The organism is Microbacterium sp. LWH10-1.2 (genome assembly GCF_038397765.1).
GTDB lineage: Bacteria > Actinomycetota > Actinomycetes > Actinomycetales > Microbacteriaceae > Microbacterium > Microbacterium natoriense.
Map to the genome: position 1 here is coordinate 3,770,115 of NZ_CP151638.1, position 110,526 is coordinate 3,880,640.

The 110,526-nt window shown below is 68.9% G+C and carries 110 protein-coding genes and 1 tRNA gene (2 of these 111 running past the window's edge); 59 read left to right on the forward strand and 52 right to left on the reverse strand.

From position 1 onward, the window contains the following. Nucleotides 1-305: the 3' end of a dihydrolipoamide acetyltransferase family protein gene (locus MRBLWH10_RS17640; RefSeq protein WP_223585582.1), read on the forward strand. The gene continues 1,045 nt to the left of window position 1, outside the view; the window shows 305 of its 1,350 coding nt (coding positions 1,046-1,350); its start codon lies beyond the left edge, outside the window; the stop codon is at nucleotides 303-305. A 735-nt stretch (nucleotides 306-1,040) separates the two neighbouring features. Here the strand turns inward: MRBLWH10_RS17640 and MRBLWH10_RS17645 are convergent. Then, nucleotides 1,041-1,751 carry a DUF6338 family protein gene (locus tag MRBLWH10_RS17645; RefSeq protein ID WP_341940925.1) on the reverse strand — a complete coding sequence of 237 codons (711 nt, stop codon included), beginning with the start codon at nucleotides 1,749-1,751 and terminating at the stop codon, nucleotides 1,041-1,043. Between the two features lie 170 nt (nucleotides 1,752-1,921). Between MRBLWH10_RS17645 and MRBLWH10_RS17650 the strand changes: the two genes are divergently transcribed. Together MRBLWH10_RS17650 and MRBLWH10_RS17655 are read left to right on the forward strand one after the other, a co-directional pair. Next, a complete protein-coding gene (locus MRBLWH10_RS17650) occupies nucleotides 1,922-2,704 on the forward strand; it encodes a hypothetical protein (RefSeq protein WP_341940926.1) in 783 nt (260 codons plus the stop codon). Next, entirely contained in the window at nucleotides 2,701-3,831 is a 1,131-nt protein-coding gene (locus tag MRBLWH10_RS17655; RefSeq protein WP_341940927.1) for an XRE family transcriptional regulator, read from the forward strand. The genes MRBLWH10_RS17650 and MRBLWH10_RS17655 overlap by 4 nt, the downstream gene beginning before the upstream one ends. Before the next feature lie 68 nt (nucleotides 3,832-3,899). On the opposite strand, the gene MRBLWH10_RS17660 is transcribed toward MRBLWH10_RS17655, so the two are convergent. Both MRBLWH10_RS17660 and MRBLWH10_RS17665 read right to left on the reverse strand, forming a co-directional pair. Beyond that, complete coding sequence (locus tag MRBLWH10_RS17660) at nucleotides 3,900-4,199, reverse strand: hypothetical protein (protein WP_341940928.1); 300 nt, start codon at nucleotides 4,197-4,199, stop codon at nucleotides 3,900-3,902. 17 nt (nucleotides 4,200-4,216) lie between these two features. Continuing rightward, nucleotides 4,217-4,432, reverse strand: coding sequence for a hypothetical protein (locus MRBLWH10_RS17665; RefSeq protein ID WP_341940929.1), 216 nt, complete (start codon nucleotides 4,430-4,432; stop codon nucleotides 4,217-4,219). A gap of 514 nt (nucleotides 4,433-4,946) precedes the next feature. On the opposite strand from MRBLWH10_RS17665, the gene MRBLWH10_RS17670 reads away from it, so the two are divergent. Then, on the forward strand, nucleotides 4,947-5,789 hold the full coding sequence (locus MRBLWH10_RS17670; RefSeq protein WP_341940930.1) for a hypothetical protein: 843 nt from the start codon (nucleotides 4,947-4,949) through the stop codon (nucleotides 5,787-5,789). Nucleotides 5,790-5,816: 27 nt separating this feature from the next. Here MRBLWH10_RS17670 and MRBLWH10_RS17675 read toward each other — a convergent pair whose 3' ends face one another. The 3 genes from MRBLWH10_RS17675 to MRBLWH10_RS17685 form a co-directional block, all read right to left on the reverse strand. Continuing rightward, the gene (locus MRBLWH10_RS17675) at nucleotides 5,817-6,797 is read right to left on the reverse strand and encodes a DUF6602 domain-containing protein (protein WP_341940931.1); all 981 of its coding nucleotides are present in this window, start codon (nucleotides 6,795-6,797) and stop codon (nucleotides 5,817-5,819) included. Next, entirely contained in the window at nucleotides 6,790-7,515 is a 726-nt protein-coding gene (locus tag MRBLWH10_RS17680; RefSeq protein WP_341940932.1) for a hypothetical protein, read from the reverse strand. The genes MRBLWH10_RS17675 and MRBLWH10_RS17680 overlap by 8 nt, the downstream gene beginning before the upstream one ends. A gap of 702 nt (nucleotides 7,516-8,217) precedes the next feature. Then, complete coding sequence (locus tag MRBLWH10_RS17685) at nucleotides 8,218-9,435, reverse strand: ROK family protein (protein WP_341940933.1); 1,218 nt, start codon at nucleotides 9,433-9,435, stop codon at nucleotides 8,218-8,220. A 148-nt stretch (nucleotides 9,436-9,583) separates the two neighbouring features. Between MRBLWH10_RS17685 and MRBLWH10_RS17690 the strand changes: the two genes are divergently transcribed. The 4 genes from MRBLWH10_RS17690 to MRBLWH10_RS17705 all read left to right on the forward strand — a co-directional run bounded on the left by MRBLWH10_RS17690 (nucleotide 9,584) and on the right by MRBLWH10_RS17705 (nucleotide 14,463). Further along, the gene (locus tag MRBLWH10_RS17690; protein WP_341942608.1) at nucleotides 9,584-10,834 is read left to right on the forward strand and encodes an extracellular solute-binding protein; all 1,251 of its coding nucleotides are present in this window, start codon (nucleotides 9,584-9,586) and stop codon (nucleotides 10,832-10,834) included. Beyond that, entirely contained in the window at nucleotides 10,831-11,742 is a 912-nt protein-coding gene (locus MRBLWH10_RS17695) for a sugar ABC transporter permease (RefSeq protein ID WP_341940934.1), read from the forward strand. The genes MRBLWH10_RS17690 and MRBLWH10_RS17695 overlap by 4 nt, the downstream gene beginning before the upstream one ends. Continuing rightward, nucleotides 11,742-12,620 carry a carbohydrate ABC transporter permease gene (locus tag MRBLWH10_RS17700; RefSeq protein WP_341940935.1) on the forward strand — a complete coding sequence of 293 codons (879 nt, stop codon included), beginning with the start codon at nucleotides 11,742-11,744 and terminating at the stop codon, nucleotides 12,618-12,620. Before MRBLWH10_RS17695 ends, MRBLWH10_RS17700 begins: the two co-directional genes overlap by 1 nt. 163 nt (nucleotides 12,621-12,783) lie before the next feature. Then, complete coding sequence (locus tag MRBLWH10_RS17705) at nucleotides 12,784-14,463, forward strand: glycoside hydrolase family 13 protein (RefSeq protein WP_341940936.1); 1,680 nt, start codon at nucleotides 12,784-12,786, stop codon at nucleotides 14,461-14,463. A gap of 85 nt (nucleotides 14,464-14,548) precedes the next feature. On the opposite strand, the gene MRBLWH10_RS17710 is transcribed toward MRBLWH10_RS17705, so the two are convergent. Then, a complete protein-coding gene (locus tag MRBLWH10_RS17710; protein ID WP_341940937.1) occupies nucleotides 14,549-16,090 on the reverse strand; it encodes a serine hydrolase domain-containing protein in 1,542 nt (513 codons plus the stop codon). Between the two features lie 139 nt (nucleotides 16,091-16,229). Here MRBLWH10_RS17710 and MRBLWH10_RS17715 point away from each other — a divergent pair, with 139 nt between their 5' ends. From MRBLWH10_RS17715 to MRBLWH10_RS17725, 3 genes are read left to right on the forward strand one after another with little or no spacing between them, the layout of a single operon-like run. Continuing rightward, the gene (locus MRBLWH10_RS17715; RefSeq protein WP_341940938.1) at nucleotides 16,230-17,222 is read left to right on the forward strand and encodes a zinc ABC transporter substrate-binding protein; all 993 of its coding nucleotides are present in this window, start codon (nucleotides 16,230-16,232) and stop codon (nucleotides 17,220-17,222) included. Further along, on the forward strand, nucleotides 17,219-18,046 hold the full coding sequence (locus tag MRBLWH10_RS17720; protein ID WP_341940939.1) for a metal ABC transporter ATP-binding protein: 828 nt from the start codon (nucleotides 17,219-17,221) through the stop codon (nucleotides 18,044-18,046). Before MRBLWH10_RS17715 ends, MRBLWH10_RS17720 begins: the two co-directional genes overlap by 4 nt. After that, nucleotides 18,043-18,885 (forward strand): metal ABC transporter permease, encoded by an 843-nt coding sequence (locus tag MRBLWH10_RS17725; protein ID WP_105677282.1) that lies wholly within the window; start codon nucleotides 18,043-18,045, stop codon nucleotides 18,883-18,885. Before MRBLWH10_RS17720 ends, MRBLWH10_RS17725 begins: the two co-directional genes overlap by 4 nt. Before the next feature lie 121 nt (nucleotides 18,886-19,006). Here the strand turns inward: MRBLWH10_RS17725 and MRBLWH10_RS17730 are convergent, their stop codons facing one another. Then, nucleotides 19,007-20,293, reverse strand: a complete 1,287-nt coding sequence (locus MRBLWH10_RS17730; protein ID WP_341940940.1) for a bifunctional GNAT family N-acetyltransferase/ATP-binding protein — start codon at nucleotides 20,291-20,293, stop codon at nucleotides 19,007-19,009. Between the two features lie 272 nt (nucleotides 20,294-20,565). Here MRBLWH10_RS17730 and MRBLWH10_RS17735 point away from each other — a divergent pair, with 272 nt between their 5' ends. From MRBLWH10_RS17735 to MRBLWH10_RS17755, 5 genes are all read left to right on the forward strand, one after another. Continuing rightward, on the forward strand, nucleotides 20,566-20,994 hold the full coding sequence (locus MRBLWH10_RS17735) for a transcriptional repressor (protein ID WP_105677287.1): 429 nt from the start codon (nucleotides 20,566-20,568) through the stop codon (nucleotides 20,992-20,994). Further along, entirely contained in the window at nucleotides 20,991-22,031 is a 1,041-nt protein-coding gene (locus MRBLWH10_RS17740) for a permease (RefSeq protein WP_341940941.1), read from the forward strand. The genes MRBLWH10_RS17735 and MRBLWH10_RS17740 overlap by 4 nt, the downstream gene beginning before the upstream one ends. 73 nt (nucleotides 22,032-22,104) lie before the next feature. Then, nucleotides 22,105-22,788 (forward strand): TIGR03943 family protein, encoded by a 684-nt coding sequence (locus tag MRBLWH10_RS17745; RefSeq protein WP_341940942.1) that lies wholly within the window; start codon nucleotides 22,105-22,107, stop codon nucleotides 22,786-22,788. Beyond that, nucleotides 22,778-24,961, forward strand: coding sequence for a hypothetical protein (locus MRBLWH10_RS17750; RefSeq protein ID WP_341940943.1), 2,184 nt, complete (start codon nucleotides 22,778-22,780; stop codon nucleotides 24,959-24,961). The genes MRBLWH10_RS17745 and MRBLWH10_RS17750 overlap by 11 nt, the downstream gene beginning before the upstream one ends. After that, entirely contained in the window at nucleotides 24,961-25,683 is a 723-nt protein-coding gene (locus MRBLWH10_RS17755) for a DNA-3-methyladenine glycosylase (protein ID WP_341940944.1), read from the forward strand. The genes MRBLWH10_RS17750 and MRBLWH10_RS17755 overlap by 1 nt, the downstream gene beginning before the upstream one ends. Here MRBLWH10_RS17755 and MRBLWH10_RS17760 read toward each other — a convergent pair. Beyond that, entirely contained in the window at nucleotides 25,623-26,633 is a 1,011-nt protein-coding gene (locus MRBLWH10_RS17760) for a LacI family DNA-binding transcriptional regulator (protein WP_341940945.1), read from the reverse strand. The genes MRBLWH10_RS17755 and MRBLWH10_RS17760 overlap by 61 nt on opposite strands. A 140-nt stretch (nucleotides 26,634-26,773) precedes the next feature. On the opposite strand from MRBLWH10_RS17760, the gene MRBLWH10_RS17765 reads away from it, so the two are divergent. From MRBLWH10_RS17765 to MRBLWH10_RS17800, 8 genes are all read left to right on the forward strand, one after another. After that, entirely contained in the window at nucleotides 26,774-28,783 is a 2,010-nt protein-coding gene (locus MRBLWH10_RS17765; protein ID WP_341940946.1) for a beta-galactosidase, read from the forward strand. Then, nucleotides 28,780-29,694, forward strand: a complete 915-nt coding sequence (locus MRBLWH10_RS17770; protein ID WP_105677432.1) for a sugar ABC transporter permease — start codon at nucleotides 28,780-28,782, stop codon at nucleotides 29,692-29,694. Before MRBLWH10_RS17765 ends, MRBLWH10_RS17770 begins: the two co-directional genes overlap by 4 nt. After that, complete coding sequence (locus MRBLWH10_RS17775) at nucleotides 29,691-30,590, forward strand: carbohydrate ABC transporter permease (protein WP_341940947.1); 900 nt, start codon at nucleotides 29,691-29,693, stop codon at nucleotides 30,588-30,590. Before MRBLWH10_RS17770 ends, MRBLWH10_RS17775 begins: the two co-directional genes overlap by 4 nt. 68 nt (nucleotides 30,591-30,658) lie before the next feature. Further along, the gene (locus MRBLWH10_RS17780) at nucleotides 30,659-31,990 is read left to right on the forward strand and encodes an extracellular solute-binding protein (protein WP_341940948.1); all 1,332 of its coding nucleotides are present in this window, start codon (nucleotides 30,659-30,661) and stop codon (nucleotides 31,988-31,990) included. 386 nt (nucleotides 31,991-32,376) lie between these two features. Then, nucleotides 32,377-32,613: a 50S ribosomal protein L28 gene (rpmB, locus tag MRBLWH10_RS17785; protein WP_017203559.1), complete on the forward strand. Its 237-nt coding sequence runs from the start codon at nucleotides 32,377-32,379 to the stop codon at nucleotides 32,611-32,613. After that, nucleotides 32,613-32,783 carry a 50S ribosomal protein L33 gene (gene rpmG, locus MRBLWH10_RS17790; protein ID WP_017203558.1) on the forward strand — a complete coding sequence of 57 codons (171 nt, stop codon included), beginning with the start codon at nucleotides 32,613-32,615 and terminating at the stop codon, nucleotides 32,781-32,783. Before rpmB ends, rpmG begins: the two co-directional genes overlap by 1 nt. Before the next feature lie 3 nt (nucleotides 32,784-32,786). Continuing rightward, nucleotides 32,787-33,092, forward strand: a complete 306-nt coding sequence (gene rpsN, locus MRBLWH10_RS17795; protein ID WP_017829734.1) for a 30S ribosomal protein S14 — start codon at nucleotides 32,787-32,789, stop codon at nucleotides 33,090-33,092. A gap of 452 nt (nucleotides 33,093-33,544) precedes the next feature. Further along, nucleotides 33,545-34,369: a DUF559 domain-containing protein gene (locus MRBLWH10_RS17800; protein ID WP_341940949.1), complete on the forward strand. Its 825-nt coding sequence runs from the start codon at nucleotides 33,545-33,547 to the stop codon at nucleotides 34,367-34,369. 187 nt (nucleotides 34,370-34,556) lie between these two features. Here MRBLWH10_RS17800 and MRBLWH10_RS17805 read toward each other — a convergent pair whose 3' ends face one another. Further along, entirely contained in the window at nucleotides 34,557-35,372 is an 816-nt protein-coding gene (locus MRBLWH10_RS17805) for an alpha/beta hydrolase (protein ID WP_341940950.1), read from the reverse strand. A 135-nt stretch (nucleotides 35,373-35,507) separates the two neighbouring features. Here MRBLWH10_RS17805 and MRBLWH10_RS17810 point away from each other — a divergent pair, with 135 nt between their 5' ends. The 3 genes from MRBLWH10_RS17810 to MRBLWH10_RS17820 all read left to right on the forward strand — a co-directional run bounded on the left by MRBLWH10_RS17810 (nucleotide 35,508) and on the right by MRBLWH10_RS17820 (nucleotide 38,709). Next, complete coding sequence (locus MRBLWH10_RS17810; RefSeq protein ID WP_105677500.1) at nucleotides 35,508-36,089, forward strand: TetR/AcrR family transcriptional regulator; 582 nt, start codon at nucleotides 35,508-35,510, stop codon at nucleotides 36,087-36,089. 216 nt (nucleotides 36,090-36,305) lie between these two features. Further along, the gene (locus MRBLWH10_RS17815) at nucleotides 36,306-36,593 is read left to right on the forward strand and encodes an HU family DNA-binding protein (RefSeq protein ID WP_050724056.1); all 288 of its coding nucleotides are present in this window, start codon (nucleotides 36,306-36,308) and stop codon (nucleotides 36,591-36,593) included. Nucleotides 36,594-36,801: 208 nt separating this feature from the next. After that, nucleotides 36,802-38,709 carry a cytochrome c oxidase assembly protein gene (locus MRBLWH10_RS17820; RefSeq protein WP_105677505.1) on the forward strand — a complete coding sequence of 636 codons (1,908 nt, stop codon included), beginning with the start codon at nucleotides 36,802-36,804 and terminating at the stop codon, nucleotides 38,707-38,709. Nucleotides 38,710-38,927: 218 nt separating this feature from the next. Here the strand turns inward: MRBLWH10_RS17820 and MRBLWH10_RS17825 are convergent, their stop codons facing one another. Beyond that, the gene (locus tag MRBLWH10_RS17825) at nucleotides 38,928-40,001 is read right to left on the reverse strand and encodes a hypothetical protein (protein ID WP_341940951.1); all 1,074 of its coding nucleotides are present in this window, start codon (nucleotides 39,999-40,001) and stop codon (nucleotides 38,928-38,930) included. 112 nt (nucleotides 40,002-40,113) lie between these two features. Between MRBLWH10_RS17825 and MRBLWH10_RS17830 the strand changes: the two genes are divergently transcribed. Beyond that, nucleotides 40,114-41,508, forward strand: coding sequence for an AAA family ATPase (locus MRBLWH10_RS17830; RefSeq protein ID WP_105677497.1), 1,395 nt, complete (start codon nucleotides 40,114-40,116; stop codon nucleotides 41,506-41,508). Between the two features lie 220 nt (nucleotides 41,509-41,728). Here MRBLWH10_RS17830 and MRBLWH10_RS17835 read toward each other — a convergent pair whose 3' ends face one another. Both MRBLWH10_RS17835 and MRBLWH10_RS17840 read right to left on the reverse strand, forming a co-directional pair. Continuing rightward, the gene (locus MRBLWH10_RS17835) at nucleotides 41,729-42,376 is read right to left on the reverse strand and encodes a biliverdin-producing heme oxygenase (RefSeq protein WP_105677032.1); all 648 of its coding nucleotides are present in this window, start codon (nucleotides 42,374-42,376) and stop codon (nucleotides 41,729-41,731) included. Between the two features lie 55 nt (nucleotides 42,377-42,431). After that, complete coding sequence (locus tag MRBLWH10_RS17840; RefSeq protein WP_341940952.1) at nucleotides 42,432-42,746, reverse strand: DUF2470 domain-containing protein; 315 nt, start codon at nucleotides 42,744-42,746, stop codon at nucleotides 42,432-42,434. 87 nt (nucleotides 42,747-42,833) lie between these two features. On the opposite strand from MRBLWH10_RS17840, the gene MRBLWH10_RS17845 reads away from it, so the two are divergent. From MRBLWH10_RS17845 to MRBLWH10_RS17860, 4 genes are all read left to right on the forward strand, one after another. Beyond that, nucleotides 42,834-44,117 (forward strand): serine hydrolase domain-containing protein, encoded by a 1,284-nt coding sequence (locus MRBLWH10_RS17845; protein WP_341940953.1) that lies wholly within the window; start codon nucleotides 42,834-42,836, stop codon nucleotides 44,115-44,117. An 18-nt stretch (nucleotides 44,118-44,135) separates the two neighbouring features. Continuing rightward, nucleotides 44,136-45,152, forward strand: coding sequence for a magnesium/cobalt transporter CorA (gene corA, locus MRBLWH10_RS17850; RefSeq protein ID WP_341940955.1), 1,017 nt, complete (start codon nucleotides 44,136-44,138; stop codon nucleotides 45,150-45,152). Between the two features lie 174 nt (nucleotides 45,153-45,326). Beyond that, nucleotides 45,327-45,971, forward strand: coding sequence for an aquaporin (locus MRBLWH10_RS17855; RefSeq protein ID WP_105677039.1), 645 nt, complete (start codon nucleotides 45,327-45,329; stop codon nucleotides 45,969-45,971). A 290-nt stretch (nucleotides 45,972-46,261) separates the two neighbouring features. Continuing rightward, complete coding sequence (locus tag MRBLWH10_RS17860) at nucleotides 46,262-46,933, forward strand: GPP34 family phosphoprotein (RefSeq protein WP_341940957.1); 672 nt, start codon at nucleotides 46,262-46,264, stop codon at nucleotides 46,931-46,933. A gap of 8 nt (nucleotides 46,934-46,941) precedes the next feature. Here MRBLWH10_RS17860 and MRBLWH10_RS17865 read toward each other — a convergent pair whose 3' ends face one another. The 13 genes from MRBLWH10_RS17865 to MRBLWH10_RS17925 all read right to left on the reverse strand — a co-directional run bounded on the left by MRBLWH10_RS17865 (nucleotide 46,942) and on the right by MRBLWH10_RS17925 (nucleotide 57,046). After that, on the reverse strand, nucleotides 46,942-47,364 hold the full coding sequence (locus MRBLWH10_RS17865) for a hypothetical protein (RefSeq protein WP_341940958.1): 423 nt from the start codon (nucleotides 47,362-47,364) through the stop codon (nucleotides 46,942-46,944). A 73-nt stretch (nucleotides 47,365-47,437) separates the two neighbouring features. Then, nucleotides 47,438-48,067 carry a GTP cyclohydrolase I gene (locus MRBLWH10_RS17870; protein WP_341940959.1) on the reverse strand — a complete coding sequence of 210 codons (630 nt, stop codon included), beginning with the start codon at nucleotides 48,065-48,067 and terminating at the stop codon, nucleotides 47,438-47,440. After that, on the reverse strand, nucleotides 48,057-48,758 hold the full coding sequence (locus tag MRBLWH10_RS17875; RefSeq protein WP_341940960.1) for a 7-carboxy-7-deazaguanine synthase QueE: 702 nt from the start codon (nucleotides 48,756-48,758) through the stop codon (nucleotides 48,057-48,059). The genes MRBLWH10_RS17870 and MRBLWH10_RS17875 overlap by 11 nt, the downstream gene beginning before the upstream one ends. Then, nucleotides 48,755-49,132 carry a 6-carboxytetrahydropterin synthase gene (locus MRBLWH10_RS17880; RefSeq protein WP_341940961.1) on the reverse strand — a complete coding sequence of 126 codons (378 nt, stop codon included), beginning with the start codon at nucleotides 49,130-49,132 and terminating at the stop codon, nucleotides 48,755-48,757. The genes MRBLWH10_RS17875 and MRBLWH10_RS17880 overlap by 4 nt, the downstream gene beginning before the upstream one ends. Beyond that, entirely contained in the window at nucleotides 49,129-49,812 is a 684-nt protein-coding gene (queC, locus tag MRBLWH10_RS17885; RefSeq protein WP_341942609.1) for a 7-cyano-7-deazaguanine synthase QueC, read from the reverse strand. Before queC ends, MRBLWH10_RS17880 begins: the two co-directional genes overlap by 4 nt. Nucleotides 49,813-49,847: 35 nt before the next feature. After that, nucleotides 49,848-51,113, reverse strand: a complete 1,266-nt coding sequence (locus tag MRBLWH10_RS17890; RefSeq protein ID WP_341940962.1) for an MFS transporter — start codon at nucleotides 51,111-51,113, stop codon at nucleotides 49,848-49,850. A gap of 3 nt (nucleotides 51,114-51,116) precedes the next feature. After that, nucleotides 51,117-52,280, reverse strand: coding sequence for a pitrilysin family protein (locus MRBLWH10_RS17895; RefSeq protein ID WP_341940963.1), 1,164 nt, complete (start codon nucleotides 52,278-52,280; stop codon nucleotides 51,117-51,119). Between the two features lie 29 nt (nucleotides 52,281-52,309). Continuing rightward, nucleotides 52,310-52,909, reverse strand: coding sequence for a PIG-L deacetylase family protein (locus MRBLWH10_RS17900; protein WP_341940964.1), 600 nt, complete (start codon nucleotides 52,907-52,909; stop codon nucleotides 52,310-52,312). After that, nucleotides 52,906-53,730, reverse strand: coding sequence for a glycosyltransferase (locus MRBLWH10_RS17905; protein WP_341940965.1), 825 nt, complete (start codon nucleotides 53,728-53,730; stop codon nucleotides 52,906-52,908). The genes MRBLWH10_RS17900 and MRBLWH10_RS17905 overlap by 4 nt, the downstream gene beginning before the upstream one ends. After that, a complete protein-coding gene (locus tag MRBLWH10_RS17910; RefSeq protein WP_341940966.1) occupies nucleotides 53,723-54,787 on the reverse strand; it encodes an S-adenosylmethionine decarboxylase in 1,065 nt (354 codons plus the stop codon). Before MRBLWH10_RS17910 ends, MRBLWH10_RS17905 begins: the two co-directional genes overlap by 8 nt. A gap of 11 nt (nucleotides 54,788-54,798) precedes the next feature. After that, nucleotides 54,799-56,424 (reverse strand): carbamoyltransferase C-terminal domain-containing protein, encoded by a 1,626-nt coding sequence (locus MRBLWH10_RS17915; RefSeq protein WP_341940967.1) that lies wholly within the window; start codon nucleotides 56,422-56,424, stop codon nucleotides 54,799-54,801. 68 nt (nucleotides 56,425-56,492) lie between these two features. Further along, the gene (locus MRBLWH10_RS17920; protein WP_341940968.1) at nucleotides 56,493-56,618 is read right to left on the reverse strand and encodes a hypothetical protein; all 126 of its coding nucleotides are present in this window, start codon (nucleotides 56,616-56,618) and stop codon (nucleotides 56,493-56,495) included. 354 nt (nucleotides 56,619-56,972) lie between these two features. Continuing rightward, nucleotides 56,973-57,046 (reverse strand) — tRNA-Gly (locus MRBLWH10_RS17925). Nucleotides 57,047-57,375: 329 nt separating this feature from the next. Between MRBLWH10_RS17925 and dcd the strand changes: the two genes are divergently transcribed. Then, nucleotides 57,376-57,981 carry a dCTP deaminase gene (dcd, locus tag MRBLWH10_RS17930; protein ID WP_341940969.1) on the forward strand — a complete coding sequence of 202 codons (606 nt, stop codon included), beginning with the start codon at nucleotides 57,376-57,378 and terminating at the stop codon, nucleotides 57,979-57,981. Next, nucleotides 57,978-58,721 carry a hypothetical protein gene (locus MRBLWH10_RS17935; RefSeq protein ID WP_341940970.1) on the forward strand — a complete coding sequence of 248 codons (744 nt, stop codon included), beginning with the start codon at nucleotides 57,978-57,980 and terminating at the stop codon, nucleotides 58,719-58,721. Before dcd ends, MRBLWH10_RS17935 begins: the two co-directional genes overlap by 4 nt. Here the strand turns inward: MRBLWH10_RS17935 and MRBLWH10_RS17940 are convergent. Beyond that, nucleotides 58,700-59,587, reverse strand: a complete 888-nt coding sequence (locus tag MRBLWH10_RS17940; RefSeq protein ID WP_341940971.1) for an alpha/beta hydrolase — start codon at nucleotides 59,585-59,587, stop codon at nucleotides 58,700-58,702. The genes MRBLWH10_RS17935 and MRBLWH10_RS17940 overlap by 22 nt on opposite strands. Before the next feature lie 72 nt (nucleotides 59,588-59,659). On the opposite strand from MRBLWH10_RS17940, the gene MRBLWH10_RS17945 reads away from it, so the two are divergent. Then, a complete protein-coding gene (locus tag MRBLWH10_RS17945; RefSeq protein WP_341940972.1) occupies nucleotides 59,660-60,301 on the forward strand; it encodes a TetR/AcrR family transcriptional regulator in 642 nt (213 codons plus the stop codon). Nucleotides 60,302-60,503: 202 nt separating this feature from the next. Here the strand turns inward: MRBLWH10_RS17945 and MRBLWH10_RS17950 are convergent, their stop codons facing one another. Then, a complete protein-coding gene (locus MRBLWH10_RS17950; protein WP_341940973.1) occupies nucleotides 60,504-61,298 on the reverse strand; it encodes a hypothetical protein in 795 nt (264 codons plus the stop codon). Nucleotides 61,299-61,401: 103 nt separating this feature from the next. Between MRBLWH10_RS17950 and MRBLWH10_RS17955 the strand changes: the two genes are divergently transcribed. Then, nucleotides 61,402-61,959 carry a MarR family winged helix-turn-helix transcriptional regulator gene (locus MRBLWH10_RS17955; protein WP_341940974.1) on the forward strand — a complete coding sequence of 186 codons (558 nt, stop codon included), beginning with the start codon at nucleotides 61,402-61,404 and terminating at the stop codon, nucleotides 61,957-61,959. A 55-nt stretch (nucleotides 61,960-62,014) separates the two neighbouring features. On the opposite strand, the gene MRBLWH10_RS17960 is transcribed toward MRBLWH10_RS17955, so the two are convergent. Next, the gene (locus MRBLWH10_RS17960; RefSeq protein WP_341940975.1) at nucleotides 62,015-62,323 is read right to left on the reverse strand and encodes a hypothetical protein; all 309 of its coding nucleotides are present in this window, start codon (nucleotides 62,321-62,323) and stop codon (nucleotides 62,015-62,017) included. A gap of 9 nt (nucleotides 62,324-62,332) precedes the next feature. Further along, nucleotides 62,333-63,733, reverse strand: a complete 1,401-nt coding sequence (locus tag MRBLWH10_RS17965) for an MFS transporter (RefSeq protein WP_341940976.1) — start codon at nucleotides 63,731-63,733, stop codon at nucleotides 62,333-62,335. A 104-nt stretch (nucleotides 63,734-63,837) separates the two neighbouring features. Between MRBLWH10_RS17965 and MRBLWH10_RS17970 the strand changes: the two genes are divergently transcribed. Continuing rightward, the gene (locus tag MRBLWH10_RS17970) at nucleotides 63,838-64,413 is read left to right on the forward strand and encodes an ATP-dependent endonuclease (protein ID WP_341940977.1); all 576 of its coding nucleotides are present in this window, start codon (nucleotides 63,838-63,840) and stop codon (nucleotides 64,411-64,413) included. Here MRBLWH10_RS17970 and MRBLWH10_RS17975 read toward each other — a convergent pair. Beyond that, the gene (locus MRBLWH10_RS17975) at nucleotides 64,410-65,315 is read right to left on the reverse strand and encodes an Lrp/AsnC family transcriptional regulator (protein WP_105677054.1); all 906 of its coding nucleotides are present in this window, start codon (nucleotides 65,313-65,315) and stop codon (nucleotides 64,410-64,412) included. The genes MRBLWH10_RS17970 and MRBLWH10_RS17975 overlap by 4 nt on opposite strands. 220 nt (nucleotides 65,316-65,535) lie before the next feature. Here MRBLWH10_RS17975 and MRBLWH10_RS17980 point away from each other — a divergent pair, with 220 nt between their 5' ends. The 4 genes from MRBLWH10_RS17980 to speB are packed head-to-tail and all read left to right on the forward strand — an operon-like array spanning nucleotide 65,536 to nucleotide 71,115. Further along, the gene (locus tag MRBLWH10_RS17980) at nucleotides 65,536-66,858 is read left to right on the forward strand and encodes an MFS transporter (protein ID WP_105677056.1); all 1,323 of its coding nucleotides are present in this window, start codon (nucleotides 65,536-65,538) and stop codon (nucleotides 66,856-66,858) included. Continuing rightward, nucleotides 66,855-68,525: an amidohydrolase gene (locus MRBLWH10_RS17985; protein ID WP_341940978.1), complete on the forward strand. Its 1,671-nt coding sequence runs from the start codon at nucleotides 66,855-66,857 to the stop codon at nucleotides 68,523-68,525. Before MRBLWH10_RS17980 ends, MRBLWH10_RS17985 begins: the two co-directional genes overlap by 4 nt. A gap of 14 nt (nucleotides 68,526-68,539) precedes the next feature. Then, nucleotides 68,540-70,138, forward strand: coding sequence for a thiamine pyrophosphate-dependent enzyme (locus MRBLWH10_RS17990; RefSeq protein ID WP_341940979.1), 1,599 nt, complete (start codon nucleotides 68,540-68,542; stop codon nucleotides 70,136-70,138). Between the two features lie 26 nt (nucleotides 70,139-70,164). Next, a complete protein-coding gene (gene speB, locus MRBLWH10_RS17995; protein WP_341940980.1) occupies nucleotides 70,165-71,115 on the forward strand; it encodes an agmatinase in 951 nt (316 codons plus the stop codon). 24 nt (nucleotides 71,116-71,139) lie between these two features. On the opposite strand, the gene MRBLWH10_RS18000 is transcribed toward speB, so the two are convergent. Both MRBLWH10_RS18000 and MRBLWH10_RS18005 read right to left on the reverse strand, forming a co-directional pair. Next, on the reverse strand, nucleotides 71,140-71,985 hold the full coding sequence (locus MRBLWH10_RS18000) for an RIO1 family regulatory kinase/ATPase (protein ID WP_341940981.1): 846 nt from the start codon (nucleotides 71,983-71,985) through the stop codon (nucleotides 71,140-71,142). 167 nt (nucleotides 71,986-72,152) lie between these two features. Continuing rightward, nucleotides 72,153-73,193, reverse strand: a complete 1,041-nt coding sequence (locus tag MRBLWH10_RS18005; RefSeq protein ID WP_341940982.1) for a hypothetical protein — start codon at nucleotides 73,191-73,193, stop codon at nucleotides 72,153-72,155. A 129-nt stretch (nucleotides 73,194-73,322) separates the two neighbouring features. On the opposite strand from MRBLWH10_RS18005, the gene MRBLWH10_RS18010 reads away from it, so the two are divergent. Continuing rightward, nucleotides 73,323-74,531: an MFS transporter gene (locus tag MRBLWH10_RS18010; protein WP_341940983.1), complete on the forward strand. Its 1,209-nt coding sequence runs from the start codon at nucleotides 73,323-73,325 to the stop codon at nucleotides 74,529-74,531. A gap of 316 nt (nucleotides 74,532-74,847) precedes the next feature. Here MRBLWH10_RS18010 and MRBLWH10_RS18015 read toward each other — a convergent pair whose 3' ends face one another. After that, on the reverse strand, nucleotides 74,848-75,765 hold the full coding sequence (locus MRBLWH10_RS18015) for an AraC family transcriptional regulator (RefSeq protein WP_341940984.1): 918 nt from the start codon (nucleotides 75,763-75,765) through the stop codon (nucleotides 74,848-74,850). A 105-nt stretch (nucleotides 75,766-75,870) separates the two neighbouring features. Here MRBLWH10_RS18015 and MRBLWH10_RS18020 point away from each other — a divergent pair, with 105 nt between their 5' ends. Next, nucleotides 75,871-76,620: an alpha/beta hydrolase gene (locus MRBLWH10_RS18020; protein WP_341940985.1), complete on the forward strand. Its 750-nt coding sequence runs from the start codon at nucleotides 75,871-75,873 to the stop codon at nucleotides 76,618-76,620. 103 nt (nucleotides 76,621-76,723) lie between these two features. Then, nucleotides 76,724-77,185, forward strand: a complete 462-nt coding sequence (locus MRBLWH10_RS18025) for a DUF3817 domain-containing protein (protein ID WP_341940986.1) — start codon at nucleotides 76,724-76,726, stop codon at nucleotides 77,183-77,185. A 9-nt stretch (nucleotides 77,186-77,194) separates the two neighbouring features. Here MRBLWH10_RS18025 and MRBLWH10_RS18030 read toward each other — a convergent pair whose 3' ends face one another. The 14 genes from MRBLWH10_RS18030 to MRBLWH10_RS18095 all read right to left on the reverse strand — a co-directional run bounded on the left by MRBLWH10_RS18030 (nucleotide 77,195) and on the right by MRBLWH10_RS18095 (nucleotide 90,804). After that, nucleotides 77,195-77,857, reverse strand: coding sequence for a hypothetical protein (locus MRBLWH10_RS18030; protein ID WP_341940987.1), 663 nt, complete (start codon nucleotides 77,855-77,857; stop codon nucleotides 77,195-77,197). Between the two features lie 37 nt (nucleotides 77,858-77,894). Continuing rightward, entirely contained in the window at nucleotides 77,895-78,824 is a 930-nt protein-coding gene (locus MRBLWH10_RS18035; RefSeq protein WP_341940988.1) for an NAD(P)/FAD-dependent oxidoreductase, read from the reverse strand. Further along, on the reverse strand, nucleotides 78,817-79,146 hold the full coding sequence (gene fdxA / locus MRBLWH10_RS18040) for a ferredoxin (protein ID WP_105677072.1): 330 nt from the start codon (nucleotides 79,144-79,146) through the stop codon (nucleotides 78,817-78,819). The genes MRBLWH10_RS18035 and fdxA overlap by 8 nt, the downstream gene beginning before the upstream one ends. After that, nucleotides 79,143-80,567: an FAD-dependent oxidoreductase gene (locus MRBLWH10_RS18045; protein ID WP_341940989.1), complete on the reverse strand. Its 1,425-nt coding sequence runs from the start codon at nucleotides 80,565-80,567 to the stop codon at nucleotides 79,143-79,145. Before MRBLWH10_RS18045 ends, fdxA begins: the two co-directional genes overlap by 4 nt. Nucleotides 80,568-80,658: 91 nt before the next feature. After that, nucleotides 80,659-81,498, reverse strand: coding sequence for a uroporphyrinogen-III C-methyltransferase (cobA, locus tag MRBLWH10_RS18050; protein WP_341940990.1), 840 nt, complete (start codon nucleotides 81,496-81,498; stop codon nucleotides 80,659-80,661). Continuing rightward, nucleotides 81,495-82,415, reverse strand: coding sequence for an ABC transporter permease (locus MRBLWH10_RS18055; protein WP_341940991.1), 921 nt, complete (start codon nucleotides 82,413-82,415; stop codon nucleotides 81,495-81,497). Before MRBLWH10_RS18055 ends, cobA begins: the two co-directional genes overlap by 4 nt. Then, entirely contained in the window at nucleotides 82,405-83,259 is an 855-nt protein-coding gene (locus tag MRBLWH10_RS18060; RefSeq protein WP_341940992.1) for an ABC transporter ATP-binding protein, read from the reverse strand. Before MRBLWH10_RS18060 ends, MRBLWH10_RS18055 begins: the two co-directional genes overlap by 11 nt. Then, nucleotides 83,259-84,332: an ABC transporter substrate-binding protein gene (locus MRBLWH10_RS18065; protein WP_341940993.1), complete on the reverse strand. Its 1,074-nt coding sequence runs from the start codon at nucleotides 84,330-84,332 to the stop codon at nucleotides 83,259-83,261. Before MRBLWH10_RS18065 ends, MRBLWH10_RS18060 begins: the two co-directional genes overlap by 1 nt. Nucleotides 84,333-84,369: 37 nt before the next feature. Continuing rightward, nucleotides 84,370-85,662, reverse strand: coding sequence for a GTP-binding protein (locus tag MRBLWH10_RS18070; RefSeq protein ID WP_341940994.1), 1,293 nt, complete (start codon nucleotides 85,660-85,662; stop codon nucleotides 84,370-84,372). A gap of 119 nt (nucleotides 85,663-85,781) precedes the next feature. Next, nucleotides 85,782-86,792, reverse strand: coding sequence for a sulfate adenylyltransferase subunit CysD (gene cysD / locus MRBLWH10_RS18075; protein ID WP_341940995.1), 1,011 nt, complete (start codon nucleotides 86,790-86,792; stop codon nucleotides 85,782-85,784). Beyond that, entirely contained in the window at nucleotides 86,789-87,538 is a 750-nt protein-coding gene (locus tag MRBLWH10_RS18080) for a phosphoadenylyl-sulfate reductase (protein ID WP_223585638.1), read from the reverse strand. The genes cysD and MRBLWH10_RS18080 overlap by 4 nt, the downstream gene beginning before the upstream one ends. After that, nucleotides 87,535-89,253, reverse strand: coding sequence for a nitrite/sulfite reductase (locus tag MRBLWH10_RS18085; RefSeq protein ID WP_341940996.1), 1,719 nt, complete (start codon nucleotides 89,251-89,253; stop codon nucleotides 87,535-87,537). Before MRBLWH10_RS18085 ends, MRBLWH10_RS18080 begins: the two co-directional genes overlap by 4 nt. A 179-nt stretch (nucleotides 89,254-89,432) precedes the next feature. Then, nucleotides 89,433-90,116, reverse strand: a complete 684-nt coding sequence (locus MRBLWH10_RS18090) for a CbiX/SirB N-terminal domain-containing protein (RefSeq protein WP_341940997.1) — start codon at nucleotides 90,114-90,116, stop codon at nucleotides 89,433-89,435. Between the two features lie 85 nt (nucleotides 90,117-90,201). Further along, nucleotides 90,202-90,804, reverse strand: a complete 603-nt coding sequence (locus tag MRBLWH10_RS18095; RefSeq protein ID WP_341940998.1) for an HAD family phosphatase — start codon at nucleotides 90,802-90,804, stop codon at nucleotides 90,202-90,204. Between the two features lie 171 nt (nucleotides 90,805-90,975). On the opposite strand from MRBLWH10_RS18095, the gene dnaK reads away from it, so the two are divergent. The 5 genes from dnaK to MRBLWH10_RS18120 all read left to right on the forward strand — a co-directional run bounded on the left by dnaK (nucleotide 90,976) and on the right by MRBLWH10_RS18120 (nucleotide 96,494). Further along, nucleotides 90,976-92,835: a molecular chaperone DnaK gene (gene dnaK / locus MRBLWH10_RS18100; protein ID WP_341940999.1), complete on the forward strand. Its 1,860-nt coding sequence runs from the start codon at nucleotides 90,976-90,978 to the stop codon at nucleotides 92,833-92,835. 2 nt (nucleotides 92,836-92,837) lie between these two features. Continuing rightward, entirely contained in the window at nucleotides 92,838-93,455 is a 618-nt protein-coding gene (locus MRBLWH10_RS18105) for a nucleotide exchange factor GrpE (RefSeq protein ID WP_341941000.1), read from the forward strand. A gap of 11 nt (nucleotides 93,456-93,466) precedes the next feature. After that, nucleotides 93,467-94,447: a DnaJ C-terminal domain-containing protein gene (locus MRBLWH10_RS18110; RefSeq protein WP_105676402.1), complete on the forward strand. Its 981-nt coding sequence runs from the start codon at nucleotides 93,467-93,469 to the stop codon at nucleotides 94,445-94,447. A 144-nt stretch (nucleotides 94,448-94,591) separates the two neighbouring features. Further along, a complete protein-coding gene (locus MRBLWH10_RS18115; protein WP_341941001.1) occupies nucleotides 94,592-95,023 on the forward strand; it encodes a MerR family transcriptional regulator in 432 nt (143 codons plus the stop codon). Between the two features lie 109 nt (nucleotides 95,024-95,132). Continuing rightward, the gene (locus tag MRBLWH10_RS18120) at nucleotides 95,133-96,494 is read left to right on the forward strand and encodes an FAD-dependent oxidoreductase (RefSeq protein ID WP_341941002.1); all 1,362 of its coding nucleotides are present in this window, start codon (nucleotides 95,133-95,135) and stop codon (nucleotides 96,492-96,494) included. Nucleotides 96,495-96,501: 7 nt separating this feature from the next. Here MRBLWH10_RS18120 and MRBLWH10_RS18125 read toward each other — a convergent pair whose 3' ends face one another. Next, complete coding sequence (locus MRBLWH10_RS18125; RefSeq protein WP_341941003.1) at nucleotides 96,502-97,140, reverse strand: Pr6Pr family membrane protein; 639 nt, start codon at nucleotides 97,138-97,140, stop codon at nucleotides 96,502-96,504. A gap of 246 nt (nucleotides 97,141-97,386) precedes the next feature. On the opposite strand from MRBLWH10_RS18125, the gene MRBLWH10_RS18130 reads away from it, so the two are divergent. Next, nucleotides 97,387-97,806, forward strand: a complete 420-nt coding sequence (locus MRBLWH10_RS18130; RefSeq protein WP_341941004.1) for a hypothetical protein — start codon at nucleotides 97,387-97,389, stop codon at nucleotides 97,804-97,806. 223 nt (nucleotides 97,807-98,029) lie between these two features. On the opposite strand, the gene MRBLWH10_RS18135 is transcribed toward MRBLWH10_RS18130, so the two are convergent. Next, on the reverse strand, nucleotides 98,030-98,965 hold the full coding sequence (locus MRBLWH10_RS18135) for a hypothetical protein (RefSeq protein WP_341941005.1): 936 nt from the start codon (nucleotides 98,963-98,965) through the stop codon (nucleotides 98,030-98,032). A 73-nt stretch (nucleotides 98,966-99,038) separates the two neighbouring features. Here MRBLWH10_RS18135 and MRBLWH10_RS18140 point away from each other — a divergent pair, with 73 nt between their 5' ends. The 7 genes from MRBLWH10_RS18140 to MRBLWH10_RS18170 all read left to right on the forward strand — a co-directional run bounded on the left by MRBLWH10_RS18140 (nucleotide 99,039) and on the right by MRBLWH10_RS18170 (nucleotide 106,100). Continuing rightward, nucleotides 99,039-100,184, forward strand: a complete 1,146-nt coding sequence (locus tag MRBLWH10_RS18140; protein WP_341941006.1) for a DUF4185 domain-containing protein — start codon at nucleotides 99,039-99,041, stop codon at nucleotides 100,182-100,184. A gap of 152 nt (nucleotides 100,185-100,336) precedes the next feature. After that, nucleotides 100,337-101,701, forward strand: a complete 1,365-nt coding sequence (locus tag MRBLWH10_RS18145) for an extracellular solute-binding protein (RefSeq protein WP_341941007.1) — start codon at nucleotides 100,337-100,339, stop codon at nucleotides 101,699-101,701. Nucleotides 101,702-101,775: 74 nt separating this feature from the next. After that, complete coding sequence (locus MRBLWH10_RS18150; RefSeq protein ID WP_223585646.1) at nucleotides 101,776-102,702, forward strand: sugar ABC transporter permease; 927 nt, start codon at nucleotides 101,776-101,778, stop codon at nucleotides 102,700-102,702. Then, entirely contained in the window at nucleotides 102,702-103,595 is an 894-nt protein-coding gene (locus tag MRBLWH10_RS18155) for a carbohydrate ABC transporter permease (RefSeq protein ID WP_105676393.1), read from the forward strand. The genes MRBLWH10_RS18150 and MRBLWH10_RS18155 overlap by 1 nt, the downstream gene beginning before the upstream one ends. A 32-nt stretch (nucleotides 103,596-103,627) precedes the next feature. Further along, nucleotides 103,628-104,728 (forward strand): DUF4185 domain-containing protein, encoded by a 1,101-nt coding sequence (locus tag MRBLWH10_RS18160; RefSeq protein ID WP_105676391.1) that lies wholly within the window; start codon nucleotides 103,628-103,630, stop codon nucleotides 104,726-104,728. 45 nt (nucleotides 104,729-104,773) lie between these two features. Beyond that, a complete protein-coding gene (locus tag MRBLWH10_RS18165; RefSeq protein ID WP_341941008.1) occupies nucleotides 104,774-105,499 on the forward strand; it encodes a phosphotransferase in 726 nt (241 codons plus the stop codon). A 160-nt stretch (nucleotides 105,500-105,659) separates the two neighbouring features. Next, the gene (locus MRBLWH10_RS18170) at nucleotides 105,660-106,100 is read left to right on the forward strand and encodes a DoxX family protein (RefSeq protein WP_105676389.1); all 441 of its coding nucleotides are present in this window, start codon (nucleotides 105,660-105,662) and stop codon (nucleotides 106,098-106,100) included. A 172-nt stretch (nucleotides 106,101-106,272) separates the two neighbouring features. Here MRBLWH10_RS18170 and MRBLWH10_RS18175 read toward each other — a convergent pair whose 3' ends face one another. Further along, complete coding sequence (locus MRBLWH10_RS18175) at nucleotides 106,273-106,860, reverse strand: hypothetical protein (RefSeq protein WP_341941009.1); 588 nt, start codon at nucleotides 106,858-106,860, stop codon at nucleotides 106,273-106,275. A gap of 10 nt (nucleotides 106,861-106,870) precedes the next feature. Further along, nucleotides 106,871-108,004 carry a glycoside hydrolase family 172 protein gene (locus tag MRBLWH10_RS18180; protein ID WP_341941010.1) on the reverse strand — a complete coding sequence of 378 codons (1,134 nt, stop codon included), beginning with the start codon at nucleotides 108,002-108,004 and terminating at the stop codon, nucleotides 106,871-106,873. 105 nt (nucleotides 108,005-108,109) lie between these two features. Between MRBLWH10_RS18180 and MRBLWH10_RS18185 the strand changes: the two genes are divergently transcribed. Continuing rightward, nucleotides 108,110-109,096 carry a LacI family DNA-binding transcriptional regulator gene (locus MRBLWH10_RS18185; RefSeq protein WP_105676385.1) on the forward strand — a complete coding sequence of 329 codons (987 nt, stop codon included), beginning with the start codon at nucleotides 108,110-108,112 and terminating at the stop codon, nucleotides 109,094-109,096. Between the two features lie 74 nt (nucleotides 109,097-109,170). Beyond that, on the forward strand, nucleotides 109,171-110,526 hold the 5' portion of the coding sequence (locus tag MRBLWH10_RS18190) for an FGGY family carbohydrate kinase (RefSeq protein WP_341941011.1). It continues 183 nt past the right edge of the window; only the first 1,356 of its 1,539 coding nucleotides appear in the window; the start codon lies at nucleotides 109,171-109,173; its stop codon lies beyond the right edge, outside the window.

Sequence of the window (110,526 nt, forward strand, 5' to 3'; positions counted from 1 at the left end):
CCCTCACCGCGCGCGAGGGCAAGACGAGCCCCGCCGACCAGCAGGGCGGCACCATCACGATCACCAACATCGGCGTGTTCGGGATGGATGCCGGCACTCCGATCATCAACCCCGGCGAGGCCGGCATCGTCGCCATGGGCACGATCAGCCAGAAGCCGTGGGTTGTCGACGGCGAGGTGCGCCCCCGCTGGGTGACCACGGTCGCCGGCTCGTTCGACCACCGCGTGATCGACGGCGACGGCATGAGCCGCTTCATCGCCGACGTGGCGAGCGTGCTGGAGGAGCCCGCGCTGCTCGTCGACTGAGGTATGAGATGACCTTGAACCCGCGCCAATGGAGCCTCCAAGTTGCTCCTGAAAACCAGATCTGCTCCAGATCCGGTAGTTGCTCCATGGGATCCCTGGGATCACTGGGATCGCCACCAGCCGCCACAGGAGGGCGCTGATGACAGAACGAGTTCCTCGTAAGCCGCCCGCGGCTCTCGTGGATCAGTGGCCGGACACGCCGACCTCCGATCCAGCTGGTGAGGCAGTGCGACGCTTCGTAGTCAACCTTCGTGATGTACTCGGAGATCGAAGCGTACGAGCCGTGGCACGCGATGCGGCTTGGACGAGCGCACCATCCGGCACGTGATGGCCGGATCCGTCTGGCCCGACCTCCTGACGGTGTCGCGATTTGAACACGTTCTTGGCGTGAACCTGTATCCCGGGGCCAACTAGCTGCGCTTCGCCCCCGAGTCGCCTGCGGTTCCCCTTGGTCCTTGCGTTGGAGGCTTGGCGGACTGGTTCGGCTTCATCATGGTGGGCTTCGCGCCAAACTGACCGTCACTCTTCGGCGGTCGGCCCTGCTGAGGATCGTTAGCCATGGCTGTTACTTCTTGGAAGCGCCAGAGTCGCCGGCTCCACCGGAGGGCCCACTCGACGGAGGTTTGACTGCTTGGTTGGGGTTGCTGCCGTTCGTCGGCTTTGCGCCTTCACCTCCACGGCGGGGCGAGCTGCCTTTCGAGAACGGCTCTGACTGGCGACCTTTGTCGGGCATTGCTATCCCTCTTCCTTCTGTGGTGGAGCTGCAATCCACTCCACGTGGCAATCGTCGGTGATCGGAACCCATACGCCGAGTGAGTCGTGAATGGGTTCCAGGAACTGCCCCCGTTTGCCCATGCGCCATTGATGCGCGATGAAGATGTCTCTCTCATACGGATACGTGCTCACGTACCCTTCGACATCGAACCATCCACCTACATAGACGCCGGAGCTGGTCTTCACCCGGACAAATCGCGGTGTCTCGGCGCCGTACGCCGACAGGTCCCATGCCCTGGGCAGACTCTGGTTTCGATTCACGCGACGTCGCTTGCGGGTGACCTTGCCGTCGTCGTCCACTTTCGTGATGAGTCGGCTCCAGCTCATCAGTGCCGCTACGCCACCCGGGATCACGACGAGCAGCACGACGGTGACGAGCCCGATCCACCATGCGGGTGTATCTCGCCACCCATCGTTGACCCAGCGTTCGAACGATCCAAGCGTGACCATCCGGGTCCACTCGCTCGCGAGTCCGAATACAGCGAGTCCCAGTCCTACGTAGACGATGACGAAGATCGCGCTCACGTACAGCGCCTCGAGAATACGAGAACCAGCTCCATAGTCCGGGGTCCGCCACCCGACGTACCAGGTGCGGACACTCACGAAGCTGACCCCCGGCACCAGCATGGCGATGAAGATCAGCACCTGCGGCAACGACTCGGGCACGGTCACAGCGTCAGGGTACACGCGACCGACGACGTTTGGTCTCAAGGTCATAGGCGCCCCTGAGTTCACGCGCTGCGTCGAAACGCAGGGGCCTTCTCCAGCGGAGATCTCGCTGGTTGCACCTGAATGGTTGCCGATATAGACACAATTACTGGATATGGGTGTATTCTGACCCTGTGCTGAACCGAGACGACGTCCTAGAAGCCCTCCACGGCACCAACGCTGTCGCTGGCCTCTCCTGGGCCTTTGGTGTCGCATGCGAGCAGATCCTTGAAGACTTCACCCGAGGCTCCGGCTACGGGGCACTCACTGCTGGTGTCGGCCGTTACGAGGTGCTCGCCAACCGGCTCGACCGTGTCTTCTCTTGCGGTGACTACTCAGTCGACGCAGGCATGGAGTCCACCGGACTGGACTTCCTGTTCGAAGGGCTTTCTGAAAGGGCCCGCACGACGATGCCCCTCATCCCGGCAGGCGTCGTGGCTCGCTCCAACCTCAACGGGAGCAACGGTTGGAGTGTCGGAGGTTTTCGGTTCATCACCCACGCCTTCGAAGTCGGAGAGCGAGCCAAGCTCGACTGGACTCGTGCGACCCCCACCGTGAGAGCCGTGTCGCGCCAGATGCCCGGGGTGTTCGTCCCTTCCACGCTGCTCGACCAGATTCTGCCGGCCGATGAGCGAGAAGAACTCGCAGCGCAGGACGTGCTCCCCGTCATCGGGATGCCCACCTACGTCCTCGGCCATGCACTGAATCTCGCGACGTTCGAGCGGGAGCTCATCATCGGGCATTCCCGATACAACGACGATCTCGGTAACCCCTGGCACTGGGCAGAGCCGCTGAGCGGGGGCGTTGACGGAGACCCCATCGCCCGCCCGAAGCCCGGGTCAGTTCCGCCTCGTGTCGACGAGCCCGACGTCGCGGTTCGTCTGCGCCCGGCCGCCGCGTCGGAGAACACCAAGTGACGCTCTTCGCACCAGAACGACTCACCCTGGCGCGCCAGCTCGAAGGTCTCCGTAAGAGTGAGCTGGCGGCGCAGATCGGCAAGAGCTCGACGGCTCTTGCTGCCTGGGAATCGGGGGCGAAGCGTCCGACACCGGCCAACGTTGCTGAGCTCGCCATGAGCCTGGGCGTGACCCCGGACTTCTTCAGTCCTCGAGGCGCGTCCAAACAACATGAAACCGCCGTTCCGCACTTTCGGTCTCTGCGCTCCACGAGCCAGCGGGCCCGCGACCAGGCGTTCGCGTTCGGTCTTCTTGCCGTCGACATCGCCGAGGCGGTGGAGAAGCACGTCGAGTTCCCCGAAGTGAACGTGCCATCCTTCGAGGTGTCTTTCGATGATGAGGCCGATGCGCCAGAGGAAGCGGCTCGCCGTCTGCGTCGCGAGTGGGGTCTGGAAGCAGGCCCGCTGAAGCATCTGGTCCGCCTCCTCGAGTCCCACGGTGTTCTTGTCGTGTTCAGCCCGCCGCAGACCTCGGCTGTTGATGCGTACTCGTTCGAGTCCACCGAGCGGCCGGTGGTTGTCCTCAACCCGACAAAGCGTGACTACTACCGTCAGCGGTTCGATGTAGCTCATGAGCTCGGGCATCTCGTCATGCACCGGGATGCGGAACCGGGAGGTCGAGTCGTCGAAGACCAGGCCAACAGGTTCGCCGCTGAGTTGTTGATGCCGGAAGTTGAACTTCGGCCGCTACTTCCTACCGCGATGAACGCGCGCGCCTGGGACACACTCGGGGCGCTGAAGGAACAGTGGGGTGTCAGTATTCAGGCCCTGCTGTTCCGTGCTCGGCGACTTGGATCCATCAGCGATGTGACCTACCGGAACGCAGTCATCACGCTGACGCAGCGTGGTTGGCGGCGGCAAGAGCCTGGTCTCATCAGTGCGACGGAGCAGCCTTCGATGCTGCCTCGGTCGGTTGAGCTGCTGGATTCCGCTGGCATCGAACGTGAGTTACTCATCGACCAGGCTCGCGCCCCGCGGGACCTCTTCGAGGTTGTTGTCGCGCGAACGCCTTCGGCTGCGGGGGGTGCATCGTCGGAGGCTGTGCGACCGTCGAATGTGATCCCACTGCTCACCGGTTCACGGACGTAGACGGCGCGCGGGGCGCCGAGGGCTAGACCGCCCTTGCTCGCCCGGCTCGAGCGGACGTCTCGGCGACGCTAGCCGCCGTGCCGTCTCCATCGCAGATTGCGGTGGAGAAGTGCCCAAGAGACGAGCAGGAGTCCGGAGAACAGCACGAGTTGAATCCAGTGCAGCGCGATGGGCGTTTCTGAATCGGGATTGGTGTACGGGTCGACGATAGCGGCGGTGAGGGCGACCACACTCACTGCGAACACGAACCAGGAGATTGCGACGTCGCTGCGGGAGGGTTTACTCGACACGTTTACAACGGGCACGTCGATGAGCGGGGAAGAAACAGAGATCGTCGGAGGTCCGCTTGAGATGAAGTCGAGGCTCAACGTCGACCCGCTACGGATCAGCTGCGGGCCGATATCGAATTGCGCCCATTCACGCCCGTTGCCGTCACCCCCCCCGTGGTCATGATCCCTTTGTCGGCGACGTCCCCGACGACGACCGCGCTGCCGGGTTCCACCCGGATCGTCAGGCTTCGACCTGCATCGAAGGCTGCGCTCGGGATGTCCGCTCGGCTGTTCGATACGAGCTGGAACTCGACTAGATAGGGATCGCGCACCTCTATCCCGTTGGCCTTGACCTCGAGCGTCGCCTGCGGGGTGCTCTGAACGAGGCGTCTTTTGCGAACTCGGTATTCGAGCTGACGTTTGGGATGGTCACGGTAGTAGCCGACGACGGCGTAGACGACCCCGACCAGCGCGAGGACTCCGACGATTGCAGCAACAATCGTTCAGGCGAGCGACCAATCGAATTGGTTCAGCTCGGTAGCCGCTGCGGTCGTCCAGGTCATGACGCCCACTCTAACGATGAACTGCGATGTGCTATTTCGTGGTGTCAGAGGCTATTGCGGGTCGCCACCGTACGATCCCCGCGGCGTGGCCAGCCGTCGCCGCTTCCGTGAGGTCAGATCGGGTCTCGAAGCAGGTTGCCACCGGTTCGGCGTCGCTGCGACCCCTCGCTTGGAGTCGCCGAGCGGCTCGTCGACCGTGCTGGAGCCTCATCCGCGCTACACGGATGCGCCAGCCCTCGACGATGTGTCCTCCTCCGGTGTAGGTCCTGGCTAGGCTCAATGCATGACGGACGATGAGGCGTCGACTGCCGACGAGTTAGCGGCGAAAGAACGAGAAATCTACGAGCATCCCGGCAGCCGTGCTCACCGTCGCATCACCAATCTGGCGCGGGTGTTCGAGGTGTGGCGTGACTTCACGTTCTCTCTCGACAACGTCCTCCTTCAGTGCGAGTCGGACGAGAACGTGATCCATGCTCTGATGAGACAATCGGAACCGCGCGGGCGCGAAGTAGTCGAACGCGAGCTCGACAAGTCGCTGCTCGCATACGTGGCGGGACTCGTTGCCGTCGTCGATCAGTCACGTCCGGTCATGAAACTCCTGACAGCCGACCTGCAGAAAGAAGCAGTTGAGCGTCTGAATGCGTTGAAGGGGGGACAGCCGGGCGCGATATTTCTCGCGAAGCTTCGCAACTATGTCCTCCACTATCTGTCGGCACCATGGTCGTTCCATGCTGAGTTGATCCCGGAGCCGGCGCGCGGTAGCGTCGGTGTCTCCACCGCGCAGCTTCTGGAATGGCCGGACTGGCCGAAGGACGCGCAGGAGTTCCTCAGAGGTTCGGGCGACCTCCTGCTCGTGCGACCGCTTGTTCGCGGGCATTACGAAGCTCAGGCCGCGTACGTCGGATGGCTGCACGATGCTGCGCATGACTCCCAAGCAACGGTCCGTGACGAGGTGAACGCCCTCATCGCGGAGCGAAACCTCATCCTCACGGGCGGGGTGAGTGATGGGACCGACTGGAGCGAACGGACGCAACACCTGCAGGAGAACGTGCGTCGACGGAGCGCCGGCGAGCCACAGATTTCCTATGATGAATGGCGCCAGGGGAGACAGCGCGGACCTCAGTAATCCGGCGCCCCTACCGCGAAGCGCGCCCTAGTATGCCAAGCCCCACTCCGGCTCGCGGCCGTTGACGAGCCGGTGTGGCAGCACCTCCAGCGTGGTCTCGTTGTATACGTTCTCGGGAGCCCAGCGGCGCGAGAGCCCGCCGCCCGACGCCGAGACATTGCTTCCCAGGAGGCCGCGATAGAAGGGGGCTGCCTGGTCGTCCTCCTGAGACAGGAAGCCGTACAGCGTGCTGATAAACATGGAGAGTGGAGATCCGGACGTCTGGGACCACGCACCGTTAGGTCCTGGATACTTCTCTGACATCGAGGTTTCAACGTCGATGAGAGTCGTGTCTACACTGAAGCCTTCTGGGACGAGATTGCCCTTCGCCCGCTCCTCTTCGTTCCAGACGGGCGAGTAGGTGGACGTCACCTTCTCCCATACTCCAAGGTCCGCGACACATATCAGGTCCAAAGACTCACGCGGGTGAGTGGAGAGCTCCAGGTCACTTCGGAAGTAATGAGTGGCGACGTTCGTCCGGGGGTTCACGCCGAACTTATGGGCGTGACCAAGCACCCCGTAACGGAACGTCGGCGTAGCCTCTTGGCGCGCGGTTCCGAGGCGGGGCGCGACGTGACGCCTGATGAGCGCCGCCTCTTCCACGGCCTCCCGCAGACCAGCCGGGTCCAAGGTCAGTTTCACCGAGAATGCTGCGGCGACGCCAGCGGCGAGCACCTCCTCTTGCCGTCTCAGTGCCCTCGGGTAACCGGGGCGGAACACCACGATGTCGGTCTCCCTCGGTGTGTAGTCCTCCGCGTCGACCTCCGGCAGGATGTACCGGCGGTAGGCAACCTCGTAGTGCGGAGGGAGCCACTCTTCGAGCAACTTGCCCCAGGCATGTTCTGCGGCGTGGCCCGTTTGTTGGATGCGCTTCGAGTCCCGGGCCTTCGCGTGGTTCTCTGCATAGCTCGCGCGCATCTCAGCGTCCGCCTTGTCGAACCATTCTTGAAGGCGGTTGTCCTCACTCATTGGTGCCTCCACTTCGCTCGTCGGCTTGGAGCTCTCTCCCGAACAGCGCGAACCAGCTTGTCGAGTCACCCCAGATCGAGTCGTCGTTCAAGTGCGGTCGCATGGCGTTGATCCACTTCTCGTCAGGATTCCCAGCTAGCGCGTCTTGCGCGCAGGCTCGCCCGACGCCGGCGAATAGGTCGGCAACTTGAACTCGAGGCTCGAGCTTCGAATCGACAGTGTTGATGCCGACAAGAGAGACGGGCGGGACTCCGAGCTCGGCCGTGGCGGCCGCGCTCAACCCCAGCATCAATGCCGCCTTCAACTCGGGTGTGATGGCCGGTGCCTCGTCGTGAACGATCCGGATATCGGCGTTGGTGCGCTCATGCCACGTCCGTGCAGTCTGGCCAACGGCGGCAACGATGGGGTCGAGGTTCCGAAGTACCTCCTTGCTCGTATCGCTGGCTTCTCGCGCGAGGTCGAGCACGTGAGACTCGCCTGCGTGCGCTATCCGCAGGATGTGCGCGACACGTCCGGTCGCTCCCGAGCGAGCATCTTCTAGCGCCGCCAGGAATGCAGACGTCTCTGAGGCCTTGCTCCGTCCAGGCCGCCGCCAGGTCAGTTCGTTGAAGGCGTCGAGCAGCGCGGTCCAGGCCGGGCCGAGCGGGAGCGTCTTGATACAGAATCCATGCCCAGGCGCGCGCGCGTCGATCTCGATAGATGTCTTCGCCTCGCTCATGCATCACTTCTTCCACGATTAGGTCGACCAACTTGCTCGCCAGGAAGAACCGCTTCTCCGTCAGATGGACGCTGACGCGACCTTGCAGGTCGGGGTTCTCGAGCAACGCCAGGAGAACGTCCTCGTTCCCCGGTGTCAGGAGAGTACGCGACTTGATCTCGGGAGCCTGGCTGCGGGTATCGGTGCGAACCTGGTCCATGATGGCCGCCGCGGTGACCGCATCGAGATCCGTACTGGCATGTACAAAGACTGTGCTCCCGGAGGCGAACAGGTTCTCGCCTTCGTTCCCGGACTCATCGCAGGCGACTTCGACTTCGGTGGTCTTCATCTGGCGATGATCTCAGATTCAAGGCAGCGCGCACGTCGACGACGTCGTGTCGGATGCGGAGTTAGAGTGGCACTGAGGTCCGAGAGAACCGCGAGTTTCAAGGTCTCGGCGGATTCCTTCACACTGGAGCACCTTTCGTGACGCAGTGTGGTTCTCCGCGATGCCGCCGATCTCAGTGCTCCCATGGAGCAACTGGAGCGGGTTGAAAGTCACCTCATATGAGGTCGGCCGCTCAGGTCCGACGCCCGCGTCGCCCGGAAAACGGAGACCGACGCGCGGATCTCCGGCGTGTCCCGGCACGAAACGCCGGGGCGGATCGAGTTCGTCTCTGTTTTCCCACCGCGTCACCGCGCCCGGGATGCCGGATGCCGGGGCTATCCCCGCGCCAGCCGCCGCTCGGCCAGCAGCGGCACGGCGCGCTCCCTCGCCGCACGCCGCGCCGTCGCGACGGCGCCGAGCGAGACCACCTCGGCCCCGAGTGACGAGGCGAGCAGTTCGGGGGCGGGGAGGTGCAGCTGTGACGGCAGCACGGCGCGGGCGGCGGCCAGCACGGGCTCGATGCTCTCGGCGACGGCGCCGCAGATGATGACGCGGGCGGGGTCGTACATGCTGCCGAGAACGCCGACGATGCGGGCGACGGTCTCGCCCAGCTGGCCGGCGATGAGCAGGGCGTCGGCGTCGCCCGCGGCGGCGAGGTTCAGGACGAGGCGGGGGTCGATCCGCTCGGCGTCGGCGAGCCGGCCGATCGGGCTGCCGGCGTCGACCTCTCCGGTGTCCACGGCGGCGAGCAGCTGATGGTGCAGCGCCGGCCCGAGGCCGAACGCCGAGCCGACCCCGATGATGTGATCGAACACGACGCCCTCGCCGACGCCGCCGTGGGCGCCGTGCAGCAGGTGGCCGTCGACCACCACGCCGCCGCCGAAGCGCTCGCCGGCGAGCAGGGCGACGTAGTCCCGGCATCCGATCGCCGCGCCCTGCGCGCCCTCGGCGACGGCGGCGAGCAGGGCGTCGTTCTTGATCTCGACGACCGGCGCCCAGTCGCGCAGCGCTGCGGCGAGCCCCGGGTTCGTACGCTCCCAGAACCCCTCCGGATGCGGGGGTGAGATGCCGTCTCGGGTGACGGGGGCGGCGACGCCGACGCAGATCGCGAGGAGATCGTCGCGGGTGCGACCGGCTTCGGAGAGGGCGTCCTGGAGGCGTTCGAGGATGATCGCCAGACGCTCCTCCGGTGTCTCCTCCGGGTCGACATCGGTGCGGTGCTGCACGAGCGTCGTCTGCAGCGGGTCGGCGACGGTCACGGCGAGGTGCGTGTCTCCCGCATCGATGCCCACGACGACGCCCAGATCGGGCATCAGGGCGAAGCGCCGCGCCGGCCGCCCCGCGCGGTAGGCGCCGACCGCACGGGCGTTCGGGAGCTCGCGCAGGATCTGCCCGCTGACCAGGGTGTCCACGGCGTCGATCGCGGTGGATCGGGTGAGCGAGGTGGCCGCCATGACCTCGGTCGCGGTGAACTCGCCGGCGGTCCAGGCGAAGTCGAGGACGGCCCCGACGCTCGCGCGTCCGGTGCCCAGATCTGCAGAAACTTCTGTCACGGCTCTTGACCTGCCTCTTCTCCAATGAGAGAGTACCGTCCGACGAAGTAAATTCGCTCACTAGATTTAGTCTACGGATCTACCAATCGGAAGGACGACGGTGTCTGTGAAACCCCAACGACTCGCGGCCGGTGCGACGGCGCTGATCATGATCGGCGCCGCACTCACGGGCTGCGCCGCGGGAGACGGTCGCGAGACCATCCGCTTCACCTTCAGCAAACGCGAAGCGATCGAGTTCATGACGAACCTCGTGGCCGAGTACAACGCATCGCAGAGCGACGTGCGCGTCGAGATCGACACCTCGGGCGTCGACGTGGTCTCGGCCAGCTTCGTGCGCGGCAACCCGCCCGACATCATGCTCGCCAACTACAACTTCGAGATCGCCCGGTTCGTGCAGCGCTGCGCGCTCACCGATCTCGCCGGGACGGATGCCGCGGCATCCGTCCGCGACGACCTCCAGCCCCTCATGGACCAGTACGGCTCGTGCGCCGGACGCACCAGCGCCCTGCCGTACTCGGTGATGGCGGCATCCGTCATCTACAACAAGGAGATCTTCGCCGCCCAGGGCATCGAGGTCCCGCGCACCTGGGACGAGCTCATCGCGGCGTGCGACCAGCTCAAGGCCGCGGGAATCACCCCGTTCTACGCGACCTTCAAGGACGACTGGACCGTCGGGCAGGGCTGGTACGACTACTCCCTCGGCGGCTCGATCGACGTGATCGACTTCTTCGACGGTATGAACGCCGAGGGCGCCGACGTCGGACCCGACTCGACCGTGTCCTTCCAGAACGACTTCGCCGAGCCGATGGACAGGATGCTTCAGCTGACGAAGGACTACGTCAACGAGGACGCACCCAGCCGCGGCTACGGCGACGGCAACCTCGCCTTCTCCCAGGGCGAGGCCGCGATGTACCTGCAGGGTCCGTGGGCGTTCAGCGAGATCGCGAAGACGGCCCCCGACCTGCAGCTGGGCACGTTCCCGCTGCCGATGACCGACGACCCCGACGATCTCGCCGTGCGCGTCAACATGGACCTCGCCGCCATGATCCCCGAGGGGTCGCGGCACCAGGAGGCCGCACGCGACTTCCTGGAGTTCCTGTACGAGCCGCAGAACATCGAGGCCTACAACGAGTCCCAGCTCGGCTTCACACCGACGAAGGATGCTCCGGCCCCGAGCGATCCGCGCATCGCCGGGATGATCGACTACTACGACGACGGCCGGATCTACCAGGGTCCGTCGGTGCTCGTCCCGAAGACGATCCCCGTCTTCAACTACGCCCAGGCGATGGTGCTCGGCGCAGACCCGAACACGACACTCCGCACGATGGATGCCGACTGGGCGCGCGTCGCCTTCCGCGCACCGGTCGTGAAGACCGAGACAGAGGAGTCCGGCGAATGAGCACCACGACCACGATCGTCACCTCGGGCGACCGCACCGTACGGCGCAGCTCGCGCCGCGTCGAGCCGATCTACTACCTGTTCCTGCTGCCGACGCTGCTGCTGTTCACGCTCGCGATCACGCTGCCGGGGGTCATCGGCATCTTCTTCAGCTTCACCGACTCGATCGGCATCGGCGACTGGAGCTTCAACGGGCTCACGAACTACATCGCCGTCTTCAGCGACCCGGCGATCCTGCAGAGCTATCTGTTCACGTTCGGCTTCTCGATCGCGACGGTCATCGTCGTCAACATCGTGGCGTTCCTGCTCGCGGTGGGGCTGACATCCCGCATCCGCTTCAAGACGGGGCTGCGCACGGTGTTCGTGATCCCGATGGTGATCTCGGGCATCATCATCGCCTACGTCTTCAACTTCCTGTTCTCGAACTCGCTCCCTGCGGCCGGCGCGGCCACCGGCATCCCGTGGCTGGAGACGAGCCTGCTCGCCAACCCCGACCTCGCCTGGGTGGCCATCGTGATCGTGACCGCGTGGCAGGCGGTCCCCGGCACCCTGCTGATCTACATCGCCGGTCTCCTGTCAGTGCCGGGCGAGGTCTACGAGGCCGCGTCGATCGACGGCGCCACCAAGACCCAGCAGCTCACCCGCATCACCGTGCCGCTCGTCGCGGGGTACGTGGTGATCAACATCATCCTCGGATTCAAGGGCTTCCTGAACGCCTACGACATCATCGTCGGCCTCACCAACGGCGGCCCAGGAACCTCCACCCGCAGCGTCGCCATGACGATCATCGCGGGCTTCAACGGCGGCGACTACGCCTACCAGATGGCCAACGCGACCATCTTCTTCATCGTCGCCATCCTCATCTCCCTGCTCCAGCTCTCGATGACCCGCGGAAGGAACGCACTCTGATGTCGACGCAGACACTCACCACCGTCACCGCCTCCGGCCGCACGCCCCGCATCAGGATGGAGCGGGTCAACTGGTCGGGCACGATCATCCTGATCCTGTGCGCGGTCACCGTGCTCCTGCCGCTGTACGTGACCATCTCGATGGCGTTCAAGACCACTTCCCAGGCCGTCGACGGGAACGCCTTCTCCCTGCCGGCGCCCGTCAGCATCGAAGGGTTCGTCGCCGCCTGGAACCTCACGAAGTTCCCCGTCGGCGCCGGCATCTCCCTGCTCGTCACCGCAGGCACCGTCATCGCGACCATCCTCCTCGCCGCGCTCGCCTCCTACGCGATCGTGCGCAACTGGGATCGGAAGCTCTTCCGGTACTCGTTCTTCTACCTGCTCGCGGCGATGTTCATCCCGTTCCCCGTCGTGGCCCTCCCGCAGATCCAGCTCACCGGACGCGTAGGGCTCGACAACCCGTTCGGCGTGATCATCCTCGCCACGATGTTCCAGCTCAGCTTCAGCGTGCTGCTGTTCACGGCGTTCCTGCGGTCGATCCCCATGGAGCTCGAGGAGAGCGCCCGCATCGACGGCGCGACGACGTGGCAGACGTTCTGGAAGCTGATCTTCCCGCTGCTCGCGCCGATGAGCGCCACGGTCGGCATCTTCGCCTTCCTGTACGCGTGGAACGACTTCATTATGCCGTCGCTGATCATCTCCGATCCCGCACTGCAGACCCTTCCGGTGCGGCAGAACCTGTTCCAGACTCAGTTCAGCAACAACTACAACGTGTCCTTCGCCTCGTACCTGATGGCGATGGCCCCGGCGATCCTCGCCTACCTGTTCACGCAGCGCTTCGTCATGGAGGGCGTGACCCAGGGCGCCGTCAAGGGCTGAGGTCGCGAGGACAGCCGCAGACCTCACCGCGTTTCGTCTCGCTTCGCTCGCTCAACGACCGGGGCGGGGAAGCCACCGGTCGTTGAGCGAGGAGCGAAGCGACGAGACGAAACGCCCCACCGCCCGCAGAACCACCCACAAGAAAGAAGGAGCACGACCCCTCATGACCGACGCTCTCCTCGTCGAGACCCGCACCGCCGACACCGCCGCATGGTGGCGTCAGGCCGCCGTCTACCAGATCTACCCGCGGAGCTTCGCCGATGCGAACGGAGACGGCCTGGGCGACATCCCCGGCATCCTCTCCCGCGTCGACTACCTCGAGAAGCTCGGCATCGATGCCGTGTGGCTCAGCCCGTTCTACCCCTCGGCTCTCGCCGACGGCGGCTACGACGTGGCCGACTACCGCGACGTCGACCCCCGCCTCGGCACGCTCGAGGACTTCGACGCCATGGTGGCCGCCCTCCACGCCCGTGGCATCAGGGTCGTCGTCGACATCGTTCCCAACCACACGTCCGACCTGCACGAGTGGTTCCAGGAGGCGCTCGCCGCAGGGCGCGGCTCCGCCGCCCGTGAGCGCTTCATCTTCCGCGAGGGGAAGGGCGAGAACGGCGAGCTTCCTCCGACCGACTGGGTGTCGGTGTTCGGCGGCTCCGCCTGGGAGCGGGTCGAGGACGGGCAGTGGTACTTCCACAACTTCGCCGTCGAGCAGCCCGACCTCAACTGGGACAACCCCGAGGTGCGCGAGGACTTCCTGACGACGCTGCGCTTCTGGTCGGACCGCGGGGTCGACGGCTTCCGCATCGACGTCGCCCACATGCTCACGAAGGATCTCAGCGAGCCGCTGCCCAGCCGTGCAGAGCTCGACGCGATCCCGCAGGACGGCAACCACCCGCTGATCGACCGTGACGACGTGCACGAGATCTACGCCGAGTGGCGCCGCGTGTTCGACGAGTACGACCCGCCGCGCACGGCCGTCGCCGAGGCGTGGGTATCGACGCCGGAGCGCCGCGCGAAGTACGCCTCCGCCGAGGGACTGGGGCAGGCGTTCAACTTCGACCTGCTCGTCGCCGACTTCGACGCGGAAGAGTTCCGCACGATCATCGCCGACAACCTCGCGCAGTCGGACACGACGGGATCCTCGACGACCTGGGTGCTCTCCAACCACGACGTCACCCGTCACGCGACGCGCTACGGCCTGCCGGCGCTGAACGGACGACACGTCAAGCAGGGCACCGAATGGGTCGCCGCCGGGGGGCCGGACGAGGGCATCGACCGCGAGCAGGGCCTCCGTCGCGCGCACGCCGCGACCCTGCTGCTGTTGGGCCTGCCCGGCAGCACGTACCTGTACCAGGGCGAGGAGCTCGGCCTCCAGGAGGTCGCCGAGATCACACCGGAGGAGCGTCAGGACCCGACGTTCTTCCGCGGCGGCGAGTTCGACGGACTGGGCCGTGACGGTTGCCGCGTGCCGCTGCCGTGGACGGCATCCGGACCCTCCTTCGGATTCGGGGCCGTCGAGGCGCACCTGCCGCAGCCGGCGTGGTTCGCCGCGTTCGCCGCAGACGTCGAGGCCGCGGATCCCTCGTCGACGCTGTCGCTGTACCGCGAGGCGCTGCGCCTGCGTCGGGTGCTGCAGGCCGACGAGAGCCTGCAGTGGATCGAGACCGGCCGTGCCGACGTGCTGCGCTTCGCCCGCCCGAACGGCTGGCAGGTCGTGACGAACTTCGGCACGGAGCCGTTCGACCTCGGGAAGGATGCCGTCGACGTCGTGCTGGGCGCCGTCGACGGCGGTGCGGTGCCTGGCGAGTCCACGGTGTGGATCGCCCCGGCGGGCCTCATCGGCTGACCCCCGTCCGCTGCACGCGCTGCGGGCCCGCCGGTCGTCGAGATCGGCGGGCCCGCATTGCCCTGCGGGGCCAGGCGGCGCCGGTTCACACCACCGCGGTGTTCGGCAGCGAGCTCACGGTCGGCGTGACGTACGCGCGGCGTCGGGCGGAGATGTCGGTGGGGCGGGCGCTGCGCGGCACCGTGCGGTCGACGGCGATCACCTCGAACTCCTGGATCTGCGCGGGCTGCACGGGCGTGAGATGGATCATGCAGATCAGTTCGCCCCGGACGCCGGGGAGGGACCAGGTGACGTCGGCCGGCGTGGCGGAGGAGAGGATCTCGGGCGCATCGGACCCGTCGCGGAGTCCGCCGACCTGGGCGATGAGCTCGTCGATCGCCGCTCTGCGCTGGGCGAGTGGGCGGTCGAAGTCGATGTTGTCGGCGAAGATCTCGGCCGCGGCGCCGTCGTCCCACGAGCGGACCAGCCCGTCGGCCGCGGCCATCAGCCGACGCGTCTCCGGCCACAGCCGGACCACCCGCGCCGGGGTGGCGTTGACGGAGAGCGTGCGGAGCAGCGCATCCTCGGACAGCCCGACCGGGTTGCCGCGGTGGCTGTTGGTGAGCACGATCACCCCGGTGCCGGAGGAGGCGTGCCACACGATGTTCAGGATGAACCCCGGGAGCCCGCCGCTGTGCGACACGATCGACCCGCGGTGCAGGTCGTGGCGCACGAAGAGGCCGAGCGCGTAGCCTCCCGCCACGAACTTCCAGGTCCCCTCGGGCCGTGCCTGCAGCGACGGGATGTCGACCTGATGGATGCGCTGCAGCTCGCGCCGCGTCGCCCTGGCGACGATCGCGTCATCGCCGCCCGGACGGGTCGCCGCCGTGAGGAACGCCACCCAGATGCCGAGGTCGTTGATCGTGGAGTGCATGCCGCCGGCGGCGGCCATCGCATCGGAGACCTGGGGAGGGAAGGCCACCCAGTTCCCGTCGGCATCCAGCGAGTAGCCGACCGCGCGACGGAACCCGCCGTCAGGTGCGCGGTTGTCGAACCAGGTGCGGGTCATGCCGAGCGGGCGCAGGATCTCCTCCGTGACCCAGTCCTCCACGCGCATGCCGACGGCCTGGGCGACCGCGAGACCTGCCATCGTGAAGCCGATGTTCGAGTACTCGAAGACCGTTCCCGGGTGGTTGCTGTAGGCGAGACCCGGTCTGATCCGATCCACGAGCTCGGCCTCGCTCAGGCCGAGGAACGGATCGACCCAGGAGTTGTCCTCGGTGAGACCGCCGCTCATGCTGAGCAACTGTCGCAGGGTCGGCGCGGCGGCGGGCTCGTCGCCGACGGTGCCGTGCCACTCGGGGAAGAAGTCCGTGATCGGCGCCTCGATGTCGAGAAGACCGCGGTCCCTGGCCAGCAGCGCCCCCAGCGCGACGAAGCTCTTCGTGATGGACGCGATCGGGAACACGGTGTCGGCATCCGGCGCCCTGTGGTCGGCGTCGACGGCGCCGAATCCCCGGCTGTGCTCGAGTCCGTCCGGGCCGACGAGCCCGTACACGAGCCCCCGGGCCTGACCCGCTGCGGTGTACTGCCCGAAGAAGGCGTCGAGCTGATCGACGAGGGGGACGGCCAAGGTTTCACTGGACATGGGGCTCCTTCGGTCTGTTCGTCCAGGCTCCCGTGCCGCGGCGCGCGACACAATGTCCCGGACGACCGAGAATCGATGTCGGCGTGTGCACCACGACGAAGATTTGATAATGGTTCTCATTAGCGTTTAGAGTGGGAGCATGCACAAGCCCCTCACCGCTCTCGCCCTCGTCTCCGTCGCCGCTCTCGCGCTTTCGGGCTGCGCAGGGTCGACCTCGGGGGCTTCGCCCACGGGGGGAGCGGATGCCGACGGCATCCGCGTCGTCGCATCGACCAACGTGTACGGATCCATCGCCGCGGAGATCGGCGGCGACCGGGTCGACGTCACCTCGATCATCGACAACGCCGCGCAGGACCCGCACTCCTACGAGGCCACGGCCCGTGACCGCCTCGCCGTGCAGAAGGCCGACCTCGTGATCGAGAACGGCGGAGGCTACGACGCGTTCGTCGACACGCTGCTCGAGGACGCCAAGGATCCGGCCGTCGTCACCGCGGTGGAGTACTCGCACGACTACCCCGGCAACGAGGGACACGACGCGGATGCCGAGGACCATGCCCACGACCACGGCGATGAGGCCGACGGCCACGCAGGGCACGACCACATCGAGGGCTTCAACGAGCACGTCTGGTTCGACCCGCACACCATGACCCACGTCGTGGAGGCCATCGCCGAGGAGCTCACCGAGCTCGACCCCGATGGCAAGAGCGACTTCGAGGCCAACGCCGCGAAGATCACCGCCGAGCTGGAGGGCTTCGAGGGCGACCTGGAGACGCTGAAGACCGAGGCCGCAGGAGCAGAGGTCTTCATGACCGAGCCGCTGCCCGGCTACCTCGTCGAGGCCGCAGGACTCACCGACGCGACCCCCGACGGGTTCGCCGAGTCGGTCGAGGAGGGCACGGACGTCGCACCGGCCACCCTGCTCAAGGCGCTCGACGTGATCAAGGGCGGCTCGGTGCGCGCCCTGCTCGTGAACGCGCAGACCGGAGGCTCCGAGACGCAGCGCGTCGAAGACGCGGCGAAGGAGGCGGGCGTGCCCGTCGTGTCCTTCTCGGAGCTGCTGCAGGACGGATCGTCGTACGCTGAGTGGATGCGTGACGCGATCAAGAACCTCGCCGCCGCCGTCACCCCGTGAGCGCCGCCGGGGAGGGCGTCGCCGCGCCCGTGCTGGAGATCAGCGGCGCCGCTCTCCACCGCGGAGACCGAGAGCTGTGGTCGGGGCTCGACCTCACGGTGAACCCCGGCGAGTTCATCGCGGTGCTCGGGCCCTCCGGCTCGGGCAAGACCACGCTGCTGCGCAGCATCCTCGGTCTGCAGCCGCTGTCGGCAGGGGCGATCACCGTGGCAGGAGAGCCCGTTCGCCGAGGGAACCCGCGCATCGGGTACATCCCGCAGCAGCGGTCCATCCCCGCGGACACCAGCATGCGGGCCCGCGACCTCGTCGCCCTCGGCGTGCAGGGCAGCCGCTTCGGGCTGCCGCTGCCGCACCGCGGCGACCGGGCGAAGGTCGACCGGCTCCTGGAGGCGGTCGGCGCGGCGCACTACGCCGAGCGCCGGGTCGGACTCCTGTCGGGGGGAGAGCAGCAGCGGCTCCGCGTCGGTCAGGCGCTGGCCGACGAGCCCTCGCTGCTGCTGTGCGACGAGCCGCTCTCCGCCCTCGACCTCGCGAACCAGGTCGCGGTGACCGACATCATCGACCGCCAGCGACGCGACCGCGAGGCCGCTGTCCTGTTCGTCACGCACGACATCAACCCGATCCTCGGCAGGGTCGACCGCATCCTCTACATCGCCGGTGGACGCTTCGTGCTCGGCACCCCCGACGAGGTGCTGCAGACGAGGGTCCTCACCGATCTCTACGGCACCCCGGTGTTCGTGCTCAGGGCCGGCGACCGGCTGGTGGTCGTCGGGGTCCCTGACGTCGAGCCTCACCACGCGCACGACGAGGAGGGCGCCGCATGAACTGGGGTGACGTCTTCTCCTTCCAGGACTACGGCGAGCTCGTCGCCCTCCTCGCGAACTCGATCATCGCCGGCGCCGTTCTCGGCATCGTCGGCGGCCTGATCGGCGTGTTCGTGATGCAGCGCGACCTCGCCTTCGCCGTCCACGGAGTGAGCGAGCTCTCGTTCGCCGGCGCCGCCGCGGCCCTGCTGTTCGGCGGGAGCGTGGTGGCCGGATCCCTCGGCGGGGCGCTCGTGGCCGCGATCCTCATCGGGCTGCTCGGCGCCAAGGCGCGGGACCGCAACTCGGTCGTCGGCGTGCTCATGCCGTTCGGGCTCGGACTCGGCATCCTCTTCCTGTCGCTCTACGACGGGCGCAGCGCCAACCGGTTCAGCCTGCTCACCGGGCAGATCGTGTCGGTGTCGAGCCCCGACCTCGGCTGGCTGATCGGCATCAGCCTCGTCGTCCTCCTCGGCCTGCTGCTCATGTGGAACCCGCTGCGGTTCGACTCGCTCGACCCCGAGTCGGCGGCCGCGCGCGGCGTGCCCACGCGCGCGGTGAGCCTGATCTTCATGGTGCTGCTCGGCCTGATCGTGGCCGTGAGCGTGCACATCATCGGCGCCCTGCTCGTCATGGCGCTGCTGGTGACCCCCGCCGCCGCCGCCATGCGCGTCACCGCCGGGCCGCTGGCCGTGCCGCTGCTCGCGGCGCTGTTCGGCTTCACGGCGGCGGTCGGCGGCATCCTGCTCGCGCTCGCCGGAACCCTCCCGGTGAGCCCCTACATCACCACGCTGTCGTTCCTGATCTACGTCGTGTGCTGGCTCGTGCAGCGCGTGCGCGGGCGGGTGCGCCGGGCCTGACGTCCACAACTCCTCAAGGAAGGCGCGCGGCGGTGCGATCGCCAGCGGGAATCCGCTGCCGCTGAGTCGTGACCTCGCGTTTCTTGAGGAGTTGTGAACCGTGCAGCCCGCGACCAGGGAGTCACACCCGGGCGAGCGCCTCGATGTCTTCCAGGAACTCGGCCGCGGTCTCGGGGGAGACGGTGGTGCGGGTGCCGGCGATCGCCTCGAGGTAGTCCTGCGTGCTCGGTCCGTCGGGGGCGGATGCCGTGGCGCCCGACGCGATGGCCACCTCGAATGCGCGCTGCGAGGCGCTCCGCGCCGCGAACTCGATGTCGGCGGGGGAGAAGCCCTCCGTGCGGTCGACGAGGATGTCGATGTCGACGGCATCCGACACCTGTGCGGGGATGTAGCGGAGCCAGATCGCCGCCCGCGCCGCCCGGTCGGGCAGGCCGATGGGGATGACGTAGTCGAAGCGTCCGTGGCGGAGGAACGCGCTGTCAAGCGCGCGGATGAAGTTCGTGGCGCACACCAGGAGACGGCCCGGCTGCTCTCGGAAGGTCGGGATGATCTTCAGCAGCTCGTTCGTGACGCCCTGCAGCGGGGACGGCGGCTCGCCGGACCGCTGGGCGGCGATCTCCTCGACCTCGTCGATGAAGACCACGGCGTGCTCGAGCTCGGAGATCTTGGTGAAGGTCTCCCGCAGCGCGCCGGCGAGGCCCTTCGGATCGGCGGCCAGCCGCGAGGGGAACACCTCGACGAACGACCACTCCAGACGTGAGGCGATGGCCTTCGCGAAGGTCGTCTTGCCGGTGCCGGGAGGGCCGAACAGCACCACGGCACGCGGTGGCACGACGCCGAAGCTCTCCGCGAGGTCGGGTTCGGCGAGGGGCAGCACGAGCCGCTGCTCCAGGATCTCCTTCTCGCGCCGCATGCCCGACACCGACTCCCACAGGTCGCGCGGCATGAGGCGGCCGCCGAGCTCGGCGAGGGAGGTGAGCTCCTGCCGCTGCACCGGGATGCGCCGCTCGAAGTACTTCAGGTGGTGCTTCGACTCGAACCCCCGCGCCGCGAAGGCGGCGAGTCGCGTCTCGACCTCAGGCATCAGCGCCGAGAGCTTCGTCAGCCCGTGCGGCGCCATGCTCTTCTCCAGTGCGCCGAGGAGCGCCGAGCCGATGCCGCGGTCGCGCCAGGCCTCGTCGATCGCGAAGAACACGACCCAGCCCTGGTCGTGAGCCGCGCGTCCGACGACGGCGGCGATCACATCGTCTCCGTGCACCGCGACGATCGCGTGGTCCTTCTGGCAGGAGGCGACGACTTCGCTGAGGTCGTACACCGGCTCGATGCCGGCGCGCTTGAGCTCCTCCCACAGGTGCAGGATGCCGCCCAGATCGTCGTTGTGGAACTCGCGCAGTCGCCAGCCGGTCATCTGGACTCCCTCGTCTCGGATGCCGCAACGATACCGAGTCGCATGCACCCCGGCCGAACCCGCCCGTAACACTCCCCGCTCCCGCGTCTCTCGCCCCCACCGTCCCGGCATCCTCTCGCCTGCCGTCGAGTGCACGGGTTCTCGCCGAGTGCACGGTCTATCGATGTCAAGATCCGGTGCACTCGTCGACTTCACGGGAAGTCGACGGGGGCGACGGGAGGGCGGGTGACGGTTCCCAGGCCGGGGAGAACACCGGCGATTAGACTCTCCTTATGGCTCAGCGGAACACCTGGCAGCGCGAACGCGTGCGCGAAGCGCTCGCCGACGCCCGCGGATTCGTGAGCGCGCAGAGCCTGCACGCGAGCCTCCGCGACGACAACACCGGCATCGGCCTCGCGACGGTGTACCGCGCGCTCGCCGGACTCGCGGCATCCGGCGACGCCGACTCGCTGCAGAGCCCCGAAGGGGAGGCGCTGTACCGCGCCTGCACCACCCAGGGGCACCACCATCACCTGATCTGCCGATCCTGCGGTCTGACCGTGGAGATCGAGGCCAAAGACGTCGAGCAGTGGGCCCATCGCACCGCCGCCCTGCACGGATTCACGGATGCCGCGCACGTCGTCGACATCTTCGGACTCTGCACCCCGTGCTCGAAGAAGGCCGCCGCGGCTCGAACCGACCTCGAGGAAGCGAGCGCGTGAGCAGCTCCGCCACCGCGGCGCCGCCCGCTCCGCACGCGCACCGCTCGGCACGCCCGCCGCGCTCTCCGTGGATCGGCGTGGGCCTGGGCGCCGCGATCGTCGCCGCGCTGTTCCTGGTCGACCGCTTCCTGCCGACGCTGTACACGGCATCCCTGCCGCATCGCGCGCAGGACGGCCTGACCCTCGCGATGAGCGTCCTCATCGAGGCGCTGCCGTTCGTGGTGCTCGGCGTGCTGCTGTCGATCGTCGTGCAGGTGTGGCTGCCCGCCGACGTCATCCACCGCTGGCTGCCGAAGAGGGCGTGGGCTCGACGGGCCGTGCTGTCGCTGCTGGGGATGCTGATCCCGGTGTGCGAGTGCGGCAACGTGCCCTTCGCCCGCGGTCTCATGATGCGCGGTCTCGCCCCCGCCGAGGCGCTCACCTTCCTGATCGCGGCGCCGATCGTGAACCCGATCGTGATCCTCACGACGCACGCGGCCTTCGGCTTCGACGACGGCATCCTCGTCGCCCGCCTCGTCGGCGGCTACCTCATCGCGAACCTGATCGGCTGGATCTACAGCCGGCATCCCTCTCCCGACGCCCTGCTCACCCAGCGCTTCGTCGACACGTGCGAGCGGGTGTCGCACGAGCCCGGCACGCCCGTGCGCCGCAGTCTCACGCAGTTCCTCGTCGAGCTGCGCGCCGTGATGCCGGCGCTCGTGATCGGATCCGCGCTCGCCGGGGCCGTGCAGGTGCTGGTGCCGCGCGACGTGCTGCTCGCGATCGGCGCGAATCCGGTGCTGTCGATCGTGGCGATGATGGCCCTGGCCATGACGGTCGCGATCTGCTCCAACGTCGACGCCTTCTTCGCGCTGTCGTTCGCCTCGACGTTCTCGGCCGGCGCCCTCGTGGCGTTCCTGCTGGTCGGTCCTCTGGTCGACGTGAAGATGCTCGCGCTCATGCGCACCACGTTCACCACCCGCACCCTGGCCGGCATCGTCGGCGTCGTGGTGCTCGCCGCCTTCGCGATCGGGATCGGGGTGAACGTCTTTGTCTGAGTCCGCGCACACTCACGCACCGTCCCGGGCCCGTTCGCTGGGTTCCCGGTGGCTGGGCATCGGCCTCGCGACCGTGCTCGCCGTCGTGACCCTCGGGCTCGGCGTCACCGGTCGACTCACGCTCTACATCAGCCCGGAGTCGGTGTGGTTCGCATGTGCCGCCGCCGTCGTGACCCTGATCGGCGCGATCTGGTCGTGCACCCTGCCGCTCGGTGAGGAGGAGGGGCACGATCACGGCCACGAGCATGCGAGCCCCGGCGCTCTGGCGGCCACAGCCACGGTGACGGGAGGCGTGATCGCCTCCGGCGTCGTCGTCGCGGCGCTCGTGCTGCCCCCCGCCTCGCTCTCGGTCGAGCTCGCCATGTCGCGCGCGGGCGAGTCCTCCGCGCTGTTCGCCGGGGCCGACGACGTCACGCTCGGCGTCGCCGACACCACGAAGTTCGGGGTCGGCGACTGGGCCAGCGTCTTCGCGACCTCCACCAACACCTCCGCCTTCGACGGCACGACCGTGACCCTCACCGGCTTCATCACCCCGCAGGGCAGCAAGGGCGTGAACCTCACCCGGCTCGTGATCACGCACTGCGTGATCGACGCGCAGCCCGCGAACGTCCCGGTCACGATCACCGCCGGCGAGTTCAAGACCGGTCAGTGGGTCAAGGTCACCGGAGCCGTCAAGGCGGATGCCGACGGCGCACTGCACGTCGAGCCCACCTCGGTCGAGGCGATCGACGAGCCGGGGGATCCGTATGAGTACTGACGACGAGCGGCCGGACACCCCTGCGGTGCCGCGCACGCGCGCCGAGATGCGTGCGGCGCGAGAGGCGGAGGCGGCCGCTGCCGCTGCCGCTGATGCGTCGGGCGCGGATGCCGTCGACCCGAACCCCACCGCAGGCTCGTCATCCGTTGATGCGCCGTCGGTCGCGCCTTCCGCGGTGCCGTCCGCTGAGGCGGAGGCCCGTGGTGCCGGTGAGGCGCCGACCGCGCGCGCGTCTGCAGCGGCTCCCTCGGAGCCCAGTGCCCTCGCAGGCGGTGCTGCGGATGCCGATGAGCCCGCCTCCGAGAAGCCCGCCCCCGCTGCGTCGACCCGTGAGTCCACCCCGGATGCTCCGGCATCCCGCTCGCGCTTCGAGCCGGCAGACGAGCGCGAGGCGGCGATGCGGGCGGCGATGGTCGAGGCAGCCGCCGCAGCGGCCGCAGCGACCGAGGCCGCGAATCGACCTGCAGACGTGTCGTCTCGCTCCGCTCGCTCGACGACCGGTTCTTCCGCGATCGACCCGTTCGCCCGGTCCTCGACCGAGTTCGCCTCACGGTCGGCGACCGACTCTGCCACCCGGTCGACCGACACCGACTCCGCCACCCGGTCGTTGAGCGAGGAGCGCAGCGACGAGACGACACGCCCGTCTCCGGCATCGACGTCGGATGACGCCCCGGCCGAGGCCGCGCGCACGAGTGCGGGCGTTTCGTCTCGCTCCGCTCGCTCGACGACCGAGGAGTCCTCGTCAGCGACCGGCGCCTCCGCTCGCACAACGACCGGAGAGTCCGCCCCGACGTCCGAGAAGTCCGGTGCCTCGCGGCGCTTCGCCCTGGCACTGGCATCCGTGCTCGGCATCCTCGTGCTGGTCGGAGCCGGGCTCGGCGCCGTGAGCCTGACGCAGGGGCCGCGCATCACCGCGACGCAGGTCGACCCGATGCACGCGATCGAGTCGAGCGGCAGCCGCGTGATCCTCACGGCGAACCAGTCCCTCGCTCCGATCGACGACTCTCAGGTCACCGTGAAGCCGGCCGTGCCGTTCACGGTCGATGCCTCCGGCCGCGGCATCGGCGTCCGCTTCACGGTTCCGCTCGACGACTCCACGAAGTACACGATCACGGTCGCCGGGGTCACCGGCGCCGGCGGCGGGCCGACGACCACGCTCACGAAGAGCTTCACGACGCCGTCATCCTCGATCTTCCTGCTCAAGCGCGACGCGAAGAAGAAAGACACGATCTTCCGCACGGATCTCACCGGGGAGAAGGCCGTTCCGGTGTTCTCTGACGACAAGATCAACGACTTCCGCGCCACCTCGAACCTCCTCGTCGTCTCCGTCGAGGAGGACGAGGTCTCGAAGCTGTACGTGATGAACCGCGACGGCTCGAACAAGCGCGAGCTGAAGCTCCCCGGCGTCGGGTACATCGGCTCCATCCAGGTGTCCGACCGCGGCGGGCTCGTCGGCTACACCTATTCCGACCAGGAGCTCAGCGACACCGAGGGGCGCGCGAGCGTCCTGGTCACGCAGCCCCTCTCCGGCGGGGATCCGACGATCGTCAAGGTCGGCGACAAGGAGGCGAACATCCTCGTCTGGCAGTTCGTGCCCGACTCCGCCGCGATGCTGTTCATCGACTTCGACGGTGCGCTCTCGCTCATCGACCACTCCGCGGATTCGGGGGTGCAGTCCCTGGGTCTCGCGACCGACATCCAGGGCGTCTCCCGGGGCACGTACACGGCCGTCATCGAGCGCCTCGACGGCTCGGTCGTGGATCTGAATCTCGCCGACGGAACGGAGCAGCCGCTCGCGGCATCCGACCCCGACTACGGCACGGCGAGCACGATCACGCCGTTCCCCGGCGGCACGCTGCGCCACGTGGCATCCCTCGACGAGACGGGGATGCCGAACGGGCAGGCGATCGTCAGGGTCGGCGACGACGGCAAGGCCGTGAAGATCGCCGAGGTCGGGCCGAGCGATTCGATCCTGCAGGCGTGCGCCTCGCCGAGCGGCCAGTACGCCGCCGTCGCGATCGCCCCGAACCTCGCGGACACCCCCTACGATCAGATGCTGCTGCCGCTTCCGCAGACGGTCCAGACGCACCTGTTCGACCTCCGCACGGGCAAGGAGCTGGTCGCTCTGACCGGCTTCGACGCCTCGTGGTGCGCGACCGCCCCGCACTACTGATGCGCCGCGCGACCCGGGACGATCTGAGCGGTCTGCCGCTCGAGGTCGCCCCGCGTCTGCTCGGCGCCGAGCTGCGCACGGTCGTCGGCGAGGAGGAGGTGCGCCTGCGTCTCACCGAGGTCGAGGCGTACCACGGGCACGGCACGGGCGAGATCCCCGACCCCGGCTCGCACGCCCGCATGGGCCGCACAGCCCGCAACGCGACGATGTGGGGAGAGCCGGGTCATCTGTACGTGTACCTGAGCCACGGCATCCACTCCTGCGTGAACGTGGTCGCAGGGCCGGAGGGGCAGGCGGGCGGGATCCTGCTGCGCGCCGGCGAGGTCACGGGAGGCGCGGATGCCGCGGCCCTCCGTCGCGGTGCGAACCTTCCGCTGACGCCGCTCGCACTGCGGGATCTGGCGAAGGGGCCTGGGCGGTTCGGGCAGGCGTCGGGTCTGCGGCATCCGCTGCACGACGGCATCGATGCGGTCTCCGGCGATGGATGGCACGGGGCGAGGGCGCAGCTGTGGTTTGCAGAGACGCCGGTGGCCGACGTCGCGTCGGGGCCGCGGGTCGGCGTCGCCGGAGCGGCGGGAACGGATGCCTTCCCCTGGCGGTTCTGGATCGCCGGCGACCCGACGGTCTCGGCGTTCCGGTGGGGGAGAGGCGCGAGGGACGCTCAGGCGGAGGTGCGCCAGACCACGGGCGCGTCGAGCAGGATGCCCTCCCGCGGACGCTGATCGTCTCCCAGCTGGGAGAGGACGGATGCCGCGGCTGCCGCCCCCAGCCCCTCGGCCGGCTGGTCCACCGTCGACAGCGGCGGCGTCGTGCGGGTCGCCCACGTGCTGTTGTCGAAGCCGACGACCCCGACGTCCTCCGGCACGCGTCGCCCCGCTTCGCGGAGGGCCCACATGGCGCCGGCGGCCACCGCGTCTGAGGCCGCGAACACCCCGTCGACGTCGGGAGCGCGCTCGAGCAGGCGCGTCATGGCGGATGCCCCGTCGGCGTAGGAGTACAGCGGCACCTCTTCGACGAGGTTCTGGTCGAAGGCGTCGCCGAGCGCATCGGTGAAGCCGGCGAGGCGGTCGGTGCCCGAGTCCCTGTCGAGAGCGGCGGCGATCATGCCGACGCGCTTCCTGCCGGTCGCCACGAGCCGGGAGGTGATCGTGCGTGCGGCTCCGCGGTTGTCGATGCCGACCCAGGCGGCGTCGACGTCGGGCGGATGGCCGACGTAGGCCACGGGCAGATCGAGGCGCATCACGGCCTTCGTGATCGGGTCCTGCGTGCGCGCCGAGACGATGACGGCGCCGTCGACGAAGCCGCCGTTGAGGTAGCGCGCGACGCGTTCGGTGTCGCGCACGGAGTCGACCACGAGGCACACCATCTGGTAGTCGGCCTCGGAGAGCGTCTCGTTCGCCCCGAGCATGATCGCCCCGATGTTCGGGTCCTCGAGGAAGAGCGCGTGGGGCTCGTGCACGATGAACGCGACGGCCTGCGTGCGCTGCCGCACGAGGTTGCGCGCGGCGGTGTTCGGCACGTACCCGACCTCGCTGATCGCGTCTTCGATGGCGCTGCGCGCGGCGTCGGACACGTAGCCGCCGTTGAGCACGCGACTGACCGTTCCGCGCGAGACGCCGGCGACGCGCGCCACGTCGTGCACGGTGCTGCGACGGCGTCCGGACGAGGTCATGTGCACAGCCTATCGATCAGGACTTGACGTGATCCGCCGACACCTGCGACTATGTGTGCACGTTCACAGAAATCTGATCCTCTTTCTCGTCGGTTGAATCTGTGCACGTGCACACATCTCTCGCAAAGGAGCGTCACCGAATGGCCGCCGCCGTGTCCACCCGCATCTCCTCGCTCACCGAGGGGCGCGGACTCGTCTTCGGGTGCGACTACAACCCGGAGCAGTGGGACCGCAGCGTGTGGCCCGAGGACGTGCGTCTGATGCAGGAGGCGGGGATCGGCCTCGTCGCGATCAACATCTTCGGCTGGTCGTCGATCAACCCCGCGAAGGGGGTGTGGGACTTCGCCGCGCTCGATGAGATCATCGGACTCCTGCACGAGGGCGGCATCCGCATCAACCTCGGCACCGGCACGGCATCCCCGGCACCCTGGCTCACCGCCCGGCATCCCGAGATCCTGCCGGTCGGCGAGGACGGCACCGTCTTCCACCCCGGCGGACGTCAGGCGTACTGCCCCAGCTCCCCGGTGTTCCGCGCGTACGCCGCCGAACTCGTGACCCGCGTCGCGGATCGCTACGGAGATCACCCCGCCGTCGCGCTCTGGCACGTCTCGAACGAGCTCGGATGCCACAACGCCCTCTGCTACTGCGATGCCAGCGCCGAGGCGTTCCGCGGGTGGCTCCGTGCACGCTACGCCGACATCGACGCGCTCAACCGGGCATGGGGCACGACGTTCTGGAGCCAGCGCTACGGCGCCTTCGACGAGGTGCGGCCTCCCGCACAGGCGCTGTCGCTGCGCAACCCCGGCCAGGTCCTCGACTTCCAGCGGTTCAGCTCCGACGAGCAGCTCGCGCTCTACCGCGCCGAAGCCGAGATCCTGCGTGCGCGGAGCGACCGGCCGGTCACGACGAACTTCATGGTCACCGCCCACATCCGCAACCTCGACTACTGGACGTGGGCGTCCGACATGGACCTGATCGCCAACGACCACTACCTCGACCGTCGTCTCGACGACGCCCGCGGCGAGCTCTCCTTCGCCGCCGATCTCACACGCGGACTCGCGGGCGGTGCGCCCTGGCTCCTCATGGAGACCTCGACCGGCGCCGTGAACTGGCAGCCCTACAACCTCGCGAAGGCCCCGGGAGAGCTGCGACGCAACGTCGTCGCCCACATCGCCCGAGGAGCCGACGGCATCTGCTTCTTCCAGTGGCGGGCGTCGACGCAGGGCGCCGAGAAGTACCACTCGGCGCTCCTCCCGCACGCGGGTGAAGACTCCGCGCAGTGGCGGGAGTCCGTCGAGCTCGGCGGCATCCTCGACCGGCTCGGGGAACTCGCCGGCACCGAGGTCGTCGCTGACGCCGCCCTGCTGTTCTCCTGGGAGAGCTGGTGGGCGGCGGAGGGCGAGGGGCGCCCCAGCGAGGGGCTCGAGTATCTGCAGCAGGTGCACGCCGCGCACGCCGCGCTGGCCGATGCGGGGATCACCGCAGACGTCGTGCGCCCCGGCGGCGCTCTCGACCGCTACCGCCTCCTCGTCGTCCCGGCGCTGCACCTGATCAGCGATGCGGATGCCGCGGCCATCGCCCGCGCCGTCGAGAACGGCGCCACGGCCGTGATCACGTTCTTCAGCGGCATCGTCGATGAGGAGGACAGGGTGCGCACGGGCGGTTACCCCGGGGCCTTCCGCGACCTCCTCGGCATCCGCTCCGAGGAGTTCGCGCCGCTGCTCCCCGGACAGATCGTCGCCCTCAGCGACGGCACGACGGCATCGACGTGGAGCGAGCGCCTCACGACGACGGATGCCGAGATCGTCGCGTCCTACGTCGACGGTCCGGCTGCCGGCGGTCCCGCGATCACGCGCCGTCGGCACGGCGGCGGTGAGGCGTGGTACCTCGCGAGCCAGCCGAGCCGCGACGACTATCGACGACTGATCGCCGACATCGCGACATCGGCCGACGTCGCGCCGCAGCCTGGAGCCGGCCGCGACGTCGAGATCGTCCGCCGCGCGGGGGAGTCCGGCAGCTACCTGTTCATCATCAACCACGGCGTCAGCGACATCGAGATCACGGCCACCGGCCGCGACCTCGTCACCGGCGCTCCCACCACCGGAACCGTCCCCGCCGGGGCGGTCCGCATCATCAAGGAGGACGCATGACGACGACGCTCGCGTCACCGGTCGGCGCGCAGATGCGCCGACGCCGGATACCGCACAAGCGCGCGATCGCGATGCTGCTGGTGCCCTTCGGCATCCTGTTCACGCTGTTCTACATCGTGCCGATCGTGTACGCGTTCTGGCAGTCGCTGCTGGTCGTGAAGCGCGACGGCACCTTCGGCAAGGCCGAGCAGGTGTTCGGCGGTCTCGCCCAGTACGCGCTGGTCTTCCAGGATGAGGCGTTCTGGGCGTCCATGGGGCGCATGCTGATGTTCGGCGTCGTGCAGGTGCCGGTCATGCTGGGCCTGGCGCTGCTCTTCGCGCTCCTGCTCGACTCCCCGCTGGTCAAGGGGCGGCGGTTCTTCCGCCTCGCCTTCTTCGTGCCGTACGCGGTCCCCGGCGTGATCGCCGCGATCGTGTGGGGGTCGCTGTTCTCACCGAACCTCTCGCCCTTCACGGCACTGACGAAGAACATCGACTTCCTCGGCGCCGACCTCGTGCTGTGGTCGATCGCCAACATCGTCACCTGGGTGTTCGTCGGCTACAACATGCTGATCATCTACTCGGCGCTGCTCGCGATCCCGCAGGAGCTGTACGAAGCGGCCAGGCTCGACGGCGCCGGCCAGTGGCGCGTCGCCTGGTCGATCAAGATCCCGCTCGTGCGGCCGGCGATCGTGATGACCGCGATCTTCTCGATCATCGGCACGCTGCAGCTGCTCGCCGAGCCCCAGGTGTTCCGCTCGTTCAGCTCGGCGGTGACCAGCACGTTCACCCCGAACATGACCGTGTACGCCACGGCATCCATCCCGAACACCAACCTCGCCGCGGCCTTCTCGGTCGTGCTCGCGGTGACGACCTTCGTGCTCTCCTTCGGGTTCATGAAGTACATGCAGCGCAAGGAGGACAACGCATGAGCACCGCATCGATCGTCGCTCCGGGCGGAGTGAAGGCCTCATCCGGGAAGTCGCCGATCAGGGAGTCGGGGATCTCGCGCGCCGGGGCCATGCTGATCATGGTCGTCTTCACGCTCTACTTCCTGATGCCGCTGTGGTGGCTGCTGGTCGCGTCGAGCAAGGACACCGGCGACATCCTCACCACGGCGCCGCTGTGGTTCGCGGACTTCCGGCTGTTCGACAACATCGGGGCCGTGTTCGCGTACAACGACGGCATCTACCTGAGGTGGCTGTGGAACTCGATCCTGTACGCGGCTCTGGGTGGCGCCATCGCGACGCTGCTCGCCGCCATGGCGGGGTACGCGCTCGCCAAGTACCGGTTCCTCGGCCGTGACACGCTGTTCAACATCGTGCTCGGCGGAGTGCTCGTGCCCGCCACCGCGCTCGCGCTGCCGCTGTTCCTGCTGTTCAGCCAGGTGCAGCTGACGAACACGTTCTGGGCGGTCTTCCTGCCCTCGATCGTGAGCCCGTTCGGGGTGTACCTCGCCAGGATCTTCGCGGCGCAGTCGGTGCCGGACGAGCTGCTCGAGGCCAGCCGGCTGGACGGCGCGGGCGAGATCCGCACGTTCTTCACCGTCAGCATCCGCCTGATGACCCCCGCGCTGGTGACGATGTTCCTGTTCCAGTTCGTCGGCATCTGGAACAACTTCTTCCTGCCGATGATCATGCTGCGCAGTGAAGAGCTCTTCCCCGTCACCTACGGCCTCTACAACTGGAACACCCAGCTGAGCCAGATCCCCGAGCTGCGCAGCCTCGTGCTCGTCGGAGCGCTGCTCTCGGTCATCCCGCTCATCGTCGCATTCCTCCTGCTCCAGCGCTTCTGGCGCAACGGCCTCGGGGCCGGCGCGCTCAAGTGAGCAGGATGCCGGGCGGACCCGCCGCCCGGCATCGCACCACCACCCTCGCATTCACGAAAGGACAAGAAATGCAGCATTCGAAGAAGAAGGCGGCCGCCGTCGTCACGATCGCGGCGTTCGCGCTCACCGGCTGCTCCGCAGGCGGCGGAGACGGAACCTCGAGCGGCGACGGCGCCGCGTCGTGCACGCCCGCAGGCGGAGACGTGACCCTGGAGTTCACGACCTGGGTCCCCGGGATGGAAGACGTCGTCGCCATCTGGAACAAGGAGAACCCTGACATTCAGGTGAAGGTGCAGACCGGCCCCAACGGCAACGGCGGCACGTACCAGAACTTCTTCAACCAGATCAAGGCGGGAGACGCACCAGACCTCGGCCAGATCGAGTACGACGCCCTGCCGAACTTCCTGGTGCAGGACGGCGTCGAGGACCTCAGCGCGTGCAAGGACGTCGTGGCGGCGGAGGGCGACTTCGTCGACTGGGCGTGGGGACAGGTGACGCTCGGCACCGACGGCATCTACGGCGTGCCGCAGGACACCGGACCTATGGCGCTGTTCTACCGCGCCGACCTGTTCGAGCAGAACGGCATCGCGATCCCGACCACCTGGGACGAGTACCGCACCGCCGCCGAGAAGATCCGCGCGCTGGGCGGGTACATCACCAACTTCTCGCAGTCCGACATCAACCAGTTCGCGGGCTTCGCCTGGCAGGCGGGCGCCCAGTGGTTCTCGAGCGACGACGCGGGCTGGGACGTCACGCTGACCGATGACGCCACCACCACGGTCGCCGACTTCTGGCAGGGCATGATCGACGACGACCTGGTCGCCACCGTTCCGGCCTGGACCGACGAGTGGAACAACGCGTACAACTCGGGTCAGGTGTGGACGTGGAACTCCGCCGTGTGGGGCGCCAACTCCATCTCCAGCGGAGCCCCCGACACCGCGGGCGACTGGGCCGTCGCCCCGCTCCCGCAGTGGAAGGCCGGCGACAGCGCCGCCGGCAACTGGGGCGGATCGTCCACCGCCGTCCTCAAGGGCAGCGACCACCTCTACGAGGCGACGAAGTTCGCACTGTGGCTGAACACCTCGGACGAGGCGATCACCGCGCTCGCAGAGGCGGCCAACCTGTATCCCGCCACCACGGCGGGCCTGAAGCTGCCCGTGTACGCCGACGGCGTGGACTTCTACGGCGGTCAGAAGATCTACGACGTCTTCGCGGATGCCGCCGTGCAGGTCTCGCCCGACTTCGCGTGGGGCCCGACCATGACGCAGACCTACGCCGACGTCTCCGACGGGTTCAAGGCCGCCGTGTCCGGTGACGGCACGCTGGGCGATGCGCTGAAGAAGGGGCAGGAGAAGACCATCGACGCCCTGAAGGCGGCGTCGATCCCCGTCACGGAGTAGCACTGTCCTGAGGCCCGCCCGCTCGCGGGCGGGCCTCTCGCGTGTCCGTCGCGTGAACTCTCGCGTGCCTCCCGCGTGAGGGGTCGCAGAGTGCGGGGTCGAGCCATCGGCATCCGGCAGTTGCTGGCCTCTCGCGTGGAGCGTGGGGCGTGGGGCGTGGGGCGTGGGGCGTGGGGCGTGGGGCGTGGGGCGTGGGGCGTGGGGCGTGGGGCGTGGGGCGTGGGGCGTGGGGCGTGCTAAACTGTCTCCTTGTCTGCGCACACTCCTGTGCGCAGTTCGTGTGCTTCCCCCTTCTGCGGCCGAGGAATCGGCGGGTGGAGGGTTGCGCGCAGACAAGGGATCTTGGGTGAGGCCGTCCGGTCTCACGGTATAGAAGGAGTCACATCATGGCAGCAGTGTGCCAGGTGACTGGAGCTGTTCCCGGCTTCGGTCACAACGTCTCGCACTCGCACCGCCGGACGAAGCGCCGCTTCGACCCGAACGTGCAGAAGAAGACCTATTTCGTTCCGTCGCTCGGTCGTAAGATCACGCTCAACGTGTCCGCCAAGGGCATCAAGGTGATCGACGTCCGCGGCATCGAGAACGTGGTCAAGGACCTCCAGGCGAAGGGTGTGAAGCTCTAATGGCCAAGAAGGCTCAGGACGTCCGTCCGATCATCAAGCTGCGTTCGACCGCTGGCACGGGTTACACCTATGTCACCAAGAAGAACCGCCGCAACACCCCCGACCGCCTCGTGCTCAAGAAGTACGACCCGGTCATCCGTCAGCACGTCGAATTCCGAGAGGAGCGTTGATCAATGGCTAAGAAGAGCAAGATCGCTCGCAACGAGCAGCGCAAGGTCATCGTCGAGCGTTACGCAGAGCGTCGCGCAGAGCTGAAGAAGACCCTGGTCGACCCGAACGCCACCGACGAGGCCCGCGAGGCCGCACGCGTCGGCCTGCAGAAGCTGCCGCGCAACGCGTCGCCGGCTCGCGTGCGTTCGCGCGACGTCATCGACGGCCGCCCCCGCGGTGTCCTCACGAAGTTCGGCATCTCGCGTGTCCGCTTCCGTGACATGGCACACCGTGGCGAGCTGCCCGGCGTGACCAAGTCCAGCTGGTAAGTCTCAGCAGACCGTCGAAAGGGGCGGGGATCTTCGGATCCCCGCCCCTTTCGCGTACCCCCGGCGCCTGCGCCTGCATCTTGCATCCAGCCCCCGCGCCGAGCATCCCTGCTCCTGCCTCCTTGCCCCCGCGCCCCGCGCCCCGCGCCCCGCGTCCCGCGCCCCGCGCCCCGCGTCCCGCGCCCCGCGTCCCGCGCCCCGCGTCCCGCGCCCCGCGCCCCGCGTCCCGCGCCCCGCGTCCCTCCCCGGCCGACCCCTCGCGTGCTGGGGAGGAGTTCTCACGCTCGGGCTGAGGAATCCGGCAGAATCCTCAGCCCGAACGTGAGATCTCCTCCCGTCGTGCGAATCGCAGTCTTCCTCCACAGAGCCGGAAGTCCGGCATCTGTCCCCAGATCGTGGGTTCGGCGCCCAGCGAGGCCAGCACGGATGCCGCAGATGGGCATGATCGACGAATGGATCCGGTCGCCGCACTCATGAAACGCGACGGCGTCGCGCGTGTCGAGACTCTCCGCCGCGACGGCGTCGCGGTGTATGCCCTGCGTCGCGCTCGTGAGCGCGGCGAGATCGTCTCGGTGCGACGCGGCTGGGTGGCCATGACGGATGCCGATCCGCTGCTCGTCGCGGCAGCCCGTCGTGGCGTGGTGCTCAGCTGTGTGACGCTCGCCGCGCGCAAGGGGCTGTGGGTCCTCGACTCCTCCGAGCCGCACGTGGCGGCGCCGCCCACTGCGGGCCACGTGAAGACGATGCGTGGGGTGATCCACTGGAGTGTTCCGCTCGTTCCCCGCGACGTCGAGACCTGCGAGGACTCGATGGAGAACGCGCTGGTCCTCATCTCCCGCTGTCAGCCCTACGAGAGCGCCCTCGCCACGTGGGAGTCGGCTCTACGCGCGCGGGTGGTCGATCCCGGCATCCTGGAGCGCTCACCGCTCCCGCCGTCAGCGAGGCGTCTGCTCGCCGACGCCCGGCCGTTCGCGGATGCCGGCACCGAGACGATCTTCCGCACGCGACTGCGGTGGCTGGACATCCCGATCACACCGCAGGTGTGGATACTCGGGCATCGAGTCGACTTCCTCCTCGGCGACCGACTCGTCATCCAGATCGACGGAGGTCATCACGTCGGAGCGCAACGCGCAAGCGACATCGCCCACGACGCCCTGCTGAAGCTCCACGGGTACCACGTCATCCGCATCGGATACGACCAGCTCCTGAACCGCTGGGCCGAGGTGCAGCGGATGATTCTCGCCGCGATCGGTCAGCGCCTGCACCTCGCAGCCTGAGCGGGCCCCCTCCGGCGATGCCCCGCGGCGCTCCTTCGCATGCTGAACGCACTCACGGGAGGAGTTCTCACGCTCGGGCTGAGGAATCCGGCAGAATCCTCAGCCCGAGCGTGAGATCTCCTCCCGTCGTGCGATCCACGCAGCGCCCCGGAAACCTGCCCTGACCTGCCCTGCCCTGCCCTGCCCGTCACGCGGCGTGCGACACGGCCCAGTCGAGGGCGTCGTCGGCGATCTCCTCCCAGCCGTCCTGGCTGACGAGTCGGTGCGTGCGTCCCGCGTACTCCCGGTACTCGACGACGGCGGGGCTGCCCGACGAGTGGTACTTCTTGACGAGAGCGCGCCCGATGGCCGGCGGCACGACGTGGTCGATCTCGCCGGTGATGACGAGCAGCGGGGCGCGGTCGGCGCGGGCGTAGTCGACGTGGGTGACGCCGCCCTTCTCGTTGAAGACCGAGCCGACTCCCTCGAAGAACACGCGGTTGTACGAGTTCACGGCGTACTCCTCCCACAGGGCGTCGGATGCCGTCCGCGAGAGGTCGTTGCCGAAGGTGAAGTGGAAGTGCCGCTTCGACAGCGGCTTGGCGCCGTTGATGCCGAAGGGGTTGGAGAGGATCGGGGTTCCCGTCCACAGCGTGGAGAGGGGGAGCGCGACGACGCCTGCCGTCTGTCCGGGGGCGACGCCGACGTAGGCGGCCCCGACGCCACGGTCGGCGAGCATCTGGGTGATGACCCCGCCGAAGGAGTGACCCATGATGATCGGCTTCACTGAGAGCGCGCGGATGATGCCCTCGTAGTGGTCGACGATCTTCTTCAGTCCGATGCCCTTCAGCGCGGAGGGGTCGCGCCGGATGTCTGCGACCGTGCGATCGTCGATGCCGGGCCACCCGGGGACGATCACCTCGTGTCCCCGTGCGCGGAACCGCTCCGCCCAGGTGTCCCAGCTCTTCGGCGTCATCCACAGGCCGTGGATCAGGACGATCGGCGTCTTCTCGGTGGTGCTCATGTCTTCTTCTCCTGGCTCGGGTCCCTCGCCTGCTGCGGGGGCTATGCTGATAGTAGACCGAACGTTCTATCTACTGCAATCTATTCCCGATGTCGAGAAGTCGCCCGACGGATGCGACGATGAGGGAGGACCATCATGAACACCACTCCGAAGCGCCCGAGCCCCGCCCGCACCCGACTCATCGATGCGGCGACCCATCTCTTCTACGAGGAGGGCATCCATGCGGTCGGCGTCGACCGGATCATCGACGAGGCCCAGGTCACCAGAGCAACGCTCTACAAGCAGTTCGGCGGCAAGGAGAATCTCGTGCTCGCCTACCTGCGCAATGAGGACGAGCTGCTCAGGGGGATGTTCGCCGACGCGGGCGCCGCGGTGTCCGACCCCGACGAGCTGCTCGAGGCGGTGATCGCCGGCATCGCCGCCGACATCCGAGACCGCCACACCCGCGGGTGCCCGTTCATCAACGCGGCCGCCGAGTACCCGGATGCCGACGGCGCGGTGCGCGCGCTCATCGCCGAGCATCGGGAGTGGTTCCGCTCGACGCTGCAGAGCGTGGCGGAGGGGGCGGCGCTGGAGCGCCCGGCGGATGCCGCGGCATCCCTCGTCCTGCTGCGCGATGCGGCCCTGGTCGGAGGCTACCTCGATGGCGATGAACGCGTGAATCCGGCGTTCGAGCGCACGGCGCGGTCGGTCATCGCGGCTCACCGAGCCCGCTGAGCGTCGTGGCCGTCACTGTTCGGGGTGCGGTTCCGCCCCTCGAATCTGTGACTGAAGTGACAAATGTGACGCGACACGCCCTGAAAATGACCAAAACCCGCGAAATGACGCGGAAATGTCGGCTGTCGTTGATACATTCAAGGCGGTCACTCGACCAGGAGCATCCGCTCCGACTCACACAACGATGCGACGGGATCCTCGTCGCTGGAGGATGACATGGCTGACAAGTCCATCACCAAGACCGAGCTCGTCGCGAGCATCGCTTCCGCCACCGGCCAGAGCCAGGCCACCGTCTCGGGTGTCCTCGACGCGCTGTTCTCCTCGGTCTCCGACGCTGTTGCCAAGGGCAGCAAGGTCTCGATCCCGGGCTGGATCTCGTTCGAGCAGGTCGCGACCGCCGCTCGTACGGGCCGCAACCCGCAGACCGGCGCCGAGATCAAGATCCCGGCCGGCAAGCGCGTCAAGGTGACCGCTGGTTCCAAGCTCAAGGCAGCCGTCAAGTAAGACCGCTTCCTCACCGAAGGCCGCCGCCCCGCTCGGGGTGGCGGCCTTCGTGCGTCGGAGCCCCGCGCCGGTCGGGATGCCGCGCCGCGCGGCTTAGGCTGGAGGGGTGACTTCCCGCGCCGTGCAGCCCCCGACACTGTCGGCGTACCGTCTCGGCGGGGTCGGGCTGCTCCTCGCCGCGGGCGTCATCGCGGTGACCATCGCCCTCATGTACGGCGGGGGCGCTGAGCCTCTGCTCATCCGTGACCCGGGTCCGTTCGTGCGGTGGGCGCTCCCGCTGGTCAAGCTCGTCATGAACGTCGCGGCGGCGGCGATGCTCGGCTCCCTCGTCCTCGCGCTCTTCGCGCTGCGCAGCGGTGAGAAGTCCTTCGATACGGCGCTGAACATCTCCTCGATCGGCGCAGCCGTCTTCACGGTCACGGCGGGTATCACCGGCTTCCTCTCATTCATGAACGCCTTCGCGCCGAAGCTCAGCGCCGATGCGCAGTTCGGGGCGCAGCTCGGGAAGTTCCTCCTCGAGACCTCCCTCGGACAGTCCTGGCTGATCACGACCATCGTCGGTTCCGTCATCACGGTGCTCGCCTTCGCGTGGCGATCGTGGACGGCCACTCTGATCACGGCGCTACTGGCTGCGGCATCCTTCCTCCCGCTCGCGACCCAGGGGCACTCGGGCGATCTCGCCGGCCACAACATGGCGGTGAACTCGATCCTGCTGCACACCGTCGGCGCGGCGGTGTGGCTGGGCGGTCTGCTGCTGGTCATCCTGCTCCGCGGCCGGGGCGATGTTCCCGTCGCCGATCTGGTGCGGCGCTACTCGACCCTCGCGATCGCGGCGTTCGCGGTCGTCGCCGTCTCGGGCGTCACCCGGTCGATCGTCGCGCTCGGCGACTGGAGCGCGCTGTGGACGCCGTACGGCGGCATCCTGCTCGCCAAGGTCGTGCTGCTGTGCGCCATGGGCCTGCTCGGCGCCTGGTACCGGGTGCGGCTGATCCCCAAGCTCGAGGGTCCGCGTGCCGCCGGCTGGTTCTGGATGCTCGTGATGTGCGAGATCGCGCTGATGGGGCTCGCCTCAGGAGCGGCGGCCGCACTGGCGCGCACGCCTCCGCCGGTGGGAGACGAGGCGCCCTTCGTGCGCACGCCCGCGCAGAACCTTACCGGCTCCGAGCTTCCGCCCGAGTTCACCATCGACCGCTGGTTCACGCAGTGGGACATCGACATCCTGTGGCTGGTGGCCGCCGGGTTCGGGCTCTTCTTCTACCTCGCGGGCGTGCGTCGTCTGCGCCTGCGCGGCGACCGCTGGCCGATCCACCGGACGGTGTTCTGGGTGCTGGGTCTGCTGATGCTGGTCTGGGTCACCGGCGGTCCGATCAACGCGTATCAGGAGTACCTGTTCAGCGTGCACATGCTCGGACACATGATGCTGTCCATGGCGATCCCCCTGCTGCTCGTCGCCGGTGCTCCGGTCACGCTGGCGCTGCGCGCGATCCACAAGCGCGACGACGGCACCCGCGGCGGTCGCGAGTGGATCATGTGGGCCGTGCACTCGCCGTTCGCCCGCGTCGTGACCCACCCGTTCGTCGCGGCGGCGATCTTCATCCTGTCGCTGTGGGCGTTCTACTTCACCGATCTGGTGCGCTGGTCGATGTACGAACACCTGGGCCACGAGTGGATGACGATCCACTTCCTGATCTCGGGCTACCTCTTCGTGATGAGCCTGATCGGCGCCGATCCGGTGCCGTACCGCCTGCCGTACCCCGGACGCCTGATCACCCTGATCGCCGTCATGGCCATGCACGCGTTCTTCGGCATCGCCATGATGATGCAGGAGGGCCTGATCGTCGCCGACTGGTTCGGTTCGATGGGCCGCGCCTGGGGCCCAGACCCGATGCAGGATCAGTACATCGGCGGCGGCATCGCCTGGTCGATCGGCGAGATCCCCACGCTGATCCTCGCGATCACGGTCGCGATCCAGTGGAGCCGCAGCGACACCAAGCTGCAGAAGCGGCGCGATCGGCACGCGGACCGCACGGGGGATGCCGAACTCGAGGAGTACAACGCCAAGCTCGCCGCTCTCGCCGACCGCGACCGGCGTCAGGCCGAGCGCGAGGCCCGCTAGACCCTGAGCTTTCCGGCTCCTCGGCGTGCCGGCATCGCCTGTTCGGGAGGAGAACTCGCGTTCGGGAGGAGGTTCGGGCTGAGATCCTCAGCCCGAACGGGATATCTCCTCCCGAACGGCGGGGCCGAACTCAGGCACCGAGCACGAGAACCCGAACGCGAATCGCGGGAGTGCGGAGCGGATGCGCGGACTCGGAGGTCGCTCCTCCGAGGGCGGGATCACTCCTGCGGAACCTCGCCGGGGGAGCCGACGCGGATCGACGCCGACCCGTCGGGGAGGATCGTGATGGTCCCGTTGACCTGGAACGGGACGTCTTCGGAGACCTCCTCCACGCTCCCGTCGAACAGCGACTTGATGCCGACGTCGACGTGGGCGACGGCATCCGTCGGCGGGATCTGCCACTGACCTCCGTCGGGCACGACGGTGATCTTCGGCTGCGTCGCGATCGACCACACCGGCAGGGAGGAGAGGCGGTTGCGCACCTCGAGCCCGAACGGGCATGCGGTCGGCTGCAGCACCTGCTGGGTGGTGCACTCGGTGAGGAACTCCTCGACGCGCTGCTGCACGACGCCGATGAACTCGTCGGTCGGCGTCGTCTGCACGGAGACGGGGGTCGTGGCCAGCGGGGAGTCGGCGAGCACGCCCACGCCCTTCGAGGTGGAGATGGCCGTGTCGACCGTGATCGAGTAGAGCCCCGGAGTGAAGACGAGCATCGGCAGCGGATCCAGGGGTCGGGCTTCCGCCCCCGCGGCGGAGATCTGCCGACGGTCGACCTCGAACCCGTTGACCGCGTACTGGTCGGCGCCGCTCAGCGTGAGGTCGACGACGGCCAGGGGACTCGTCGCGAACCGCCAGTTCGGGGTGACTCCGGCCCACCCGTCCTGTGTCACCAGGAAGGTCGTCTTGCCCTCGTGCCCACCAGCCCGGTACGACACCGTGACGGCGGTGCCGTCGTCATCTGCCGGCTTCTCCGACACGACCTCGACATTCGTGAGGGCGGCGAGGGCGGTGGGCCGGAGCATCGCCTCCGAGGGCGTGCCGGTGATGCCGGCCTTCTCCAGCGTCGCGCGATCGAGGGCGACCCCGGGGACGTGCAGAGCATCGGCCGCCCGACCGCTGGAGAGGAGATCGAGATAGCGCACGACGAAAGCGGACGGACCGTAGTACGACGTGTAGAGCACGGATGCTCCCGCCCCGATGGCGGCGAGCAGCATCGCGCCGACCAGGGCCAGCAGCGCCAGGTCGACGCCGAGACGGGATCGCCGAGGCGTCGTCGTCTCCACCTGATCCATGCCGTCAGTCTAGAAGCGCGTCCTGAGACGACGCCGAGCGTGACGCCGTGAGGCGCGCGCGGGCACGTAGCATGGTGAGCGCCAGCATCCGTTCTTCTGCCGTGAGTGAGCCGTGTCCCTACCCGCCCTGTCCGAGGAGCAGCAAGAGCTGTTCCAGCTCATCGAGGACACCGGCGAGCACGTGTTCATCACCGGTCGCGCCGGCACCGGAAAGTCCACGCTGCTGCAGTACTTCGCGTGGAACACGAAGAAGCAGATCGCGATCTGCGCGCCCACCGGAGTCGCGGCGCTCAACGTCGAGGGGCAGACGATCCACTCGCTGTTCCGGCTGCCGATCGGTCTGATCGGCGACTCCGACATCGACCAGAACGACAACACGCGCCGCATCCTCAATGCCATCGAGACGCTCGTGATCGACGAGATCTCGATGGTCAACGCCGACCTGATGGATGCCATCGACCGGTCACTGCGTCAGGCGCGCGGACGCCGAGGCGAGCCGTTCGGCGGCGTGCAGGTCGTCATGTTCGGCGACCCGTACCAGCTCGCCCCCGTGCCCCCGCGCGGCGACGAGGCCCGCTACGTGCAGGATCACTACCGCTCGTTCTGGTTCTTCGACGCCAAGGTCTGGGCCGGCGGATCCGGCGGCATCGGGTCGTCCGACCAGCAGGGGCTCTTCGAGGTCGACACCCGCGCCGAACTGCACGTGCGAGAACTGGTGCAGATCCACCGCCAGTCCGACGACGGCTTCAAGGCGATGCTGAACGCCGTGCGCTACGGACGGGTGACCGCCGAGATCGCGGGAGTGCTCAACGCCCAGGGCGCACGCACACCCCCCGACCCCGAGCCGGGGGAGGTGCCGATGATCACCCTCGCCACGCGCAACGACATCGTGAACAGCATCAACAGCCGGCACCTCGCCGCGCTGCCCGGCAAGGAGCAGACGGCCCGCGCCGAGGTCAGCGGAGACTTCGGACGCGGCGAGGCGGCGCTCCCCGCGGAGTCGGAGCTGAAGCTCAAGGTCGGCGCTCAGGTCATGTTCCTGCGCAACGACACCGCGATGTCGGGAGAGCCGCCGCGGTGGGTGAACGGCACGATCGGCACCGTCATCCGCATCCTCGGTGAGAAGGTGCGCGTCGAGATCGACGGCGAGGAGGTCGACGTCGAACCCGCCGTCTGGGAACGGTTCCGGTACTCGTACGAGCCGACGACGAAGAAGCTCACGCGCGACGTCGTGGCCGAGTTCACGCAGTTCCCGCTCCGGCTCGCGTGGGCGGTGACGATCCACAAGTCGCAGGGCAAGACCTACGACCGGGCGATCATCGACCTCGGCTCCGGGGCGTTCGCGCCGGGGCAGACCTACGTCGCGCTGAGCCGGCTCACGTCCCTCGAGGGGCTGTATCTGTCGCGGGACCTGCGTCCGCGTGACATCAGGGTCGATGAGGACGTGCGACGCTTCATGCGCGAGGCGTGGGAGGCGCGGTCGACGCCGGAGCTGCCGAGAGCCTGAGCGCACCGCCCCGGTCGTTGAGCGACGCTTCGACTCGCTTCGCTCGCTCAGCGCGAGTCTCCGCGAGACGAAACGCCCCATCGGACGCGTGGCGGCAGTCGTGCGTTCCTCGCCGCGTTTCGTCTCGGTCGCTGCGCTCCCTCGCTCAACGGCCGGGTGGGTCGTCGAGCGAGCGTGCCTTTCCGGTCGTTGAGCGAGCGGAGCGAGACGAAACGAGCCGTCAGGCGGCGGCGCGCGCCCTGTCGAGGTCTTCGAAGAGCTCGGTGTTGAAGCGGTAGGCGAGCAGCACCTCGTCGATCACGCGCTCGCGCTCGGCCTCGTCCCACGGGGCGGAGTCGAGCTGCTCGCGGTAGACGTCCTTGAACGCCGACGGGTCTGCGATGTCGTCGAACAGGTAGAAGCCGATGCCGTTGGTCTCGAACCCGAAACGGCGGGCCATCACGCGGCCGATGAAGATGCCGCCCGACAGGTCGCCGAGGTAGCGCGTGTAGTGGTGGGCGACGAAGCCGCCGGCCCACGTCGCACCGACCTGGCGGATGCGGTCGACGTAGCGCTGCGTGGTCGGCAGCGCCGTGATCCGCTCGCGCCAGTCGGCGCCGATCAGGAACTCCAGGTCGGCCTCGAGGGCGGGCAGGCGCGTGAGCTTGTCGCTGAGGAAGACGGAGGCGATGGGGTCCTGGCGCATCCGCTCACCCGCGCTCTCCAGAGCCTCGTAGATGAAGTAGTGCTGCGCGACGAGGGAGATGTAGTCCTCGCGCGACCCTTCGCCCTTCAGCAGGTCGGACATGAAGCCCGCGCCCTCGCTCTGGGAGTGCGATCCGGACGAGCGCTCGCGGAGGGCGGCGGAGAAGGAGAGGATCTCGGACATGCGTCCAGTGTAAGGGTTGCCTTACCCGTCCGCCATGTCCAAGGCGAACGCCGCCTCAGGCGTGCGGGCGGGGCTCGACGCCGAGCCGCTCGCAGGCGAGGTCGTAGAGCGCCACGACCTCGCGGCGGACCGCTGGTCGCTCGGTGATCGGTCGACCAGGCCAGGGGACGCGGAGCTCGGATGCCTCACCGTCGCGCGTGATCGACCACAGGCCGCCGTCCCCGTCGAACCCGGTCATGACGGCATCCGTGATCTCGCCCCGGCCTTCGGGTGCGAAGGCTCGGGCGATGAGCAGGTTGTCGTCCACGTGGTCGCCGTTCATGTGGCGGAGAACGGCGGAGACGATGTCGGCGTCGAAGGCGAAGGTCACGAATCCACCCTAAGCGCCCGTACAGTGCGGGTTCTCAGCATCCGCGTTCTAGACTCGGGGAACACGTCTTCCGGGGGTCTTTTCCACATGCAGCTTCTCTCGTCGCGCCGGGTGCGCGCAGCCGTCGCGAGCGTCGTGGTGCTCGGGCTCTTCCTGACCGGGTGCACTGCAGACAAGACGTTCACGTACACGCCCCCTGAGCAGGTCGACGGCAGCCTTCCCGACGACACGGTCGCGGCGATGCAGGATGCCGTGTCGAACGCGCTCACGGCCTCCGGCGCCTCCGGGGCCGTCGTGGGCGTCTGGGTGCCCTGGAGCGGCACCTGGGTGACCGGCCTCGGAACGCAGGAACCCGGAGCGGGCGCGGAGATCAGCACCGACATGTCCTTCCGCATCGGAGACGTGACGCGACTCATGACGTGCGACGTGCTGTACGCGCTCGCCGACGACGACGTGCTCAAGCTCGATGCGCCGGTGACGGACTACGTCTCCGGTGTCGCGGGCCTCCAGGACATCACCCTCCTCGATCTCTGCAACGGCACGAGCGGACTCGGCTCCTCCGAGCCGACGGTGAAGTCCGCCTGGCTCAACACCCCGGGCCGCGAGTGGGCTCCGCTCGAGCTCGCCTCGTACGGGCTCGGCCAGGCGCGTACCCCCGCGCACACCGCATACCGCGACTCGGATGCCGGCTATCTTCTTCTCGGCCTCGCGCTCGAGCGCGCATCGAGCCTCAGCGCGTCGGAGCTGATCGCCAAGTACGTCACCACCCCGCTCGGCCTGAGCGGCACGTCCCTTCCCGCCGCGCCCGCGGCCGCACCGTCGACGGGGCCGGTCATGAACGGCCACTACCTGTCTGCGGTCGAAGGCGGCTACAACTGCGCGGCTCCCGTCGACATCACGAAGCTGTCGTCCAGCGCCGGGTTCACCGACTCGGGCGTCGTGTCGACCATCGAGGACCTCGGGCGCTATGTGCAGGCCGAGGCGGCGCAGAAGCTGCGGACCAAGAAGAAGCCCGAGCGCTTCAGCGCGCCGCTGCCCGCCTACGACGGTGCTCCCTCGTGGCTGCAGGCGACGGGCGGCGGCAACCTCGTGGGCTCCATGATCGGCCAGCAGGGATGGACTCCCGGCTATGCCACCGCCGCGTACTCCGACCCGGCGACCGGCTTCACCGTCGCGGTCGTGCTGAACGACTCGACGGGTAGCGGAATCTTCGCCTCGTACCTGGCGTGGGAGCTCGCGGCGATCGCCTCCAAGGCTCCTGCGGCGTCGGGCCAGACGGCCCCCGAGTTCGGTCTGCCGTTCACGGCTGAGCAGTACCACCAGGCGATCACGGATGCCGCGCTCGTCTGCGTCGAGCAGCCGGCCGCCTAGCACCGGAGCGGGGCCGCGATGACGATCATCGACAACGCGATCTACGTCGACGGGGTGCGCTCCGAGAACCCGAAGAGCCTCAGCGAGACGTTCGAGCGGATGCGGGAACGCGGCGGCATGGGCTGGATCGGCCTGTATCGGCCCAGCGAGGAGGAGATCCGCGCCGTCGCCGACGAGTTCGGCATCCACGCCCTGGTGGTCGAGGACGCCCTCGCCGGACATCAGCGCTCGAAGCTGGAGCGGTACGGCGACATCCTCTTCATGGTGCTGCGCCCCGCGCGCTACCTCGACGACGTCGAGGAGGTCGAGTTCGGCGAGGTGCACATCATCCTCGGTCCCGATTTCGTCGTCACGATCCGGCACGCCGAGTCGCCGGACCTCGGGCGGGTGCGCCGCCGGCTCGAAGGCGACCCCGCTCTGCTGAAGCACGGACCCGAGGCGGTGCTCTATGCGATCCTCGACGAGGTGGTCGACGAGTACGCCCCCGTGCTCGCCGGACTCGAGAACGACATCGACGAGATCGAGAGCCAGCTGTTCGTCGAGGACTCCGACGCGACCCAGCGCATCTACGAGCTGAGCCGAGAGGTCATCGACTTCCAGCGCGCGACGCAGCCGCTGGCGGGGATGCTGGAGGGGCTGCTGCGCGGCTCGGAGAAGTACGCGGTCGACGAGGAGCTGCAGACCTATCTGCGCGACGTGCTCGACCATGCTCTGCGGATCGCCGACAGGGCCACCACCTTCCGCACGCTGCTCGACAACGCGCTCACCGTGGAGTCGACGATCGTGGCCCGTCGTCAGAACGCGGAGATGCAGCGGATGACGGAGCTGAGCATCCGCCAGAACGACGAGGTCAAGAAGATCTCGGGCTGGGCGGCGATCCTGTTCGCGCCCACGCTCGTCGCCGGGGTCTACGGCATGAACTTCCACAACATGCCGGAGCTGAGCTGGGTGTTCGGCTACCCGATGGCGATCGGGTTGATGATCGCGATGGGCTACGGACTGTACTTCGTGTTCAAGAAGAAGGGGTGGCTGTAGGCCCTCCGACGCACGCTCGGCGTGTTCAGCCTATTCACAGGATCGCCGCGCGGCATCCTCTCCCTTCGGTGGACGACCCGATATTCTCGGTGACGCTATGGAGGGTGCGTCGGCCGGAGTGCGCGGGCGGTCGAAGTGCTCACCGCATTCCAATCTCAAGAAAAGAGCACTCTCATGACCGGGACAGCACGCAAGGCGCTCGCTGAAGCGATCGCCACATTCCTCTTCGTCCTCAGCATCATCGGCGCGGTGAACAGCGGCAGCCCGCTGACGCCGCTCGCGATCGGCCTCGCCCTCGCGGTCCTCGTCTTCTCGACGGGCCACATCTCGGGCGCGCACCTGAACCCGGCCGTGTCGGTCGGCGTCTTCCTGCGCGGTGGACTCAGCGCCGGCGACCTCGTCGCGTACATCGTGGCGCAGTTCGTCGGTGGCGCTGCCGCCGCCCTCGTCAGCTTCGCCGTGTGGCCGGCCGCCGAGAAGGCCGTCGAGATCGAGGTCGGCCCCGCTTTCCTCGTCGAGGCGCTCTTCACCCTCGCCCTCGTCTGGGTCGTCCTGAACGTCGCGACGTCGAAGGACACCGACGGAAACTCCTTCTACGGTCTCGCGATCGGTGGCACCGTCTTCGTCGGCGCCGTCGCGGTCGGCGGCATCTCGGGCGGCGGCTTCAATCCCGCCGTCGCGCTCGGCCTGTCGATCAGCGGCCAGTTCGCATGGAGCAACCTGTGGCTCTACATCGTGGCCCCGATCGTCGGCGCCGCGATCGCCGCGGTCCTGTTCCGCGTGCTCAACAGCGACGACGCCAAGAAGATCGGCGCCTGACCTCAGCTGCACCCGAATGCCGCGCCCTCCCCGAGGGCGCGGCATTCCTGCGTTCGGGGTGCGTGTGGGGCGGGTGCGTGGCGCTGGGCATCCGTTCGGGACGAGTTCGCGCGTTCGGGAGGAGTTCGCGCGTTCGGGAGGAGCTTTCCGCGGCATCCGTCCTCCCGAACGTGAGATCTCCTCCCGAACGTGAGTTCTCCTCCCGGGCATGAGCGGGGTGCCCGAGGCGTGTCGCGGAGTCCTCCTCGAGGGGGATGCCGGAGGCGGCGGGTGGGCTCTAGCCTGAGGCCATGCTGATCGTCGAGGAGCTCCACCTGCTGCTGCTGCGCCCGGACGGGCGGGTCGAGAGTGCGGTGAGCGTGCACCGCCTGTACGGGGAGATCGCCGCCGTCATCGTGGATCTCGCGCTGCACGGACGCGTCAGGATCGCCGAAGGCAAGAACCCGGTGCTGGAGATCGTGTCCGCCGAGCCCACGGGCAACCCGGTGCTGGACGTCGCTCTCGCGAAGCTCGTTCCGCTGCACGGCAAGAAGGTGCAGTCGCTCGTGATGCGCTCCGGCCTCGATCCGCTCGAGTCCGTCGTCGAGTCGCTGGTCGTGCAGGGCGTGCTCGTGCGCGGTGAGCGCGGCTTCTTCGGCTGGGGCTCGGAGCGCACGCCCGAGTCCGATCCGGGGCCGGAGCGACTGCTCCGCTCGCGCTTGGCCGCGGTCCTGGCGGGTCACGTCCCGCCGACCGCCGCCGACCAGGCCCTGCTCTCCATCCTGCAGGGGCTGGGGGCGGCCCATGCTCTCCTGCGCGAGGAGTCCGCCGGAATGTCGGCCGGTGAGCTGAAGAAGAGGATCGGGGCGCTCGCGGAGGATTCGGCCGCCGGAGACGCCGTCGCGAAAGCGGTGAGCACCGCGGTGAGCGCCGCGCTCATGGCGGCGATGACGCCGGTCATCGTGGCGGCGACCATCACCTGAGGTTCGGTTCAGCCGCCCTGGCGCGTGTACGTCCCGCGCATGAGCGGGGCGGGCTCGGCATCCGGTGGCGCAGCCGTGTCGAGCTCGATCGCAAGACGTTCGCCGTCTCGGCGCAGCCGCATGATCGTGCGCCCGCGCGCGGAGCGTCGGTCGAGCACGAGCTCGTCGCCCTCCCACGCGGCCGTGCCCGGGGTCTCCGGCACGAAACCGTAGGAGTCGAACCACCAGAAGCCGGCGGAGGAGATCACGGCGTGGGCGATGAGGTGACCGGCATCCTGGATCTCCACGTAGTCGAGGAGGATGCCGTCGGGTCCCGGCTCGACCGTGAGTGCTCCTCGCGCCGAACCGGCTGCGGTCCATGCGGTGGCGAAGAGCTCTTCGTCGCCCGACCAATCGCCGAGCAGGGACGTGTATCGCTGGTCAGGGGCCATGTGAAGAGCGTACTGACCTGACGTGTGGAAGATGCGAGGTGCCTCAGGGGGTCGTCGGACGTCGTGGACCGGCTCACAGATGTCTGCGGTGCTCCTCCATGATCTGAAGGACGTCTGGATGCCCGCTGCTCCAGTCACCGCTCAGCGCGAGAGTCGTGGTGACGGAGTTCGGCTCGTCGATCCCCCGCAGAGTCATGCAGCCGTGGCTCGCTGTCAGGGCGACAGCGGCGCCGACGGGTCGCAGCTCTCGGTCTATGGTCGCTGCGGTGTCCCGGCCGAGCGACTCTTGGACCTGCAAGCGCGCGGCATAGATACGTAGCAGTCGGACGAGCTTCGAAAGGCCTACGACTTCGCCACGCTCAGCATCCGGTCGATACGCGACAGTGGCGACGCCTTCGATTGGCAGAAGATGATGCGCGCACGTCGAGGAGAACCGAACGCCGGAGACGACCACCAGCCCCGGGTCTCCTTCTACCGGGAAGCGGGTTTCAAGCACGCGGGCGGGTTCTTCTCCGTACCCCGCTGTGCGGCGGACCCAGGCGCGGACGACCCGTTCCGGAGTATCAGCGGTGTGGGCTCCCTCGTCGAGGTTCATCGCGGACATGAACGACCTGATGGCCTCCGTCGCAGCGGTCAGGTCGATCCCTCTCGTGTTCATATCCGCGGCCGTACCCCTCGCTTCGATCATCGGTTCAATGGCCACGTTCTTCTCCCCAAGCCAATACATGCAGCCGGTGCGTCACGTTGACGCCCGCCTCAATCGCCCACGCGCAGACATCCGGCCAGCGGCGGTCGAGCGTCGCAGTGTCGACTCCTTCGGGCATCACCCAAATTCGTTGCCGGTTCCACCCTGACGAGGCGGCTATCGCGGACGCCTCGATCACATCGTCCCGGGTCTCTACGACGATCTTCAGGTGTGCGTTCGATCTCGATGCCACATCGCTCCAGCCGTTCGCTAGGGCCGGAGTCATCCGGCCCTTCTGCGCGTGGGCGTGCGCGAGCTTCGGCGACACGACGAATAGATCAACGAGGCCTTCGACTTCAGGGGTCGGTACTATCGTGCCGTTGGTCTCGATGTGCACCTGCGTTCCGCGGTCTCGGATCATGCGCAGCAGCGCCGGGAACGCAGCCCGTTCCTGATACAGCAGCGGTTCACCGCCGGTGACGACGCAGATGGGCGCGCTAGGCAGACGATCCATGATCGTAGGCACCTCCATTCCGGTGATCTGTTCCCGGAGGTCGAATCGAGAGCCGTCCCACGTATATGCGGAGTCGCACCAGGTGCAGGCGAGGTTGCACCCGCCCAGCCGAACGAAGGAACTTAGTTGCCCGGAAGCGGGCCCTTCCCCCTGGATGGTTGGCCCGAAGACTTCGACGATGGGCAGTTCGTTCACGCCAGCACCACCGTGGCCCAGGTCTTCGGCGTCTCAGAAACCGAGACGCTCACCTCCTCGATGTTTTCGCGTCCAGGGACGAGGATCATCTCGCCGGCACGTCTGGCGATGAACATCGCCAGACGTTCGGCGGTGGGGTTGGTGTCGATGACCGCGTTGAGATCTCGGTGGTCGAGTGTCGTATCGATCCAGGTCTTCACCGGGGCGAGGTCGCCGTAGTCGATCACGAACCCGGGCTCCACGACGGTGCCACGGACCGTGATGCGCACAACATAGTTGTGCCCATGCAGGCGAGCGCACTGGTGCTCTTCAGGCAGGCCGCTCAGGCGGTGGGATGCGGAGAACTCGAAGTCCTTGCTGATGGACGCCTTCATGATTGCTCCGCCGTTTCATAGACGGTCGGGTCTTCCACGCCCGCGAGGATGAACGATGCGCGTCGCTCCGCGCAGGTTCCGCATTCACCGCAATGCTCGTCGCCGCCTTCGTAGCAGGACCACGTCAGCTCGAATGGGGCGCCAAGAGACGAGCCCATACTCACGATGTCCGCCTTGCTCATGCTGACGAACGGAGCGCGAATCGTCACCGCTCCGTCGGTGCCCAAGTGCGCTGTCTGGGAAGCTGAGACGATGAACTCCGGACGGCAGTCCGCGTAGAGCGCATGATCGCCAGAATGTACTGCGGTCCACACCTCCGCGACGTCGTTCGCTTGTGCGATGCCGACCGCTGCCATCAGGAATGTGGCGTTTCTGTTGGGGACGACGGTGACCGCCATGTTCTCGGCGTCGTAGTCTCCATGCGGAACGGCGATGCTCTCATCGGTGAGCGCCGAGCCCCGTAACGAGCGTCCCCAGGATCGCAAATCGATGACGACGTGCGGAACGCCGTATCGCTCGGACACTGCGCGTGCCGCCGCCAGCTCTCGGACGTGCCTCTGACCGTAGTCGACCGAGATAGTGAGAGCCGGTTCGTGCTCACGAGCGGCCACCGCCAGTGCGGTCGTCGAATCGAGTCCTCCTGACAGGAGTATGGCGACGCGAGTCATTTTCATCCTCATTTCCGTGTTCGTGGACAACAGGTTCAGGTGGCGGCTCAGGGCGCCTCGCCGGCATCCTCCGGCACCGGTCGGTCCTCTTCGTGATCTTCTTCGCCGGGGCCCGGCAGGAAGCGGTTCGCGACGGGGATCCAGGTGAGCATCATGACCAGCAACACCGCGCCGATAGCGATGACTGTCAGGGCGGGGCTCGCGTCTGCTCCCCAGCCGATCAGCGGGTTGACGACGATTCCGACAATGCTCCCGACCGAACTCGCGACGTTGAGAACGGTGGCTCGCCGCGCGCGAGGGATCACGCGGTTGGCAACCGCCATCGTGATGGGACCCCGAGCATTCATACCCAGGACCACGAGCACGAATCCGAAGACGACGGCCACCGGGTGCGGTGTGGCCATCAGAAAGAAACCTCCTGCCCCGTAGCCCATTGCGAAGAGCAGCGCATACTTGCGGCCGATCCGCTTCTCGATCGAGCCGGCGAAGTGGTTGTAGCCGGCCGCGCACAGCTGGGCGAGGGCGCCGATCACTCCCCAGAGTGCGACGGGTATCTGAGTTCCCTCGAAGAGCGGCTGGTTGAGGGTGAAGGCAGAGTTGAACAGCACGAACGAGGCACTGGACGCTACCGCGACGTAGAGCAGAATCGGGGAGGTGAACAGCAGACGGATGCCGATGCCGAGGGCGGCGAACGCGGTCTCGGCATCGGCATCCGCGTCCTGCACTGGCCTCTGCGAAGGGATGAAGAATGCGACAACAGCCGCGGCGGCGGCGGTGATGGCGGCGGCGAGCGCTGGCCAGGAGATATCGATCGACGCGAGGTAGCCTCCGATGATCGCGCCGATGACTCCGGAGATCAGTTGAAGCGCACTGAGATGGCCCCACACTCCCACTGACTGAGAGTCCGCGTCCTCGCCCATCGAATCGTAGATGTACGCGTCCTGCGCGCCGGTGAGCATTGCGATACCGAAGCCGCTGACCATGAAGGACATCGCGAACATGAAGAACGTCGTCCCCCCGGCGAAGAGGATCTCCGCGATCGCGTGCAGGACGAAGCCGCTCATGATGACCCAGCGGCGATCGATGCGGTCGGAGATCAACCCCGCAGGCACCTCTGCGACGAGGATGCTGGCGACGAGGATGCTCTCAAGAAGAAAGATGTCCCCGAGCGACAGACCTCGCCCCTGAAGGAAGAGGGCGCTCACTGGGACGTAGAAGCCCAGACCCGCGATCATAGTGGCGAGCGCGATCGGCGCAAGCGCACGGTTTCTCCACACGAGCGCAGCGGGCGGGGTACTCGGCGTTGTCATCATGGTTCAACTCGCATCCAGGACGGTGACGTGGCGGTCAGCGAATCGCGAGCGCAGCAGACCGAGGTCGGCCGGATCGATGCGTCGGCGTTCGACTCGGGGGGTCAGAGACGTCGAAGCGCCGTCGAGCAGGCGGCGGCCGAGCCAGTTCGCACGCATCCGTGTCGACTCGAAGCCGATCGCGAGCGAGCCTTCGAGTGAGAGCGTGGCCTTCTCCACCGCGGTCGAATCGTTTAGGTCCTCATCCCAGGCCTTCTCCAGTGACGACTCGATCCTCCGTATCGTGTTCTCCACCGACGCCGGTGCGCACGATGCGTAGGCGGACCAGACGGCACAATCCGAGAAGACGGAACGGTAGGTGTGGCATGAATAGGCTCCCTCGGAACCTTCGAATGCTCGCTGAAGCACTCCATTGACGCTCCCACCGACGAGGCGATTCATCACCGCGAGCGGCAGATCGTCCGCGGGTGTCCTATCGGGAAGCAACCACGTCACGAGCACGTGGCTTCGGGGCGATCTGGAGCGGTGGTGCGCTGAGGTGGCTTGAGCGCGGGGAGGGATGAGACCGATGGCGGGATGATCCGGCACCTGTTCCGGCATGTCCAGACTGCCGAGCGCATCACGCGCCTCAGCGGGATCGACACCGCCGGATACGACGAAAAAGCTCTTGCTGCGTGACTGGCGCCGGTGTTCACGTGCGGCGTCTTCGACAGAAAGGTCTCGGATATCCTGCGTTCTTCCCCGGGCAGGATAAGCCAACGGGTGATCACCGAGGAGGCTGGACAGCGCCAGATCGTGGATGTGGGTGGCCGGGTCGCCGTGAGCCTGTTCGATCTCGTCTACGATCCTCGTCTTCTGGAGCTCGACGGCTTCGGATGTGAAGTCAGGAACGGCGAACCCCTGCTGGAGGAGACCGAGCACGTGCTTCCAGCGCCTGGCAGGAACGGTGGCCGCGTACAGCGTGTACTCCGGGGTGGTCACGGCCTCGGCGCGACCACCCTGCGTATCCGCCTCCATGAGCAGGCTGGAGCCTTCGCGGGTCCGGGTACTGGATACGAGATGCTCGACGAGATGTGCGCTTCCTCTCGCCTGTGGCGCTTCATTCCTGCTACCCGATGCCACCCAGAGCGATACCGTGACGGACTCCAGGTGCGGAAGAGGGTCCACCATCACAGTGCCTGCGGGAAACGTTGCGCTCGTCATAGGGGCACCGCGCAGAACGCCTCGACGTATGTTCCTCGGCCCGAGGTCGAGCCCCGGTATCTGTTCAGCCCAGTTGCCCCATCTGCATAGTCGCGTCTCGCCGTCTGCGACGCGAAGTACTCGATCGCTGCGCGCTTGGTCTCGATCTCCGTCGAGATGTCTTCGAACAACAGCGGTCGTTGCATCGGCGTCCACACCTCGTAGCCGAGAACGGTGCAGGTCGACCCTGTGGAGAGCTTTGCGCTGCCCACGATCTGCGCGACCGTGGCGTGGTCGGGATCCTGTTCCTCTGGGTGCGGGATGAAGACGATCTCGGGACGCATCGTGGTGAGCCACTCTCCCACGATGTCGACGACTGCCGCATCGCGGATGAGTGGATGAGCTCGTAGAGAGGCCCAACCTGCCTCACGTGCGCCCAGAAGCCCCCACGCTCCGCGGGCTTCCTCGCGCCGCAGTTGATGCGCCTCGTCATCTGGGTCCCGCGTGAGCACGCCGACGAAGACATCAGCGCCCTGGCGCGCATACTTCGCGATCATCCCGCCGCATCCGATGGTCTCGTCGTCGGCGTGCGCAGCGATCACCAGGCGGGACTTCACTCGCGTGCCTCCTTCTGCGACTGAGGGTGATGCTCTTCCACACCCGCGGTCGCGCGGGCGTAACCGGCGGCGAACGAGATGTTGGAGACGAGTCCGTACAGGGCGTCTCTGAATCCGTATCGCTTCGCGGTCGGCATCAATCCGCGCAGCGCGCCTAACCGAGACACGGGACGGTATCCCTCGAGGTGGAGCGACACGCCTTGGCGGTGACCCTGTCCGTAGCGGAATGACGACACGAGGTCGCGCCTGATGCTCAGCGCATCGTGGAGCACGACGGCGTCGCGCAGACGCCTCACGCCGAGCCCTGCCTTCTTGGCCCGCACCGTGAGGTCGAAGTCTTCCGTCCAAGCGAGGCGGTCGTCGAAGACGTAGCCGCCGATCCGGTCGCGGATTCTGCGGTCGATGAGCAGAGGAACCTTGAACACCATGTGCGGCGAGTTGGTGTGGCGCGCGCGCACCTTCGACACCAACCGCTCAGACGAGGTGTGGTGGCGGAAGAGAGTGACCCCGCGCACGAGGTCAGCGGATCCAGCCGCTCCCTTGAACGCAGCCAATGTTCCGGGGAGAAAGACGCAGTCGCTGTCCATCATCAAGACGTGATGGGTGCCGGCGGCTTCGATTCCGCGTTCGCATGCTGCAGGCCCGCCAGCATCGGGAAGATCGAGCGTGTCTACGCCCGCTTGTGCCACGGCACGTCTCACCGGCTCCGTGGCGTCGTTGAGAACGACAAGCGGCCGCGCGCCGTCGCAGTCGAACGAGCGGAGGCATCGCGTGATACGGAGGTCGTCGCGCACCGGCACCACGACAGTGATGTCAGCCATCTGCGCCGCCCGCCGCCGCGTCGACGGCCTTCAGCAGGGACTTCACGCGTCTCTCCAGCTCGCCCAGGGAATCAGGCGCGAACAGCGGAGCGTCGATGTCTCTATCGTGAGCGGCCGCTAGGGTCGCCTCGCGGTATGTAGCGGCCGAGGGTGCCTGGAATCCTGGCTTCTTGAGCTCCCGGGCCACGCGGCTCACCGTCTCCCAGTATCCGCCGCCGACCGGGTGCCCGAGCAACACTACTGCCGAGTAGTCGTCGGAGTGCGCGCGGAGGTACGCCTCGATGCGCTCACCAGTCACGGTGCGGAACTCCTCGGTCATCGCCCGACGCTGTTCGTCAGACTGATCCTGGGCCAGGTCGACGTAGTCGTAGCTGCAGAAGAACTCGTTCAGTTGATATTCGAAAGGAACGACTCCGACGTTGGAGATGATTGCGCGATGGATACGCGGGAACTGGTCGGTGATGCCTCGCAGCTGAGAGATGAAGTGCGAGAAGTCGTAGGGTTTCGCCCAGGAGCAGGGGTGGAGTAGGAGTATGTCTTTCCCGGGTGGGGGCGCGTAGGAATCGGATGCGAAAAAGCTCTGCCAACTGATCGCTTCCGGCTCGAGGATGTAGGCCCTGCCCACCCCGCGGCGGTACTCGGCAGGAGCGAATGTCCCGAGCGGCGTCCTTGCAAGCACGTACTCGGGGAAGTGCGGGTACGGCGACACCGCCTCGGGCGTGAACTCGCGTGCGTTGCTGCGGACTTCGGTTCTGACGGCCCCCAACGACGATGCGGCGGAGGAGAGGATGCCTGTCACGTCGGCTCCCCCAGATGTGAAGATCTCGAAGACGGCTCGGCTCTCGTCAGGCCAGATGTGGAGTGAGCAGTGGGAATCGTCGAGGATTGCGACGAGTGAGCGGCCGTGACGACCGAAGTCATACTCGGTCATGAGGCGTGCGGGCGCTCCCAGTGCCTCGCAGGCGCTGCCGATGATCGACCTTGCGCCGCTGCGCGATGAGAGCGCGTGAGGATCACACCTCTCAAAGACTGAGTGGACCGTCTTGGCTGCGATCATCTTCCCAACGCTCACGATCGGTCCGATCCGGAACCCGACCGCAGTTCTGCGACCCAGCCCTCTCCGGCGATCGCGTCCAGGCCCATCATGCGGGCGCTGCGGATCGCGTCCGCCGGCGAATAGACCATGGGTTCTCCTGCTGCGTTGAACGAGGTGCATGTCACGGCTTCCGGTCCGCTCGTGGCCTTCGCAAGCCGGCGGATCACGTCTCCATAGGCGTGCTGGTCGGGACGGGCGACGTGGGGACGGGCGGTCCCGTCCACGTGAGTGACCCCGGCGAGCCCCGTGGCTTCGGGGGAAACAGTGGCCGCCATGAGCATGTACGCATTGGGTACACCAACGAACGAGCGCGTATGCTCGACGTCGGTCACGGAAGGAGCGAGAGGGCGCCACGTCTCTCTGCCTTTCAGCAGATTCACCCTGTCTCTCGTACGCGTCGATGAGGGGCGTGCGAGGATCGCTCTCGCCCCGAGGGCACGGGGGCCGATCTCGGCCCGACCGTTTACCCATCCGATGATCTGTCCTTCCGCGAGACGGAGCGCGAGGTCGTCTGCGTCAGCGTCCTTGAGGGACAGCTCTGTCCCGGCCGTGCGCGCGAAGTCGCCGGCGGAGAATGCTCGTCCCTGCAGAGCGGAAGTCGTCGATCGAATCGCTCCGTGTCTGGACGCGGCAGAGGCTGCGGCGCCGATGGCGATTCCCGTATCGCTGGCGCAGGGGGGCACGATGAGGAGCTGACCTCGTTCGGCGAGCGACGTCGCCAGCCGACCGTTGTTGGTGCAGTTCAAGGCTGTCCCCCCGGCAAGGACCACGGTTGGTGCGTCGCAGTCGCGAACGAGGTCATGGATTCTCATCTCAAGGGCGCGCTGCGCCAGGGCAGCGAGTCGAGCCCGCTCGATGAAAGTTCGAGGGTGGTCGCGCCCGTCCAGGAGGTGGGAGTGCCAGCCTCGGATCACTTCCATGAAGTCGCGTGTGAGCTCGGGTAGTTCGTCTGCAGCATCCTCTGCGGCGAGAAGGGACGCCAGACGCGCGGCGGTCTCGACGGGTACGGCTTCCGGGTCGGCATAAGAGGCGAGTCCCATGAGCTTTCCCTCTTCGCCCCAGCTGAATCCCGCGAGGGTCGTGGCCGCTTCGTAGAAGAAACCGATGGATGACTCGAATGTGAAAGAAGTCTTATATTCAAGAGTGTCGTGCTTGAATATGAATCGTCCGCCTGACGTGCTTTCCCCTGAGCCGTCGACGACCACGACATCGCACTGTACTCGACGCTCCTCGGGAGTGAAGACGATACCTGACCACGCATGCGCCTCATGATGTGCAATGAATTCGACATGGACATTGTTCCGGACTTTCAGACCACATGACCTCAGATGCGCAATTATCCGGCGCTTCTGCTCGGCGGGGTCGAGTCGGAAGGGGGAGGGGCGCCATGGGTACGCGATCACGTCGATGTCATCGGCGGCATGGCCGCCGATGTCGAGTACTTCTTTCACGGAGAGTTCAGGCTTGGCGTGGATCGCACGTTTCGACCTGGTCAGTCGTTCCTCTTCGACCGCTGCGATGAGCTCTCCGTCTCGGAGGAGAGCACTTCCGGCGTCGTGGTCAGCGCCGAAGTAGCCGTTCACGCCGAGAACGAGCATGAGTCAACGCCTTTCTTCGAGCGGGGATGAACGGCCGGTGGCCGTTCATCCCCGCGGTTGTGCTTCGATCACAGCTTCGCGAAGGAGATTCCACCGAAGAACGTCGACTCCGTGTCGTCGACGACTCGAGTGTCCTCCCACGTGAAGTCAGATTCGAACGTTGCGAGATCCTGCGCATTTTCCTGCTTTGCCATGTCACACCTCCTTACGAATTTTCGTTTATGCAACGTAACAGACAGCAGTGAGCGGATTTGTCCCCCATTTGGGGGACAAATCCGCAATGAATATTGGTACTACAGCATTCAGCGACTCCCGTTTGGGCGTTTTGTGCCGAATGGTAGGCGGTTCAGGCGGAGGGCGACAGAAGTCGCGAAACTCGTGACCGCGAGTGTGGAGCCGGGAGGGCGAGGATGCGCAACCGAGAGTCGTGTCTCCGCTCGCGCATGCGGGGAGGGAATTCTTTTCGGTGCGACGCCGCGGGCCGGGTGCACAGGGAACGAGACGACGGAGAAACCGCATCATCGCCGAATCTCACGTGAGCACTGAGGTGGAGGGGCTGACGGGAATCGAACCCGCGCTGTCTGCTTGGGAAGCAGAAGTTCTGCCATTGAACTACAGCCCCGGATCGCTCGCCGCGAAGTCGCGGGAACGGGGTACGGCCAGACTACCCGGCGCCCCGTGATTGGCAAAACGGCGCGGATGCCGTCGCCAACTGCGAGCCGTGGAGCCGCGTGGCGTGGTGGGGCTGTGAGCCGAGGGGGCGTCACGTCGACGGGGTGCGTCATGTCGACGGAGGCGCCAGAACTCCGGAGATTCGCGACCGACGGCGGGCTTTGGAGGCTGGAGAGGGCGGAGGAGGCCGAGACTCCGGAGTTCTGGCGACGGAGGCGGGGCCGAGAGGACGGCGTCATCGGTCGAGGACGTCCTGGTCCCGCCGAGTAGGCTGGTCGCGTGCTTCTCAGCGATCGCGACATCAGGGCAGAACTCGCATCCGGCCGGATCGGCCTCGAACCGCACGCGCCGGAGATGATCCAGCCGTCGAGCATCGACGTGCGGCTCGACCGCTACTTCCGCCTCTTCGACAACCACAAGTACCCCTTCATCGACCCGTCCGTCGATCAGCCGGAGCTGACGCGTCTGATCGAGGTCGCCCCTGACGAGCCGTTCATCCTGCACCCGGGGGAGTTCGCCCTCGGGGCGACGTTCGAGCAGGTCACGCTCCCCGACGACATCGCCGCACGCCTCGAAGGAAAGTCGTCCCTCGGTCGGCTGGGCCTCATCACCCACTCGACGGCGGGATTCATCGACCCGGGCTTCACCGGCCACGTGACCCTGGAGCTCGCGAACGTCGCGACCCTTCCGATCAAGCTGTGGCCGGGCATGAAGATCGGCCAGCTCTGCTTCTTCCGTCTGACCTCTCCCGCCGAGAACCCCTACGGCTCCGGCCCCTACGGCAACCGCTACCAGGGGCAGCGCGGGCCGACGGCATCCCGCTCGTTCCAGAACTTCCACCGCACGAACGTCGGGACCACCGACGTCGGGGCGCTCGGGGGATGACGGGGCTCGAGCGGCCGGAGGACGTCTACCGGCCGCCCGCAGCGCCGACGCCGCCGGTGGAGTCCGACGGCGATGAGGCCGAGGAATCGCAGGAGGTCGCCCGCGTCCGGCGGCGCAGCCGTGTGGTGGTGATCACGGTGATCGCCGCGAGCGCGACGCTGCTGCTCGGCCTGACGGTGGCGATCGTGATGCTGACCACCGGCCTGCTCAGCGCGATCGGTGATCGCGGAGGGGATGCCGACACGGAGAAGCCGGCCGTGGTCGAGCAGGAGCCCGACGAGCCGCAGCCCGTGCGCGCCGGAGCATGCGGCGAGCTGTGCGGTGCGCTGGAGTCCGAGATCGGCGTCGATGCAGGCACATGGACCGCCGAGGCCGGATGGTCGGATGCCGAGCCCGAGGTCGGGGCGACGGCCGCGGCGACCGCGGTCTTCACGTCGGACCTCGGCACCGGAACGCTCACGGTGCTGCAGTTCGACACCGACGAGCAGGCGGCGCAGGCCGTGAAGGACCTCGGGGCGCGCATCGGCGAGCCGGTGTTCCAGACCACGGTGTTCGACGACGGATCCGGCACCCGCTACGACTACGACGGCGCCCTGACCAGCCGGGTGCTGTGGCACCTCGATGCGCAGTCCACTCCGCACGAGGTCGGTCGGCTGTACCTGATCGAGGCTCCGGCCAACGACGCCGCCGACTTCTCCGAGCAGGCCGCGTACCAGCTCTACCTCGCGCTGCCGCTCTGAGTCTCCGCCGCCGCGCGACCCGCTCCCTGAAGCTGCTCGATGACCGCGTCGAGCACGGCATCCGCCCGAAGGATCCGCGTGTGCCCGAATCCCTCGGTGCGCAGCAGCCGCGAATGCCCCCGGTGTGCGGCGTGCAGACGAAGCGAATCGGCATCCGGCATCCGGCCGTCGGCGCGATCATGCACGACGAGCAGGTCGACGGAGTCCGGGAGCGGATGCCGCACGGCGTCGTATGTCTCCTCGAGCTGCCGTTCGTCGACGCCGAGGCGGTCGCGGAAACGCCGCTCCATCCGCGTCACCGCCGCGGCCGGAAGCCGGAACTCGCGCGCGAACTCCTCGACGAACGCCGCGGGGCTCGCGGCGCCGGAGACGGCGACGACCGTGTCGGTCGGCACGCTCGTGCGCGCAGCGGTCAGTGCGGCCAGGGCGCCGAAGGAGTGGCCGATGATCGCGTCGAAGCGTCCGTACACGGTCTGCAGCTGTTCGGCGGCCTCGATCCAATCGCGCATGTCGGTGCGGCGTCCGGCCGACGAGCCGTGCGCCGGAGCGTCGAAGGAGACCACGCGGAACCCTTCGGCCACAAGCTCGCGCACGAGCGGCGCGAACTGCGAGGCGCGGCCCCTCCAGCCGTGCAGCAGCAGGACGGCGCGCGCGCCCGAGCCCCACTCGTAGGCCGTGATGTCGGCGTCGTTCACGCGCAGGGTCGTGGTCTGCGCATCGGCGTGGGTCGCCGCGTCGCGGGGGTGCACGGGCATCTGCGGCGCCGTGCTGAAGAACGCGCGGTAGGCCAGATCGCCGCCCAGTGACGGGGAGACCGTGGATGCGAGGCGGATGCCGCCGGCGATGAGCTCGGACAGGGAGGGCATGGGGATCCTTCCGACGAAGAATACGAACGATCATACGTATAGTACGCGAACGATCGTTCGTATACTAGGAGCATGTCGGAGATCCTTGACGGGCGCAGGGCCCGCGGCGATGCCTCGCGGCGCGTGGTGCTCGCGAGTGCGACCGACCTCGCCTCGGTCGACGGTCTCGACGGGCTGACGATCGGCCGTCTCGCCGAGGCGTCGGGGTCGAGCAAGAGCAGCATCGCGACCCTGTTCCAGAGCAAGGAAGGGCTGCAGCTCGCGACGATCGCCGCCGCCAGGGAGATCTTCACGACGCGGATCGTGGATGCTGCGCGCACGGAGCCCCGGGGTGCACGCCGCCTCGCCCTCCTCCTGCGCAACGCGCTGAGCTACTCGCGCGACCGCGTGTTCACGGGCGGGTGCTTCTTCGCGGCCACCGCGGCCGACGTCGATTCGAAGCCGGGGCCGGTGAGCGACGCCGTACGCGCGGCGCTCGTCGACTGGTACGGCTATGTCGAGGCGCAGGTGCGGCACGCGGTCGCGGCGGGCGAGCTCGTCGTCGACGATCCCGAGGTGCTCGCGTTCGAGCTGATCGCGCTCAACGAGGAGGCGAACTCCCGTTCGCTCATGATGCGCGACGAGCGTCCGTACTCGGTCGCCGCCGCGGCGATGCGCGGACGGCTGACGGATGCCGGTGCGGATGCCGCGGTCGTGGGGCTGCTCGACCTCTGAGCCGCGCGCGGAACCGCCGCCGTCCCGTCGGAGGGGAGTTTCGTCTCGGCCGCTGCGCGTCGCGCTCAACGACCGGGATGCCCTGGTCGTCGAACGAGCGGAGCGCGTCGACACGGGGCGAGGCTCCGCGTGGGCATGGCGACGCCCCCCGTTCGACGACCGCGGGTCGCGGTGCGTGAGCGAGGGGCGTTGCTAGGCGGGGTCAGGCGTCGCGACCGCGGGAGTAGCCGGCGTCGAAGCCGCGCTCGTACGCGTGCTGCGCGGCGCGGGCCGCACGGTGGTCGCCGTGCCCGTGGTGAGGGCGGCCGTGGCCGAACTCGGGGGCGAAGCGGTGTCCGCGCCCTCCGTCGAAGCCGCGGCGGTGCTCCGCGGGGGAGTCGTGGCCGTGCTCGGCGTCGGCGCCGTGGCGGTGCGCGTGCGCGTGGCCGCAGTCGTCGCCGTGCTCGTCGCCGGGGCCGAAGCCGGGGCCGAACCCTGCGCGGAAGCCGGGGCCGAAACCGGGACCGAATCCTCCGCGGAACGGGCCGAATCCGCGACCGCGTCCGAACGGATGCCCGTGGCGACGGCCGAAGCCGCGGCCTCCGCGGCGACGGGGAAGGGGGGTGTTCTCGTCCCAGCCGAAGGCGCGGGCGATCTGCTCGAGAGTCGCGAGGGTGGTCGCGAGGTCGTCGGGGCTGACGGCATCCGTCACCGTGGCGCGGATGTTGTCGACCAGCGCTGCGAGGCGCTCCTTGGCAGCGCGGCCGTCGTCGGTGAGCGTCCAGCCGTCGGCGGTCTGCTCGACCCAGCCGCGCTCGACCAGTGCACGGACCTTGCCGGGGTGCAGCGGGCGCGGCGTGGGGACCGTGCCGTCGATCACGTTGAGCAGGCGCCAGTCGCGGCGGCTCGCTCCTTCGCGCTCGAAGGCGGTGGCGAACTCGGCCGCCATCAGGCGATCGGTCGCGGTGATCCAGTAGCCGAAGGGGCGTGGGTTCTGTGTGTTGTCAGAGGTGTTCATGGTGAAGTCCTTAGATGTCAGTGTGCATGTGCTTGTCACAGTGCATGTATATGTATGGTGACATGAGTTCTAATGCATGTCAAATCGCATGTAAAATCGAATCGTGAGCGCAGCAGAGAACGATCCGGCAGAGACCATCGCCCAGGCACTGTCGCGGCTGCGCGGCCGGCGACCCGGCGGGCGAGGCCCCGGCGGCTGGCACGGCGGACCCCACCCTGAGCACTTCGGCCACGACGACCACGAGGGCAGAGGCGGTCGCGGCGGACACCCCGGCCGCGGCGGCTTCCCCGGCCCCCCGTGGATGACCGACCCCAGCGGGCGCTTCGGCGGTCCCGCCCGGATGCGGATGCTGGAAGCGCTGGCCGCGGCATCCGCTCCGCTCAGCGTGAGCGACCTCGGCGCGGCGATCGGCGTCGATCAGCCGCGTGCCTCCCGCCTCGTGCAGCAGGGCGTCGCGCACGACCTCGTGCGCCGCGAGGCCGACCCCGACGACGCCCGGCGCACGCGCATCGCCCTGACCGATGAGGGCCGTCGCCTCGCACGGGGCATGAGGGGAGAGCGTCGCGAGGTCCTCGGCAAGGCGCTCGCCGCCTTCACCGACGATGAGCGCGCAGAGCTCGCGCGTCTGCTGAACAAACTCGCCGACAACTGGGGGCAGTGAGTCAGGCCCGCCAGGTCGGGGCTCCGGTCACCGGCCGGAGGTCGCCTCGACGGGATCAGGCGCTGGGAGGCCGGGCGTCCGGGTCATAGGCGGCGAATTCGCCGCGCACCCGATAGGGCGGGCCCAGCTCGTCCTGGATGTCATGGACCAGCGCTTCACCTTCGGCGATCCACTGTCGGCCCACGTCTGGATCAGGCCATCGGATCTCGGTGACGGGATCCAAGACCTCCTCCCAGATCTGGTTCCAGGCCTTGAGGCGGCGCCGGACGCCGATCGACAGCGGCAGCCAGCTCAGCATCATCCCGCCGCCGAACCATTCGGGGACGACGACGACGTCCCGCGAGGGGCCGTCCGGCACGGGCATGCGCCGATCCTACGAGCGGCCGGACTTGACCGGCAGCAGGAGCAGGAACCCGGCGATCAGCACGACGACGATGCCGAGGATGCCGAACGCGGTCTGCGAGGTGAGGACGATCAGCAGCGTCCACGCGCCGGACGCCATCCAGCTCGCCGCCCTGCCGGTCGTGGCGTAGAGGCCGAAGATCTCACCCTCGCGCCCCGCGGGGGTGACCCTGGCGAGGAAGGAGCGCGCTGCGGCCTGCGCCGGTCCGACGAACGCGCACAGGACGAGCCCGCCGATCCAGAACACCATCGTGCCGCCGTCGCGCAGGAAGAACACCACGAGGCCGGCGATCGTCATGGACCCCAGCGAGAGCAGGATGATGCGCTTGGGGCCGAACCGGTCGTCGAAGACGCCGGCGATGATCGTGGAGACGCCCGCGATGAGGTTCGCCGCGATGCCGAAGATCACGAGCTGCTGGAACTCGAAGCCGAAGACCCTTGAGGCGATCACGGCGCCGAACGTGAACACGCCGCTGAGTCCGTCGCGGAACACCGCGCTCGCGAGCAGGAACCAGAAGGTGTTGCGGGTCTCGGGGGAGCGGTAGAGGCCGGTCACGTCCTTCACGAGGAGGCCGTACGAGGCGAAGAAGCCCACCTTGCGCTCCGGGCGCCCCAGCGACGGCTCCGGCACGTTGAGGAAGATCGGGATGCTGAACACGATCGCCCACACCGCGCAGCCGACGGCGATCAGCCGGAACGGCAGGCCGTTGTCGGTCGACATCCCGAACCAGTCGAACGCGTCGAGCACGACCACGATCACGAGGGCGATGATGCCGCCGATGTAGCCGAAGCCCCAGCCGAGCCCGGAGATGCGGCCGATCGTCTTCTGGTTGGCGATGCCGATCAGCATCGCGTTGGAGTTCACCGCCGCGATCTCCTGGAACACGGTGCCCGCCGAGATCAGCGCCACCCCCACCCAGAACATGCTCACCTGCGGGGTCACGAACCAGAGCCCGAACATGCTGACGATGAGCGCGCCGGTGCCGATGCCGAGCCATAGCTTCTGCTTGCCCGCGGCATCCGCCCGCTGGCCGAGCACGGGGGCGAGCAGCAGGATCGCGAGCGCCGCGATGGTGCTGCCGAGTCCGAGACCCGAGGCGAGGTCGGCCTCGGCAGCCACGCGCACCGGGTCCTTCTCGCCGAGGGCGGCGATGTCGGAGGGCAGGAAGTCGGGGCCCACCAGATACAGCGCCGTGAAGATGAACGTGAGGATCACCGAGTTGAACGGCTGCGTCGCCCAGTCCCACAGCGCCCACGAGTAGACCTGCTTCTTCGGAGCAGGGGTGTCGCCGCGCAGGTCGAGGCCGATCACGCCGACGGCGCCGCTCCTCGCGGTCGCCAGGGGTTCGGCGCGCTCTTCGGGTTCGCTCATGAGGGAAGTCTGGCGGCGGCCGGTGAACGGGCGGTGACGGCGCGCCGTGCGGCAGGGCGCACTCGACCAGCGGGGTAGGGTCGACGCATGTCGAGGCGGATGCGATGACGCGAACGGTCGTGCTGTTCGAAGGGGCCAGCGACAGGCTCGCCTTCGAGGCCGCCTCGCGACGACTCGACGTCGGAGTCGACGCGCTCGACCTCGTCGACCTCGACGGGATCACCAATCTGCGCGCCGTGCTCCGCGACCTTCTCGCGCAGACGGACGACGTGCGGGTCCTCGGCCTCTACGACGCCGCGGAGGGCGCCTACGTGCGACGGGTGCTGTCGGACCTCGGGGTGCTCGACTCCACCGCAGACCCCGAGCGCGTCGGATTCTTCGGCTGCGAGCGCGATCTGGAAGACGAGGCGATCGCCGCCGCCGGCCCCGAACTCGTCGTCGAGACGCTGGACGCCCGGGGAGAGCTCGCCCGCTTCCGGGTGTTCCAGGGGCAGCCAGCGCAGCGCGAGCGCGCCGTCGAGGATCAGCTCCACCGGTTCGCGGGAACGGCGGCCGGACGCAAGGCGCGGTTCGCGGCCGACGTGATCGACGCCATCCCCCTGGATCGGATGCCGCGCCCCCTCGTCGCGCTGCTCGATGCCGCGCTCGCCGGATCACAGCGGCCATCTCCTGCGGTCTAGCGGCCCTCGACGCTGATGCGGGGGTCGCGCAGCGTGCGGGCGTAGTCCTCCTTGAGCACGGCGAGGTGCAGCCACGCCTCGATGCGGGTGACGCCGGGCAGGGCGCGCAGCCGTTCGAGGCTCGCGTAGAGGGCTCCGGCCGACGGCTCGACCAGCGTCGCGACGATGTCGAAGCGGCCGAGGGTGCGCGCGGCGAAGTCGACGCCGCGTCCGGTGCGCAGCTCCTGCACGATGGCGGTGTCGTCGTCGAGGTTCACGCCGACGCCCATCGACAGCTGCCGGTGCGCGAGGCCTCTCGCCTCCACGGCGCTGATCTTGATGACGCCGCCGTCGATCAGGCGCTGCACGCGGGTGGCGACCGCCGACGGGGAGAGCCGCACGGCCTGGCCGAGGGCGCGGAAGCTCTTGCGTCCGTCGATCTGGAGCTGCTCGATGAGGGCCTCGTCGATCGCGTCGAGGGTGATGTCGCCGTGGTACTCCGAGACGAAGAAGCCCTTGACGACGGTCGAGTAGATGATCGTGTTGATGTCGAGCACCCCGTCGAGGGCCCTGATGCGCGCGAGGAGGTCGTGCAGCTCCGCCATCGAGCCGAGGCGCACCTCGGTGACGAGGTCGTGCGCCCCGCCGACCGAGGAGACGAACACGGTCTCCGTCATGTCGCGCAGCGGCGCGGCGACGACGCCCGCCGCGCCCTCGGTGCGGATCGACACGTGCGCGAGCACGTGCTGTCCGAGGAACACCGGGTCGACGGCGGCGACGACGCGCACGGTGCGGTCGTCGAGCAGCACGCGCAGGCGCGCGGCCACGGCGGCGCGCGTCTGCGAGAGGCGGTCGGCGAGGGAGCGGATGCTGGCGCGTCCGTCCTCCTGCAGTGCGCGGATGAGATCGGCGTCGAAATCCATGGTCGTCCCGAAAGTGCTCGATTACCGGCGAACGCACGCGAGTGCGTACATGAATACAGTGCAGGATGGGCCACGCGTGTCGCAAGAGACACTTTTGCCTGTGATAGGTGACAGAACTTCAGTGAATGAGTCTTCTCGCTGGAGTTCTGACCTTGTCGAGGGGCTCAGACGCCCGTAGCATCCTTCGCTATCCGACATCTTCCGCAAAGGAGCGGGCTCCATGAACTCCACCACCACCAGGGCGCGACGCGCAGGCATCGCCGCCTTCGTCGGCACCACCATCGAGTGGTACGACTTCTACGTCTACGCGACGGCCGCGGCTCTCGTGTTCGGCCCCCTGTTCTTCCCGAGCGGCGATCCGCTCGTCGAGACCTCCCGGGCCTTCGCCACCTTCGCCGTCGCGTTCCTCGTGCGTCCGCTCGGCGGCATCATCTTCGGCCACATCGGCGACAAGTTCGGCCGCCGCGTCTCCCTCGTGATCACCCTGCTCATGATGGGCGTCGCCACGGTGCTCGTCGGCTGCCTGCCGACCTTCGCCGACATCGGCATCGCCGCCCCCATCCTGCTCATCATCCTCCGCGCCCTGCAGGGTCTCGCGGTCGGCGGCGAGTGGGGAGGTGCGGTGCTCATGAGCGTCGAGCACGCCCCCGCGGGCAAGAAGACCTTCTACGGCGGCTTCACGCAGCTCGGCAACCCGGCCGGCGCCCTGCTCGCCTCCGGCATCTTCGCGATCATGTCCCGCGGCGGCGACGACTTCATCCTCAACGGCGGCTGGCGCATCCCGTTCCTGCTGTCGATCGTGCTCGTGGGCGTCGGCTTCTGGGTGCGCTACCGCGTCGAGGAGTCCCCGGTGTTCGAGCAGAAGGTCGAGGGCCGCAAGCAGTCCATGCCCCTCGGGTTCGCGCTCCGCGCCAACTGGCTGCCGATCCTCCTCGGCATCGGCATCCTGCCCATCTCCACCGGCGGCTACTACCTCGCCACAACGTTCGCGACCGCCTACGCGACCGGCGAGCCCATCGCCATCAGCGAGCAGGTCATCCTCGACGCCATGACCATCGCCTCCTTCGTGGAGTTCGTCGTCACGCTCCCCGTGGCCTGGCTCGGCGACAAGTGGGGTCGCAAGAACATCATGTACATCGGCCTCGTGACCTCGGTGCTGACGTTCATCCCGTTCCTGCTCGTGATGCCGGGCAGGGTCGAGCCGCTGATCTTCCTGTTCGCCTCGCTGGTGCGCATCGCGATGAGCGCGACGTACGCCCCGATCGCCGCGATCCTCGCGCAGATGTTCCGTCCGCAGGCCCGCTACACCTCGATCGCGCTGTCGTACGGTGTGGGCGCGGCGATCTGGGCCGGGTTCTCTCCCTGGTTCGCCACCCAGCTCGTCGCCTGGACGGGCAGCATCTGGTCGGTCATCGCGATGTTCATCGGCATGGCCGTCATCGCCGGAGTCTGCACCAGACTCGCGCCGCAGCACTCCGACGAGGCTCCCGTCACGGCATCCTTCACCGCCCGCACCGACACGACTGCGAACCCGCTCCCATGAGAAAGCTCTCCCCCTTCGACCGCTCGGCCCAGACCGAGCCCCTCCTGATCACGGCCAGGGCGATCCACACGGCGGATGCCGTCGCCACCACAGCGTCCGCCATGCTGACCGACCGTGGACGGATCGTCGCGATCGGCACCGCGGCCGAGTGCGAGGCCGCCGCCGAGCGCGCCGGCCTCGCCCCGGAGCGGATCGACCTCGGCGATGCCGTGATCGTCCCCGGGTTCGTCGACGCGCACGCCCACCCGCTCATGTTCGGCCAGATGATGACCTGGGTGGACTGCGGACCCGACAGGGCCGGCAGCATCCCCGAGATCGTGGCGCTGCTGCGCGCGGCGGCGGCCGACGCCCCCGAGGGGCGGCCGGTGCGCGGCTACGGCTACGAGCAGCGCAACCTCGTCGAGCAGCGGCATCCGACCCGCTTCGAGCTCGACGAGGTGGCCTCCGATCGCGAGGTGTACCTCATGAACGCGTCGGGGCACGGCGGCGTCGTGAACTCGTACACGCTCGCCGCCGGCGGCATCGACCGCGACACCCCGAACCCCGCGGGTGGCGAGTTCTTCCGCGATGCGGACGGCGAGCTGACGGGCGAGCTCTCGGATGCCGCGTGCAACATCCTCACGGGCGTGCACGGCGTGAAGATCGGTCACCACGGACCGAACTTCCACCTCGCCGACGAGCCGGAGGAGCACCTGCGTCAGCTGGATGCCGCCACCCAGCGGTTCCTCGCCGGCGGCGTCACCTCGATCGGCGACTGCCAGGTCACCCGCCGCGAGTTCGACATGTACCTGCGTCTCGCCGAGGCGGGCCGCCTGGAGCTGCGCGTCTCGATGTACCTGCTGTCGCACCTGCTCGACGAGGCCCTGGAGATGGGGCTGGTCGGCCAGTTCGGCAACGCCCACCTCAGCTTCGCCGGCATCAAGTTCTACGCCGACGGCACGCTCGGCGGCTGGACCGCGTACTTCCCCGACGGCTACGTCGGAGACCCGTGCCGCACCGGACAGCTGTACCACCAGCCCGCCGCGTACGCCGAGCTCATCCGCAAGGCGCACGCCGCCGGCCTGCAGACGGCGACGCACGCGCAGTCCCCGACGGCGATCGAGATGGTCGTCTCGGCGATCGAGGCCGCGCTCGCCGAGCGCCCCGACGCCGACGCCCGGCACCGCATCGAGCACTGCGGGCTGCCCACCCCCGAGCAGATCGAGCGCATGGCCGCCTCTGGCATCCGCCCCGTCAACCAGACGCAGCACTACTTCAACTGGGGCGAGGGCGTGGAGCAGGCGATCGGCACCCCCGGCGAGCGGTTCAACCCGCTCGGCGAGTTCGAGCGCGCGGGGGTCGGCTTCACCATCTCCTCTGACGCTCCCGTGGCCGAGCCCATCCCGCTCGAGGCGATCCAGACCGCCGTCACCCGCGTGACGCGCCGCGGCCACACCCTCGGCCCCGACGACCTCCGCATCTCGGCGCTGTCGGCGCTGCGTGCCCACACCATCGAGGGCGCCATCTCGATCGGCCGCGAAGACGACCTCGGCTCGCTCGAGGTCGGCAAGTACGCCGACTTCGCCGTGCTGTCCGACGATCCGCTCGCCGTGGCCCCCGAGACGATCTCCGCGATCGTCGTCCGCGAGACCTGGGTCGACGGCACGCGCCGCCACTCGGCGGCGTGAGGGAGGATGCCATCATGACCGATCAGTACGCGGACACGGCGGGGCGGGCGGTCCTGGAGACCATCCGCGGCTACGGGGTGACGGCGGTGTTCGGCATCCCCGGCACCCACAACCTGGAGCTGTACCGCCCGCTCGCCGACCTCGGCATCCGCGCGGTGACGAACCGCCACGAGCAGGGCTCCGGCTACGGCGCCGACGGGTGGGCGCAGCAGACCGGACTCCCCGGGGTGGTCATCACGACCTCCGGGCCGGGACTGCAGAACGCCATGAGCGCGATCGGCACGGCCTTCTGCGAGTCGCGTCCGCTGCTCGTGCTCTCGCCGGGTGTGCCGCTCGGCTCCGAGTTCGCCGACGTGGGCACCCTGCACGAGACGAAGGACGCGACGGCGATGGTCGGCGCGATCGCCGAGTGGTCGCGCCGCGTCACCACGGCGGCGGAGGCGGTGGATGCCGTGCACGACGCCTTCGCGCTGTTCCGCACCGGGCGTCCCCGCCCCGTGCACATCGAGATCCCCCTCGACGTGCTGGAGGCGCCGGCCGGCGTCCCCGAGGCGCACCGGCTCCCCAGGCCGGCGCCGTCCCCTCACTCGGGAGACCCGGCCGGCGTCGCCGAGGCGGCGCGTCTGCTCGCGAGCGCGGTGACCCCGGTCATCGTCGTCGGCGGCGGATCGACGGATGCCGCGGCCGGCGTCACCGCGCTCGCCGAGCGTCTCGGCGCCCCGGTGCTGACGACCCTGAACGGCAAGGGCGTCGTCGACGAGCGGCATCCGCTGTCCCTCGGATCGAACCTGCGTCTCTCCGCGGCCCGTGCGGTCGCCGAAGACGCCGACGTGCTGCTCGTCGTCGGCTCGAAGCTGGGGGAGGCCGAGCTGTGGGCTCCCCGGCTGGAGGCACGGGGCATCGTGGTGCGCATCGACATCTCCGTCGCGCAGCTCGACAAGAACCTCGCGGCCACGGTCGGGATCGCTGGCGACGCCGCGGCGGTGGTCGACGCCCTGCTCGCGCACCTGCCCGCAGGCCTCCGCCCTCCGCGCGACCTCGCGGCCGAGCGCGCCGCGATCGACACGGAGATGCGCGACACGGCCCCCGAGACCGTCGCGCTCGCCGAGATCATCGCCGAGGCGCTGCCCGACGACGCGATCGTCGCCGGCGACTCCTCGCAGATCGTCTACATGGCGCTGGGGAGCGTGCTGCGGTCGCAGCATCCGCACTCCCTGCTCTACACGCCCACCTATGCGACCCTCGGCTACGGCCTGCCCGCCGCGATCGGCGCCCGTGTGGCCGACGGCTCCCGCCCGGCCGTCACCGTGATCGGCGACGGAGCCCTCATGTTCTGCGTCAACGAGCTCGTGACGGCGGTCGAGCAGCGTCTCGACGTCACAGTCGTGTGCGTCGACAACGGCGGCTACGCCGAGATCCGTCAGAACGAGGTCGATCGAGGGATGACCCCGATCGGCGTCGACCTCGTGCAGCCCGACTGGGCGGCCCTCGCGACCGCTTTCGGCGCGACCGGGCGCCGCGTCGAGCGCCGGGAGGACATCGCGGCGAGCATCCGCGACGCCATCGCCGACGGCGGCGTGCAGCTCGTGCACATCCCGCAGAACGCCCTCTGAACAGCATCCGACAGACAGGACCCACCATGACCGAGAACGTCGGACCCATCGACGCCTCCCAGAACCCGCGGTACTCCGGGATCGCCACCTTCGCGCGGCTTCCCCGCATCGAGGACGTGCCGCGCGCCGACATCGCCGTCGTCGGCATCCCGTTCGACTCCGGGGTGAGCTACCGCCCAGGCACCCGGTTCGGGCCGTCGCACGTGCGCGAGTCGTCCCGCCTGCTGCGGCCGTACAACCCCGCGCAGGACGTGTCGCCGTTCGCGATCGCCCAGGTGGTGGATGCCGGAGACATCCCGGTGAACCCGTTCGACATCACCGCGGCCGTGAACGAGGTGGAGAGCGCGGCGGTGGCCCTCGGCGAGCAGGTCTCGCGCATCGTCACGATCGGCGGCGACCACACGGTGGCCCTGCCGCTGCTGCGCGCCGTCGCGGCGAAGCACGGCCCCGTCGCCGTGCTGCACTTCGACGCCCACCTCGACACCTGGGACACCTACTTCGGCGCCCCGATCACGCACGGGACGCCCTTCCGCCGCGCGAGCGAGGAGGGCCTGATCGACCTCACCGCGAGCTGCCACGTCGGCACCCGCGGTCCGCTCTACTCCAAGCAGGACCTCGAGGACGACGAGCGCCTCGGCTTCTCCATCGTGTCGAGCGAGTACATCGAGGAGCACGGCGTCGAGGCCGGCATCCAGCGCATCCTGCAGCGCATCGGCGACCGTCCGCTCTACGTCTCGATCGACATCGACGTGCTCGACCCCGCGCACGCCCCCGGCACCGGCACTCCGGAGGCCGGCGGTCTCACGAGCCGCGAGCTGCTGCGCATCCTCCGTGCCCTGTCGGCGACGACCATCGTGGGAGCGGATGTGGTCGAGGTGTCGCCCGCCTACGACCACGCGCAGATGACCGGCATCGCCGCGAGCCACGTCCTGTACGAGCTGGTGACGCTGATCGCGGCGCAGCTCGCGCGCGACTGACGCGGGGCGGCGCCGGCCGTGTCCTCACACGAAGGATGCCGCGAGCAGCTCGGCGAAGAGTTCCTCGGCGTCGCAGTCCACGCGGCGCCGGGCGAACCAGTCGCAGATGTTGACGCAGTCGCGGTGCAGCAGGTCGAGGCCCTGCGGATTGGCGATGATGTCGACGATCTGCGGCAGATCGATCACCCGCACACGCTCCTCGTGCACGAGGAGGTTGTACGCCGACAGGTCGCCGTGCGCGAAGCCCGCCGCGGCGAACACCCGCATGATCTCCACGATCTGGGTGTAGAAGCCGGCGAGCTCCTCGCGTGAGGAGCGCACCTGCGCCAGCCGCGGCGCGGCCGTGCCCGACTCGTCGCCGATGAACTCCATCAGGATCTCGGTGCCGTTCACCTGGACCGGGTACGGCACGGGCGCCCCGAGCTCGTGCATCCGGCACAGGGCGTCGAACTCGGCGATCGACCAGGCGGATGCCGCGACCCCACGGCCGTGGGAGGACTTCTTGGCGAGCGCGCGGGCGTCGCGCGTGTTCTGCACGCCGCGACCCTCCGTGTACATCGCCGAGCGGTGGAAGCTGCGGGTCTCCTCGCCGCGGTACCGCTTCGCCGCGAGCAGCGTGCGCTGATCGGGGTCGTCGGGCACGGCGCGCTCCAGCAGGAACACGTCGGCCTCCTTGCCGGTCTTGAGGATGCCGAGCTCGGTGTCGAGCGCGCCGGCATCCGTCACGATCCAGGAGGGCCGCGGCAGTGGTCCGCGCTGCGTGGGGATGGTGGTCGGCCAGGTGGTCCAGCGCTGCCCGTCGCCGGGTTCGACGTCGGCGAAGGTGAGGGAGAGTTCGAGTGCGTCGAAGGACGCGAGGGGATCGGTCACTTTTGATTGCTCCGTGGTGGCCAGGAGGCCACACAGGCGGCGACCTCAGGGAAGGATGTCGGCGAGGGGCGCGACAAAGACGTTCGTCATCTTCTCGGCTCCTCTCGCTCGTTCTTCCCGGGCTCTTCCCGGTGCGCCGTCGAGCTTACCCTCGGCGGCGTCGGTTGTCACGACCGGGATGGCGGAACGAGACGCACCAGCACCCCGTCGCCTTCGCCCCCGATCGCGACGACCCAGGAATCACCGACCCGCGCGGCGGCGTTCGCCCCGCACAGGAACGGCAGCGGATGCTCGTCGCCGCCGGCGTCGGTCAGGAGCAGTGCATCCGCGCACCCCGAGCGCGCCTCGATGCTCGCGCGGGCCTCGGATGAGCCGCCGACGACCACACCCTGCTCGGCGGAGTCGCGGGCGCCTCCGCCCCACCAGAGGGCCGTCCCGTCGGCGGCGACAGCGACGTGAGGGCGCTCCGCGTTCTGCGCAGCCCGGGATCTCTCGGCGCCGTCGGGTTCGAGGACGACCCTGGCGGTGCGGGTGGCGAGGTGGACGGCGCCCGTCGCGTCGACGTCGACGTCGACGGGGGGAAGGTCGGGCGATGATCCGGGCGCATCGCTCCAGTCCAGCGGCTCGGAATGCAGCAGGGTCCGTGCGCCGTCGTCGAGAGAGACCCGCAGCACCTCGTAGCCGAGTGCGCCGTCGTCGCCCACCCGGTAGCGGATGACGATCGCCGCACCGGACTGGACCGCGACGTCGCCGAACTCGAAGTCGCCGAAGTCCGTGGGCCCGCCGGATCCGCTCGGCGCCTCGCCGGGCAGATCGCGCATGCTCATGGTCGAGGTGTCGAGAACCGCGAGCACGGGGGCGCCCTCGTCGCGCACCACGACGAGCTCGGTCGGGGAGAGCGTCGCCATCGCGGTGACCCGCGACAGGGGAGAGTCGAGCGGAGCGTTGAACCTCGCGACCGTCTCCTCCTCGGCGTCGACGTGCAGCCAGGACCCGGAGGACACGGCCCAGAAGCCGCCGTCGCCGTCGGGCGTCAGATGGGACATGCCATAGGCGATGTCGGCGCGCTCGGCGCCGAAAGGGATCGGTTCGAGGGTCCAGTCGGAGGGCCCCGGCTGCGGCGCGCACCCCGTCAGCGCCGTCGCCAGCACGGCGGCCACCGCGGCTCCCGTCAGCATCCATCCGCCGTTCCGCCGTCTCCTGTGCATGCGACCACCCTGCAGGGCCGACCTGGGAGGCTCCCGATCCCGACCGACCACGGACTGCCCCGGACGAATGGTCGGATGCCGTGGACGCGACGTCGGGCGACGGCATCCGGAGCCTGCGAAGGTGGAACCATGACGACGACCGCCCCCGTTCCCACCATCGGCTCCGCCCCCGTCGAGCGCATGCGCTACGGCGGGCTCATCGTGCTGATGCTGATGGGGTTCCTGCTGGTGACGGCGGAGTTCCTGCCCAACGGCGTCCTCACCGAGATGGCCGACGCGCTGGGGGTCACCCCGGGGCAGGCGGGGCAGACCGTGACCGTGACCGCGCTCGTCGGTCTCGTGGTGGCGCCGACCATCGGCCTCATCTTCCCTCGTCTCGATCGACGATCGCTGCTCGTGTGGATGGCGCTCGCCGCGGCCGTATCGAACCTCATCGTGGCGTTCGCGCCGAACCTCGTCATCGTGCTGGCGGCGCGGTTCCTGCTGGGCGCCGCCATCAGCGCGTTCTGGTCGATGTCGATCACGGTCGCCGCGGCCCTCGCCGGCCCCGACCGGCTCGGACGCGGGGTCATGTTCACGTCGGCCGGCGTCTCCCTGGCCACGGTCGCCGGGGTTCCGCTCGGCGTCATGCTCTCCGAGCTCGTCGACTGGCGCATGGTGTTCGGCATCGCCAGCGCGCTGATGGTGGTGCTCGCGGTCGCGCTGCGGTTCACGCTCCCCTCGGTGCCCGCGGCTCAGGCCTCCAGCATCCGCCTCCTCGTCGACACGCTGCGTCGCCCCGGCATCGGCCTCGGCATGGCCGGTCACATCTTCGTCGTGCTCGGGCACTTCCTCGCCTACACGTACGTGCGTCTCGCTCTCGAGCGCATCCCCGAGGTCGACGCCTCCACGATCGTCGTGCTCCTCGCGCTGTTCGGCCTCGGCGGCCTGGCGGGCAACATCGCCATCGGACTCGTGATCGACCGCACCTTCGCGTTCTTCGCGGTCTTCGCGCCCGTGGTGATCGCGGTCGCCGTGATCTCGATGATCGTCTTCTCGGGCTCGATCGTCGGCGTCGCGGTCGTCGTGCTCGTGTGGGGCTTCTTCTTCTCGTCCTGGCTGATCGTCGCGAACACCTGGGTCGGACACCGGATGCCGGATCGCCTCGAAGCCGGCGGCAGCCTCGTCGTCGTGGGCTTCCAGGCGGCAATCACGATCGCGGCCGGTGTGGGCGGACTCCTCGTCGACACGCTGAGCATCGAGCTCGTCTACGTGGTCGGCGCCGTGTCGCTGCTCCTCGGCGCGGTGCTCTTCGGCGCATCGAACCGGGCGCGGGCTCCACGTATCGCCGTCGCGTAGCCGCGCGCGCTGGCACGGCGTCGGAGTCTGTGACACCCTCCGTCTGCAGTCCCCCGTGAGCACAGCTTCGGAGCGGGCACGCCGAGCACAGCTTCGGAGCACGGCTGCGGGCACAGTTTCGGAGCAGGGATGCCGGCGGCGGCGTGTCGCGTCGTCCTGGCGGCGTGTCGCCTGGTCGGGTCCGAAGTTGTGCCCGGGGGAGGCCCGAAGCGCGCCGGGGGAGGTCCGAAGTTGTGCCCGGGGGGAGGCCCGAAGTGCGCCGGGGGAGGTCCGAAGTCGTGCTCGGAAGAAGCGGCTGCAGGGGCGAGGTGCGGGACTAGGCCGAGACGGGGAGGCGGGATGCCGCGCGCCAGGCGCTCGGGGTCAGGCCGGTGCGGCGGCGGAAGGCGCGGCTGAACCCCTCATCGGAGGCGTAGCCCAGCTCGCGGGAGGTCTCCGAGACGGAACGCCCCGCCTCCAGCATCCGCTTCGCCGCATCGACGCGCACCTCGGTGACGTAGTCGGCGGGGGAGCGGCCGATCGCGCTGCGGAATCGCTCTGCGAACGCGGAGCGCGACATGGCGCCGACGCCGGCGAGGCGTTCGACGGTCCACTCGCGACCGGGCTCCTCGTGGATCGCCTCGACGACGCGGTCGAGGAACGGATCCTTCGAGACCGACGGCCAGCCCTCGGGGGCGCAGCCGTTCGCCGCCCAGGCGCGGATGACCGACAGCAGCACCGTCGTCGCCATCATGCGGCAGATCAGCGGATCACCCTGGCGCACTGCGCAGGCGGCCGGGTCGGTCGGGCCCATGCTGGCGGCCAGCGCCGCAGCCGCAGGTTCGAGCACGTCGAATCCGGTGACGGTGATGTAGTCGGGCAGCACGGCGTCGAGCGTCGACGCCGAGTCGGCCCATTCCAGGTCGACGACCACCAGCGTGGTCTCGGCGTCAGCCTCGAGAGCGAGCGCGGTGCGGCCCACCGTGAGGAAGGCGTCGCCGGCCGTCAGCGCGGCGCGCGGGCCGGGGATGTCGACGGCGATGAGGTGCGAGGAGCGGTCGACGTCCAGCCGGCACCCGGAGTCCAGCGGAGGGATGCCGTGCACGGCGCCGCGGGCGATGTAGACGAGCGTCGCCGCACCCGGCGCGAGCGGAAGCAGCGCACCGGCATCCAGGATCCGGCGTCGACCGACGCCGACGCGGAGGTCGACGGCGCCGAGAACCTGCGAGAGGGCTTCGGAGTCGACGGTCACCATGCCTTCGGCAACGTCGGGGAACGCCGGGGTATTCCGCAGAGACGCGAATGTGACGGGCAGCACCTCCCGGGGGCATTCCCATCCGCGGGCAATAACGTTGATCTCGTGCAGAAGAAGCGTGGCCGTCGTGTCCTGAAAGTGATTGTCTGGGGTGTCGTCGCCGTCGTCGTGCTCGGGATCGTCGGCGTCGTCGGCTGGAGCCAGATCGGGGTGATGCCCGCCGAGAAGGCCCCGCTGGCGAGCGTTCGCGAGAACCCGGCGATCCACGTCGAGGACGCCGAGCAGGGCATCGTGCTCACGCCCGCAGACGGCGATTCCGAGCAGGGCCTGGTCTTCATCCCCGGGGCGAAGGTGGATCCGTGGGCGTACGCCCCGATCCTGCAGAGCCTCGCCGAGGAGGGCGTCACCGTGGTGATCACGCGCCCGTGGCTGAACCTCGCCTTCTTCGACCTGCGTGGACTCGACTCCTTCACCTCCGCCGCCCCCGACATCGACGACTGGGCCGTCGGCGGGCACTCGCTGGGCGGCGTGCGCGCGTGCCAGCTGGCCGCCGACGCGGAGGCCCTCGTGCTGTTCGGCTCGTACTGCTCGAACGACCTCTCCGACACCGATCTCGCCGTGCTGAGCATCTCGGGGAGCGAGGACGGACTGTCGACGCCGGAGAAGATCGATGCGGCCAGGGCCCTGCTCCCCGGAGACGCCGAGATGGTCCAGATCGAGGGTGCGTCCCACGCGTCGTTCGGTGACTACGGTCCCCAGGACGGCGACGGACAGCCGACGATCACGGACGAGGAGATGCATGCGCGCGTCGCCGAGATCCTGAACGCCTTCATGGCCGACCTCCCCCAGTCCTGAGCGGTCGCTCCACGCAACCGAGCGAGCACGACTCAACCATTCGATGGATCACGGATGCCGCGGAGCCGCCTAGCGTGGGGAGTACCCGATTCCTAGGAGCACTGTGTTCACCGAGCCCTCCCGTCTGTACCGCGTCCTGGCCATCGCCGAGGCGATCACCTGGACGCTCCTCATCTCGGCCCTCATCGCGCGGGCGGCCGGCGCTCCGGGGATCGTCGTCACGATCGGCGGCGGCATCCACGGGTTCGTGTTCCTCGCCTACGGGGCGACCGCGATCCTCGTGGCGCTGAACAACCGCTGGCATGCGGGCGTCGCCGTGCTCGCCGTCGCCAGCGCGATCGTGCCCTACGCGACGATCCCGATGGAGATCTGGCTGCACCGCACGGGGCGCCTCGCCGGCGCCTGGCGGCTGGAAGAGGGCCAAGACCCGCGCGACCGGCGCTGGATCGACCGGCTGATGCGCTGGTTCCTGCGGCGTCCGTGGGTGCTGGGCGGGCTGATCGCGATCGCGGTCGTGGCGCTCTACGTCATCCTGCTGCTCGTCGGTCCGCCCGGAGGCAAGTGACCTCGCCCGTCACGGGGTGATGATGATCGCGTTCTTCTCGACGATCTCGTCGAAGACCGCACCCACGTCGCCGCCCACGCAGTCGACGATCACGAAGACGCCGGCCCCCGTCGCCGTGAACGCGCGCGCCGTGATCGACCAGTCGTGCCCGTCGCGCGTCCCGGTCAGCTGACGCGCATCGACCAGCGGCGTTCCGCCGGTCTGGTACCCGAGCTGCACGGTCGTCGCGAGCAGCGTCACGGAGGCCGAGGTCGTGCCGCCGACGACCTGCGCGAGCACCGCGTCCGAACTGACCTCGTCGTCGCCCGGCGTCATGTCCACGTCGGATGCGAGCCCCTGCCAGAACCGCGCCGTGCAGGTGTCGTCGATCGTGCCGTCCGTCCATCCGCCGTTGCCGTCGTCGGGGGCGACCGACTTCCAGCCGTCGTCGAACAGGAGGCCGTCGCCCCACTGGATGTACGCGGTCGACGGCAGATCGGCGCCGTCGGCGAACGACATCGTCGCGGGGATGCCGTCTTCTGCGGGCTCGTCGGAGGGAACCGGGGTGATCGTCGGCCCGTCGACCACCGGCGGATCCGCGGGGATCTGCGCGTAGAGACAGCCGCTCAGTGGCAGCGCGACGACTCCGACGATGATCGCCGCGGCGAGACGGCCCCCCGATGTACGCGTCATGCCGGTCAGCCTAGCCCGGGGCGAGACGCGCGGGGAGTCAGTGCGCAGTGGCGACGCCGACGGCGTCATGCACGATCACGGCCGCGACGCGGGCTCCGGCGCCGGCCGCGACGATGAGCTGCTGGGGTCCGGGGGCGGCGGCATCCCCCGCGGCGTAGAGGCCGGGCACATCGGTGCGCCCTGAGCGGTCGGTGACGAGGTGCCCGTGCCCGTCGACCGCCGCGGTGAAGCCGTCGAGGAACGAGAGGTCGGTCTCCCACGCCGGCCGCACGAACCCGCCGCCGACCCTGATCACCTGACCGCCGTCGAGACGGATCGCCTCGAGCCTGCCCCGTTCGCCCACGAGCTCGGTGATCGGATGCCGCAGCACGGCGATCCCCGCGGCGGCGAGCTCGGCCTCCTCCGTCGTCGTGACGGCGTCTGAGCCGTTCGTGAAGACCGTGAGGCTCTCGGTCCAGCGGGCGATCAGCCGTGCGCGATCGGCGAGGTCGGCGGACTCCCCGATGAGCGCGAGGCGTCGACCGCGCAGCTCCCACGCGTCGCAGGCCGCGCAGCTGAACAGGCTCATGCCGTAGAAGCCCCGCAGGTTCGGCACCTCAGGCAGCGTCTCGCGCAGGCCGGTGGCGAGCAGCACGGCGCGCGTGCGGATCGTCTCCGTGGCCTCCGTGCGGCCGATCCCCGCGGCGAACCCGTCGTCCGTCTGCGACAGCGAGGCGACGCGCACGCGGGAGCGGATCTCGACGCTCGGGTAAGCGGCGAGCTCCGCCCGGGCGAGCTTGCGCAGCTCGTGCGGGGGCACGCCGTCGCGGGTCAGGAAGCCGTGCGAGTTCAACGTCGCCGCGTTCCGTGGGCGATCGGCATCCACGACGAGCACCCGCACCAGGGACCGGCCCAGGTTGAGGGCGGCGGAGAGGCCCGCAGGGCCCCCGCCGATGATCAGCACGTCGTACGGAGCCGTCTCAGCCATGCGCACCCTCCTGTGGGGGAAGGGCGGCGACCACCGGGTGGTCGAACGCGGAGACGCCGACCTTGGCGGCGCCGCCGGGCGAGCCGAGCTCATCGAAGAACTCCACATTCGCCTTGTAGTAATCCTGCCACTCCTCGGGCAGGTCGTCCTCGTAGTAGATCGCCTCCACGGGGCACACCGGCTCGCAGGCGCCGCAGTCGACGCACTCGTCGGGGTGGATGTAGAGGGAGCGCTCTCCCTCGTAGATGCAGTCGACGGGGCACTCGTCGATGCAGGCGCGATCCTTCACATCGACGCAGGGCAGCGCGATGACGTAGGTCATCGGACGAGAGCGCCGTCGCGCGACACCGCGACCTGCTCGTCGCGGGGCACGACCTTCACCCGCTCGCGGGCGTGCCGGTGCGTCTCGCCGAGGCGACGCTCGTGGGCGTCGAGGGCCAGCCAGCCGTCCCAGGTCGTGTACTCGGCGCCGTCCGCGTCGAGCACGTCGAGCACGTCCTCGTCGGAGGCGGGGTCTGCGAGCAGCCCGGCCTCCGCGTCCGCCACGAGGTGCGTGATGGTCTCCAGCGCGTCGGACTTCGTGTGCCCGATGAGGCCGACGGGCCCGCGCTTGATCCAGCCGGTCGCGTACAGGCCGGGCTCGTCGGCCACACGGCCGCCGTCGTTCGGCACCACGCCGCGCGCCTCGTCGAACGGCGCATCGACCACACGGGTGCCGTAGTACCCGACCGCGCGGTACACGGCCTGCACGGCGTAGTCGCGGAACTCCCCGGTACGCACGAGGGCGCCATCGGCATCCGCGCGCGTCCGCTCGAAGCGGATGCTCTCGACCCGCCCGTCGCCCTCGATCGCGACGGGGGCGTGCCAGAAGTGCAGGTGCAGTCGGCGGGATGCCGTCCCCGCCGGGCGGTCGCGCCAGCCGTTCAGCGTGCGCAGCATGACCTTGAGCTGGTTGTTCGTCGCGGCTGCCGGGTCGACGCCGTCGAAGTCTTCGTCGTGCAGCACGATGTCGACGTCGCGCACCTCGCCGAGCTCCCGCAGTTCGATGGGCGTGAACTTGATGTCGGCGGGGCCGCGGCGTCCGAACACGTGCACGTCGGTGACCGCGGAGGACTCCAGACCCGCCAGGACGTTGTCGGGCACCTCGGTCGTGCGGAGGTCCACGGCGTGCTTCGCGAGAACCCGGGCGACGTCGAGTGCGACGTTGCCGTTGCCGATCACCGCCACAGACGACGCGTCGAGAGGCCAGGTGCGCGCGACGTCGGGGTGGCCGTCGAACCACGCCACGAAATCGGCGGCGCCGTAGGAGCCGGGAAGCTCGACGCCGGGGATGTCGAGGGCCGCATCGCGGATCGCCCCGGTCGCGAGGATCACCGCGTGGTAGCGCTCGCGGAGGTCGTCGAGGGAGACGTCGCGGCCGACCTCCACGTTGCCGATGAAGCGGATCGTGCGCCGGGTGGGCGCGGGGTCCCCGTCGTCGACGACGGGGAACGCATCGAGCATCTCGTGCAGCGAGTTGACGATGCCCTTGATGCGCGGGTGGTCGGGGGCGACGCCGTAGCGGATGAGGCCGTAGGGCGCGGGGAGCGACTCGAACAGGTCGATCTCCACGCGGCCGGAGCGCTCGGCGACGGCGTTCGCGAGGAGGTTTCCCGCGTAGATGCCCGCGGGGCCGGCGCCGACGATCGCGACGCGCAGGGCCAGCGGACGCGGCGAAGACGAGGAGACGGGGGTCGATGACATGGCGGATCTTTCGGTGCGGGTGCGGGTGCGGGTGCGGGTGCGGGTGCGGGTGCGGGTGCGGGTGCGGGTGCGGGTGCGGGTGCGGGCGCGGTCAGCGGTTGAGGGAGGTCTCGACGACCTGGACGAGTCCGGTGTCGACGGCGAGCCCGGCGATGAGGGCGTCGCTCCAGTGGGTCCTGGGAGGCTGCGAGGAGATGGTCACGGATGCCGCGGCGTGCGGGCTCAGCCGCACGACGTCTCCCACCACGATCACGGCAGGGGAGCGCACCTGGCGGGAGGCCGCGAGCGAGGCGATCGTCCCGAGCGTGCCGATCGTGATGCGCTGGCTCTCGCCGAAGCCGTCTTCGATGATCGCGACGGGGCAGTCGTCGCCGCGGGCGCCGGCGGCGAGCACGTGGGCCGAGTGCCCCAGCGTGTTCACCCCCATCAGCAGCACGACCGTGTGGTCGGAGCCGCCGGGGATGCGCTCGATCTGGTCGTGCGCGCTGACCACGGTGAACGAGGCCGCCAGGCCGCGGTGGGTGAGCGGGATGCCGGCGACGGCGGGCACCGAGACGGCGCTGGTGACGCCGGGCACGACCTCGACCGTGACGCCGGCCTCCTCGCAGAACAGCTGCTCCTCACGGCCTCGGCCGAAGACGAACGGATCGCCGCCCTTCAGGCGCACGACGTCCCGACCGTCGCGGGCCAGGGAGACGAGGAGGTCGTTGATGCCGTCCTGGGGCACCGGGTGGTGGCCGGGGAGCTTGCCGACGTCGACGACCTCCGCCGTCAGCACGACGCCCTCCTCCGCGAGCTGCTGCAGCACCTGCCGCGCGCCGAGGCGGTCGGCGACGATGACGTCGGCATCCTGCAGCGCCCGCAGGCCGCGGAGCGTGAGCAGGCCGGCGTCTCCCGGTCCCGCCCCGACGAGGGTCACTCTTCCGGTCATCGTGCACCTCCGAGGAGCAGTCCGCGATTGCGCAGCATCCGGCGCTCGAGCGGGGCGAACAGGACCAGCTCGATGACGATGCCGATCGCGAGGATGAGCAGGATCGTGCCGAGCACGCTCGCGAGGTCGGCGAGCTCGCGCGACTGGTTGAGCATCGTGCCCAGCCCGAATCCCATCGACCCGCCCATCGTGATGATCTCGGCCGCCATCAGGGAGCGCCACGAGAACGCCCACCCCTGCTTGAGGCCCGCGAAGTAGCCGGGCAGGGCGGCGGGGAGCGTCACCGCGGTCGCCAGCTGCCAGCGGCTCGCGCCGAGCACGATGCCGACGCGACGCAGCTGCGGCGGCACCTGGTCGATGCCGGAGAGAAGCCCGTTCACGATCGAGGGGATCGCCCCCATCAGGATCACGAAGTACGCGGTGCCGTCGGTCAGGCCGAACCAGATGATCGCGGCGGGGACCCAGGCCACGGAGGGCAGCACGGTGAGTCCCGAGATGAGCGGGCCGGCGGCGCGACGCAGCAGCTTCCACTCGGCGAGCAGCATCCCGAGAGCGGTGCCGCCCACGATCGCGATGAGGAAGCCGATGATGCCGCGTTCGAGGCTCGTGAGCACCGCCTCCTGCAGGCGACCCGACTCCCACGCGTCGCCGAGCGCCGAGGCGACGGCGAGCGGGCTCGGAGCCTTGTCGGGGCGGGGGTTCGCGATGACGACGTAGAGCTGCCAGACGGCGAGCAGCACGACGAGCAGCGTGACCGGAGGCAGCGTCTTGGCGAGCACGTCGCGCCACCGCGGTGTGCGCTGCACCTCGTCGGACTGCAGGCGGTCGAGGCCGGTCGACAGCGTGCGCAGGTCGCCGTAGGCATCGCCGCTCGTGGTGTCGTCCGCCGGCCGGAAGACGGTGGTCTCATGAGGCATTGCGGGCGATCTCCTTCCGCAGCTCGGCGGTGATCTCGGTGGCGAGGGCCGCGACCTCTGGCGACTCGATGCGGCGCCCCGAGGTGTTCGCGATGCGCCATTCGCCGGCGATGCGACCTGGGCGACTGGAGAGCAGGATGACCCGCTGGCCCAGTCGAGCGGCCTCTCGCACGTTGTGCGTGACGAACACGATCGTGCGGCCGGTGGCGCGCCACACGCGCTCGAGCTCCTCGTGCAGCAGGTCGCGGGTGATGGCGTCGAGGGCGGCGAAGGGCTCGTCCATGAGCAGCACGGCGCGATCCTGCGCGAGGGCGCGGGCGAGGGCCACGCGCTGGCGCATGCCGCCGGAGAGCTCGTGCGGCCGCTTGTCGGCGGCCTCGGCGAGGTTGACGGTGCCGAGCAGACGCTCGGCCTCCGCGCGTCGGTCGCGCCGGGGCACGCCGCGCAGTCGCAGCGCGAGCTCGACGTTCTGACGGGCGGTGAGCCACGGCATCAGCGCGGACTCCTGGAACATCACGGCCGCGCCCCCGTCGGGGGTCTCGATCCCGCCGCTGGTGACGGGCTCGAGCCCCGCGACGAGGTTGAGCAGCGTCGACTTGCCGCAGCCGGAGGCCCCGAGCAGGCAGATGAACTCTCCGGGAGCGATGTCGAGGGAGACGTCGTCGAGGACGACCGGCCCCGAGCCGTAGCGCTTGGTGACGTGCGAGAGGCGCACCGCAGGGTCGACGGAGGGCGCAGGCTCGGCCAGGGGGGTGACGCCGTCGAAGCTGGGCGTCAGCCTGGTCGCGGATGCTGGCAGGGGAAGGTCCCTGAGTCCGCCGAAGGGCCCCGCGGCGGCGCTCATCAGTCCTCCCCGAGCCCTGCGGCCGAGACGGTGTCCTCGCCGGCCTTCTTCAGGAGCGCGTTCAGTGGCGTCAGATCGAACAGCCCGTCGATCGAGCCCTTCTTCTGCGTGCCGGCGGCCAGCCCGTTCTCCACGAGCTTCGTGAAGGTCTCGGCGTGCGGGTCGACCGTGAACGTGACGTTCTCGAGCGCGCGGGCCAGCACCTCATCGGAGAGCTTCTTGCCCGTCGCCTTCTCCAGGGCGTCGTTGATGACGGCCGGGGCCTCGTCGGCGTGCTCGTCGAGCCACTGCACTGCGGCGATGTGCCCCTCCAGCAGCTCCTCGACGATCTTCGGGTGCTCCTCGGCGAAGTCCTTGCGCACGAGCAGCACCGTGGTCGGGAACGCGCCGTCGGGCCAGAGGTCGGCCTCGTCGACGAGCACGTGGGCTCCCGCCTCGACGACCAGTCGCGACACCCACGGCTCGGGGAGCCAGGCGCCGTCGAGCTGCCCGTCCTGGAACAGCGTCAGCGTCTGCGCGTTCTCGGTGGGCGTGATGGTGACGTCGCCCCCACCGGAGGTCGAGGTCTCGAAGCCCTCCTCGGCGAGCCAGCTGCGCAGCGCCACGTCCTGCGTGTTGCCGAGCTGGGGCGTCGCGATGTTCTTGCCCTTGAGGTCCTCCGGCTTGTCGATGCCGTCGCGCACGACCAGCGCCGCGCCGCCCGAGGTCGCTCCGGCGATGATGTTCGCCGACTCGCCGCCTGACTGGATGAACGTGTTGATCGCCGGGTTGGGCCCGATGTAGGTGGCGTCGATCGCTCCGGCCGAGAGGGCCTCGATCGCGGCGGGTCCGGCGTTGAAGACCTCCGTCTTCACGTCGACGTCGCCGAGAGCATCCTGGAACAGCCCCTCGGAGAGCCCGACCAGCGCCGGCGCGTGCGTGACGTTGGCGAAGTAGCCCAGACGCACTTCGGAGAGGTCGTCCTTCGCGGCGTCTGACGCGCTCGGCGCGGCAGATGCCGAGGCGCAGCCGGCCAGCATCATGGCAGCGAGTCCAAGGGCTGTGAGTGCGGTGGTCTTGCGGGTGATCTTCACGGTGTCGCCTCCTTAGCGAGTGGTGGGGTGGTGCGGGTCAGTCCCCGACGACGGTCGCTGCGGCCAGCGTCGCGCCGTCGGCGGGGTGGATGAGCACGAGGGAGCCGCCGGAGCGGCTCTGCTCGTACGGTTCGAGGGGGAGGTCGGCGGCGAAGCGCAGACGCACGCGGCCGATCTCGTTGACCGCGAGCGCGTCGGCGTCGAGGTGGCCGAGCGTGTCGAGGTCGCGGCGGTCGATGACCTCGGACACGAGCGCCTGCACGGTCAGGGTGCCGTGCTTGACCAGCACCCTGGTGCCGGCGGTGATCGTGCGCGGATCGAGCTGGAAGAGCTCGACGACCGCCTCCCTGCGCCCGGCGGGAACGGTGCCGGATGCCGCGATCACGGCGCCCCGCGCGGCGTCCAGCTCATCGGCGAGCGTCAGCGTGACCGACTGCGGAGCCGTCGCGGCATCCGCCTCCGCCCCCGCGACGTGGATGCCGGTGACCGTGGTGGCGTGCCCGCCGGGGAACACCTCCACGACGTCGCCCACGCGCACGGAGCCCGCGGAGATGCGGCCGGCGAATCCGCGGAAGTCCCGGTAGCGCTCGGCGTCGTCGGCGCTCACGGTCGGCGAGAGGCCGCCCTGGGGGCGCAGCACGAGCTGCACGGGAAGACGGAAGTCCGAGGCTGCGGCCTCCGACTCGTCGATGGTCGGGAGGGTCTCCAGCAGCTCGATCAGCGTCGGCCCCTGATACCAGGGCGTGCGCTCCGACCGGTCGACGATGTTGTCGCCTTCGAGCGCCGACACCGGCAGCACGTGGATGCCGGTGAGGCCCAGCTGCTCGGCGACCCTGGCCGCCTCGATCTCGATCTCCACGAAGACGTTCTCGTCGAAGCCTGTGAGGTCGATCTTGTTCACCGCGATGACGACGTGGGCCACGCGCAGCAGGGAGACCACGGCGAGGTGACGGCGGGTCTGCTCCACGATGCCCTTGCGGGCGTCGACCAGCACGATCACGGCATCCGCGGTGGCGGATCCGGTGACCATGTTGCGCGTGTACTGCACGTGGCCGGGGCAGTCGGCGAGGATGAAGCTGCGCCGATCGGTCGCGAAGTAGCGGTAGGCGACGTCGATCGTGATGCCCTGCTCGCGCTCGGCGCGCAGCCCGTCGGTGAGGAGCGCGAAGTCGAAGTCGCCGTGCGCGAAGCCGCGCTGGCGGCTGGTGGCGGCGACCTGCTCCAGCTGGTCGGCGAGGATCGCCTTCGCGTCGTGCAGCAGTCGGCCGACGAGCGTGGACTTGCCGTCGTCGACGGAGCCGGCCGTCGCGAAGCGGAAGAGGGTTCTCACGTCGGTCGTTGAGCGAGCGGAGCGAGACGAAACGTCCTCATCCGACCTCGACTGAGGGTCGATGCGTTTCGTCTCGGTCGCTGCGCTCCCTCGCTCAACGACCGGTGGGGTGTCAGTCATCAGAAGTACCCGTCCTTCTTGCGATCCTCCATGGCGGCCTCGCTGATCCGGTCGTCGGCGCGGGTCGCTCCGCGCTCGGTGAGGGTGGAGCGCTGCACCTCGGCGACGACGGATGCCGTGTCCGCGGCATCCGACTCCACCGCACCCGTGCAGCTCATGTCGCCGACCGTGCGGTAGCGCACCGTGCGGCGAACGACGTCTTCGCCGGTGCGCGGCTGCGAGAACTCGCCCACGGCCCACCACATGCCGTCGCGACGGAAGACCTCGCGCTCGTGCGCGTAGTACAGGGGAGGGAGGGCGATGCCCTCGCGCTCGATGTAGTTCCAGATGTCGGTCTCGGTCCAGTTCGAGATCGGGAAGGCCCGCACGTGCTGGCCGGGGAGGTGGCGGCCGTTGTACAGGCTCCACAGCTCGGGGCGCTGGTTGCGCGGGTCCCACTGGCCGAACTCGTCGCGGAGCGAGATGATGCGCTCCTTCGCCCGCGCCTTGTCCTCGTCGCGGCGGGCGCCGCCGAACACGGCATCGTGCTTTCCCGCGGCGATCGCATCGAGCAGCGGCTGCGTCTGCAGCGGGTTGCGGGTGCCGTCGGGGCGCTCGGCCAGGCGGCCGTCGTCGATGTAGTCCTGCACGCGCGCGACCTCGAGGTCGATGCCGAGGCGGGCGACCGTCTCGTCGCGGAAGGCGATCACCTCGGGGAAGTTATGGCCGGTGTCGACGTGCAGCACGGGGAACGGCACCTTGCCCGGCGCGAAGGCCTTCGCCGCGAGGTGCAGCACCACGACGGAGTCCTTTCCGCCCGAGAACAGCAGCACGGGACGCTCGAACTCGGCGACGACCTCGCGGATGATGTGGATGCCCTCGGCCTCGAGCAGGTCGAGGGCCGACAGCGATGTCGGGGCCTCCTGGTCGTTGAGCGAGGAGCGCAGCGACGAGACGAAACGCGTCGGGTTTGGCGTTTCGTCTCGCTGCGCTCGCTCAACGAACGAGGTCTGACGAGGTGTCTCGCTCATAGGTGGAGTCCGCATTCTGTCTTGGAGAGCCCGGCCCAGCGGCCGGAGCGCGGGTCTTCGCCGGCGGCGACGGGCTTCGTGCACGGCGCGCAGCCGATCGACGGGTAGCCGTTCGCGATCAGGGGGTTCACCGGCACCGCGTTCACGGTGGCGTAGTCGATGAGGTCGTCGAAGCTCCACGCGGCGACCGGGTTGACCTTCACGAGGCCGTTGCGCTCGTCCCACACGATCAGCGGCGTCTCGGCGCGCGTCGGCGCCTCCTCGCGGCGCACACCCGTGAACCACACCTCGTACTCGCCGAGCGAGCGCTGCAGTGGTTCGACCTTGCGCCGCGCGCAGCACAGGCCGGGATCGCGCTCGAACAGGTTCGCGCCGAACTCGGCATCCTGCTCGCGCACGGTCTGCTCCGGCTTCACGTCGACGATGCGCACGTCGAGCTCGCGCTCCACCTCGTTGCGCGTGAACGTGGTCTCGGCGAAGTGGTAGCCCGTGTCGAGGAACAGCACGTCGACACCGGGGAGGCCCTGCGCGACGAGGTGCGGCAGCGCGGCATCCGCCATCGAGCAGGCGACGGCCGCCTGCGAGACGTCGAAGTTCTCGGCGATCCAGGCGACGACCTCCGCCGGCGTCGCCTCGTCTGGCTGCCGACTGCGCAGCTCGGCCGCCCCGCGCTCGGCGAGGGCGCGCAGCTCGTCGACCGAGCGCCGGGGAGGTCGCGCGGAGCGGATGACGACCGGAGTGCTCACTGCAGCGCCTCCTCGTCGGCCCTGTGCGCCCACTGCGCGAAGCTCTCAGCCTCCTCGCGGTCGGCGAGGTAGCGGCGGATCACCCGCTCGGCGTAGTCGGCGATGCCGTCAGCGGCGACCTTGAGGCCGCGCACGGTGCGGCCGAGGCCGGCCTCCTCGCGGTCGACGCCCGCGAGGCCGCCGCCCAGGTGCACCTGGTAGCCGGGGACCTGCTCACCGTCGATCGACACCAGCTGGCCCTTGAGCCCGATGTCGGCGATCTGGATGCGGGCGCACGAGTTCGGGCAGCCGTTCACGTGCAGCGTGATCGGACGGCCGATCTCCGGCTCGAGAGCACCGAGGCGCTCCTCCAGCTGACGGATCGCGTCGGCCGCGTTCGCCTTGGTCTCCACGATCGCGAGCTTGCAGTACTCGATGCCCGTGCATGCGATGGTGCCGCGGCGGAACAGGCTGGGCCTGGCCGAGAGCCCGAGGGCGTCGAGGCCGGCGACGAGGCTCTCGACCCCGTCCTCCGGCACGTCGAGCACCAGCAGCTTCTGATGCGGGGTGGTGCGGATGCGCTGCGATCCGTGCTGCTCCGCGAGGTCGGCGAGGGCCGTCAGCGTGCTGCCGGAGACGCGGCCGACGAGGGGAGCGGCGCCGACGTAGAAGCATCCGTCCTTCTGCCGGTGGATGCCGACGTGGTCGCCGATCGTCGTGGGCGTGGGGGCGGCCGGCCCGTCGGGGAGGGGAGCGTCGAGGTACTCGGTCTCCAGCACCTCGCGGAACCTCTCGACTCCCCAGTCGGCGAGCAGGAACTTCAGGCGGGCCTTGTTGCGCAGGCGGCGATAGCCGTAGTCGCGGAAGATCTGCGTGACCCCGTGCCACACCTCGGCGACCCGCTCGGGGGCCACGAACGCGCCGAGGCGCTCGCCGAGCCGCGGCACCACCGAGAGCGCGCCGCCGACCCAGATGTCGTAGCCGATGCCGAGCTCTGGATGCTCGACCGCGACGAACGCGCAGTCGTTGATCTCGTGCACCACGTCCTGGCTCGGGTGGCCGGTGATGGCGGTCTTGTACTTGCGGGGGAGGTTGGCGAGCGACTGGTCGCCCACGAAGCGCTCCGCGATCTCGAGGATCTGCGGGGTGGGGTCGATGATCTCGTCCGCGGCGATGCCGGCGACAGGGGAGCCCAGGATCACGCGCGGCACATCGCCGCACGCCTCGGTCGTGCTGAGCCCGACCTCTTCGAGACGGCGCCAGATCTCGGGCACGTCCTCGACCTGGACCCAGTGCAGCTGCACGTTCTGACGGTCGGTGAGGTCCGCGCTGTCGCGGGCGAACTCGGTGGAGATCTCGCCGATCACGCGCAGTTGATGGGTGGTGAGCTGCCCGCCGTCGATGCGGACCCGCAGCATGAAGTACTCGTCCTCGAGCTCATGCGGCTCGAGCTGGGCCGTGCGGCCGCCGTCGATGCCGGGCTTGCGCTGCGTGTACAGGCCCCACCAGCGGAAGCGCCCGTGCAGGTCGGTCGGGTCGATGCTCGCGAACCCGCCCTGCGCGTACACGTTCTCGATGCGCTCGCGGACGTTCAGGCCGTCGTCGGCGAGCTTCCACTCCTCGTTCGCGTTCAGCGGCTCCGTGCCGTCGACCGCCCACTGCCCGTGGGGTTTGGTCGGAGTCCTCGTGGTGCGCGTGCGGGCACCACGGATCGGCGTCGGCTGCTGGATGGTCATGAACGGCTCCCTGGGATGGCTTCGCCTCACGGTAGGGAGTTGGACGGTGTTCAAGAACCTTGGATGACATGTGACGTCAAGGATCGTCACACAGCGTCATGCAGCACGGAATATGCCCGCAGGGTCTGGTGCGGGACGACGTTCTGTGCTGTGCGGCCGGCGGATGACGGCGGCGGTGCTCAGAAGCGGGCGGCGGCGTCCTCGTAGCGCGCGACCACCAGATCGACGAGGGGCTGCGGCACGGGCCCGCCGTCGAGCAGAGGGAGGCTGAGGGTGCGGCCGTCGCCCTGCTGCACGGCCAGATCGTAGAAGTAGCCGCGGGCGAGGAGGAAGGTCGCCACGGGGGAGCCCGGATGCTCGCGCAGCGCGGTCGGCAGATCGGGGTCACGCGCGGCGAGGTAGGCGAGCGCGACGTCGCGGCCCAGTCGCTCGGTGAGCAGGGACGCCATGCCCTCGGCATCCGTGAGCGAACGGGGGTCGCGGGATCCGGCGACGGCCAGGACCACGGGGCCGTCCACGGCCGCGTCGGCGGTCGCCGCGAGGCGATCCGCGAGCACGTCGGCGAGCCGAGCGTCTGGTCCCAGGGGGTCGGCGACGACGGCATCCTCCCGCTTCGCCGCGATGCCGTGCAGATCATGGTGCACGTGGAAGCCGCTCGACAGCAGCAGCGGCACGATGACGAGCTGACCGCCGATCGCGGGGGCGAGGTCGGCCGCATCGGGCTCCTGCACGTCGACGAACGCCTCCCGCACCTCGACGTCGGGCAGCGCCGCGCGTACTTCGGCGACGAGGGCGGCGATCGCGGTCGAGCCGTCGGCATCCGCGGTCCCGTGCGAGACGGCGAGCAGTGTCGGTCGGGGCATGCCTGAGACTCTAGCTCCCGCTCTCCTCGGCGCCGGGATCGATCAGGGATGCAGCCTCATGGGCGGGGGCAGCACTGGTGCCCGGTCATCGACGGTCGTCGAGAGCAGGGAGGGCGATCTGCGCGTCGAGGAGCGCCCGGCGCAGCGGCAGGACGCCGGTGAAATGGTGCGTCGTGATGCCGAGCTCGTCCGCCCCGGTGAGCGTGGACGGGGAGTCGTCGGTGAAGAAGACCTCCTCCGCGCGGAGCTCCAGCGCATCCAGTGCGTACTGGAAAGCGCGCGGATCCGGCTTGGCGTAGCCGATCTCGGCGGAGTTGACGATGCCGTCGAGGTGGGCGTCGAGCCCGCTGTCCCTCAGCTCCCGGGGGATGGTGTCGGTGCCGTTGGTGAGGATCATGCAGCGGATGCCGGTGGTCCTGAGCGCGTCGATCACCGCGAGCACCTCGGGGTCGAGGCGGAACGGCGTGCGTCCCCACTCCTCGGCGGCGGCGGGAGCGGTTCGCTCGGCGATGCGCGCGATCCATTCGGCGCGGGTGATGCGCCCGGTCGTGACCTCTTCTATGAGAGGGGAGGCGAAGGCGACGCGCGCGATGTCGCCCTCGTCGAGACCGTGTCGGCGTTCGAGGTCGGCGTCGTGGTCGAAGTGGCGCACGACCCCGTCGAGGTCGAAGAGCACGGCGCGGATCATGGACCCATCCTGCCGTCGGTCCGACTCAGGGGAAAAGTTGAGCCGATTCATATCAAGTTTGTTTGACAGCATCCGAGGGTCGGAGTACAGTTGAGTCATCGCGACTCAGGTTTCCCTGGTCGCCGCAGGTTTTTCAGATCACCACACACTTCGAACACAAGGAGAGAACACATGGCACGTGCTGTTGGAATCGACCTCGGAACCACGAACTCCGTCGTCAGCGTCCTCGAGGGCGGCGAGCCGAAGGTCATCGCCAACGCCGAGGGCTTCCGCACGACCCCGTCGGTCGTCGCATTCACCAAGGACGGCGAGGTGCTCGTCGGCGAGACCGCCAAGCGCCAGGCCGTCACCAACGTCGACCGCACGATCTCGTCCGTCAAGCGCCACATGGGCACCGACTGGAGCTTCGACGTCGACGGCAAGAAGTGGACGCCGCAGGAGATCTCCGCGCGCATCCTCATGAAGCTCAAGCGCGACGCCGAGGCCTACCTGGGCGACACGGTGACGGATGCCGTCATCACCGTCCCCGCGTACTTCAACGACGCCGAGCGTCAGGCCACCAAGGAGGCCGGCGAGATCTCGGGCCTCAACGTCCTGCGCATCATCAACGAGCCCACCGCTGCGGCCCTCGCCTACGGCCTCGACAAGGGCAAGGAGGACGAGCTCATCCTCGTCTTCGACCTCGGCGGCGGAACCTTCGACGTCTCCCTCCTCGAGGTGGGCAAGGACGACGACTTCTCCACCATCCAGGTGCGCTCGACCGCCGGTGACAACCGCCTCGGCGGCGACGACTGGGACCAGCGTCTCGTCGACTACCTCATCAAGCAGTTCAAGGAGACCACGGGCGTCGACGTCTCGGGCGACAAGATCGCCCTGCAGCGTCTCAAGGAGGCTGCGGAGCAGGCCAAGAAGGAGCTCTCCTCCTCGACCTCGACGAGCATCAACCTGCCCTACCTGTCGCTGACCGAGTCGGGTCCCGTCTCGCTGAGCGAGACCATCACCCGCGCGAAGTTCGAGGACCTCACGAAGGACCTGCTCGACCGCACCAAGAAGCCCTTCGAAGACGTCATCCGCGAGGCGAACATCAAGGTGGCCGACATCGACCACATCGTGCTCGTCGGCGGATCGACCCGTATGCCCGCCGTGGCCGAGCTCGTCAAGCGCGAGACCGGCAAGGAGGCCAACAAGGGCGTCAACCCCGATGAGGTCGTCGCCGTCGGCGCCGCTCTGCAGGCCGGTGTCCTGAAGGGCGAGCGCAAGGACGTCCTCCTCATCGACGTCACCCCGCTGAGCCTCGGCATCGAGACCAAGGGCGGCATGATGACCAAGCTCATCGAGCGCAACACGGCCATCCCGACCAAGCGCAGCGAGACCTTCACCACGGCAGACGACAACCAGCCGTCCGTCGCGATCCAGGTCTTCCAGGGCGAGCGCGACTTCACCCGCGACAACAAGCCGCTCGGCACGTTCGAGCTCACGGGCATCGCTCCGGCTCCCCGTGGCATCCCGCAGATCGAGGTCACGTTCGACATCGACGCCAACGGCATCGTGCACGTGTCCGCGAAGGACAAGGGCACCGGCACCGAGAAGTCGATCGTCATCTCCGGCGGCTCGTCGCTGTCGAAGGAGGACATCGAGCGCATGGTGCGCGAGGCCGAGGAGCACGCCGCAGAAGACAAGGCGCGCCGCGAGGCCGCCGAGGTGCGCAACCAGGCCGAGACGCTCTCGTACTCGATCGACAAGCTGATCTCCGAGAACGAGGACAAGCTGCCCGAAGACGTGAAGACCGAGGTCAAGGCCGACGTCGACGCGCTCAAGACGGCACTGGCCGGCGACGACGACGAGGCTGTGAAGACCGCGTTCGAGAAGCTGAACCAGTCGCAGTCCAAGCTGGGCGAGGCCATCTACGCGCAGTCCCAGGCTGAGCCCGCACCGGGCGCCGCCGAGGGCGAGGCCCCCGCGGGCGATGCCTCCTCCGACGAGGACGTCATCGACGCCGAGGTCGTCGACGACGAGGACGAGAAGAAGTAACCATGACCGACAAGAACTTCGACAACAACGAGGTTCCTGGGAGCGAGGGGTCGGATGCTGCGGCATCCGGCCCCGCGCCGCAGAACCCGGACTCCACCGAAGCCAGGGCCGCGGAGGGCTCCGACGAGGAGCTCACGGTCGACGACATCCTGGGCACCGAGCAGACCGGTGAGGCCGCGGCGGAGGACGCCGTGCTCGCCGACCTCGAGTCCACGCTGCTGAACGACCTCAAGCGCCTCCAGGCCGAGTACGCGAACTACCGTCGCCGCACCGAGGAGCAGCGCCAGGTCGAGATCGAGCGGGCGAAGGGCGAGGCCGCCAAGGGCCTCATCCCGGTGCTCGACGACCTCGGCCGCGCCGCCCAGCACGGCGATCTGGTCGAGGGTACGCCCTTCGCCGCGATCGCCGACAAGGTGCGCGGAGTCGCCGAGCGGCTCGGAGTCGTCTCCTACGGTGAGGCGGGCGAGGAGTTCGACCCGCAGCGCCACGAGGCGATCTTCCAGCAGCCCACCCCGGGTGCCGAGAAGACCACGATCCTCGAGGTCGTCGAGGTGGGATACCGCCTCGGAGACGTCGAGCTGCGCCCTGCGAAGGTCGTCGTCGCTGTACCGGCTGAGTAGGCAGGTGATCGATGGCTAGCCAGGACTGGTTCGACAAGGACTTCTACAAGACCCTCGGGGTCTCGAAGGACGTCAGCGACGCCGATCTCAAGAAGACGTACCGCAAGCTCGCCCGCAAGTACCACCCCGACTCCAATCAGGGGGATGCCGCGGCCGAGGCGAAGTTCAAGGAGATCAGCGAGGCGTACTCGGTGCTCTCCGATGCCGAACAGCGCAAGGAGTACGACGAGATCCGCGCCATGGGCTCTGGCGCCCGCTTCACGGCGAGCGGTCAGGGCGCAGGCGGCTTCGAAGACGTGTTCAGCCGGTTCGGGCAGCAGGGCCGCGGCCAGACGGCCGACTTCGAGGACATCTTCTCGATGTTCAATCAGGGCGGCGGGAGCTTCGGCACCGGTCGCTTCGGCCAGACGTCGGGCGGTTTCCGCGGCTACGGAGGCCCGCAGCGCGGCGCCGACGTGACGGCGCGCACCACGCTCGACTTCGCCACGGCCGTGCAGGGCGAGACCATCACGCTGCAGGGCGAAGACGGCAAGCCGTTCAAGGTGAAGATCCCCGCGGGCGTCGCCGACGGGCAGAAGATCAAGCTGCGCGGCCGCGGTCGCCCCTCGCCGGACGGCGGGGAGAACGGCGACATCGTCGTGCAGATCGCGGTGCGCCCGCATCCGGTCTTCACGCGCGAGGGCCTCAACCTCCGCGTCGTGGTGCCGGTGACGTTCACCGAGGCCGCGCTCGGCGCGACCATCGAGGTGCCGACGCTCGGCGGCGACACGGTCAAGCTCCGCGTGGCCCCCGGCACGCCGTCCGGACGCGTGCTGCGCGTCAAGGGACGCGGCGTCACCACCACCAAGGGCACAGGCGACCTGCTCGCCGAGCTGCAGATCGCCGTGCCGTCGCACCTCGACGAGGCGGCCCGCGAGGCACTCGAGAAGTTCCAGTCGCTGGAGCCGAACGAGAACCCGCGCGCCGACCTCATGGCGAAGGCGCGGCGATGAGATCCCTCCGGTCGTCGAGCGGGCGAAGCGAGACGGGACGTCCCACAGCGGGGCGTTCCGTCTCGTCGCCGCGCTCGCTCGACGACCTGGGGCGCGCCTCGTCGGGCCGCGCCTCGCTCTACGGCCGAGGGCGGGTGACGCGTCATGGCTGAGCAGCGCATGGATGCCGACACCCCGGTGTTCGCGATCGCCGTCGCGGCCGAGCTCGCCGGCATGCACCCGCAGACCCTGCGGCAGTACGACCGCATCGGCCTCGTCGTGCCAGGGCGCACCTCCGGCGGCTCCCGCCGCTACTCGACCCGCAACATCGAGCAGCTCCGCGAGGTCGCGCAGCTCTCCTCCGAAGGGGTGAGCCTGCCCGCCATCGCACGGCTGCTCGACCTGGAAGACGAGAACCGGATGCTGCGTCGCCGCGTCACCGAGCTCGACACGGCGCTGCGAGCCGAACGGGAGAATCGCCCCGGCGTCCGCGTCTTCGCCGCGGGGTCGGCCGGTGTCGTCCCGATGCCCGGCGGCCGGCGCATCCGACGCTCCACCGAGGTCGTGCTGTGGCATCCCGGGGGCGGGCGCGACTGATCCGTCAGCGGGCTGATCCAGCTCGATCGCGGGGACGGTGGAGTACACGTAGGCCTCGCCCCTGTGTGGACGACGGATGCGCGCGCGGTATCGTTGCGTCACGATGAGGATGACGCGTCGCACTCTGCTGATCGGCGCCGGAGCCGGCGTCCTGGGAGTGCTGCTCGCCTCCTGCACCCCGGAACCGGCGCCGTCTCCCACGCCCGATCGCTCCCCGTCGCCGCGCCCGACCGGCAGCACGATCGCTCCGCTCGCCTTCGCTCGCAGCAGGTGGGCCTCCGATCCGTTCGCCCTGGGGTCGGCCAGCTTCACTCCCGCCGGCGTGCAGGCGAGCGCGCGCGACGCCCTCGCCGCGCCCGTCGACGGGCGGCTGTTCTTCGCCGGGGAGGCGACGGATGCCGATGCTCCGGGAACGATGTCGGGTGCGCTGCGTTCTGGCACGCGAGCAGCGGAGGAGCTGCTGGCCGCGGCCGAGTACGGAGAGCGCATCGCCATCGTCGGTGCGGGCCTCGCCGGGGCGGCAGCGGCCGCACGGCTCTCGGGAACGGGCTTCGAGCTCACGGTCTTCGACGCCAGGGACCGTGTCGGCGGACGCGTGCAGTCCGTCGTCGATGAGGAGTCCTGGCCGGTGCCGGCTCAGCTCGGCGGCTGGCTCCTCGGCGCGCAGGACGCCGACGTCAGCGAGCAGCTGAACGCGCTCGACATCCGCACGGGGTCGCTGTCGGCATCCCTCTGGAAGTCGACGAAGGGCGACGTCGAACCCGTCGCCGACCAGGTGCTCACCGACGCGATCGCTTCGGCGCAGGCGCTCCCCGCCGACATCCCGCTGGCGCAGGCCCTGACCGACGCGGGCGCCGACCCCGCCGAGCCCGGCCTCGCCGCCCTGCTCGCCTCCCTCTCAGCCTCGTCCGGCTCAGACGCCGACCAGGCCTCGTCGTGGTTCCCTCCCGTGATCCCTCCCGCAGAGCGAACAGCGGTGCTCGGCGATCTCGGTGCGGTCGCCGCCCACCTGCTCGACGACGTCAAGACGAGCCTGTCATCGCCCGTCAGCCGCGTCGCGTACGACGACGCGGGGGTGAGTCTCGGCATCGCGACGGGCGAGTCGCTGTCGTTCGATCGCGTCGTGATCACCGTGCCGCTCGGAGTGCTGCAGAGCGACGGCATCGAGTTCTCGCCGAAGCTGCCCTTCGGTCAGCGCGGCGCGATCGCGGATCTGAGCATGGGCTTCATCGAGACGGTCTGGCTGCGTTTCGAGGAGCCGCTGCTCGTCACCGATGCCGCCATCTGGCATGTCGTCGGAGGCGACGCGACCATCCGCACCTGGTTCAACCTCGCGCCGCTCACGGGCGAGAACATCCTGGTCGGCCTCGTCGGCGGTGCGGATGCGGCGGACTTCGCCGACCTCGACGACGACGCCGTGCTCGCCGCGGCCGCGGCATCCCTGGCGCCGTTCCTCGCACCAGCGAGCTGAGCTCTGCTCACGCGGCGTCGGTGCGCCCCCGACGCGTCCGGCTGATGAGCACGATCGCCGTCGCGACCAGTGCGAAGATCGCGAGGGCGACGGCGCTGGTGAGCAGGAACTCCGGCGGCCCCGAGACCTGCCGCGGGTCGAGGAAGTAGTACGGATACCAGCCGACGAGCGGACCGCGCCACAGCGTCACGGCGCCCCACGCGAGGGGGAACGCGAGCGACGCGGGCACGACCCACCACGGCACCTCACGGTGCCCCGGGGTCAGCGCCCAGGCGAGCGCCGTGCACGCGGGGAGCCAGAAGTGCAGCAGCTGGTCGGACCACGGCACGTCCACGCGGATGCCGCGGATGCCGGCCTGCCACACGATCAGCGCGAACGCGAGGCCCGCGGTGATCGTCCACGTGAGGACGAGCGCCAGGCAGACGGAGAACCAGCGGGGGTCCGTCGCGCGGAGGAACGCCAGCGCTCCGCCGATCAGGAGCACCACGACGAGTGCGCAGTTCGACTGCACGGTGAGGTAGGCGAAGAAGTTCTCTCCGGCGATCGTGCGCGAGCTGAGGCCCCAGAACAGCCGGTGCACGAGGGCGACGACGCAGGCGGCCGCCGCGGCGAGACGCAGCACGCCGAAGACCGCTCGTGCCCTCACCTTCGCCTCTGCCCCTTCCCCGCGCGGGTTCGCGCCACCCGGCGAGTCTACGGAGTCGGGCTGAGGGCGCCGGTCAGCGTGACCGCTCTCCTCGGCTCACGCATCCGACCGGCCGCCGTGCACGGTCCACACGCGGGGTCTCCGCTCGTGGTGCCGCGTCCGCAGATTCTCGAATTCATCGACATGCAATAGATTCTTCATAGCGGGGGGCGCGAGAAGCCTTCTGCGTGACTGGAGGAGGACATTATGCGTACAGCACGCAAGGGCGCGCTTTTCATCACTGCGATCGCGATCGCCGTGGGACTGACCGGATGCTCCGGAGGGGGCCAGTCGGTGGCCGACGCCTGCAAGCTGATCAACGACAAGGGTCAGGAGATCAGCACCGAGGCCCAGACCGCCATGACCGAGGCGGCGACCGACCCGAAGGCTGCAGCCGAGGCGCTGGCCGGGGTCAATGACGAGTTCCAGAAGCTCGCCGAGAAGGTCACCAACACGGAGGTCAAGCCCGTGTTCGACAAGTTCACCGACGCCTACAGCGACCTGGCGACCCTCATGAAGGACGTCGCAGAAGACCCGTCCAGCGCCGCCAAGGCGACCGAGAAGCTCACGGCCTCGTCGACCGCGATCCAGGAGTCGGGACTGAAGCTGCAGGAACTCTGCTCCTGAGTCACCCATGACTGCGGCGGCCTGTCCTCGATCTCGAGGGCAGGCCGCCTTTCTCTGCGCCCCGGGCCGGGTCTGAAGGGGCCCGGGCCCGGCTTCGGATGCCCCGGTGGGCACAACTTCGGATGCCGCGGCCGACATGCCGCGGCATCCGAAGCGTCTCGCGGCGTGTCGGGCATCGGCTCCGCAGCTGTGCCCGGGATGGTGGGGCGACCCGGCGTCGTGATCAGTCCACGGGTTCGACCGAGAACCGGAGCGCGGCGCCCTGCCGGAACGGCTCCACGACCTCGACGTTCTCGTAGGCGGGACCGCCGGGGATGGGCGAGGCGCTCGCCCAGTACGACCACCGTGCGTTGACCAGCGCCTCGAGAGCCGGATGGGGGTCGTCGACGCGCCAGGACTGCACCGCCCTCCGTCCGAGGAAGCGCCAGTGGTCGGCCGTGTCGGCGGAGTACTCGACCGACCACGGGTCGTCTTCATCTCCGGTGGCGCTCACGATCGCGGCATCCCCGTCGCGCGTCAGGGCGTCGAGAGGGAAGCGCGCGTGCTCCGCGAACCCGGTGCCGGAGAATCCGGGCCACAGCTCGGCGGGTGCCACCACGCGCCCGGCGAGGTGCAGGCGGCGCAGGCGCGCCCAGTTGCCCATGGTCGCGGTGAGGATCAGGTGCGACAGCGGAGCGGATGCCGCGTTCGCGAACCCCGCGAGCTCGACCTCGTGCGGTCGGTCGGCCCGGAGCCGCACCCGCACTCTGACGTCGGCGCCGCTGTCGAAGCGCCCGACGCCGATCCACACGGTCAGCGTCTCGACGCCGTCGATGGCATCGATCACGCCGCGGGCCGGCGGGGCGTCTGGCTCCTGCTCGGCGAGGTCGGACGAGTCGGCCGACCAGAACCTCTTGCCGCGCTGGCCGGGGTCGAGGCTGCTCGCCTCCAGCTCGGAGAATCCGCGCTCCGAGCCGCCCTGCACGATCGGCTCGACAGCGACGAAGTTCACCAGCCGTTCGCGCGGGTGATCGAGGTACGGGGTGAACACGCGGAGGAGGCCGCGCGGCCCGGGGATCGGCGCGATGCCGATCTGGAGGCCGTCCGGGTGCCCCCACCGGGGCTCGGAGGAGGCGCTGCGGGATGGGCGCAACCACGGGGTCGAGTCGGAATCGGACATGCCGAAGACCCTAGTGTCTTGAAATCGATTTCGCTAGATTCGGGTCCATGACCGTCGCCGATCGAGGAGGATCATGTCCGTCACCGCAGCACCCCGCAGGACCGCCGTCGCCGCATCCGTCGTCCTCGCTCTGGCGCTCGCCGGATGCGCAGGGGGATCGGGCGTGAGCGTCGACCCGAACCCCGACAGGCCCTTCGTGCTCGACGGCGTCTCCGGCCTCACCGAGATCGCGCAGCTCACCGGTCCGGACGCCATGAACGACACGGCATCCGTGTCCGTCGCCGGCACCGATCTCGGATCCATGGTCGACGTCGGTGACCGCACACTCTTCCTGTTCGGCGACACGTTCGGGGAGCGCGACCCCGAGTCGATCGGCGGGCAGGGCGGCTTCTGGCGGTCGAACGTCGCGGCCTGGAGCACCGACGACGACCCCTCCGACGGCATCTCGTTCGATGGCTGGGTGACGGATGACGTCGGCCTGGCCGCCGCACTGATCGAGGGCGATCACGACGCCAACGGGGCGGGGGGAGAGGTGACGAAGATCCCGACATACGGCTTCACAGTCGGCGATGCGATCTACGTGTCGTACATGTCCGTGCGGTTCTGGGGAGAGCCGGGCGCCTGGGATGCGAACCGCTCGGCGCTGATCGTGTCGCGCGACGACGGCACGACCTGGCAGCCCGTCGAGGGCGTCGAATGGCCGGGGGACTCGAACTTCGTGCAGGTCGCCACGGCGCGCGTGAGCGAAGGGGGCGAGGACTGGATCTACTTCTGGTCGATCCCCTCGGGGCGCTTCGGCGGCGTGCAGCTGATGCGCGTTCGGGCGACGGAGGAGGCGGTCGAGGACCAGTCCGCCTACTCCTACTTCGCCGGCGCCGACGGGGCGATCCCGCGCTGGAGCAGTGATCTCGCGGACGCGGAGACCATCGTCGAGGGCACGATCGGCGAGCTCTCCGTGATGTGGTCGACGTACCTGGAGCGCTGGATCATGACCTACTCGGATGCCGGGAACGCCTACATCCGCGAGGGGATCACGCCGTGGGGGCCGTGGGGTGACCCGATCGAACTCGTGCCGGGCGCGGACTACCCGGGGCTGTACTCGCCCTACCTGAATCCGCGCTACGTGAGCGACGACGGCAGGACGATCTACTTCACGCTCTCCCTCTGGGGACCGTACAACGTGTTCTGGTTCTCGGCGGATCTCGAACGGAAGGGCTGAGAAGCACATCTGAGACCTTGCGCATGAAATCGATTTCGCATAATCTGACGCATACCCGGTCACCGAAGATCGACGGCGCGGCCGGAACCCTTCGGCGGCAGCCGAGCACACAGCAGCGACTCGACGAGGAGTCCGTTCCTGAGGAGGAACCCATGAGAATCACCACACGCACGCGCCGCACGGCGATCGCCGCTCTCGGCGCGCTGACGGTCGGATCGATGCTCGCCGCCTGCGGCTCGGGCACGCCGGGGGAGTCGGCGGGAGGCGGCGGCGAGAACGGCGTCACCACCGTGCAGTTCTGGCATCGCACGTTCACCCCCGTGGAGAACGAGTGGTACGCCGACATCGTCAAGAAGTTCAACGCCTCGCAGGACAAGATCAAGGTCGTCGACACCGAGGTGCCGGCGGACGCCTGGGACCAGAAGATGAAGGCCGCGCAGGCCGCAGGCAAGGCGCCCGACGTCTACACCAGCTCCGCCAACCTCCACGACCTCGTGAACGCGGGCTCCGTGCACGAGCTCGACTCCATCGTCTCGAAGGACGCGATCGGCGAGATCCTCGACATCGCCTCCTCCATCTCGGAGATCGACGGCAAGCACTACGCGTATCCGCTGCTCCTCGAGCCCCAGACCGTGCTCTTCTGGAACACCGACATGCTCGACGCCGCGGGCGTCGACTCCAGCAAGGCCCCCGAGACCTGGGACGACCTCCTCGCCGCCTGCGCGAAGATCCAGCCCACGCTCGGCGACGGCCAGTACTGCATCTCCCCGGCGCAGGATGCCGTGACGATGGCCTGGTCGACGGTCGGCCAGCAGTACAACTTCGCCGGACACCTGGCGCTCACCGATGACTGGTCGGCCCCCGACATCGACAACAAGGGCTACCGCGCCCTCATGGAGCAGTACAAGGTGCTGTGGGACAAGGGCTACATGCCCAAGCAGCCCCTCGCGGCCTACGTCGCCGGCGAGGACTTCGGACAGCAGAAGGTCGCGTTCAAGGTCTCCGGCTCGTGGATGATGTCGGAGATCGGCTCCGACTACGCCGACCTGCTCGGCAAGACCGGCGTCGGCCGCTTCCCGAGCTCGTCCGACGCCGACGGCCGCACCGCCACCACCATGGGCAACTTCACCTGGGTCGTCGACGCGAAGACCAAGAACGCGGATGCCGCCGGGAAGTTCCTCGAATGGGCCATCGCCGGAGACCCCGACAACCTCGTGCCGTTCTTCGTGAACACGCAGTTCACCAAAGTGCCCGTGCGGCAGTCGGTGCAGGATGCCGTCGCCGCGAGCGAGGAGGCCGCGAAGGCCCCCTGGTCGAAGGTCATCGTCGACGAGATCGCCCCCGACGCCATCGCCGGCTCCACCTACCCGTGGGATGTGAACCTGGCCGTCGGCACCGCGATGGAGTCGGTCATGAAGGGCTCCGCCTCCGTGGACGACGCGATCAAGACCGCGAACGCCGCGATCCAGACCGTGATCGACCGCGACGGGCTGCCGGACAAGGCCCCGAAGAACTGACCCTGCCCGCGTGACCGCCCGGGGCCCCAGCGGCCCCGGGCGGGACGACGCCCCGAGAGCACGACGAGGTGGATATGGCCAGCCAGGCTGTGGAGGAGCGCCGGGAGACCCGGCGCAGGAAGAACCGCTATCGATACCGCGACAACAGGACCGCCTACTGGTTCCTGCTGCCGGTCGTGGTGCTGCTGGGGATCTTCGTCATCTGGCCGGCGGTGTACGCCGGATACCTGTCCTTCCAGGACTGGAGCTTCTACAAGGATCCCGAGTTCGTCGGCATCCGCAACTACGCCAACGTCCTGAAGGATCCGCTGTTCCTCGCCACGATCGGACGCGGCTTCGCGTTCGTGCTCCTCACGGTGCCGGTGATGCTCGTGCTGGCCTTCTTCTTCGCGAGCCTCGTGGTCGCCGTGTCGCGTCGGGCGGCGAGCATCCTGAAGGTCAGCATCTACATCCCGACGATCATCTCCGCCGTGATCGCCTCGATCATCTTCGTGCTCATCTACAACTACTCCGGCGGACTCCTGAACGCGTTCCTCGGGAACTTCGGCATCGAGCCGATCGCCTGGATCGGCGACCCGAAGTGGGCGCTGATCGCCGTGGCCGTGCCCGCGATCTGGCTGGGCATGGGCCTCACCTCCCTCATCATGGTCGCCGCGATGGTCGACATCCCCGCCGAGTACTACGAGGCGGCCGCGATGGAGGGCGCCAACTGGTGGCAGAAGACCTCGTACATCACGATCCCGCAGATGAAGAACGTCGTGCTGTACCTGCTCATCACCGGCTTCGTCGCGGCGATCCAGCAGTTCGAGCTGCCCCTCGTCATGACCCAGGGCGGACCGCTCGACTCGACGACGCTGCCGAACCTCTTCATCTTCAACCACTTCCGCAACGACGTGAACGTCGGCTACTCGATCGCGGCGGCGCTGCTGCTGTTCGTCGTGCTGGGGACGATCTCCGCCCTCGTGTTCAAGTTCGTCAACTCCGAGAGGCTGGTGGACTGATGGCCGTCATGCAGGAGACCACCCGCATCGTCCTCGCCGGCAAGGAGCCGCGTTCGACGCGGACGCCGCGCAGCGCCGGAGGATGGCTCGTCCTCCTCGGCAAGGTGATCGTCGGCGCGCTGTTCGTGGTCGCGTCGCTGTTCCCGCTCGCCTGGATGGTGATCGCCGGCTTCAAGTCGAAGACCGAGGTCGTCGAGACGCCGTTCCAGTTCTTCCCCGAGGTCTGGCTGTGGCAGAACTACGCGCAGATCCTCGCCGACCCGACCTTCCTCCGGACGATGATCTGGACGTTCTTCGGGGCCGTGCTGTTCACGGTCGGCAGCCTCGCGGTGAACTCGCTCGCGGCGTACGCCTTCGCGCGGCTGGACTTCCGCTTCAAGGGACTGATCTGGGCGATCATCATCACGACCATGTTCATCCCCGGCATGACGATCCTGCTCACCAGCTTCATCGTCGTCACCCGGCTGGCGATGCTCGACACGCTCGCCGTGCTCGTGATCCCCGGGCTCGCGAGCGCGGGCATGGTGTTCTTCATCCGGCAGTTCTACCTGAACATCCCGAAGAGCCTCGAAGAGGCGGCGATGCTCGACGGCTGCGGCAGGTTCGGCATCTTCTGGCGGATCTTCCTGCCGCTCTCCAAGCCGCCGTTCGTCGTGATGGGGATCACCGCCTTCCTGGCCTACTGGAACTCGTACGTCTGGCCGATCCTCACGATCACCTCGCCGGAGAAGTTCGTGCTGCAGCAGTACCTCGCGACGTTCCGCTCCGAGCGCAGCACCGAGCTGGGACTGCTCATGGCCGGCTCCGTGCTGGCCGCGGCCCCGGTCATCATCCTCTTCCTGATCTTCCAGCGGCAGATCATCGGCAACATCAAGATGGCAGGTCTCAAGTAGCAGTACCCATGCGGTGACGAGAGGAGCGGTCGATGGAGACCGAGAGCACGAACGAGCGCGGCATCAGCCGCCGAGGACTCATCCAGGGAGCAGCGGTGATCGGCGCGGCCTTCATCGCCGCGACGGCCCCCGCGCCACCGGCATCCGCCGCCGGTCTCACCGTGACGAGGGTCAAGGTGCTGGCCGGAACCCAGGCGCCCCTGCAGTACGGGGTGGGGGCGACGGATCTCGGCATCCCCGCGCGCACGCCGGACGGACGGATGCTGTTCATGTTCGGCGACACCTGGGCCGACCACGTCGGCGGCGCGAACTGGCGCTCGCCGGTGGCGCTGTACTCGTCGACCACGAACCTCGTCTCCGGCGTCACGTTCAACGGCTGCGCGGGTGCCGGCGCGAACACGCAGGGCACGGCCCCGCAGCTCTGGTACTACCCGCACGACAACTACTTCACGACCGTCATCCCGTCGGACGTCATCACGATCGGCTCGCGGATGTACCTGCACGCGATCGTCAACGGCCCGCAGTTCGGCACGGTGCGCTGGACCGAGCTGTGGAAGTCCGACGACAACGGCGCGACCTGGCAGCACACCGGGCTGCAGTTCCCCGCGGATATGGCCGGCGGCAAGTTCCAGTGCATCACGTGGGGCGAGGGCAACGACGGCTACGTGTACATCTACGGCACCGGCTTCCAGCGCGACAAGGGCATCGTGCTCTACCGGGTGCCGTCGAACAACATGACCACGCTGTCGGCCTACCAGCCCTGGGGATACGCGAACGGCTCGTGGGGATGGGGCAAGCCGGTCACCGAGGTGCTGGGCGGCACGTTCGGCGAGATGTGCCTGCGGCCCCTCGGCGGCAAGTGGATCCTCACGTGGTTCAACTCCGGCGCGTACCGGATCGACGCGATGGTGCTGAACACGCCCACCGACAACCTCTACACGGCCACGAAGACCACCCTGCTCACGGGGTCGGAGTGGAACCAGGAGGACGCCTCGCACGTGGCGCAGCTCTACGGCGGATACATCATCCCCGGGTCGACGCTGTCCGACCTCCACCTCAGCGTCAGCCAGTGGCGCACCGACAACAACAGCGTCTACCACTCCGAGCAGTTCCGGGTGCAGGGGCTCGTCTGAGTCCGCCGCGCGGTGCGCGTGGCGGGTGCGCGGCGAGGAGGGGCCATGGACAGTGGTTCGGCAGAGGTCGTCGTCAAGACGGGGCGTTCTCGCGAGCGATCCGTCAACGAGGCGCTGCACTATCTCGCCATGGAGGTCGTACCCCCGCCCTTTCGGGCCCCGCGACTCGTCTCCTGGGGGTCGGAGGGGATGGTGTTGCGTCGCCTCGACGGTGCAGTGCTCGGCGAGGGGAAGATCCTCGACCGCCACGTCCCGCCGACGACCGCGCAGCAGTGCCTCGACCTCGCGCTCTCCACCGCCGGGTGGGAGTCTCCGGTGGACGGACATCGGGTCGATTATCGCCGTCGACTCGGCTGGGGGCGCGAGCGCGGCCTTCTCAGCACGGCGGAGATCGACCTCCTCGGCGAGCACGAACGACGCGCAGACCGACGATTCCAGCATGGGGACCTCATCCCGTCGAACGTGATCGTCGACGCAGGCGGCGTCGGCGTGATCGACTTCGAGTGGTCGGGGCGGAGCGCCGTGAACGGCCTGGACTGGGCGACGCTGCTCGTGAACGGGTGGAGGGCCGAGTCGTTGCGGTCGACCTTCCTCGGCGCTCGGATGGCGATGACGGCCGACGGCATCCTGAACTGGGCGACGGCGATCTGCCATGAGCTTCGCCAGGTCGAGCGGGACGGAGGGCAGAGCTCGTGGGCGCGTGAGGCGCGCGACCTGTACGGGCAGCAGATCCCTCTTCTCCGGGATGCCATGGCGAGGTGGATGACGTGACGACGTGGAGCGGGCCGTGCGGGCGCGCCGATGGAGCGAGCGGTAACGGGGCGTCACACGCACAGGAGACGGATAGAACCGCTTCCTAGCGTGGTCGGCAGGGAACGACCCTGCTCCGCGCCTGGCGCGCGGGTGTCCTGCCACGAAGGAAGAACTCCTCATGACGAACACCACCGCCCCCTCCGCCTCCGCCTCGCTGGGACTCCTCGTCCTGCGCGTCGTGGTCGGCCTGATCTTCGCCGCCCACGGTGCGCAGAAGATCTTCGAGTACACCCTCCCGGGGACCATCGGCAGCTTCGCCGACATGGGAGTCCCGCTCCCCGAGATCGCGGCGCCCGTCGTCGCGTTCGTCGAGCTCATCGGCGGCATCCTGCTCGCCCTTGGCCTGTTCACCCGTCCCGTCGGCATCCTGCTGGCGATCGACATGCTCGTCGCGATCGTCGCCGTGCACCTCCCGGCCGGCCTCTGGGTCGGCGAAGGCGGCTACGAGTTCGTCGCCGTCCTCGGCGTCGCGGCCCTCGCGCTCGCGTTCACCGGCGCCGGACGCTTCTCGCTCGACGGCGCTTTCCTTCGCGGCCGCGCGCCCGCCTGGCTGGCCTGAGCCGGATCGCCCGTCTCACCGGGCACGGTTTCGGATGCCGCGGCTGACACGCCGCGGCATCTGTCGTTTTGCCGGGGTGTCGCGTCCGAGATCCGAAACTGTGCCCGGAGGCGGAGGCGGAGGCGGAGGCGGAGGGGCTCGGGGCGGGAGAGAGGTGGGGAAGGGCGGGTGATCACACGGCGGCGAGCTCGCGGCTCACCCAGGACTCGACGGATGCCGCGACCTCCCGCGGGGTCAGCGCGTCCGTGTCGATGATCTCGGCCGCCCACCGCGGGTCTCCCGGTTCCAGGTCGGCCCAGCGCTCCCACCGCATCGGCAGGGGGCTCGCGACACGGATCACCTCCGGGGCGTGCCGGGGGTCGAGGGTGTGCGCGCGGAACCACTCGCCGAAGCGGTTGTGGTGCACGATCGCCTCCAGATGCTCGCCGCGGTGCACCAGCCGCTCCGTGCGCACGTCAGGGGAGCAGTCGAGCAGGCACACGCGGATGCCGTCGAGCTGATCGGCCGAGGGCGCGGCGAGGAGCTCGCCCATCGGCACCTGGCCGCACAGCAGCACGTGGGCGCCGTCGGCCTGGGCGATCAGCGCCTGCTGAACCCAGCGCTCGACGGCGCCGTGCCGCCACGCGGTGTCCGCCCCGTCGGGAACCCCGATCGAGTCGAACTCCACGCAGCGGACCGGGACTCCCCAGTCCACGGTCTCGAGGTGCGCCAGCACGGTCGACTTGCCCGCGCCGCTCGCACCGGTCAGCGAGAACAGCATCCGCCCTCCGTCAGCTCCGCGGCTCGCGCGGCGGGGTCGCCCCGATGTCGGGCACCGGGGCCGTGCCTAGGTGCACCTCCAGGTCGTCTGCGGTCGGCGTCTTCGGCCGACGAGCCGTGGGGCGGTCGAGGTAGAACATCGCCGTGGAGGCGATGTCGTCGCGGAGCGGCAGGTAACGCCAGCCGCTGCGCCATCCGAGGGCCTGGATGTCGACCTTCGGGATGCCGGTCGCGAAGTGGATCGGGTCGAGCAGGTGCCAGCGGTACATGCCGAACCGCTGCTGGCTCACGTACAGCCCATCGGGTGTGATGACCTGCGGCATCCCGAGGTAGGGCGTGGAGAACTCGGTGTATCCCTTGCCGGGGATGTCGAAGTTCCACGCGCCGCCGAAGTAGTCCTCGGTGCCGGTTCCGCAGATGGTGGGGTACTCGGTGTCATCGTCGAGGTAGAACTTGATCTCGCCCTCGCCCCACCAGCCGTTGGAGTTCACGCCCCAGGCGACGTAGGTGCCGACGTACTGGCCCTGGCCCTCGATGCCCTCCAGGATGACGTGGGGTGTGAGGTCCTCGAGCGGGTTCGAGCGCCGCCACTGCGCGTGGAAGTACGCGTCGTTCGAGTGGTCGCCGCCGATCTCGTACGTCACCTGGTAGTAGATGCGCACGTCGACGTCTGAGGTGTTCTCGATCGTGAGGCGCGCGCCGTCGCGGAACGGCATGGGCCAGTACGAGTTGAAGCCGCCGTGCGGGTTCGCGGCGATGGCCTGCGAGTTCACCTGCGCGAAGACGCCCCAGCCGTTGCAGAAGAAGTCGCCGTAGGGGACCTCGACGGCCGGCTCGTCGGCGCCGTCCCAGTAGGCGCGCAGCAGGAGCGTGCGCCAGTTGTCGGTGTGGGTGGTGATCCAGATGTGCGTGATCTTGCCCGATCCCTGGATGCGGGCGAGGTCGAAGGTCTCTCCCGCCTTCACGTCGACGCTCGGCGAGATCTTCCAGCCGGGGCCGAGGTCGCGGGCGCACGAGGCCCCCGTTCCCTCGGTCGCCCGGCCCCCGCCCCCAGCGGATCCATCGAAGTTCTCCGGCGAGATCGACCGCGTCTGCACGGGGCGCAGCGCTGCGAGGGATGCCAGATCGGAGGGTGTGAAAGTCATGAGCGCCAATGTAATCGATTTCACTCCTGAACGCCATAGATCGCCCTCCTGCGCGCTACTGTTGCTTTCATCTCCGACGGGGTCGGGGCAGCAGTGAGGGTGGGCATGGCTACGATCTACGACGTCGCGGCGCTCGCGGGTGTCTCTCCCGCGACGGTCTCGCGCGTGTTCAACGGCACGAGCGTCTCCGACGAGAAGGTGGCCGCCGTGCGGGATGCCGCGGCGAAGCTGAACTTCACGCCGAACCGCACCGCGCGCACGCTCCGTCGTCAGAGCTCCGAGGTCATCGCCCTCGTCATCCCCGACATCGAGAACCCCTACTTCACCGAGATGGCCCGCGGCGTCGAGGACGTCGCCTCCGAGGCCGGGTACTCCGTCGTGCTGTGCAACTCCGATTCGCAGACCGTGAAGGAGGCGACCTACCTGCGCATCGCGGTCGCCGAGCACATGTCGGGCGTCATCATCGCGACCGCCGACGAGGGCACCAGCCTCGATGAGATCCTCGCGACGGGGCGGCCGGTGGTGGCCGTCGACCGCAGCACGAGCTACGACATCGACGGGGTCGTCATGGCCAACCGCGCCGCCGGCACCTCGGCGACACAGGACCTGATCAACGCGGGATACCGCCGTATCGCCTACATCGGCGGCCCCGAGCACATCGACACCGCCGCCGAGCGTGCGGCCGGGTGGCGCTCCGCCCTGTCGGCCGCGCAGCCGGATGCCGACATCGAGTCTCTGGCGCGCTTCGCGACCTTCCGCGTGGACGGCGGTCGTGCGGCGATGGAGGAGCTGCTCGCTCTGCCCGAGCCGCCCGACGCCGTCGTCGCCGGAAACAACCTCATCGGGGTGGGGGCGATCCAGGTGCTCACCGAGCGGGGGCTCACCCCGCCCAAGGTCGGCGTCGCCGTCATCGGCTCCCTGCCCTTCACCACGCTGTCGCCGACCGCGGTGACGGTCGTGCGGCTGCCCGCGCGCCACATGGGCGTCACGGCGGCCCGGATGCTGCTCGAGCGCATCGGCGGCGACACCCAGCCGGCCCGCACGATCGTGCTCCGCAACGAGGTGCAGCCCGCCTCGGCCCTGCGCGTCTGAGCCGATCCGGACGGATGCTCCCTCAGGCGCTTGCGCCTTGAAATCGATTTCGCGTACAGTGGCGCACAGGTTTCATGATTCGCGGCATCGGTTTCAAGGAGGACGCCATGCGCTGCACCCTCGGGGTGGACATCGGCACATCCAGCAGCAAGGGCGTGCTCGTGGATGCCGGCGGAGCGATCCTCGCCACGGCGAGCAGGACACACGACGTGAGCCGCCCGCACAGCGGCTGGGTCGAGATGGACGGACGCGTCTGGTGGGAGGAGTTCGTCTCCCTCGCCGGTGAGCTGATCGCCGCCGTCCCCGGAGTCGAGATCGTCGGCGTCGGCGTGAGCGGCATGGGGCCGTGCATCCTGCTCGCAGACGAGGAGGACGAGCCCGTGCGGCCCGCCATCCTCTACGGCGTGGACACCCGAGCCGGTGAGCAGATCGAGCGGATGACCGCTGAGCTCGGCGCCGAGGAGATCGCCAGGGTGGGCGGCTCCCTCCTCACCTCGCAGGCGGGCGGCCCGAAGATCGCGTGGATCGCCGAACGCGAGCCCGAGGCCTGGGTGCGGGCGCGTCGCCTGTTCATGCCCGCCTCGTGGCTCGCCAGGCGGCTCACCGGGGAGTACGTGCTCGACCACCAGTCGGCGAGCCAGGTGTCGCCCCTCTACGACATCGAGGCGGAGCGCTGGCACGACGAGTGGTGGGAGCGGTACGCGGGCCCGATCGAGGCCCCTGAGCTGCGCTGGGCGGGCGACATCGCCGGCGCGGTCACCGCCGACGCGGCATCCCTCACCGGCATCCCGGAGGGCGTCCCCGTCATCGTCGGCACCATCGACGCGTGGACCGAGGCCGTGAGCGTCGGAGCGCACGAGGTCGGCGACCTCATGCTCATGTACGGCACGACGATGTTCATGGTCTTCACGAACTCCGTGGCGACGGGGGAGCAGACCCTCCGCACCCCCTCGATGTGGACCACAGCCGGGGCCTTCCCCGGCACGCGCAACCTCGCGGGCGGACTCTCGACCTCCGGGGCGCTCACCGCCTGGCTGAAGGACCTCACCGGCGCCGACTATCCGGAGCTGCTCGCCGAGGCGGAGACCTCCGGCCCCGGCGCGCGCGGGCTGCTCATGCTGCCCTACTTCGCCGGGGAGCGGACGCCGATCCAGGACCCCGACGCCCGCGGTGTCATCGCGGGGCTCGCTCTGGAGCACACCCGCGGGGATCTGTACCGCGCGGCGCTCGAGGCCACGGCCCTCGGGGTGCGGCACAACGTCGAGACCATGCGCGCCGCCGGCGCCGACATCCGCCGCATCGTCGCGGTGGGCGGAGGCACGCAGGGGCGGCTGTGGCTGCAGATCGTGTCCGACGTCACCGGTCTCGTGCAGGAGGTGCCGGACAAGACCATCGGCGCCAGCTTCGGAGCCGCGTTCCTCGCCGCGGTC

Bases quoted from the DNA above. Each gene is read 5' to 3' on its own strand.
- MRBLWH10_RS18015 (WP_341940984.1), bottom strand. From the start codon at position 75,765: ATGGTGACCGTCGACTCCGAAGCCCTCTCGCAGGTTCTCGGCGCCGTC.
- MRBLWH10_RS17810 (WP_105677500.1), top strand. From the start codon at position 35,508: ATGAACACCACTCCGAAGCGCCCGAGCCCCGCCCGCACCCGACTCATC.
- MRBLWH10_RS18120 (WP_341941002.1), top strand. From the start codon at position 95,133: ATGACGCGTCGCACTCTGCTGATCGGCGCCGGAGCCGGCGTCCTGGGA.
- MRBLWH10_RS17980 (WP_105677056.1), top strand. From the start codon at position 65,536: ATGAACTCCACCACCACCAGGGCGCGACGCGCAGGCATCGCCGCCTTC.
- MRBLWH10_RS17670 (WP_341940930.1), top strand. From the start codon at position 4,947: ATGACGGACGATGAGGCGTCGACTGCCGACGAGTTAGCGGCGAAAGAA.
- MRBLWH10_RS18090 (WP_341940997.1), bottom strand. From the start codon at position 90,116: ATGCCCCGACCGACACTGCTCGCCGTCTCGCACGGGACCGCGGATGCC.
- MRBLWH10_RS17915 (WP_341940967.1), bottom strand. From the start codon at position 56,424: ATGCTCGTTCTCGGCGTGAACGGCTACTTCGGCGCTGACCACGACGCC.
- MRBLWH10_RS17920 (WP_341940968.1), bottom strand. From the start codon at position 56,618: ATGGCAAAGCAGGAAAATGCGCAGGATCTCGCAACGTTCGAATCTGAC.
- MRBLWH10_RS18140 (WP_341941006.1), top strand. From the start codon at position 99,039: ATGTCCGTCACCGCAGCACCCCGCAGGACCGCCGTCGCCGCATCCGTC.
- MRBLWH10_RS18175 (WP_341941009.1), bottom strand. From the start codon at position 106,860: ATGCTGTTCTCGCTGACCGGTGCGAGCGGCGCGGGCAAGTCGACCGTG.
- MRBLWH10_RS18035 (WP_341940988.1), bottom strand. From the start codon at position 78,824: ATGGCTGAGACGGCTCCGTACGACGTGCTGATCATCGGCGGGGGCCCT.
- MRBLWH10_RS17730 (WP_341940940.1), bottom strand. From the start codon at position 20,293: ATGACCGGCTGGCGACTGCGCGAGTTCCACAACGACGATCTGGGCGGC.
- MRBLWH10_RS17935 (WP_341940970.1), top strand. From the start codon at position 57,978: ATGACGGGGCTCGAGCGGCCGGAGGACGTCTACCGGCCGCCCGCAGCG.
- MRBLWH10_RS17805 (WP_341940950.1), bottom strand. From the start codon at position 35,372: ATGAGCACCACCGAGAAGACGCCGATCGTCCTGATCCACGGCCTGTGG.
- MRBLWH10_RS17990 (WP_341940979.1), top strand. From the start codon at position 68,540: ATGACCGATCAGTACGCGGACACGGCGGGGCGGGCGGTCCTGGAGACC.
- MRBLWH10_RS17680 (WP_341940932.1), bottom strand. From the start codon at position 7,515: ATGAGCGAGGCGAAGACATCTATCGAGATCGACGCGCGCGCGCCTGGG.
- MRBLWH10_RS17860 (WP_341940957.1), top strand. From the start codon at position 46,262: ATGCTGATCGTCGAGGAGCTCCACCTGCTGCTGCTGCGCCCGGACGGG.
- MRBLWH10_RS17820 (WP_105677505.1), top strand. From the start codon at position 36,802: ATGTACGGCGGGGGCGCTGAGCCTCTGCTCATCCGTGACCCGGGTCCG.
- MRBLWH10_RS18150 (WP_223585646.1), top strand. From the start codon at position 101,776: ATGGCCAGCCAGGCTGTGGAGGAGCGCCGGGAGACCCGGCGCAGGAAG.
- rpmG (WP_017203558.1), top strand. From the start codon at position 32,613: ATGGCCAAGAAGGCTCAGGACGTCCGTCCGATCATCAAGCTGCGTTCG.
- MRBLWH10_RS18010 (WP_341940983.1), top strand. From the start codon at position 73,323: ATGACGACGACCGCCCCCGTTCCCACCATCGGCTCCGCCCCCGTCGAG.
- MRBLWH10_RS17800 (WP_341940949.1), top strand. From the start codon at position 33,545: ATGGATCCGGTCGCCGCACTCATGAAACGCGACGGCGTCGCGCGTGTC.
- MRBLWH10_RS17675 (WP_341940931.1), bottom strand. From the start codon at position 6,797: ATGAGTGAGGACAACCGCCTTCAAGAATGGTTCGACAAGGCGGACGCT.
- MRBLWH10_RS18045 (WP_341940989.1), bottom strand. From the start codon at position 80,567: ATGTCATCGACCCCCGTCTCCTCGTCTTCGCCGCGTCCGCTGGCCCTG.
- MRBLWH10_RS17865 (WP_341940958.1), bottom strand. From the start codon at position 47,364: ATGGCCCCTGACCAGCGATACACGTCCCTGCTCGGCGATTGGTCGGGC.
- corA (WP_341940955.1), top strand. From the start codon at position 44,136: ATGACGATCATCGACAACGCGATCTACGTCGACGGGGTGCGCTCCGAG.
- cysD (WP_341940995.1), bottom strand. From the start codon at position 86,792: ATGAGCGAGACACCTCGTCAGACCTCGTTCGTTGAGCGAGCGCAGCGA.
- MRBLWH10_RS17725 (WP_105677282.1), top strand. From the start codon at position 18,043: ATGAACTGGGGTGACGTCTTCTCCTTCCAGGACTACGGCGAGCTCGTC.
- rpmB (WP_017203559.1), top strand. From the start codon at position 32,377: ATGGCAGCAGTGTGCCAGGTGACTGGAGCTGTTCCCGGCTTCGGTCAC.
- MRBLWH10_RS17835 (WP_105677032.1), bottom strand. From the start codon at position 42,376: ATGTCCGAGATCCTCTCCTTCTCCGCCGCCCTCCGCGAGCGCTCGTCC.
- MRBLWH10_RS18160 (WP_105676391.1), top strand. From the start codon at position 103,628: ATGGAGACCGAGAGCACGAACGAGCGCGGCATCAGCCGCCGAGGACTC.
- MRBLWH10_RS17765 (WP_341940946.1), top strand. From the start codon at position 26,774: ATGGCCGCCGCCGTGTCCACCCGCATCTCCTCGCTCACCGAGGGGCGC.
- MRBLWH10_RS18005 (WP_341940982.1), bottom strand. From the start codon at position 73,193: ATGCACAGGAGACGGCGGAACGGCGGATGGATGCTGACGGGAGCCGCG.
- speB (WP_341940980.1), top strand. From the start codon at position 70,165: ATGACCGAGAACGTCGGACCCATCGACGCCTCCCAGAACCCGCGGTAC.
- MRBLWH10_RS18165 (WP_341941008.1), top strand. From the start codon at position 104,774: ATGGACAGTGGTTCGGCAGAGGTCGTCGTCAAGACGGGGCGTTCTCGC.
- MRBLWH10_RS17695 (WP_341940934.1), top strand. From the start codon at position 10,831: ATGAGCACCACGACCACGATCGTCACCTCGGGCGACCGCACCGTACGG.
- MRBLWH10_RS18130 (WP_341941004.1), top strand. From the start codon at position 97,387: ATGCGTACAGCACGCAAGGGCGCGCTTTTCATCACTGCGATCGCGATC.
- MRBLWH10_RS18155 (WP_105676393.1), top strand. From the start codon at position 102,702: ATGGCCGTCATGCAGGAGACCACCCGCATCGTCCTCGCCGGCAAGGAG.
- MRBLWH10_RS17825 (WP_341940951.1), bottom strand. From the start codon at position 40,001: ATGGATCAGGTGGAGACGACGACGCCTCGGCGATCCCGTCTCGGCGTC.
- MRBLWH10_RS18170 (WP_105676389.1), top strand. From the start codon at position 105,660: ATGACGAACACCACCGCCCCCTCCGCCTCCGCCTCGCTGGGACTCCTC.
- MRBLWH10_RS17950 (WP_341940973.1), bottom strand. From the start codon at position 61,298: ATGAACACCTCTGACAACACACAGAACCCACGCCCCTTCGGCTACTGG.
- MRBLWH10_RS17970 (WP_341940977.1), top strand. From the start codon at position 63,838: ATGACGCGAACGGTCGTGCTGTTCGAAGGGGCCAGCGACAGGCTCGCC.
- MRBLWH10_RS18060 (WP_341940992.1), bottom strand. From the start codon at position 83,259: ATGAGCGCCGCCGCGGGGCCCTTCGGCGGACTCAGGGACCTTCCCCTG.
- queC (WP_341942609.1), bottom strand. From the start codon at position 49,812: ATGAGGATGAAAATGACTCGCGTCGCCATACTCCTGTCAGGAGGACTC.
- MRBLWH10_RS17770 (WP_105677432.1), top strand. From the start codon at position 28,780: ATGACGACGACGCTCGCGTCACCGGTCGGCGCGCAGATGCGCCGACGC.
- MRBLWH10_RS18030 (WP_341940987.1), bottom strand. From the start codon at position 77,857: ATGACGCGTACATCGGGGGGCCGTCTCGCCGCGGCGATCATCGTCGGA.
- MRBLWH10_RS18105 (WP_341941000.1), top strand. From the start codon at position 92,838: ATGACCGACAAGAACTTCGACAACAACGAGGTTCCTGGGAGCGAGGGG.
- MRBLWH10_RS17985 (WP_341940978.1), top strand. From the start codon at position 66,855: ATGAGAAAGCTCTCCCCCTTCGACCGCTCGGCCCAGACCGAGCCCCTC.
- dnaK (WP_341940999.1), top strand. From the start codon at position 90,976: ATGGCACGTGCTGTTGGAATCGACCTCGGAACCACGAACTCCGTCGTC.
- MRBLWH10_RS17895 (WP_341940963.1), bottom strand. From the start codon at position 52,280: ATGGTGGACCCTCTTCCGCACCTGGAGTCCGTCACGGTATCGCTCTGG.
- MRBLWH10_RS18135 (WP_341941005.1), bottom strand. From the start codon at position 98,965: ATGTCCGATTCCGACTCGACCCCGTGGTTGCGCCCATCCCGCAGCGCC.
- MRBLWH10_RS17880 (WP_341940961.1), bottom strand. From the start codon at position 49,132: ATGAAGGCGTCCATCAGCAAGGACTTCGAGTTCTCCGCATCCCACCGC.
- MRBLWH10_RS17735 (WP_105677287.1), top strand. From the start codon at position 20,566: ATGGCTCAGCGGAACACCTGGCAGCGCGAACGCGTGCGCGAAGCGCTC.
- MRBLWH10_RS17940 (WP_341940971.1), bottom strand. From the start codon at position 59,587: ATGCCCTCCCTGTCCGAGCTCATCGCCGGCGGCATCCGCCTCGCATCC.
- MRBLWH10_RS17715 (WP_341940938.1), top strand. From the start codon at position 16,230: ATGCACAAGCCCCTCACCGCTCTCGCCCTCGTCTCCGTCGCCGCTCTC.
- MRBLWH10_RS17690 (WP_341942608.1), top strand. From the start codon at position 9,584: ATGATCGGCGCCGCACTCACGGGCTGCGCCGCGGGAGACGGTCGCGAG.
- MRBLWH10_RS17855 (WP_105677039.1), top strand. From the start codon at position 45,327: ATGACCGGGACAGCACGCAAGGCGCTCGCTGAAGCGATCGCCACATTC.
- fdxA (WP_105677072.1), bottom strand. From the start codon at position 79,146: ATGACCTACGTCATCGCGCTGCCCTGCGTCGATGTGAAGGATCGCGCC.
- MRBLWH10_RS18055 (WP_341940991.1), bottom strand. From the start codon at position 82,415: ATGCCTCATGAGACCACCGTCTTCCGGCCGGCGGACGACACCACGAGC.
- MRBLWH10_RS17775 (WP_341940947.1), top strand. From the start codon at position 29,691: ATGAGCACCGCATCGATCGTCGCTCCGGGCGGAGTGAAGGCCTCATCC.
- MRBLWH10_RS17780 (WP_341940948.1), top strand. From the start codon at position 30,659: ATGCAGCATTCGAAGAAGAAGGCGGCCGCCGTCGTCACGATCGCGGCG.
- MRBLWH10_RS17750 (WP_341940943.1), top strand. From the start codon at position 22,778: ATGAGTACTGACGACGAGCGGCCGGACACCCCTGCGGTGCCGCGCACG.
- cobA (WP_341940990.1), bottom strand. From the start codon at position 81,498: ATGACCGGAAGAGTGACCCTCGTCGGGGCGGGACCGGGAGACGCCGGC.
- MRBLWH10_RS17760 (WP_341940945.1), bottom strand. From the start codon at position 26,633: ATGACCTCGTCCGGACGCCGTCGCAGCACCGTGCACGACGTGGCGCGC.
- MRBLWH10_RS17815 (WP_050724056.1), top strand. From the start codon at position 36,306: ATGGCTGACAAGTCCATCACCAAGACCGAGCTCGTCGCGAGCATCGCT.
- MRBLWH10_RS18145 (WP_341941007.1), top strand. From the start codon at position 100,337: ATGAGAATCACCACACGCACGCGCCGCACGGCGATCGCCGCTCTCGGC.
- MRBLWH10_RS17700 (WP_341940935.1), top strand. From the start codon at position 11,742: ATGTCGACGCAGACACTCACCACCGTCACCGCCTCCGGCCGCACGCCC.
- MRBLWH10_RS17975 (WP_105677054.1), bottom strand. From the start codon at position 65,315: ATGGATTTCGACGCCGATCTCATCCGCGCACTGCAGGAGGACGGACGC.
- MRBLWH10_RS18085 (WP_341940996.1), bottom strand. From the start codon at position 89,253: ATGACCATCCAGCAGCCGACGCCGATCCGTGGTGCCCGCACGCGCACC.
- MRBLWH10_RS17890 (WP_341940962.1), bottom strand. From the start codon at position 51,113: ATGATGACAACGCCGAGTACCCCGCCCGCTGCGCTCGTGTGGAGAAAC.
- MRBLWH10_RS18095 (WP_341940998.1), bottom strand. From the start codon at position 90,804: ATGATCCGCGCCGTGCTCTTCGACCTCGACGGGGTCGTGCGCCACTTC.
- rpsN (WP_017829734.1), top strand. From the start codon at position 32,787: ATGGCTAAGAAGAGCAAGATCGCTCGCAACGAGCAGCGCAAGGTCATC.
- MRBLWH10_RS18185 (WP_105676385.1), top strand. From the start codon at position 108,110: ATGGCTACGATCTACGACGTCGCGGCGCTCGCGGGTGTCTCTCCCGCG.
- MRBLWH10_RS17710 (WP_341940937.1), bottom strand. From the start codon at position 16,090: ATGTCCAGTGAAACCTTGGCCGTCCCCCTCGTCGATCAGCTCGACGCC.
- MRBLWH10_RS17905 (WP_341940965.1), bottom strand. From the start codon at position 53,730: ATGGCTGACATCACTGTCGTGGTGCCGGTGCGCGACGACCTCCGTATC.
- MRBLWH10_RS17705 (WP_341940936.1), top strand. From the start codon at position 12,784: ATGACCGACGCTCTCCTCGTCGAGACCCGCACCGCCGACACCGCCGCA.
- MRBLWH10_RS17965 (WP_341940976.1), bottom strand. From the start codon at position 63,733: ATGAGCGAACCCGAAGAGCGCGCCGAACCCCTGGCGACCGCGAGGAGC.
- MRBLWH10_RS18180 (WP_341941010.1), bottom strand. From the start codon at position 108,004: ATGACTTTCACACCCTCCGATCTGGCATCCCTCGCAGCGCTGCGCCCC.
- MRBLWH10_RS18115 (WP_341941001.1), top strand. From the start codon at position 94,592: ATGGCTGAGCAGCGCATGGATGCCGACACCCCGGTGTTCGCGATCGCC.
- MRBLWH10_RS17960 (WP_341940975.1), bottom strand. From the start codon at position 62,323: ATGCCCGTGCCGGACGGCCCCTCGCGGGACGTCGTCGTCGTCCCCGAA.
- MRBLWH10_RS17945 (WP_341940972.1), top strand. From the start codon at position 59,660: ATGTCGGAGATCCTTGACGGGCGCAGGGCCCGCGGCGATGCCTCGCGG.
- MRBLWH10_RS17755 (WP_341940944.1), top strand. From the start codon at position 24,961: ATGCGCCGCGCGACCCGGGACGATCTGAGCGGTCTGCCGCTCGAGGTC.
- MRBLWH10_RS18110 (WP_105676402.1), top strand. From the start codon at position 93,467: ATGGCTAGCCAGGACTGGTTCGACAAGGACTTCTACAAGACCCTCGGG.
- MRBLWH10_RS17845 (WP_341940953.1), top strand. From the start codon at position 42,834: ATGCAGCTTCTCTCGTCGCGCCGGGTGCGCGCAGCCGTCGCGAGCGTC.
- MRBLWH10_RS17910 (WP_341940966.1), bottom strand. From the start codon at position 54,787: ATGATCGCAGCCAAGACGGTCCACTCAGTCTTTGAGAGGTGTGATCCT.